Origin of the sequence: Cytobacillus sp. IB215665, assembly GCF_033963835.1 — a bacterium.
Lineage (GTDB): Bacteria > Bacillota > Bacilli > Bacillales > SM2101 > Nanhaiella.
The window spans coordinates 1-99,836 of sequence record NZ_JAXBME010000018.1 but is presented as its reverse complement, the minus strand read 5'-3'; the positions used below and the strand labels follow the sequence as shown (position 1 = coordinate 99,836).

At 33.3% G+C, this 99,836-nt stretch carries 96 protein-coding genes, 1 pseudogene and 1 CRISPR repeat array; of the genes and pseudogenes, 31 read left to right on the top strand and 66 right to left on the bottom strand.

From position 1 onward, the window contains the following. Positions 1-95 precede the first annotated feature (95 nt). Entirely contained in the window at positions 96-524 is a 429-nt protein-coding gene (locus tag SLH52_RS18805) for a pyridoxamine 5'-phosphate oxidase family protein (protein WP_320210792.1), read from the top strand. 2,131 nt (positions 525-2,655) lie between these two features. Here the strand turns inward: SLH52_RS18805 and SLH52_RS18800 are convergent. Next, positions 2,656-2,934, bottom strand: coding sequence for a hypothetical protein (locus SLH52_RS18800; RefSeq protein ID WP_320210791.1), 279 nt, complete (start codon positions 2,932-2,934; stop codon positions 2,656-2,658). Between the two features lie 178 nt (positions 2,935-3,112). Between SLH52_RS18800 and SLH52_RS18795 the strand changes: the two genes are divergently transcribed. After that, positions 3,113-3,334: a hypothetical protein gene (locus SLH52_RS18795; RefSeq protein ID WP_320210790.1), complete on the top strand. Its 222-nt coding sequence runs from the start codon at positions 3,113-3,115 to the stop codon at positions 3,332-3,334. 187 nt (positions 3,335-3,521) lie between these two features. On the opposite strand, the gene SLH52_RS18790 is transcribed toward SLH52_RS18795, so the two are convergent. Continuing rightward, positions 3,522-3,944: a disulfide oxidoreductase gene (locus tag SLH52_RS18790; RefSeq protein WP_320210797.1), complete on the bottom strand. Its 423-nt coding sequence runs from the start codon at positions 3,942-3,944 to the stop codon at positions 3,522-3,524. A 12-nt stretch (positions 3,945-3,956) separates the two neighbouring features. Next, on the bottom strand, positions 3,957-4,514 hold the full coding sequence (locus tag SLH52_RS18785; protein WP_320210796.1) for a thioredoxin domain-containing protein: 558 nt from the start codon (positions 4,512-4,514) through the stop codon (positions 3,957-3,959). 659 nt (positions 4,515-5,173) lie between these two features. On the opposite strand from SLH52_RS18785, the gene SLH52_RS18780 reads away from it, so the two are divergent. Next, complete coding sequence (locus tag SLH52_RS18780) at positions 5,174-5,317, top strand: hypothetical protein (RefSeq protein WP_320210789.1); 144 nt, start codon at positions 5,174-5,176, stop codon at positions 5,315-5,317. A 154-nt stretch (positions 5,318-5,471) separates the two neighbouring features. Here SLH52_RS18780 and SLH52_RS18775 read toward each other — a convergent pair whose 3' ends face one another. Then, positions 5,472-5,867, bottom strand: a complete 396-nt coding sequence (locus tag SLH52_RS18775; RefSeq protein WP_320210788.1) for a hypothetical protein — start codon at positions 5,865-5,867, stop codon at positions 5,472-5,474. A 432-nt stretch (positions 5,868-6,299) separates the two neighbouring features. Between SLH52_RS18775 and SLH52_RS18770 the strand changes: the two genes are divergently transcribed. From SLH52_RS18770 to xerS, 13 genes are all read left to right on the top strand, one after another. Then, complete coding sequence (locus SLH52_RS18770) at positions 6,300-7,001, top strand: response regulator transcription factor (protein ID WP_320210787.1); 702 nt, start codon at positions 6,300-6,302, stop codon at positions 6,999-7,001. After that, entirely contained in the window at positions 6,998-7,978 is a 981-nt protein-coding gene (locus SLH52_RS18765) for a sensor histidine kinase (RefSeq protein ID WP_320210786.1), read from the top strand. The genes SLH52_RS18770 and SLH52_RS18765 overlap by 4 nt, the downstream gene beginning before the upstream one ends. Positions 7,979-8,163: 185 nt before the next feature. Beyond that, positions 8,164-8,937, top strand: coding sequence for an ABC transporter ATP-binding protein (locus SLH52_RS18760; RefSeq protein WP_320210785.1), 774 nt, complete (start codon positions 8,164-8,166; stop codon positions 8,935-8,937). Next, positions 8,912-10,783 carry an ABC transporter permease gene (locus SLH52_RS18755; protein WP_320210784.1) on the top strand — a complete coding sequence of 624 codons (1,872 nt, stop codon included), beginning with the start codon at positions 8,912-8,914 and terminating at the stop codon, positions 10,781-10,783. Before SLH52_RS18760 ends, SLH52_RS18755 begins: the two co-directional genes overlap by 26 nt. 26 nt (positions 10,784-10,809) lie before the next feature. Next, entirely contained in the window at positions 10,810-11,154 is a 345-nt protein-coding gene (locus tag SLH52_RS18750) for a YxeA family protein (RefSeq protein WP_320210783.1), read from the top strand. A 269-nt stretch (positions 11,155-11,423) separates the two neighbouring features. Then, positions 11,424-11,606 (top strand): hypothetical protein, encoded by a 183-nt coding sequence (locus tag SLH52_RS18745; RefSeq protein ID WP_320210782.1) that lies wholly within the window; start codon positions 11,424-11,426, stop codon positions 11,604-11,606. A gap of 412 nt (positions 11,607-12,018) precedes the next feature. Next, positions 12,019-12,855, top strand: coding sequence for a polysaccharide deacetylase family protein (locus SLH52_RS18740; protein WP_320210781.1), 837 nt, complete (start codon positions 12,019-12,021; stop codon positions 12,853-12,855). A 1,836-nt stretch (positions 12,856-14,691) separates the two neighbouring features. Next, positions 14,692-15,123, top strand: a complete 432-nt coding sequence (locus tag SLH52_RS18735; protein WP_413785562.1) for an ATP-binding cassette domain-containing protein — start codon at positions 14,692-14,694, stop codon at positions 15,121-15,123. Positions 15,124-15,584: 461 nt separating this feature from the next. Next, positions 15,585-16,238: a hypothetical protein gene (locus SLH52_RS18725; RefSeq protein ID WP_320210780.1), complete on the top strand. Its 654-nt coding sequence runs from the start codon at positions 15,585-15,587 to the stop codon at positions 16,236-16,238. A gap of 7 nt (positions 16,239-16,245) precedes the next feature. Continuing rightward, positions 16,246-17,802: an SBBP repeat-containing protein gene (locus SLH52_RS18720; RefSeq protein WP_320210795.1), complete on the top strand. Its 1,557-nt coding sequence runs from the start codon at positions 16,246-16,248 to the stop codon at positions 17,800-17,802. Between the two features lie 881 nt (positions 17,803-18,683). Next, complete coding sequence (locus SLH52_RS18715) at positions 18,684-19,394, top strand: Fic family protein (protein WP_320210794.1); 711 nt, start codon at positions 18,684-18,686, stop codon at positions 19,392-19,394. A 43-nt stretch (positions 19,395-19,437) separates the two neighbouring features. Next, entirely contained in the window at positions 19,438-19,863 is a 426-nt protein-coding gene (gene hepT / locus SLH52_RS18710; RefSeq protein WP_320210779.1) for a type VII toxin-antitoxin system HepT family RNase toxin, read from the top strand. 107 nt (positions 19,864-19,970) lie between these two features. Beyond that, positions 19,971-21,071 (top strand): tyrosine recombinase XerS, encoded by a 1,101-nt coding sequence (gene xerS / locus SLH52_RS18705; RefSeq protein WP_320210778.1) that lies wholly within the window; start codon positions 19,971-19,973, stop codon positions 21,069-21,071. Between the two features lie 374 nt (positions 21,072-21,445). Here xerS and SLH52_RS18700 read toward each other — a convergent pair whose 3' ends face one another. From SLH52_RS18700 to SLH52_RS18510, 39 genes are all read right to left on the bottom strand, one after another. Next, positions 21,446-21,994 (bottom strand): hypothetical protein, encoded by a 549-nt coding sequence (locus SLH52_RS18700; protein ID WP_320210777.1) that lies wholly within the window; start codon positions 21,992-21,994, stop codon positions 21,446-21,448. Between the two features lie 453 nt (positions 21,995-22,447). After that, complete coding sequence (locus SLH52_RS18695) at positions 22,448-23,761, bottom strand: replication initiation protein (RefSeq protein WP_320210776.1); 1,314 nt, start codon at positions 23,759-23,761, stop codon at positions 22,448-22,450. Between the two features lie 1,301 nt (positions 23,762-25,062). Beyond that, positions 25,063-26,130, bottom strand: a complete 1,068-nt coding sequence (locus tag SLH52_RS18690) for an S-layer homology domain-containing protein (RefSeq protein ID WP_320210775.1) — start codon at positions 26,128-26,130, stop codon at positions 25,063-25,065. Positions 26,131-26,177: 47 nt separating this feature from the next. Next, a complete protein-coding gene (locus tag SLH52_RS18685; protein WP_320210774.1) occupies positions 26,178-26,348 on the bottom strand; it encodes a hypothetical protein in 171 nt (56 codons plus the stop codon). A gap of 92 nt (positions 26,349-26,440) precedes the next feature. After that, positions 26,441-27,448 (bottom strand): replication-relaxation family protein, encoded by a 1,008-nt coding sequence (locus tag SLH52_RS18680; RefSeq protein ID WP_320210773.1) that lies wholly within the window; start codon positions 27,446-27,448, stop codon positions 26,441-26,443. 512 nt (positions 27,449-27,960) lie between these two features. Next, a complete protein-coding gene (locus SLH52_RS18675; protein WP_320210772.1) occupies positions 27,961-28,512 on the bottom strand; it encodes a hypothetical protein in 552 nt (183 codons plus the stop codon). Positions 28,513-28,571: 59 nt separating this feature from the next. Further along, complete coding sequence (locus SLH52_RS18670) at positions 28,572-28,892, bottom strand: hypothetical protein (RefSeq protein WP_320210771.1); 321 nt, start codon at positions 28,890-28,892, stop codon at positions 28,572-28,574. A gap of 57 nt (positions 28,893-28,949) precedes the next feature. Then, the gene (locus tag SLH52_RS18665) at positions 28,950-34,706 is read right to left on the bottom strand and encodes a fibronectin type III domain-containing protein (RefSeq protein WP_320210770.1); all 5,757 of its coding nucleotides are present in this window, start codon (positions 34,704-34,706) and stop codon (positions 28,950-28,952) included. Between the two features lie 14 nt (positions 34,707-34,720). After that, positions 34,721-35,107, bottom strand: coding sequence for a hypothetical protein (locus SLH52_RS18660; protein WP_320210769.1), 387 nt, complete (start codon positions 35,105-35,107; stop codon positions 34,721-34,723). 88 nt (positions 35,108-35,195) lie between these two features. Then, a complete protein-coding gene (locus SLH52_RS18655) occupies positions 35,196-40,934 on the bottom strand; it encodes a fibronectin type III domain-containing protein (protein WP_320210768.1) in 5,739 nt (1,912 codons plus the stop codon). Positions 40,935-41,121: 187 nt separating this feature from the next. After that, a complete protein-coding gene (locus SLH52_RS18650; RefSeq protein WP_320210767.1) occupies positions 41,122-41,394 on the bottom strand; it encodes a hypothetical protein in 273 nt (90 codons plus the stop codon). 23 nt (positions 41,395-41,417) lie between these two features. Then, positions 41,418-42,056 (bottom strand): hypothetical protein, encoded by a 639-nt coding sequence (locus tag SLH52_RS18645; protein WP_320210766.1) that lies wholly within the window; start codon positions 42,054-42,056, stop codon positions 41,418-41,420. A gap of 547 nt (positions 42,057-42,603) precedes the next feature. Further along, the gene (locus SLH52_RS18640; RefSeq protein WP_320210765.1) at positions 42,604-43,554 is read right to left on the bottom strand and encodes a hypothetical protein; all 951 of its coding nucleotides are present in this window, start codon (positions 43,552-43,554) and stop codon (positions 42,604-42,606) included. Further along, positions 43,547-45,100 (bottom strand): CpaF family protein, encoded by a 1,554-nt coding sequence (locus SLH52_RS18635; protein ID WP_320210793.1) that lies wholly within the window; start codon positions 45,098-45,100, stop codon positions 43,547-43,549. The genes SLH52_RS18640 and SLH52_RS18635 overlap by 8 nt, the downstream gene beginning before the upstream one ends. After that, a complete protein-coding gene (locus SLH52_RS18630) occupies positions 45,093-45,896 on the bottom strand; it encodes an ATPase, T2SS/T4P/T4SS family (RefSeq protein WP_320210764.1) in 804 nt (267 codons plus the stop codon). Before SLH52_RS18630 ends, SLH52_RS18635 begins: the two co-directional genes overlap by 8 nt. Before the next feature lie 32 nt (positions 45,897-45,928). After that, the gene (locus SLH52_RS18625) at positions 45,929-47,554 is read right to left on the bottom strand and encodes a hypothetical protein (protein WP_320210763.1); all 1,626 of its coding nucleotides are present in this window, start codon (positions 47,552-47,554) and stop codon (positions 45,929-45,931) included. A 5-nt stretch (positions 47,555-47,559) separates the two neighbouring features. Next, positions 47,560-48,504 carry a Flp pilus assembly protein CpaB gene (locus tag SLH52_RS18620; protein WP_320210762.1) on the bottom strand — a complete coding sequence of 315 codons (945 nt, stop codon included), beginning with the start codon at positions 48,502-48,504 and terminating at the stop codon, positions 47,560-47,562. Between the two features lie 19 nt (positions 48,505-48,523). Further along, on the bottom strand, positions 48,524-48,937 hold the full coding sequence (locus SLH52_RS18615) for a DUF5411 family protein (RefSeq protein ID WP_320210761.1): 414 nt from the start codon (positions 48,935-48,937) through the stop codon (positions 48,524-48,526). Next, a complete protein-coding gene (locus tag SLH52_RS18610) occupies positions 48,938-49,597 on the bottom strand; it encodes a hypothetical protein (RefSeq protein WP_320210760.1) in 660 nt (219 codons plus the stop codon). It abuts the gene before it with no gap. Further along, positions 49,594-49,920: a hypothetical protein gene (locus SLH52_RS18605; RefSeq protein ID WP_320210759.1), complete on the bottom strand. Its 327-nt coding sequence runs from the start codon at positions 49,918-49,920 to the stop codon at positions 49,594-49,596. The genes SLH52_RS18610 and SLH52_RS18605 overlap by 4 nt, the downstream gene beginning before the upstream one ends. 4 nt (positions 49,921-49,924) lie before the next feature. After that, positions 49,925-50,215 carry a hypothetical protein gene (locus tag SLH52_RS18600; protein WP_320210758.1) on the bottom strand — a complete coding sequence of 97 codons (291 nt, stop codon included), beginning with the start codon at positions 50,213-50,215 and terminating at the stop codon, positions 49,925-49,927. A 227-nt stretch (positions 50,216-50,442) separates the two neighbouring features. Beyond that, entirely contained in the window at positions 50,443-51,303 is an 861-nt protein-coding gene (locus SLH52_RS18595) for an AAA family ATPase (protein WP_320210757.1), read from the bottom strand. A gap of 7 nt (positions 51,304-51,310) precedes the next feature. Beyond that, positions 51,311-52,774 (bottom strand): hypothetical protein, encoded by a 1,464-nt coding sequence (locus SLH52_RS18590; RefSeq protein WP_320210756.1) that lies wholly within the window; start codon positions 52,772-52,774, stop codon positions 51,311-51,313. A 327-nt stretch (positions 52,775-53,101) separates the two neighbouring features. Then, a complete protein-coding gene (locus SLH52_RS18585; RefSeq protein WP_320210755.1) occupies positions 53,102-54,745 on the bottom strand; it encodes an Athe_2463 domain-containing protein in 1,644 nt (547 codons plus the stop codon). 3 nt (positions 54,746-54,748) lie between these two features. After that, positions 54,749-55,834: an S-layer homology domain-containing protein gene (locus SLH52_RS18580; RefSeq protein WP_320210754.1), complete on the bottom strand. Its 1,086-nt coding sequence runs from the start codon at positions 55,832-55,834 to the stop codon at positions 54,749-54,751. Positions 55,835-56,015: 181 nt separating this feature from the next. Next, entirely contained in the window at positions 56,016-56,429 is a 414-nt protein-coding gene (locus SLH52_RS18575; protein WP_320210753.1) for a hypothetical protein, read from the bottom strand. A gap of 1 nt (position 56,430) precedes the next feature. Continuing rightward, positions 56,431-58,290 (bottom strand): peptidoglycan DD-metalloendopeptidase family protein, encoded by a 1,860-nt coding sequence (locus SLH52_RS18570; protein ID WP_320210752.1) that lies wholly within the window; start codon positions 58,288-58,290, stop codon positions 56,431-56,433. Next, a complete protein-coding gene (locus tag SLH52_RS18565; RefSeq protein ID WP_320210751.1) occupies positions 58,290-60,656 on the bottom strand; it encodes a hypothetical protein in 2,367 nt (788 codons plus the stop codon). The genes SLH52_RS18570 and SLH52_RS18565 overlap by 1 nt, the downstream gene beginning before the upstream one ends. Positions 60,657-60,671: 15 nt before the next feature. Next, positions 60,672-62,627 (bottom strand): VirB4 family type IV secretion system protein, encoded by a 1,956-nt coding sequence (locus SLH52_RS18560; protein ID WP_320210750.1) that lies wholly within the window; start codon positions 62,625-62,627, stop codon positions 60,672-60,674. Further along, entirely contained in the window at positions 62,624-63,463 is an 840-nt protein-coding gene (locus SLH52_RS18555; RefSeq protein ID WP_320210749.1) for a hypothetical protein, read from the bottom strand. Before SLH52_RS18555 ends, SLH52_RS18560 begins: the two co-directional genes overlap by 4 nt. Next, a complete protein-coding gene (locus SLH52_RS18550; RefSeq protein WP_320210748.1) occupies positions 63,463-63,801 on the bottom strand; it encodes a hypothetical protein in 339 nt (112 codons plus the stop codon). The genes SLH52_RS18555 and SLH52_RS18550 overlap by 1 nt, the downstream gene beginning before the upstream one ends. Before the next feature lie 71 nt (positions 63,802-63,872). Beyond that, positions 63,873-64,238, bottom strand: a complete 366-nt coding sequence (locus SLH52_RS18545; RefSeq protein ID WP_320210747.1) for a hypothetical protein — start codon at positions 64,236-64,238, stop codon at positions 63,873-63,875. Between the two features lie 62 nt (positions 64,239-64,300). Beyond that, the gene (locus SLH52_RS18540; RefSeq protein WP_320210746.1) at positions 64,301-64,843 is read right to left on the bottom strand and encodes a metal-dependent hydrolase; all 543 of its coding nucleotides are present in this window, start codon (positions 64,841-64,843) and stop codon (positions 64,301-64,303) included. Then, positions 64,840-65,142, bottom strand: coding sequence for a hypothetical protein (locus SLH52_RS18535; protein ID WP_320210745.1), 303 nt, complete (start codon positions 65,140-65,142; stop codon positions 64,840-64,842). Before SLH52_RS18535 ends, SLH52_RS18540 begins: the two co-directional genes overlap by 4 nt. Positions 65,143-65,314: 172 nt before the next feature. Next, entirely contained in the window at positions 65,315-65,725 is a 411-nt protein-coding gene (locus SLH52_RS18530; protein ID WP_320210744.1) for a hypothetical protein, read from the bottom strand. A gap of 436 nt (positions 65,726-66,161) precedes the next feature. Then, positions 66,162-66,839 (bottom strand): helix-turn-helix domain-containing protein, encoded by a 678-nt coding sequence (locus SLH52_RS18525; protein ID WP_320210743.1) that lies wholly within the window; start codon positions 66,837-66,839, stop codon positions 66,162-66,164. Between the two features lie 50 nt (positions 66,840-66,889). After that, complete coding sequence (locus tag SLH52_RS18520) at positions 66,890-67,666, bottom strand: hypothetical protein (protein WP_320210742.1); 777 nt, start codon at positions 67,664-67,666, stop codon at positions 66,890-66,892. Next, positions 67,666-67,878 carry a DUF2197 domain-containing protein gene (locus SLH52_RS18515; protein ID WP_320210741.1) on the bottom strand — a complete coding sequence of 71 codons (213 nt, stop codon included), beginning with the start codon at positions 67,876-67,878 and terminating at the stop codon, positions 67,666-67,668. The genes SLH52_RS18520 and SLH52_RS18515 overlap by 1 nt, the downstream gene beginning before the upstream one ends. Before the next feature lie 195 nt (positions 67,879-68,073). Next, entirely contained in the window at positions 68,074-68,331 is a 258-nt protein-coding gene (locus SLH52_RS18510) for a helix-turn-helix transcriptional regulator (protein ID WP_320210740.1), read from the bottom strand. Positions 68,332-68,478: 147 nt separating this feature from the next. On the opposite strand from SLH52_RS18510, the gene SLH52_RS18505 reads away from it, so the two are divergent. Beyond that, a complete protein-coding gene (locus SLH52_RS18505) occupies positions 68,479-68,964 on the top strand; it encodes a helix-turn-helix transcriptional regulator (protein ID WP_320210739.1) in 486 nt (161 codons plus the stop codon). A 29-nt stretch (positions 68,965-68,993) separates the two neighbouring features. Here SLH52_RS18505 and SLH52_RS18500 read toward each other — a convergent pair whose 3' ends face one another. The 8 genes and pseudogenes from SLH52_RS18500 to SLH52_RS18465 form a co-directional block, all read right to left on the bottom strand. Continuing rightward, complete coding sequence (locus SLH52_RS18500; RefSeq protein WP_320210738.1) at positions 68,994-69,146, bottom strand: hypothetical protein; 153 nt, start codon at positions 69,144-69,146, stop codon at positions 68,994-68,996. 176 nt (positions 69,147-69,322) lie between these two features. Beyond that, positions 69,323-69,493, bottom strand: a complete 171-nt coding sequence (locus SLH52_RS18495; RefSeq protein ID WP_320210737.1) for a hypothetical protein — start codon at positions 69,491-69,493, stop codon at positions 69,323-69,325. Further along, positions 69,480-70,754, bottom strand: coding sequence for an AimR family lysis-lysogeny pheromone receptor (locus tag SLH52_RS18490; RefSeq protein WP_320210736.1), 1,275 nt, complete (start codon positions 70,752-70,754; stop codon positions 69,480-69,482). The genes SLH52_RS18495 and SLH52_RS18490 overlap by 14 nt, the downstream gene beginning before the upstream one ends. A 512-nt stretch (positions 70,755-71,266) precedes the next feature. After that, entirely contained in the window at positions 71,267-71,632 is a 366-nt protein-coding gene (locus SLH52_RS18485; protein ID WP_320210735.1) for a hypothetical protein, read from the bottom strand. Positions 71,633-71,905: 273 nt separating this feature from the next. Continuing rightward, positions 71,906-72,985 (bottom strand): transposase, encoded by a 1,080-nt coding sequence (locus SLH52_RS18480; RefSeq protein WP_320210734.1) that lies wholly within the window; start codon positions 72,983-72,985, stop codon positions 71,906-71,908. 111 nt (positions 72,986-73,096) lie between these two features. Then, positions 73,097-73,264: pseudogene (locus tag SLH52_RS18475) on the bottom strand (transposase); the annotation flags it as partial. A gap of 747 nt (positions 73,265-74,011) precedes the next feature. Then, on the bottom strand, positions 74,012-75,157 hold the full coding sequence (locus tag SLH52_RS18470) for a hypothetical protein (RefSeq protein ID WP_320210733.1): 1,146 nt from the start codon (positions 75,155-75,157) through the stop codon (positions 74,012-74,014). A 770-nt stretch (positions 75,158-75,927) separates the two neighbouring features. Beyond that, the gene (locus SLH52_RS18465; RefSeq protein WP_320210732.1) at positions 75,928-76,830 is read right to left on the bottom strand and encodes a GIY-YIG nuclease family protein; all 903 of its coding nucleotides are present in this window, start codon (positions 76,828-76,830) and stop codon (positions 75,928-75,930) included. Positions 76,831-77,076: 246 nt separating this feature from the next. Here SLH52_RS18465 and hfq point away from each other — a divergent pair, with 246 nt between their 5' ends. Both hfq and SLH52_RS18455 read left to right on the top strand, forming a co-directional pair. After that, entirely contained in the window at positions 77,077-77,265 is a 189-nt protein-coding gene (gene hfq / locus SLH52_RS18460) for an RNA chaperone Hfq (protein ID WP_320210731.1), read from the top strand. Positions 77,266-77,316: 51 nt separating this feature from the next. Further along, on the top strand, positions 77,317-77,898 hold the full coding sequence (locus SLH52_RS18455; RefSeq protein ID WP_320210730.1) for a plasmid stabilization protein: 582 nt from the start codon (positions 77,317-77,319) through the stop codon (positions 77,896-77,898). Positions 77,899-77,939: 41 nt separating this feature from the next. On the opposite strand, the gene SLH52_RS18450 is transcribed toward SLH52_RS18455, so the two are convergent. Further along, positions 77,940-78,596: a hypothetical protein gene (locus SLH52_RS18450; RefSeq protein WP_320210729.1), complete on the bottom strand. Its 657-nt coding sequence runs from the start codon at positions 78,594-78,596 to the stop codon at positions 77,940-77,942. Between the two features lie 367 nt (positions 78,597-78,963). On the opposite strand from SLH52_RS18450, the gene SLH52_RS18445 reads away from it, so the two are divergent. Both SLH52_RS18445 and SLH52_RS18440 read left to right on the top strand, forming a co-directional pair. After that, complete coding sequence (locus SLH52_RS18445) at positions 78,964-79,422, top strand: hypothetical protein (RefSeq protein WP_320210728.1); 459 nt, start codon at positions 78,964-78,966, stop codon at positions 79,420-79,422. Further along, entirely contained in the window at positions 79,388-79,999 is a 612-nt protein-coding gene (locus tag SLH52_RS18440) for a hypothetical protein (RefSeq protein WP_320210727.1), read from the top strand. Before SLH52_RS18445 ends, SLH52_RS18440 begins: the two co-directional genes overlap by 35 nt. A 185-nt stretch (positions 80,000-80,184) precedes the next feature. Here the strand turns inward: SLH52_RS18440 and SLH52_RS18435 are convergent, their stop codons facing one another. Beyond that, positions 80,185-80,274 carry a putative holin-like toxin gene (locus tag SLH52_RS18435; protein ID WP_320210717.1) on the bottom strand — a complete coding sequence of 30 codons (90 nt, stop codon included), beginning with the start codon at positions 80,272-80,274 and terminating at the stop codon, positions 80,185-80,187. A gap of 414 nt (positions 80,275-80,688) precedes the next feature. Between SLH52_RS18435 and SLH52_RS18430 the strand changes: the two genes are divergently transcribed. From SLH52_RS18430 to SLH52_RS18420, 3 genes are all read left to right on the top strand, one after another. Continuing rightward, on the top strand, positions 80,689-81,114 hold the full coding sequence (locus SLH52_RS18430) for a hypothetical protein (RefSeq protein WP_320210726.1): 426 nt from the start codon (positions 80,689-80,691) through the stop codon (positions 81,112-81,114). 25 nt (positions 81,115-81,139) lie between these two features. Beyond that, positions 81,140-81,298 carry an AbrB/MazE/SpoVT family DNA-binding domain-containing protein gene (locus SLH52_RS18425; RefSeq protein ID WP_320210725.1) on the top strand — a complete coding sequence of 53 codons (159 nt, stop codon included), beginning with the start codon at positions 81,140-81,142 and terminating at the stop codon, positions 81,296-81,298. A 118-nt stretch (positions 81,299-81,416) separates the two neighbouring features. After that, the gene (locus tag SLH52_RS18420) at positions 81,417-81,887 is read left to right on the top strand and encodes a hypothetical protein (protein WP_320210724.1); all 471 of its coding nucleotides are present in this window, start codon (positions 81,417-81,419) and stop codon (positions 81,885-81,887) included. Positions 81,888-82,068: 181 nt separating this feature from the next. Here the strand turns inward: SLH52_RS18420 and SLH52_RS18415 are convergent, their stop codons facing one another. Then, a complete protein-coding gene (locus SLH52_RS18415) occupies positions 82,069-82,440 on the bottom strand; it encodes a PadR family transcriptional regulator (protein WP_320210723.1) in 372 nt (123 codons plus the stop codon). 745 nt (positions 82,441-83,185) lie between these two features. On the opposite strand from SLH52_RS18415, the gene SLH52_RS18410 reads away from it, so the two are divergent. Next, complete coding sequence (locus tag SLH52_RS18410; protein WP_320210722.1) at positions 83,186-83,923, top strand: hypothetical protein; 738 nt, start codon at positions 83,186-83,188, stop codon at positions 83,921-83,923. 135 nt (positions 83,924-84,058) lie between these two features. Here SLH52_RS18410 and SLH52_RS18405 read toward each other — a convergent pair whose 3' ends face one another. After that, complete coding sequence (locus tag SLH52_RS18405) at positions 84,059-84,376, bottom strand: hypothetical protein (protein ID WP_320210721.1); 318 nt, start codon at positions 84,374-84,376, stop codon at positions 84,059-84,061. Between the two features lie 280 nt (positions 84,377-84,656). Next, positions 84,657-85,529, bottom strand: coding sequence for a hypothetical protein (locus SLH52_RS18400; protein ID WP_320210720.1), 873 nt, complete (start codon positions 85,527-85,529; stop codon positions 84,657-84,659). Positions 85,530-85,903: 374 nt separating this feature from the next. On the opposite strand from SLH52_RS18400, the gene SLH52_RS18395 reads away from it, so the two are divergent. From SLH52_RS18395 to SLH52_RS18385, 3 genes are all read left to right on the top strand, one after another. After that, positions 85,904-86,173, top strand: a complete 270-nt coding sequence (locus SLH52_RS18395; protein ID WP_320210719.1) for a hypothetical protein — start codon at positions 85,904-85,906, stop codon at positions 86,171-86,173. Positions 86,174-86,575: 402 nt separating this feature from the next. Further along, positions 86,576-86,905 (top strand): YolD-like family protein, encoded by a 330-nt coding sequence (locus tag SLH52_RS18390; RefSeq protein ID WP_320210718.1) that lies wholly within the window; start codon positions 86,576-86,578, stop codon positions 86,903-86,905. 285 nt (positions 86,906-87,190) lie between these two features. After that, positions 87,191-87,280, top strand: a complete 90-nt coding sequence (locus SLH52_RS18385) for a putative holin-like toxin (protein WP_320210717.1) — start codon at positions 87,191-87,193, stop codon at positions 87,278-87,280. A gap of 186 nt (positions 87,281-87,466) precedes the next feature. Here SLH52_RS18385 and SLH52_RS18380 read toward each other — a convergent pair whose 3' ends face one another. After that, a complete protein-coding gene (locus SLH52_RS18380) occupies positions 87,467-87,796 on the bottom strand; it encodes a hypothetical protein (protein WP_320210716.1) in 330 nt (109 codons plus the stop codon). A 193-nt stretch (positions 87,797-87,989) separates the two neighbouring features. Here SLH52_RS18380 and SLH52_RS18375 point away from each other — a divergent pair, with 193 nt between their 5' ends. Next, complete coding sequence (locus tag SLH52_RS18375) at positions 87,990-88,316, top strand: hypothetical protein (protein ID WP_320210715.1); 327 nt, start codon at positions 87,990-87,992, stop codon at positions 88,314-88,316. Positions 88,317-88,454: 138 nt separating this feature from the next. Beyond that, the gene (locus SLH52_RS18370; protein ID WP_320210714.1) at positions 88,455-88,586 is read left to right on the top strand and encodes a hypothetical protein; all 132 of its coding nucleotides are present in this window, start codon (positions 88,455-88,457) and stop codon (positions 88,584-88,586) included. 332 nt (positions 88,587-88,918) lie between these two features. Here SLH52_RS18370 and SLH52_RS18365 read toward each other — a convergent pair whose 3' ends face one another. The 5 genes from SLH52_RS18365 to SLH52_RS18345 form a co-directional block, all read right to left on the bottom strand. Beyond that, the gene (locus SLH52_RS18365; protein WP_320210713.1) at positions 88,919-89,233 is read right to left on the bottom strand and encodes a hypothetical protein; all 315 of its coding nucleotides are present in this window, start codon (positions 89,231-89,233) and stop codon (positions 88,919-88,921) included. Between the two features lie 192 nt (positions 89,234-89,425). Then, positions 89,426-90,277, bottom strand: coding sequence for a hypothetical protein (locus tag SLH52_RS18360; RefSeq protein WP_320210712.1), 852 nt, complete (start codon positions 90,275-90,277; stop codon positions 89,426-89,428). A 65-nt stretch (positions 90,278-90,342) separates the two neighbouring features. Continuing rightward, complete coding sequence (locus SLH52_RS18355; protein WP_320210711.1) at positions 90,343-91,227, bottom strand: APC family permease; 885 nt, start codon at positions 91,225-91,227, stop codon at positions 90,343-90,345. 56 nt (positions 91,228-91,283) lie between these two features. Next, the gene (locus tag SLH52_RS18350) at positions 91,284-91,550 is read right to left on the bottom strand and encodes a hypothetical protein (protein WP_320210710.1); all 267 of its coding nucleotides are present in this window, start codon (positions 91,548-91,550) and stop codon (positions 91,284-91,286) included. A gap of 3 nt (positions 91,551-91,553) precedes the next feature. Then, positions 91,554-92,540 (bottom strand): helix-turn-helix domain-containing protein, encoded by a 987-nt coding sequence (locus SLH52_RS18345; RefSeq protein WP_320210709.1) that lies wholly within the window; start codon positions 92,538-92,540, stop codon positions 91,554-91,556. A 327-nt stretch (positions 92,541-92,867) separates the two neighbouring features. Between SLH52_RS18345 and SLH52_RS18340 the strand changes: the two genes are divergently transcribed. After that, positions 92,868-94,037: a tyrosine-type recombinase/integrase gene (locus SLH52_RS18340; protein ID WP_320210708.1), complete on the top strand. Its 1,170-nt coding sequence runs from the start codon at positions 92,868-92,870 to the stop codon at positions 94,035-94,037. Between the two features lie 68 nt (positions 94,038-94,105). After that, positions 94,106-94,405: a CRISPR direct-repeat array (repeat unit 36 nt; unit sequence GTTATAGTTCCCTATAGATAATGGCTAGGATATGAT). A 198-nt stretch (positions 94,406-94,603) separates the two neighbouring features. Here the strand turns inward: SLH52_RS18340 and cas9 are convergent. The 4 genes from cas9 to SLH52_RS18320 form a co-directional block, all read right to left on the bottom strand. Beyond that, on the bottom strand, positions 94,604-97,819 hold the full coding sequence (cas9, locus tag SLH52_RS18335) for a type II CRISPR RNA-guided endonuclease Cas9 (RefSeq protein WP_320210707.1): 3,216 nt from the start codon (positions 97,817-97,819) through the stop codon (positions 94,604-94,606). 488 nt (positions 97,820-98,307) lie between these two features. Continuing rightward, positions 98,308-98,502 (bottom strand): hypothetical protein, encoded by a 195-nt coding sequence (locus SLH52_RS18330; protein WP_320210706.1) that lies wholly within the window; start codon positions 98,500-98,502, stop codon positions 98,308-98,310. Between the two features lie 152 nt (positions 98,503-98,654). Then, positions 98,655-99,038 carry a hypothetical protein gene (locus tag SLH52_RS18325; RefSeq protein WP_320210705.1) on the bottom strand — a complete coding sequence of 128 codons (384 nt, stop codon included), beginning with the start codon at positions 99,036-99,038 and terminating at the stop codon, positions 98,655-98,657. 153 nt (positions 99,039-99,191) lie between these two features. Next, positions 99,192-99,398 carry a hypothetical protein gene (locus SLH52_RS18320; RefSeq protein WP_320210704.1) on the bottom strand — a complete coding sequence of 69 codons (207 nt, stop codon included), beginning with the start codon at positions 99,396-99,398 and terminating at the stop codon, positions 99,192-99,194. Positions 99,399-99,836 lie beyond the last annotated feature (438 nt).

Genomic DNA, 99,836 nt, shown 5'->3' with positions numbered 1-99,836 from the left:
AGGAACTACGGGGATAGCCTAATCAATTAGAAGCCGTTAGGTTTCCGTACTTAGGAATCCCCCACTTCAATCATGACCGTAAGGTCTGATAAGGGGTGGGTAGTTCAACAGCAAAAGGGTACGATTCTTTAAAGGTTGTCAATAACCAAACCATTTCTTATGTGGATTTAGCGGGTAGTGGGAACGAAACAGCAAATCATTTACAAGATAATCCAAGAATTACTTTCATGTGGTGTAGCTTTGAACAAAAGCCTCCCATTTTAAGAGCATATGGATATGGTAAAGTTATAAAAAAATATACAGCTCAATATTATACATGGATGGAAGATTATTATCCTAATATCCTGTCAGAGTCAGCTAGACAAGTTTTTGTCGTCGATATAGAAGCTGTTCAAACTAGTTGTGGCTTTGCTATACCCATAATGGAATACGTAAACGATAGGAATACATTAAGTGAATGGACAAAGAATAAGGTTTCTCAAGGGAAATTAGACGAGTATATTCAAAAAATGGCTCACGTTTAGATGAAAAATATCCTTTGAATAGATAACAACAGAAATAAATTGAATTTTTAATCATATGTATAGATTCAGAGTTTAAATGGAAAATATGGAATAATCCATATTCTTAACAAAGCTAAAGATAGAATTGTCTAATAAATATACAGCTTTTAATTCAGAAATGTAATGTGTAGCCATGGCAAACCAATTTAGATTTAAATGAACGTTTGTGGTTAATTGACAATTTATAGGTTTGCGTTCTCTCATTGCACTAGCATATAGTGTCACCAGGTGATAGGACATGAGTAAATCGTCTTAGTAAATCGTCTTCTCCGTTGAAGTTAGGTAAGAAACGTTTGGAACTATGAAATTTGAAGGACTTCTTATTTTCGTGTCAAAAAGGTTTATGGTGCAGTTATGTTGTATATATGGCAAATTATCAATAAATAGCTCACGAGTCATTAGACGGTATAAAAGATGTGGCTCGATCAAAAATATTAAGTAATGTCGTGTTTTTTTAAAACAATTGATTTATAGGTTTCTTTGCAGTGTTGATTCAGGAAAAATCTTCTTTCTTAAATTTAATGATACATTTCCATAGATTAAGTAAATATAACACATGGGTTTTCCATTGAAGATCTCTATGTGTTTTTTTGTTTTGAAGCTAGACTACTAACCGAATTTAATGGAGCAATACTTAACATAATGATTCATTGCCAACAGAAATAGAGCATAGCGAGATCTTAAAGAATAGGTTTCACAGTGGATATTTTGGACCTAAATAAGTAATTTTGTAACCACGAAGGATTGAAAGAAAAGTTTGATCAATAAGATTTTATACGGATAAAAGGTGGCAATACTTTTGTTCTTGCGCAATCAATGAGGTTAAGTGGTTTCGATGAAATTGTTAAATAATATTTTAGAGAAAAAAGAGATTTTCTATATGGAGGATATAATGCAGGCTGTTGTATCCTTGGCCCGACGCTAAAAGGGATTCATTTAGTACACGAACCTAAGCAGAAACCGTATGGGGAAGAACATCAAATTATTTGGGAAGAGGTCTACATATATTGGATTATGTAATTGCACCATATTACAAATCAGACAACCGAGAATCTAACGATATCGACAGAGCAGTTGAATATATGATAGAGAATTTATTTCTTTTTAAAGCATAGAAAGATGGAGAAGTATTATAGTTGAATGAATCTAAGTACTAAAGTTTAAAATAGCTCCGCTAACTGGCGCTTTAATTCTATAAGTATTTATTATAAATCAGGCTTTATATACTAGATTTATTGCATAATTTGAATATAGGTCCTTGATCTATATTCAAAAAAAGATAGTGCTGAAATAATATTTTTAATTTTAATTGAGATATACAATCTATTGCTCCTATTTTCATCAGATGCTCCCTTATAGACATTGCTTTGCGGTCTACAGCAGCAACACTGTGAACACCCTTTTTTGCAGGGTAGATATCCATATCATAATTGGATTAAACCGTGGTTAGAAGAAGTTCTATTATAAGCGTTGATAGCAGCAATCCCATAAATCTTGCTGAAGGATAGGATTGGAGGAACTGCTTTCAGAGGGAGAAAGACAAAGGGGGTCAATTGCTATGTTTGTAGCAGAAAATTAGATAAATCAACTACTTACCTAGATATGACCCATCAAATTTATAACTTCTATTATTAAAATAGCAATATATGGAATAGGGATTGGTGCTATACAAGAAATGATGACACCAAATACAAACATTGTATATACTATTCCCTTTCATCAAAATATGTATCGGACGATTGGGTTAGAAACAAGAGCCTTAAAATCAACTCCAACAGCTGTAGTAAAATAATAATTAAGCAATTTCCTTACTAGTTTTTTTGCTTAGAATGTATGTCAAAAATGATGTGTTATTTTGTTCCTAGTATTTATGATTTGTTTCTAACAAACTCCAAAAAGCCTGAAAATCGATACTATCAAGCTAAATTCGTGGAGTTTTTTCAGGAGAATAACTGACACACCCTTTTAATATCATTCATTTCATGTATATGCATTAATATAAGGTTATTAGGTTTTAAGATAATCCATTACATCAATGAACTTGGAAAATTAACATTTAACATGTTATCGGTCTATTTTAGTTTCGAATCAACTAACTTTTAGCATTTCTAAACTTTATAAATTGGTAGAAAATAAGGCTTAATAAAGCAGTTATTAGTAAAACTATTGCGATTGTTAATAATATGTAAGGATTAAATTCAATGAAGTTTTCTAACCCATATATTAACAAAAATAAGAATGCTGACAAAACAAACATTGACATCGAGATTAAGCGAATTAAATTAGTTCTAGTCTTGGCCAGCTGAAGAATTGTTGCCAAAATTAAAGAACTAACTAAAGAAATTAAAAATAAAGAAAATAATTTAGACATTTTGCTCTCCTCCTACTTAAAATAAAATGGTTTCTATTTTTCTGATAATAATTATTGTAATCTATTGATTTTATTTTGTGAATGACATATGTCATGTTTATTAAAGTTCGGGGGAAAATTTCAATTTTTTTTGCATACAAAGCGATATGTTAGGGAATTGGGTGAGGGGTGTGAACATATGGTTTGGAGGAGATGCACTAATTACCCCAGCCGTTATCAGATGTATTATCCCTTTATTTTTGATTTTTTACAATTTTGGGGTATAGGGAATGTATATAAATTTGATTTTATTCGTTGGAGTCAAAGATGGTTGAATGTTTCTATTGATGATGAGGAAATACACGAAGATGAGGTAGATGATTTTTTTGATTATCTCGTTAAACAACTAACAAAACAATAAACTTAAATAGTGATGAAAATCAACTTGGTCGACTACAAAGTCCTAAAAGATAAAGGGAGTACTTTTCACAATATAAAAAGATAGGTATATGAAATAAGGTTGAATCAAACATTTTGAGAATCCCACCATTGTGTGATTCTTAATTAGTGGGAAAAGATAAAATAATATACTTTCCTGCTAAGTCTTATTATTTTTGTCTTTTTATTCCAAATAATAGGAGTAATGTAATTAATATAAAGGTTATTAAGGATAAGAATGGAATAGTAATAAACCCTAACCAATTAATGTATTCATTGCTACAAGGAACACCATCAACACAAGGCTTTATTCCTCCAAAACCAGGAACTTTTTGCTCAATGTAGTGGAGTAAAGAAATAACAATCCCCAAAAACGACATTGGGAGCACGAACTTTTTAACATCTATATCACTTTGATAAGTAGCAATTCCTAAAATAAGTGTCAAAGGATACATTAAAATTCGTTGATACCAGCACAGCTCACATGGTACAAAGTCTTTAATTTCACTAAAATATAAGCTACCACTGGTAGCTATCAAAGACACTATCCATGCGAAATACAGAAATAAACGTTTGTTGCCCTTCTTATTAATTTGATTTTCCGTCTAATTCCCCTCAATCTCTTCTTCAATAATAGTCACAATTTTCTCGTAGTCAAATGGGTTCTCTATCAAAACACTATTAATTATTATTGTAGGAGTCATTTGTATTTGGTATGCATTTACTAGACTTTCAGCCAGATTAACTTCCTCGATAGTTGACTCTTCATTTATATCATTCTCTAACTGTTGTAAATCAATGTCTGTTGTCTCCATAGCAACTTTAAGCAGCTTTTCTGTAGTAATCCACTGTCCATCATGATTTTCTCCAGGTTGTTCACCGTATAGTTTCTTATGAAAATCCCAATAAGAATTGGAATCATGCCTGTAAACTGACTCAGCTGCAAGTGAACCTAGTGTAGATTCTTCACCATGAAATTGGACATTAATATAGGATAATTTCACAACTCCTTTATCAATATAATCTTTCTTTAATTTCGGATAAATATTTTCTCCCCACGATTTACAAGCTGGACATTTAAAATCACCAAATTCAACTATTGAAACTGGTGCATCAGCTTTCCCAACAGTGGGTTGAGTCTCAATAGGTGGATGTGAGGTCATATTCACATAGGATGATTGCTCTCATCATTAAAATAAATAATCACCCCTAGCAACCCTATCACAATTAACGGAAGTCCCATAAATCGTTTTATATTGGACGATGTATTGTTACTTTTTATCATATGTCACCTCTTCTATATATTTAATAGTTTCTACAATTAGAAATATCTAGTTGAAAAAGATTTTATAATTCCAAGAATATATAACAATTATTATATATGGTTTTATATTGTTAGATATTTTATAACATTTTACTTAAGTGGCTGTAAAATGAATTTTATGAATAGCCCTGATAGATTTAATTCATCCATATACATATAGTTGTTTTCTACAAGGTAAAAAATTCAATAAGTTGATTTATAACAATCTAATAAGGGTACGGCCTCTTCTATAATATGAAAATAATTAATGGACACTACAAAACAATCATTTCACAACTTCTATCGAATTATGTAGAATTGCCTTATCACTAGTCGTTAAGAATATTCTGACTAGTGATTTAAGATACAAGGGAAAGAATAGATTAGAAAAACCTAATCTTCAAGATGATTAATTCATATTAAATCTTTAAGGATATGAGGTATCATCATCAAAAAGAGCATTGATATCTCATAGAACAAAGTATGTGAAAAAATCTTATTTTTAGAGGGGTGAAGTTAATGAATAAGCTTAAGAAAACTACTATGGTATCATTATTGTCATTGGGTTTGTTAGTAGGTGCAGGTCAATTTGGCACAACAAGTGTTGATGCTGCTCCGACAGCATGTGGTGGTCAAACTGAGACACCATGTGACTGGTATTAATAAAAACTAAATAGTTTTTTAGTAAACGCAAGTAACGCAAAAATTATTCGACAAAAGTTGGTTGTTTTTGCGTTACTCTTTTTTCTTTGAAAAGTAAACAATAATTCATTCACCAGATATTTTTATAATTTTAGCCAGCCCGAAAAAATATAAATTATTCTATTTCTTCACCATCAATCATATAAATGGTCACTTGTTTTAACTCAAGATTAACCAAAGCTGAATAATTAGCTATGGCTCCATTAGGATCTTTAGAGGAAATAGCACTAATGGATATATCATCTGAATTTTCGAAAGAAGGACCACTTCCTAATGTGCTTGCAATCCCTATCGTATAATCCATATGCTCATTGATTGTTTTATTAGGAAATAACTCTTTAATATATTGTTCAGTTAAGTCAATGGCTTGTCTTTTCTGATCTTTCGAGAGATTTTGTTGGTCGATCGTTTCATTTACCTTCTCTAGTTTGTCTATAGTCCCACTGCAGCCTGTAATATATGCACTTAAAGAGAGTATGAAAATCATTCCCATAATTTGTTTTATTTTCATGAATTATTGCCTCCATTTTTATGGAATATAAGGATTGGAAATAAGATCTATCCAATCTATGAAAAAAACCAACCCCTGTTAGTTACTACTTTTGAACTAACATGAATATCATCTTATCTTTACATGTAAGCTATTCTTGACAATAGATCATTTACATTTTCGTTAGTTATTATTTAGGTCTTGAGCAATCGATTTCGGATTTAACATTGTAACGAAGATCGTGATCATGATGTCGATTATCTTTTTGATATCCATGACCTCCTTTCGTTTTCCTATGTATTTATTTTAAAAAAAGAATTGAATAGCAAACATGGCTTTACCTTTAACAGCTCTTACATATTTGTAAGGTTGTGTGAGTGAACAATTCTATGGTATAAAGTACCGATACAGGAACTGAGTTAAAACATTGAAAGCTTTGAAAGGAAGATAGAAGTGTCAACAATCTTAATCGTAGAAGATAATGACAAAATGAGAGAACTATTATCGGATTACTTAACAAAGTATGGATACAAATGTAAGAAGTTAGAGGATTTTGAAGAAGTACTCGCTGTATTTTTAGAGGTCAATCCTGATTTAGTATTACTTGACATTAACTTACCATATTTTGATGGTTTCTATTGGTGTAGACAAATCAGGAAGCATTCAAACTGTCCAATTATTTTTATTTCAGCTAGAGAAGGAACAATGGACCAAGTAATGGCCATTGAGAATGGTGGCGATGACTATATAACAAAACCATTTTCATTTGAAATTGTGACAGCAAAAGTAAAAAGTCAGTTAAGGAGAACTGTGGGGGAATATTCAACAAGAAAAGAAGAGAGAATTATTAATTTTAACGGGTTGAAGTATTATCCTGAAAAATTAGAAATATCGTTCCAATCAAAAACACTTGAATTATCTAAAAAAGAAGCTTTATTAATTGAGCTTTTGCTCGAACGCAGTGATAAGGTTACTAGTCGAGAAAGATTAATGGAAAAGATGTGGGATACAGATACGTTTGTCGACGAAAATACGTTAAATGTATACATCACTCGAATTAGAAAACGTCTAGAGGAATTTGGAATTACGGGAGCAATTGAAACAATTCGAGGGGCTGGTTATCGAATGAAAAATACTTGGAATCGACAGATATGAAAATATTTTTCCGTAGTCATTTAGCTCTGTTACTAATAGTCTTCGCACAAGGAGGTTTTACATGGCTATATTTTTGGTTTCTAGGATTTCAAGGATGGGGACATATTTTATATGTAAGCTCCATGCAATTATTATTTATATTTGCCTATTTAGCTTATCGTTGGATAGAGGATTATAAATTATATAAATGGATAAATTCAAATAATGAAAATAAGTTCATTCCAAGTTTTGGTACTAGCTATTTTACAAATGTTCTACATAGGAAAGTTCTTGAAGAGAAATCTATATATGATCAAATAATAATGGAGAACGATATAGCTATTCAAGAAAAAGTAACCTTTATGAACCAATGGGTTCATCAAATGAAAACACCAATCTCCGTAATTCACCTAATGATTCAAGATCAAGATGAAAATGTGTTTCAAGATATTCGAAAAGAACTTTATCGATTAGAAGAAGGATTAAAGACTGTTTTATATAGTTCGAGACTAACAATGTTTGAAAAGGATTATTTTATTGAAACTATTACGCTTCAAGCATTATTAAAGGAGATTTTGGAGGAGAATAAACGCTTGTTTATTCAATTTGGTGTATATCCAAATTTAATCTTAGATGAGCAAGATATTTCGATTGTTTCAGATCAAAAATGGATAAAATTTGTCATCGAACAAATACTATCAAATGCAGTGAAGTATTCAACTGGTAAATCGAATAAAGTTGATATCAAAGTAGTGAACAGTAATGAAAAAGTTATGTGTACAATCACAGATTATGGCATTGGCATTCCTCCTCAAGACTTAAAAAGAGTATTTGATCCTTATTTTACTGGGGTGAACGGAAGGAACTATCATGAATCTACTGGAATGGGACTTTATTTAGTGAAGGAAATATTACATAAGCTATCCCATAAATTTCAAATCTATTCTGAGGTTGATCACGGTACTTCATTTTCCATTAGTTTTAACGTAAAAGAATAGTGATTTTTGAATAATGATTATATGCTGCCTTGCTGTCTTAATAGTAAGGTTTTTTGTATACCGTTTATTTTAAATTTGAAAATTTTCACCTTACAAAAGTGTAAGGAGCAATTAAGGAAAATGTATCGCTCCGTATCCAACTCTTTTTTACAATACAGGTACAGTTAATCTAGGAGGTTTTATCAATGGAACATGTACTGTTTGCAAATAGTATCAGCAAAGTATACGATGTGAAAATTCCGTATCAAGCAATAACAAACGTCACGTTACATGTAGATTCGGGAGAATTCGTTGGAGTAATGGGTCCTTCAGGGGCAGGGAAAACAACACTATTAAATTTAATATCTACAATTGATTACCCTACATCTGGAGAAATCACCATCAATGGTAAACAACCACATAAATTAAAAAAAGAAAAGTTAGCACAGTTTAGAAGACGGGAGTTAGGATTTGTATTTCAGGATTTTAACTTACTAGATACATTGACAATAAAAGAAAATATAATTCTGCCATTAATTCTAGAGAAACAGAATCATTCAACTATTGAAGAAAAAGTAAATCATATTGCTTTAAAGTTTGGTATAACAAACATTTTAAATAAACGAACATTTGAAGTATCTGGTGGTGAAAAACAGCGTACGGCAATAGCAAGAGCAATTATTCATAACCCTTCTTTATTATTAGCTGATGAACCGACAGGTAACTTAGATTCCAAATCATCAAAGATGGTAATGGAAACATTCCTTGAAGTAAATAGTAAAGAGCTAAGTACTATGTTGATGGTAACCCATGATCCTTTTGCAGCCAGCTATTGTCATCGTGTTGTCTTTATCAAAGATGGTGAAATATATAATGAATTATATAAAGGAGCAAATCAACAAGTTTTTTTTCAACAAATTATCGATGTTTTGTCCATGCTAGGAGGGAATGTAAATGAACTTCTATCAACTCGCTTTTAGAAATGTTACAAGGAATATACGTTCTTATTTGGCTTTTTACTTCAGTAGTTCTTTTGCTGTTATGACCTTTTATATGTTTGCAATGTTTATTTTTCACCCAGCTTTAGATCGAGGCTATATTAATAACATTGCCAAAAAGGGAATGATAGCAGCTGAATGGATCATATTCGCCTTTTCAATTTTATTTGTTCTTTATTCTTTCGGTGCCTTTTTGTATATGCGGAAGAAAGAACTCGGTGTGTTAACAATATTAGGGACTTCTCCAAGACAAATGCGTCATTTATTAACAGTTGAAAGCTTAATCATCGGTCTTGCTTCCATTATTACGGGGATTGTAGGAGGTACTATACTAGCTAAGTTATTTTTTGTAGCTGGGAGCTACATCATTGATATGGACTCGTTAACATTATATCTCCCACTAAAAGCATTGGGGTTGACAATAGGAATCTTTACCTTACTCTTTTTTATCATTTCACAATGTACTTTCTTTTTTATTCATAGAAAAGCAACAGTGTCCCTATTAAAGGAGTCGAAAAAGCCAAAAAAAGAACCAAAAGCATCAATTATTTTAAGCTTTATTGGTTTAGTTGTACTATTTACAGGGTATTCGATGGCGCTTGTATCAGACATTAATATGACAACAGCCGTTATTATCTTAATTACAACTGTAATAGGAACTTATTTTCTATTTAGTCAATTAAGCGTTTGGTTATTAAAGCTAATGAAAAAAAATAAAAGATTTTATTGGAGAGGGTACAATGTATTGTTACTATCCGACTTAACCTACCGTGTTAGAGATAATGCAAGACTCTTCTTTATTGTTACTATCGTTTCAGCTGTAGCCTTCACAGCAACTGGTGTTCTGTCAGTATTTAAATCCAATTTAACTACTATGAGCACAAAATTTGAGATTGAATATCTTTCTTTTTCAGATAATGATAAAGAGAAAACCCATATCAATTATGTGAAGGAAAAACTTAAAGAAAATAACTATCATTATACTCTAGATCATATAGAGACAATTAGAGTAAATTATCAAAAAGAAGATGGACTAACTCCTCCTTTATTAATTTTTTCGATAAATGAGCTTAAAACACTATTCCCTGAATTAAAGAAAGAAGAACTTAAAAATGATCAAGGTATTTATTTTATGAATGCATTAGAAGTAAAGGGAAAAAAAGATATTCCTTCATCACTGAATTTAACAGATCAACTTCAAAATATTGAAGTAAAAAAGATAGAGGATCCGATATTATTCGTTAACCAAGCAATAGTCGTCAATGAAAACACATATGAAAAACTAAAAAAAGATCATGAAACCTCTACCCTTTATGGATTTAGCTATAAAAACTGGAAGGAAAGTGTAGGGTTAACTCAAAAAATAAAGAAGGAATTATTTGGTGATTACTCAAATATAGCTTTCAATTTGTCTACAAAGGCCTCGGTATATTATACGAGTGTACAACTCCCAAGCCTTAGTTTATTTATCGGTTTGTTTATAGCCATCGTTTTTTTCTTTGCAGCAGGAAGCTTTCTTTATTTTCGCTTATTTACAGACCTTAATGATGAGCGTAAAAAATATAGGGCATTGTCTAAAATTGGACTAACTGAACGAGAAATGACAAAGAATGTTACATGGCAATTGGGAACATTATTTTTCCTGCCGTTTATTTTTGCAACAATTCATACAGGGTTTGCGTTAAAAGTATTAGAAAGAGATGGCACTTCTAACGTTTTTGTTCCCTCAATGATAACCATTATGGGATTTTTTATCCTTCAGATCATCTATTTTACCGTTATTCGCTTTAGTTATTTGAAAAAATTAAAAGAAGGAGTTTTTAAATAAGAAAAGGACTGGGAGGTTTGTAATAAATGAAAAAAATAGTTGGAATTATAATCTTTTTTATCTTAATCTTCGGAGGATTCCTCATTTTACCTAATGAAATATCTGATAGGGTGAACCCACTAATACCAGCAGATGAAATTTATGTTCAAATCAATAAACAAGGAACACCTAGGAGTCCTGGTGGATATGATTATACCTTAAATGGATTGACAAAAGATGGAGAAGAAAAAGAAATAACTTTTTTTGCAAGTGGAAAACTCCGACCTAATGCCTTTTTAAAAATATATGCAAAAGGGAGTTATGTAGAAACTTGGGAAGAAGTGCACCCTGATAAATTGCCTGTGAAAGTAGAGAAAGGGTTTGAAGAGTAGATTAGTAAACATTTCAACGTGATTATGTCTGCTTAATAGGTCAGGAGGTAATATAATCTAGCTCAATTTAAAAAGGTTGTATAGTTTTGTGTTAACAGTTCACTATTATTCCGAAATATTCCATGACGGATGTCATTCACTCAATAATTATGAATGTAATACAATATTATATATCATCTTGAAGAAAGAGAGATAAAATACACAGTGTACAGGCCTCTAATGCTAATCGAATCGTAGAACAAATTTTAGCTGTAGAAGTAGTGAATAATGTGGAAGAGGTTAAATCAAATGAAGAAAACTATAGTAGATTGGTAGCATCAAAGTTAACCGTAGAGAATCTCGAAGCAGCAAGAGAAAGTCTAGAAGAAGCAGAAACTTTATTACAAGAGGCTTGGAACGGGACTTTTTATCATCTATCTTCATTAAGAGAAAGAATAGATAAGGCTAATTAGAATGAATAGTATGTAGTATTGATTCTAATCATAGTACTACGGTGAAAATCAATAATATAAAATCATTGAATCTATTTTCAGTGAAGTATTAAAGGTTATTTGCTGAAAATTAGATCATGAAAAAAGCTACAATATCAAATATATTGTTATCTGTCTTTTATTTCTTAAAAGATTATGAACAATCATATTTAAACCATTATACCCTACTAAGGTAGAGTAAGAGTATGGTAGAGTATTTGTAAAATCGCATATCTGAATGGGTTCAAAACTATTCAACCATTTCTTTCAAATAACTAATTTAATATGTTCAAAGATGATCACTTCCAATTGATTCAATTCATTATATTAATATAAAAATATGTATGTGAACTTGAAAAATATTATAACTACAACAAGAAAGAGGGCGATTATCTTGAAGATAGTTTTAATGGTATTTTTGGGGTTAATCACTATAAATATGATGAAAGAAATGTTAATTGACGATGAAAAGAAAATACAGATTCCAGTATTAATGTATCATACCTTTGAAAACAATGGTAAATTTCCATCGATAAATACTAGCGTAGCTAGATTCGAAGAACATTTGTTGAAGTTGAAAGAAAACGGTTATACATTTATCACATCTAAAGATCTAGTAGATTATCTAAATGATGAAATTAATTTGCCGGAAAAATCAATCTTAATAACAATCGATGATGGGTATGAAAGTGTTTATAATCATGCATTCCCTGTTCTACAAAAGTACAACATTATTGCCACCGTATTCCCGATTGCTAAACATATTGAAACAGGGGAGAGGTTAGGGCTTTCTATGATGAGTTGGGAACAACTAAGAGAAATGTATAGTTCAGGACTAGTTGAGGTGCAAAATCATACGTATGATTTACACTGGAGACTTAATGATGAATCGGGAAAAGAAGGACTAGTTATCCCTTACACTAAAAACGGAAAAAAATTAAGTGATTCTCAACATATAAACAAAATAAAAAATGATATTGAAAAAGCAAGTAAAACCATTGAGCAAGAGATAGGTACTGATGTTTTCGCTTTTACTTATCCATACGGTGCATATAATTTAACTTCTGAACAAATCGTAAGCAAGGAGCACATAATTATATTTACTACTGAAGTGGGATTAAACTCCAAGGGTGATAATCCTCTAAGAATAAAACGAATTAATATAAATAATAATTTAACAGGTGACGACATCATCAAAAAAATAAATTCTTTAGGAAAAACTAGGAGGTAGAAATGAATAGACCGAAAACTTTAGTTATCATCCCTGCTTACAATGAAGAAGAAGCAATTGACACTACATTATCTAGACTTCTGAAAGGAGAATATTCAAGAATTCGATAATTATGTAATAGATGATGGTTCAATTTTGGGTATTAGAAAAAGATAGGACTAAGTTTAGTATTTGATGCAATTTCGGTAGCTGATCCACTGCTTACTATGTAGCAAAGAGTTTATAAAGGAAATAAAACCCATTAACTACTTTAACTAAATAGAATGAATATTATGTCCACTAGCGTTTATTGTGTGATTTAGATTAAACTACAAATGTTATTATATTAATTAAAATGATATAGATAACTTTTGTAAGGGGTGTTTATTTATAGGCAAATTAAAGTAGACATCAAAGGGAATCTTGTCTTTAGCCTGATAGTAAAGTCTATCACGTAATTCGTGCTGTTATCAACATAATTTCTAGTGCCCTCAATGATTAATAGATCAATTAGTTTTTAAGGGATAAGTTTAGATGACTAATAGGTAACTTGAAGATGTCATTCAATGAATGGCTCATTTCTGAAATAAAAAGTGTACCATTTTTCATTTTTAGGATTGTCTTAATAGTGATAGTTTCAGATTTCATGAGATATTTTCATCAAACTTTGTTTTCAACCATCAGCCGATTCTGTTGTTTTATCTTCCCAAGCAGACCCCTTTGCGTGGGATTTTTTTGGTTTCAATATGATAGACTCCTTATCATAAAATTGAGTCCATTACAGAAACCTGCAATGTCAAGTATGGAAGAGTGAAATGACTCTTTTACGAACACTTTGATGCTGTTTCGTAATCGTAGGTGATGTTGTGTAATAAGGTGGAATGCCAATTTCAAGAACTTCACATGTGATTGACGCATCTCCTTGGTATTTAATTTAATTTAATTTATCATTATAGTCAACAATGTGATAATTCACCTTTTTACGAAGTGTAATCATCGTTTGTATCAAATAGGACAAAATTTTTCGTAGTTTGTTATTTCCTCCTTTATGAACCTTATCTTTATAAAATGTATTACCAAATTGATACCACATGATATCAATCCCTACATATGCATTTAATTATTTATGCATTTTAAAACACTGAAGGCCTCCCATCTATCCAATATATAGAAAAAGATGTAATACCTTGAATTCCACTCATTCTTTTGAAAGTTCAACCATTTGCTATACAAGCTGCTACTCTTTTTTTAAAAAAAAATACCGATACGTTTGGCTTAATCGAGTATTTATTCACATAACACATCTTCTTTCGACATTGCTGGATATGAATCTTTGACAGATTTAAGCAATGGATTTTATGATCTCTTAATCACTTGTTCTTTCATTGCTAGATACCAATCACGTTACATTATTAACCTTAACTCTATCTTGGGAATTGATAGAATACGGTTACATCCAATTATATTTAAACTCATTTAAAACTTTTTCAACACCCAATTCGTTTAACTAGATGAAGGGAACAAAATTGCTATCCTTTAAAGAGATCATAAAAGATATTCAAGTAGGTAATTAGCATCCACGGATATACTCTAAAGAGACATTATATGCATTTGATTATCGAAAAATAAGTTAAAAGACATAGCTTATGATTTATAACAAGAAAGGGGTGGTTTATTTAAGAAAAAAGGATAACTCAAATCTTCAAATCAACAAAGAGCTTGAACCTTTTTGGAAATTAGATAATTTTTTTGCCCAGTTCCCTAATGAGATTAAATGTTCCTAACAATTGATACTCATAGACCATATATACCAGATTTTTTATACAGCAAATAAAAAAATTACTAGAGGTGTTTCCCTTGAATCTAACAATTGTAAATGTTACTAAACAGTTTGGAAATAAATTAGCAGTAAACAATGTATCACTTGAATTAACAGCAGGTGTTTATGGTTTTTTAGGTGCAAATGGTGCTGGTAAAACAACATTAATGCGCATGCTCGTGACACTTATTAAACCGACTTCTGGACGAATTTTATATAACGGTAAGGATATTGAAGTGTTGGATGAAAAATATCGTGATGTCCTCGGCTATTTGCCTCAGTACATTGGCTTATATAAGACCTTTTCAGCTGAGAAATATTTAATGTACATTGCTTCATTAAAAGGAATTGAGAAGAATACAGCAAGGAAAAAGATTGATGAGCTATTAGAGGTTGTAAATTTAACCGAGCACCGGAAAAAAAAGGTTGGCAAATTTTCAGGTGGAGCATTGAAGAGTTGTATGAAGTAGGAACCGTATTTGTACATCTAGACTACCAAAAACATGGTTTTGGGACTTTACTATTAAACGTAATGTTTCTGACCTTTCTGAATAGAGGAATTATACAAGGGGTAGTGGACATTGATCAAGGCTGATTTCGCATTGATTGTTGCTTTTCGTTCTGAGATATAAGCACGAATATATCTAGTGTTCGTGGCATCTTTTCTTCTGTATTATGATGACTGACAAGATTAAACCACTTTTTATAGTACTACTTTGATAACAATAGCAACAAAGTTTACGAAATGAGCCTTAATCAAAAAGAAATTCGGCAAAATGTCAAATGTATGTTTTGTTCTTGAATTATGTACTCATACATCTGACCAATAAATGTGCAATTCATGATTCTGCATCACTTATCATTTAACATGTTCATATAATGTACAAACACTTCTGGCGTACTTCTGTCAGAAGAAAGGAGAATAAAACAATTGCACTCTCATATATTTGAACGTCAAAGACAGAAAATCATGCAATCTTATGGAAAATTACCACTCATGTTTTATGCAAACCATGGGCAGGTAGATGACCAAATAAAGTTTTATTGCAAAGGTAATGGCTTCCGATATGCATTTTGTGCAACAAAAGTGGTATTTACCTTGTTTGGGTCAAGTGATGATCAATCGATGCATAGTACCAACCAAGCTAACGAGAAGCATCAGGAAACAATCAAAGGTTCCACGGTAAATTGGACATTTTTACAGCCTTCTGATCAAATCAAAGTAGAAGGAAAAACGAAAACAGCTGGAACCGGGAATTTCTTTCTGAGTAATGACCCAAAACAGTGGCAAACCAAGGTCCCTATCTACAAAGATATTATTTATCGAAACGTCTGGCAAGGTATTGATTGCGTTTGGAAAGACGAGAAGGGCGACGTCAAGTATGATATGATCGTTCATCCACATGGAAGTATCGGGGATATACAAATTCTTTGTGAAGGGGTGGAATCCGTTGAACAGATTGAAGATGGCTCGTTACGTTTTCACACCCCTAATGGAACATTTCACAAATGTAAACCAATTGTATATCAAATCATCAATGGAGTGAGGAAAAGTGTAGTGTTACTATCGATATACATTAACTGAAGATAAAATTATCTTAGGATATGAGTTCCCTGAATCCTATGACACTGACCATACATTAATAATTGATCCAACTCTCTCATACTCCACTTACCTCGGAGGAGAAGGGATTGAGGCGGGATTTTCAATTGCTGTCGATGGCATGGGAAATGCATATGTAACTGGCGCGACCTCTTCAACAAACTTTCCGACAACACCAGGAGCTTTTCAAACTACATTAGATGGGTTCCTTGATACCTTTGTTACGAAAATAAATGCAACGGGAACAGCTCTGATTTATTCCACATACCTAGGGGGTAGTGATAATGAAATGGGGGCTGGGATTTCTACGGATACCAATGGGAATGCGTATTTAACAGGTGTAACCAATTCAACAAACTTTCCGACAACACCAGGAGCTTTTCAAACAATGCTTAATGGTGATAACGCTGCCTTTGTAACCAAAATAAATGCAACGGGAACCGATCTGATCTTCTCCACCTATCTGGGAGGAGATGGGGATGATGCAGGTAATGATATAGCATTGGATGCTCAAGGAAATGCGTTCGTAACAGGAAGAACAGAATCAACAGATTTTCCGACAACTTTTGGTGCCTTTCAAACGATGTTGATGGGAGTGCAAAGTGCTTTTGTCACGAAAGTAAACGCAAGTGGAACTGACCTAGTTTACTCTACTTACCTTGGGGGAGATGGGGGTGATGTAGGAATTGGTATAGCATTGGATGCTCAAGGGAATGCGTTCGCGACAGGTGTAACCAATTCAACAAACTTTCCAACAACACTTGGGGCTTTTCAAATGATGCTTAATGGTAATAATGCTGCTTTTGTAACTAAAGTAAATGCAACAGGAACTGATCTAATCTTCTCCACCTACCTCGGAGGAGATGGGGATGATGGATCTGCGGGTATTACGGTGGATATCCACGGGAATACATTTGTAACAGGAGTATCCACTTCAACAAACTTTCCTACTACGCTAGGTGCCTTTCAAACGATGTTGATGGGGGGGCAAAGTGCTTTTGTCACGAAAGTAAATGCAATGGGAACCGATCTGATCTTCTCCACGTACCTAGGTGGAAACAGTGATGATACAGGATTTGGTATTGCAGTGGATGCCCACGGTAATACGTTTGTGATAGGCACTACCGAGTCAACAAACTTTCCAACAACTGTAGATGCCTTTCAAACGATGTTAATGGGAGGGCAAAGTGCTTTTGTCACGAAAGTAAATGCAATGGGAACAGCTCTGATCTTCTCCACGTACCTAGGTGGAAACAGTGATGATACAGGATTTGGCATTACTGTGAATGCCCACGGTAATGCGTTTGTTACGGGATCTACTGAGTCAATAAACTTTCCGACAACTGTCGGTGCCTTTCAAACTACTTTAGCTGATTTAAGTGATGCGTTTGTTACGAAAATTACAGTCCCACCTCCACCTCCGTTGATTCCAAAGTGTTGTCAAAACCCATGTAAATGTAAAAGTACCAACATAGTAAACACTTCTCTAACCTCTAAAGTCAAAGGAATAGGAATTTATACATTGAAGATAACCAAAAGATATTAGACAATTATAAATATTTGAAAGGTTATTATTTTACGACTTAGTATTCAGATGAAGGGCCTATTCTGAAAAAGAAAGGCTTTTTTTCGATACCAAATCTCAGTCTTGATATCTGTTTGCATACCTGTTAACTTATAGTTCAATACTTCATATCAAAATGTACCCTTCATATCCGAATAATTAAAACACTTGTTGTCCCACATTATGGCCCTATAATGGAACAGCCTTATGTCAATCAACAGATATTCTTTCTTTTCACCCTTTAGATAACAATATCAAAACAGGAATAACGCCGCAGCTTTTTTGTGAACATCGTGACTTTATTTCAAATCTACATTATTCCTAGACAAAACGTAATTGGTACTAGGAAATAATCAGGAAATAGAGGCATTGCTTATTTACAGAATTACTATTAGTGACTACATATAATTTTTATAACTTCCTTAATTCAAGAAATAGAAGATGAAAAGGCCAAATCAATGCTAAAATTACGATTCAAGCTTCGGAGTCTGGAGTTTTTGATTTATCTATTAGAAAATAGACATGTTTGATAATACCCTCAAAAACATTCAAATAAAAAGTTTAGCATCCAGTGACTAACGTTTTATAATTATAAAATCCTTGGTCCAATTCAAGTTTTCTAAGATTATACTAATAATTAAAAATAATACTAGGTAACTACTGAGTTATCAAAATACAAAGGTAGGCAAACGATTTCGATATCCAATATTAAATTCGCGTATAATTCTAATTATACGAATAATATTTTATTTAAAAAAAATTGTGTGTCTGTTATAATCTATAATATACATTTTGTAGCACCCAAAACAAAATATCCCAAGAAGGTGTTTATATTGAATTTTGATAATTTATCTCAATTAAAAATGGAGCTTGATTCATATCGACCATTACCTCATGATGCTATCGATAATTTAAGAAATGTCTACCGTGTTGAAATGACATATCATTCCAATGCTATTGAAGGTAATACTCTATCTTTAATTGAAACTAAAATGGTGATCGAAGAAGGTTTAACGATTGGCGGAAAGCAGTTACGTGAACACTTTGAAGCAATAAATCACTCTGAGGCAATAGATTTTATTGAAGAACATTCGGAAAAAGATGAACCAATTTCCGAAGCTACAATTAAGGATATTCACTACTTAATTCTGAAAAATATCGATAATACAAACGCAGGAAAATATAGACAAATTAACGTTCGAATTTCTGGTAGTGAGCACACTCCACCACACTTTTTACAAGTAGAAAATGAAATGAAAAAGCTGATTGATTGGTACAATTTAAATAAGAATGTACTCCATCCAGTAGAATTAGCTGCATTATTTCATTTTAAATTTGTTTTTATTCACTCATTCTCTGATGGGAATGGAAGAACATCTCGCCTACTGATGAACTTAATCCTTATGAAATTTGGTTATCCTCCTGCAATAATAAAAGCTGATTCAACTATTAGATTAGAATATTATAATACATTAGAGATAGCTAGCGTCAATAATAATACCGAGCCATTTGTAAATTTAATAGCAATGAGTGTTGAGGAAAGCATAAATAGATATTTAGATACAGTAAGATGAAGATTTATGTATATAAAATTAAAGAAGGTGCGTCCCTTTTTTTATGAAAAATGACCTGATATTACAAAAGACTAATTTGATTAAACATAGCATTAATCGTGTTTTTGAAGTATATGAAAATAACTATAATACATTGAATGACGAGACTAAACAAGAATCAATACTTCTAAATATACAAAGAGCATGTGAAGCAAGTATTTATATAGGAATGCATATAGTGACAGAAAGACGTTTAGGTCTTCCTCAGAATAGCCATGATGCATTTCAATTTTTACAAGAAAATAACATCATTAGTGAAGATATGTCCTCTAGAATGAGAGTAATGGTTGATTTTAGAAATACTATTGTCCATAATTACCAATCAATAGAATTAGACTACCTGCATGAAATTATTGAAAAACACCTTATCAACTTTACTACCTTTACAAAATGTATTATCAAAGACCTCTCTTCTAATGAAAATTATTAAGCGATTTTTTTAAATAACCATAAAAATATTATGTAAACTAAACTGCGTAAAAATTGTATTATACGCGAAATACGACAATATTCGACAAAGGAGTGTGAATCACCTCTATGGGTAGACAATTAACAAGACAACAACAACTCCATAAAGAACGATATCAAAAACATGTGAATGAATTGCCTTGGTATGTACAAGAATACTGTGAAGAAATGGATCACAAGAGCCCTTCTACCCTACTAAACTATGTACATGATTATAAGCTCTTTTTTCAATGGCTTATTAGGGCTGGAATCGCTGAAAGTACTTCAACAAAGGACATCCCTATTGAAGTTCTTGCAAACCTGCGTAGAAAAGAAGCTGAGGCGTTTTTTAAACATGTGAAAAACACTGAATATGAAGTAAAAAAAGGTGTTACCAGGTTTCCTGACCAAAAAAGTATAGACCGTAAGATTGTGGCATTAAAATCACTTTTCAAATACTTAACTACACAAAGTGAAGACGATAATGGAGAATGCTATTTCTATAGAAATGTGATGGCTAAAATCGAAACACACAGTAAAAAAGAAACACAATCAGCTCGTGCAAAAAAAATAGGTTCTGAGATACTCTCTAAGAGAGATGACCGCGCCCTCCTCTCTTTTATCGCTAATGAGTATCTTAATCTTGTAGCTGGCACACGTAAAGAAAGCTATTTCTTACGTGATCGCGAGCGAGACCTGGCAATTATGAGCTTATTCCTTGGGTCAGGTATTAGGGTGAGTGAGCTAGCTAATATTCGGTATGACTCCTTCGACTTTCGTAAACAGCAGCTTTCAGTCATCCGTAAAGGTGGAAAAGAAGATACAATTGTTGTAACACCTTCTGCCCTAGATGATGTAAAAGAGTATATGAATATCAGGAGTGAACGTTATAAGGCACCTAAAGACGAAGGTCCTCTCTTCGTTAGTTTATATGCTGGCTCTTATAAACCAATGTCAGAACGTACTATACAGGATATCGTTTATAAGTATACAGAGGCCTTTACTTCTGGTAAGAAAATGAGTCCTCATAAATTGAGGCATACGTATGCTAAGAATTTATATGATTCAACTAATAATCTTGTTAGAGTCATGTCGCAACTAGGTCATACTTCCGTGGAAACAACTACATTGTATACGGTTATTGATATGGATGAAACAAGAGATGATGTAAACAAAATGGACGAAGAATGAGTATTTATATTCTCCAAATTACAATAAGTTGACCTATATAAACTTTGGTTGAGAAAAATCCATCTATGATATATATAACCTATTAAAAACAAGTAAAACTCCATACTTTGATGCACAGGATAACACCCCACTTAAAAAGATTTATCAAAATGGGGTGTTTTTAAAGATCAATAACTTCTCGACCCTTCCAAAATTGCGTCATTTTATTGAAGGTCATCAGTTATAGGTTACCAAAAACAGCATTCCTAGCTTCCTTTATTTTTGAATAGTGTTTTTATCTAGCATGTGGGAATGAAGAAGGGGAATATAACAGGTTCTTCAACCTCTATTTTTGTACGTTGTAGTAGAGCAAGAAATAGTTCTTATTAAACCGTTTATTCTGAATAAATTATATCTCTTATAGGCTTGGTAAGAGTATAGTCAAACCCTTTCTCAGACTCAAATATCTCACATATTTTCAACATATTTTTGTTCATTTGTCGCTCTTCAAACTTATAAGCATCTTTCTCGGAGGGTAACCTTACATACTCTTCCCATTGTGTGTCAACGTTTAGTATTTCTAATTCGTCTTTATAAAGATCATTAGTATATTGCCAAGCATGACGTATTTCATGGTAAACCTTTGCTATCACCTTTATACATTGGTCAAAATTTATTTCTGGGTTATCATACATAAATAGGAAAATTTTTATTTGATTTTTTTCTCCAATTGTTATCGCTGAAGTTTCGATTTCCCCGTTAAGAATCTGGTTATAGGCTCTATCCTCAAAATCTGGTTTGTTTTTACGCTCTTTCTCCAGACGCTCCCTTGTTGCATAAAAATCAATTGTATAGTCAAGTGTCTTGTATGTAACATCTAAAAGGTTTATACATTTTCTAATCTTATCTCTAAATCTAGGGTTAATATTATTTCGTATTTTCACCTTAGATAATCTCCTCTCTCATACCCTCTCTTGTTCCATAAACAATAAATGTTCTTCCACAAAAAGGCCTATTAGTTTAAGTACTTTCTTCACAATTTATTCCATATTATAACATAGAACCACTATTGATAACCTAAAATATGAAATTACTATATTACTGTTCGGGTGTAAGCGAAATAATCGAACAAAGGATAGATTTTAGATGATTTATTCATTAGAGTGTGAGAACCGTAGTATGTCTAGGTATGGGGGCCACATATTAACTTTTTTCTACATACTAAGATCACTCCTACACTCCCCAAAGTAATATTGTTAAAATTATCAATTCACTACACTCCTTGGGAATGAAAAAAAGACGAGAAATAGACCTTCTCGCCTTTAATATGGTCACAATCATTGATGAATCTATCTCTCATACATTCTTTATATATATATTTTGAGTACTAAATAATTCTAGAAAGGCATTTCATCTATATGGTTTTCATACCATTTTTTATATAATTGTATTACCTTCGTTTTTTCTAAATCTGATTCAGAAATTGGAGGTAATCGATTGTCTATTCTATATTGATTAATACTATCAAATTTGTTGAATAAGACTCTCTCTCTTTCTCTAACCAGTTCATCAATATCTGCTTTTGTTTCTGGATTTACTTTCTGAATCATCATAATAAAATGATCATACAGTTCTTCCAGTTCTTTAATGTCTTTACTGGTTAACTCTTTTATTCGACTAGCTACGTTTCCAATTGCCAATTTATACAACGGATTATCATTACTTTCTACTTCGTATGAAACATCAGCATAATTGTTCTCAATAGCTTTCACTATATAGCCTGCTACATTGCCTAAAGCCTTGTTATCCATTCTCATGACATAACGAAGGTTGTCCTCTATGTATTTTGGATGGTATTTCTTTATAATTTCTACTGCTTTTTCTCTTCTTACACCATTAGATACTAAACGACTCAACATAAGCTGTATATCGTAGTCAATGGCTTCTTCAGATAAATTCGTTTCAATATTATTCGTATTTTTATATATGTAGAAAATAAATGAATCGATGGTTCTACCAATCTTTTTATGTACTTCATATTCAAATCGAATATCTGTTTTCTCACTAATTTCCTTTTTCGCTTTCTCAAGAACTACTGAACGGAAGTTTTTCATGAGCTTTAATTTATCATCGGGTATACCTAATAAGTTTCTCAACTCTTTTACTTTAATTATTCGTTGATGCCAAGGCTCTCTCTCCTTTAAAAGCTCATATATCCTCCAGGAGTATTCCGACCTTAACTGTAATACGTTATACAGTTGATATTTAGTATATGATTTTAAATTTAATAGAAATTGAGCCAAATCCTCAGACAATTTAATTTTTATTTGCCCCTCTTTATATGATGCTCTTTGTACCCAATATATATCATCTATTACTAGTTTATTGTTTTCTGTTCGTTGAATTGATAGCGGCTTATTATTTAAGCCTTGAACAACTTCTCTAATTCTTTCGTAGAATCCTGTTTCAGATATGCCAAATAAATGCGCCAATTCCTTTGTCTGTAAAGTATATGTTTTAAAGTCTTTATGTTCAGGCTGAACCAATGAAACTAAAGCGTACAATAGTCTTCTCTCATTAATTGATAGATTCTGCCTCATATTAATTAAAGCATTAGATTGATTGACCCAATAATATGGTTTAATATCCGCTTCTACCAAATCAGCATCAAATGTAAGTTGCTCCTCTTGTATTGCTTCTGCATCCACCATTCTCTGCCTCCTTAACACGTAGGTATAATTACAATATAGTACAAATAATAGTAATAATCCACGTTAAATTACAAAGTTTGATATCCTAAAACAGAAGAAATCTCTTATGTCTACCTATTCGGTGTAATGAAAAATTTTAATATTAAGTCAATTTATTATATGTCTACCTTAACGGTGCATAAAAACCTTTTATTATTAGGCATTTATGGAAATATGACTACAATTTTGGTAAAAAGGAATGAATGTCAAAACAAAATCAGTTTCATATGTCTACTTATTAGGTGCTAAAAAAATTTTTTGTACTTAACAACAATCTAGCATCGTTTTAATAGACATATATACTACTTATTTATTTCCTAATTAGATCTTATTCTTCTGTTATTAGAAGATTTATTAGTTAGATATAGTGATTAGATGGTTATATCATAGCTAAAATAAGAGTTAAAAGACATATAGCTACCTAAATGATGCTGTACCAATATTTAAGAATACATTTATTCGTTTTCTAATTTATATGTCTATCAAAACGATGCTAATAATCCTATAGAATTAAACTTTCTCAATAATAATAGGCATATTTCCCAGATATAAGTATATAATTTAAAGAACTAAAGGAGTAATAATCCAAATATTACCCTCTTCCACCGAAATCATAGACATATTATCTTGTAACAGATACCTTCCTATCGTTTAAGTAGACATATCACATCGAGTTAGTAGACACATTACACTCAATTTATAGACATATAATATCGTTTTAATAGACTTATTCACCGAAATGATAGACTTATCACATCGAATAGGTAGCTATAAAGTCCTTTCATCATTACTCTCCCAAGGGTTATAAATCTAGTAAACAAATAAACAAAATATAAACATATAAAAACATATAATAACAATAGAAACATAGACTTAATAAGAATCCATACATTTTAATAGAGATTTACACCAAATCAGTATAGATAGATCCTAAAACTAAAATTAAATACATACAGCATACATGTAGACTTTTAAATATATAATCAAATAAGCCTCTTAACTGTTTAATTGAGAGACTTACTTATTTTGATCGTAAGCACAAAATAATCACCACATACAATTTGTAAATAAGCCATAAGATAACCTCCTTACATACCTTCTATGAAAAAACAGCTATACATAAGGGAATTTCGGTGTTTGTACCGTTACAACTTTCGCTATACCGCTACGTAATCGGTCGCATGGTGAAAAACCTAATAATAAGGGGAGGGGGATAAAAAGAAAAATCCCGTAGCTTTACTAAAACTACGGGACCAACAATATCAGTCAATTATTAATTTAGGCTCAACATCCTTTTGAGGATAACCATAAGTATAGTCAAAAAACTTATTCATATAGCCAATCACAGGCTTTAACTGAAATTCAAGTAAGTAATCTTCGGTAAATGTCTCAACTTCCATATAGCCATAGTCAACCTTAGCTCCAATTCCTTGTAGTGCCGTATCAGTTATTAAACCATGCTCTATATTCGCGATGTTATATTCAAATCCAAGGAGCACAGTGGCCTTATTTGCTTCAAAAGGGACTCCTGACTCTCTAGTACCGCCAAAAAGAGCCCATGTCTCCATAGCTACTGTAGATTCAAAACCATTATCATCTACATAAGAAACATTAACGTAATCTTTACCTACATGATACTTTAATTCAGGTATCATCGGGTTGGCCAATATATTTCCTCGTAACATTAAACCAAAGTAGCTTATATTATCATGGATTCGCATCACTGTAGCCATTGCTTGCTCTCTTGTAATATTGCTACCAGGAACAAACTTATCTCCTGAACCATTCATGATCCCTAAGTATTTGAGGGCATTTACAGCGGGCACCGCCCATTCAGCTATTTCATCCAAATCAGAATAGCCTAATTCTTCTTCGCTTAAGTATGAGAATGTGTTAGATGCATGTATCGTATTCATAAGCATCATAGCTGCTTGTTGTCGTGTTATATAGCTATCAGGATCAAATTTTGTTTCAGATACATCGCTTAAGCTACCAATGATATATGCAAGATTGACGTGGTCTAGATCCGTATCCTCAAAAGGGGAATCAATGGTTACTTTCTCCAATATCGTTTCTTTCGTCCACATGATATCACCATCAACTGTTTTTAGCTTATCTAAAATTACATTTACCAACAATTCCGCACATTCTTCTCGTGTAATAGGACTCGCATAGCTAGATTGAAGTCGAGCAGGTATAATTCCTAGTTCAATCCCACGGTTAATGTCCTCATTAAACCATTCTGAGGGTACATTACCTGCTTGTGCAAATGCTGATGTAGTAGGGATTAACAATACTATAGCAAACATAATTGATAATAATTTTTTCATAATACTCTCTCCTTAAAATTGATTTATTTGATTAATTGTACTTAAATCTACGATGTTTGACGGCTTAACCAAACTGGTATAAGTGCTACTGGTGTCAGGAAAAATAAACTTGCAATTATCATCCCTAAGCTGATATTTCCACCTTGTTTAGCTAATAGAACACCTAGTAATAACATCGCACCTACATAAGCTACTGCCGAAAACATTTTTGTAAACATTTCATTTCCTCCTATAAAAAATTAAATTAAAAAGTGCTACGATTAGTCGCAACTCCTTGGATAACTTTATCTTATTTGCTTTAAACGATCATTTATAATCCGATAAACTCTATATGAGGGTAGTGATCTTTAAACATCTCCTTGAAATCTTGCTCCATTATCGAAAGGATCTTCTCCGAATAAAATACGTACACTCTTCTCCCGTCTCTAGCGAACCGGTCCTTCGTGTACTTAGTTAAAAAATAGAGTGCTACTTCATTACCAAATACATAGTTACAGACATAGAATTCCTGACCATCTTTCTCCAAGATGTAATCAGCAAATGAGCTTGTTACTGTGTTTGAACGGTCATTTATTTTCACTTCTCCATAGTTAGTGAATACTTTCACAAGATGATCTTGTTTCGGTAATTCACCAAGCAACTTCTTACCTAGATTATAAGGTAACAAACACATCTCGCCTTTTGTTAATTCTTCATGCCCTAAGCTATTTTTGAACTTTTTATATGAATCCTTTCCTTTGAAAAAGATGATAAAACGATTGCTTTGACTTGCTTCCTTAATCTCTTTCTTGAAGCGGGGGAGGGTGATACTCTCTTCAAGGTCTGTTTCAAATAGATAAACACCGTACTCTTTTCCATCTGGTGTTCTTAACCCAGCTTTTACTAATGCATTACGATTCAAATGATGCTGTTCTTTCCAATCTCTTGCATTAAGCATTTCATACCCTGATTCTTGTAAGTCTACATACATATTATTTATATCTATTAAGTAGGGAATCTTTTTACCTGATGGCTTATTATCATAGGCTCTTCTTTTTTCATGAAGCAAACCAACTTCCTCTAAGTGACCGATCCCTTTTTCTGTAATGAAATAACATGCTGCAATTTTCTTACCTTTCTCATTTACTCTACAAGTAGAACTGACTAAACCTCTTTTTTTCATTCGATGTAATGACACGTATACAGAGCCTTCATGACCTTTGAAATGCACCTTTTTTAACTGCTCAATTGTTAATGTTTGATATCTATATAAGTCGTATAATATTGCTTCATAATTGATTACTGGTGGTCGTCCAATTTTAATTTCGTGTGTGATCATTTTCCCTATATGCCTCCTCACATTCTGTTTTCTTATATCTGAAATAGGTGCCTTTGCCGTGTACAGTCGTCTCAGTCGAATCCACTCGACTAACGTCTCTTTCCTTCTCCATCGACTCCTTTAGAGCTAATCTCAACGATAGCTTTTAGTCCATATTTCAATAAATTTCAATTTAAGGTCAAACGGTCCATAAATTTCGCTCAGTAAGTCGGGTTCAACGAAAGCCCCTCCTTACTAAATCGTTATTTTGGGGTCTTTCTTAACAAAGTCTTACGACAAGGTAAAATGTTTAGTTAACCTTTGTGCCACCTATGTTTTGAGCAGTTAGTTGAAAACATTGATATTAATTAATATCGTTTGTTAAGAATGGTTTGGGCAAAATGCCATATTGTTTTTAACAAAGTTTTTGATAACGTTATTAACAAAGTACCGACATTGTTCTTAACAAAGTCAAGAGGGCGTTCTTAACAAATGATTTTCGCAACGTTCTTAACAAAGTCTGCTTGATTATTTTAGGTTATTTTTTCCATTATATTATCTAGTTTTTCAGCATTTGTAACAATAATTTCTGTGCGTGGAAACTCTTTATCTAGTTCACCACATTCTATATATGTTAATTTTTTCCACGAATCATCCAATAGTACTTTTGAGTATCTCAGCGCATTAAAGATAAAGGTCTTATACTGATTGTCAAAATCTCTCACCTTTTCATCTGAATAAAACTGCTTAATAATGACGAGTGCTTTTTCAAACTGAATTCCTATATTTTCATTTTCAATTGCTTTCGTCATTTCAGATACATAAAATTCACTTAGTGTACGGTAGTAGTTTTTATCTTTTTGTCGATGTTCTTCGTTTATATAAGGAAGTGTGCCTTGCATAATTAATTTTACCTGGTCATTTGTTTTCTTGACTGAAATATTTGCTCTCTCAAAATGATAAGAAGGGGTTTCTTTACTTGTTTCATGCCAAAAGCGATATTGCATTAAGGCTGTAAGTAATAATACCCTTGTTTTTTCTAATTGTTGGAGCGCTTGTTCAAGATCATGTTCTTGTTGATCCAAATTCCACTTCTCCACTGGAATATGACGAATATAGCTAATTTCACTCACCATCCTTTTCATTAAGCAACAGCTTGGACCATATTTCCTTGTTCTAATTCATTCAATACGTCACAGAACTTCTCAAACTTACTTATGGAATCAGGTTTTACCATTGCTTTTACTTCAATGTTTTCTTTATTACCTTCAACAGTTAAAAACTCATAACTATTCATGATTAAGATCACACGATTAATCATGATTTCATTTTCTTCTCCATTGACAACAATCTTATATTTTCGAATCATTTCAAGCTGACCAATCCCTGATTGGTTTTGTTTAAACCGAATCTTACCTCTCCACATATTAAGTAATCTTCGAATATCCGTTTCAATAAAGTTCACTGTCAATTCTCCCTTCATTAAAAAAGAACCCTATTCATAGGGCTCTTTTTCGGTAAATTAATTTGCTATCATAACCAATTGGTCATCATCTTCTAGTGGATCTGCTTCTGTTCCAATAACGTCATCTACACCTTCTGCATCACCAGCATCATCTACATCTTCTGGATTGTCTTCTTCAGGTTCTTCTTGAAGCTCAATTATTTCTTCAACTGGCTGTTCGGTTGCCATGCCAACTAATACGGTTTCTTCAAAAGGAGCTAGCATAGTTCTAGTAGTTTTACTGTAAGCTATGATTTTATACTCATATTCTCCACCATCGTTGACTTCATCAGTTAAAGAGTTAGAAGATACAAATACCCTAAATTGTCTTCTGCCATCCTTCCATCGTTCTACATAATAGCCATATACGTCAGTTAATTCGTGCCATTCTAGTTCAACAATGTTACCTGATACGTTGCTATCAACATATTCAATAGTTTGCGGGAGCACCGCTTCTTCGATAACTGGTTCTTCTTCTACTGGCTGTTCAGGCTCTGTTATTTCAGTTGTATCTTCAGATGAAGGATTCTCTACTGGTTCATTATCGTTAGGTGACTCTTCATCAACTTCTGTTGGTTCTTCTACAGTTTCTTCCGTCGATGTATCTTCAGGAGGTTCTTCTCCTTGCTCATCATTAACAGGAGTTTCTTCATTTGGTACTTCTACGGGAACTTCTTCGACTGGTACTTCCTCGATTTCTTCTCCTATGACCACCGTCTTGATGATTGGATCGTTCATTCCATTTGAACCATAAAGAATCACATGAAACTCATATTCACCATCAGCAAGTCCTTCATCAACATATGACGTGTCGGTAATATACTTATGAAGCTGTCTATTGCCATCTTTATACCTTTGGACATAGTAACCGTATGCTCCATCCACTTCATTCCAATCAAGTTGTACATTATTCTCATCAACTGTTAATAGAACGTCTTCAATAGATGTTGCTGGCGGTGTGTCTTCTACTTCATTACCACCGTCTTCACCATCTACAGGTTCGGGATCTTCATTAACGATTGTAATATTCTGAATGATAGGCTCATTCATACCACTAATTTTACTGTAAACCACTAACTGATATTCATATTCCCCATCAACAAGGTTTTCATCGGTAAACTGATTATCAGTTACATATTTATTAATTTGCCTTTGACCATCCTTATATCTCCTTACGTAATAGCCGTATACATCCTCTACTTCATCCCAAGACAAGTTGACATTGTTTCCATCTACTTCAACATTAAAGCTGTCTAAGACAATTTCGGATGGCTCTAGTGTTACTGTTTTTGTAACTGGTTGTGCTTCACCGTTTGCTGAGTAGACGATGATTTTGTAATCATAACTACCATAAGCTACATTTTCATCAACATATTGATTTTGTGATGAATCAACGAAGTTGCGGAAGTTTCTGTTTCCTTGTTGATCGTATCTTTCGATGTAATACCTATATGCTTTTTCATTGTTTTCCCAATCGAGTGTTACAGTTTTACCATCAACAGTAACATTAAAGTCATCAATAGTAATATCACCAATTGGCTCCCCTACTTGAACAACTTTATAAATTGGATCAAGGTATCCACGTTTGGTATATGGAATTAATTTGTATTCATATTCACCTTCACTAACACTACTATCCGTAAAAGCATTGCCTGATACGTATTTTCTATAATTCCTTATCCCTTTGCTATCGTACCTCTCTACATAGTAGCCGTAAGCATCATCTAATGCATTCCATGATAATTCAACTGAATCCTCAGTGGATATTGCATTCAGTTCACCTATAGGTTCTAAAGGTGTTTTTTCTACATTTACCACATGTAATACTGGTTCTTGAAACCCATCTTTTGTATAAGCAATGATATGATACTCAACTTCGCCTTCATCGACATTTGTATCTTCAAAGGCATTTGCGCTTGTATATTTTCTGAATTTCTTAATTCCATTTTCCCATCTCTCTACATAGTAGCCATAGGCACTTTCAAGCTGATTCCATGAAAGTGACACTGTATCATCACTTACTTCTGAATTAATAAGCAGTTCACTATCTTGTGGTAATTCATCCGTACCAACAGTTACTGTTTTCGATACAGGCTCTAACATACCACCTGTTTTGTGATACGTTTGAACAAAGTATTCATATTCACCTTCGTCAACTTCCTCTTGATAGGTAGTTCCAGCCACGTATTTCCTTGTGATTTGCTTACCATCAAGATGCCTTTCAACATAGTAACCATACGCATCATTTACTTCATCCCATGTGAGTGTAACTTGATTCCCCTCAACTTCAGCTGTAATATCAGTGATATTTTCCGCTTGTGGAGTACCTTCAGTGGTCAATTCTATAATTGTTTTCTCTGATTGTTGTGCATACTTATCAATTGAATATAGCTCAACTGAATAGGTTGTATCCAGTTCTAGTTTATCTGTCGTAATCTCAGTTTCTCCCAAGCTCTTAAATACTTTTCTGCTTGACCCTTCATAGATATTGAAGTAATAAAGCTGCGCTTTCTCTTCTTCATCCCAAGTAAATTTATAAGAGCCATCTTCAGTGAGTTCGTATGATAAATTTTCAATTTTGTTTGGAGCTTCAGGGTAAGGGACATTGGCTGAAATCGTTACAGTTTCAGATTCCGTTCCATACTTTTTATTTCTAGCAGTAATTGAGTAAGTGTATTCTTTACCAGCATCAATATCTGTATCCTCGAATACGTTACCTTCTACAACTTGCCCCGGTAAATTAATGTTACCTCTCGCTTTTGTAACGATGAATTCAATATCAGGCTGAGTATGATCCCACTCAATAACCACTTTTTCACTTGTTTCTTCTGATATACGTAAGTTTTCAATCGGATCAATAATATACTCTGATATCGTGACATTCTTAGTTATTACTTCTGTTTCTACACCTTCTATATTTCTAGCAATGATGTCAACCGTATACGTATTCGATGGTTCTAAGTTATAAGCCATCCCTGTAGTATCAGTAATCCAACCACTATCAACAATGATTTCTTCACCATCTTTAACTAGCACTTGATATTCAGTACCTTCAGGATTTTCATTCGCATTCCACGAAACTCTAAAGCTCTCGTGAGTAACCTCGGTGAAAGTGATATTTGATACAAGACTAGCTTTTGTATGAAGAGATGTTGTTATCTCTTCACTAGTTAAGTTTTGTACCTTAGCAAACATCGTATATTCATGTTGACTGTTAGGTGTGAGTTCAGAATCTATAAATGACAATTCATCTCCTTCATAGACTACTTCACCACCCCGCTTGACAACGTACATCGCCCCCTCAAACGCTGCATCCCATTCTAAGAAAGCTGTAGTATCATTAATCATTCCTGTGCGGAAGCGAGAAGGTTCTGTAACAAGTGCCTCCAACCTGTCTATTAAACTAGCTTTTAATACAGCTTCATCTAACTGATTAACAAGATTTAGGGCTTGGTCAATCTTTTGATAAGATGAATTATCTTCAGCTTCTTTTACACCATTCACAGTATCAATCACAAGTTGAGCATCATCTTTTACTAAATCTCTCCCAATATCCATTTGATATTGGGCTAACCCACTACGATATTCATTGATATAATCAGCATTAATGTTTTCAAGCGCATTATCAAGCAGGTCATCTACCCCTACATTTGCTGGATCTCTGACAATCACATGGAATTTATCATAGGTGAAGATGACTGAATACTCACCTGATTTAGCTCCTAGCTCATCTTCAATCCACACATTAATGATGTGACTCCCTTCGACAATTGATTCATTTAAACCGATGTCTTCTTGTATTAATCTAAAATCTTCTAAACGGAATAGTTTACTAAAGTTTGCTTCGGTTGATGCAGATGCTAAAGTGTACTCTTTCCCACCGTCTAGTTTCATTTTTACGGTAGTAACATCATTATCACTATCACTTTTAGTACCCGATATTGTAAATGTATCTCTATTTGCCACTGTTACGTTATTGGAATCTACAGAGCCATCAGGATTTAAATTTTGAGTGTATGTCAATTTCACATTGTAAGCGTAAGTTTCATTCTTATATCCAACTTCTTCTTTAGTGACAATACCTGAGTAGTTTTGAACGTACTCATAAACACGTGTGTCTACGGCAGGTTTTGTTACTGTTCCAGAATATGTTTGCTTATATCCAAAAACACGAGTATCTTTGGTGACTTCTCCTATATAAAAGGTGTCAATATAATCTCGGTAAATTCTAAGGGTATCATTGTCTTCTTCATACTCTCTGTAGGTGTCCCCCTCGGTCCTATCCTTATACAAAGTACCTGTATAACCATCATCAGTGGTGTGTTCAATTGTTTCGGGCTCTTCGTAGTCATTTCTTTTATCTGTGAACCACCTGTTTATGATAGAATCCCATTTCTTTACCACCCAAGAAAGTTTATTTTTTTGAAGCACTTCAATAGATTTAGTTTCAATTGTTCCACTTATTAATTCCTCAATTGGTGAACCTGATTTCGAAAGTTGGCCAGTATATCCATCACTGTTATACGAAGTAGTAGTTGCAAAGTTATTATCACTGTTTGTTTTATAAGTAGTTACCACTTTCGAATCCCCAGCTGTATAACTTCCACTCACAACATTTGCAGAAGCCGACCCATTTTTTGAAATGCTACCCGAATACCCTTCTTCATCAGAATAATTAAAAGTTGATGAAAAAGAATTCGTTGAGTTCGTATCAGTTGCTGTTACATCTTTTTCTAGTGTATTACTATACTCTTCTCTATTTACCCAATTTCCATCTTTAACAAGAATGGTGACTTGATCACCTTCAATGGAGACAACCTCTACATTTCCATTATCTACTGTAATGTCTTCAATACTCTTTAAGTTAGGAATAGTAATCGTTTTTGTTCTACCTTGTTCTAAATTTTCCTCAAATATGATGTCTGTGCTTCTTATACCTGGTTCAATATCAGCTGATCCGTTTGGATTAGCATTATCAGTGTAATTTACTGTAACGTCATAAGCATATGTCTCATTTCTGTATTCAGTTCCTGATTTGAAGATTGTTCCTGAATAGGCTTGAGAATATTCATATACTCTTGTATCTACTGCTGGTTTTGTTACTGTTCCATAAATTGTTGCAAAATAGTATATATTTTCTCCCCACTTGTTAACTTCCCATTGTGCATCTTTAACCTCAAGCCTACCCTCATATCCATCTTCATCACTATAATGTATATCCCATGGTTTGTTTAAAAATTCAGGCCATTTTCTATCCTCAAACTCAACATACTTACTATCTTCTGGTATATACTCACCACTAACCACTCTTGATGAAACTGAACCATACTTTGGAATGTCACCTGTATATCCATCTTCTGAATAAGATATTGTTTCTGGAAAGGTTTCATCAGAACTTGTTTCAGTCTTGGTTACTTCCTTAGAATATTTCTGTGGATCAGTATAAGCTTCTCTATCAACCCAATCTCCATTTTTAACCCTAATTGTGACCTGATCTCCATTAATTGATACAATCTCTATATTTCCAGTGTCCGTAGCTATGCTCTCTACACTTGTTGAGTTGGGTATAGTAATTGTTTTTGTTCTTGTCTGTAAAGTGCTTTCCTCAAATGTAACATCCATACTTTTTACCACTGATGAAGCCTCTGCACTATTTACTAAACCCAAGGGTGTAATGGGGGCAGTAATTGTTGCAACGGTCACTGATCCTAGCATTGCAGCTCGTACAGCTTTATTTGCTGTTGATTGACTGTTTAACACGTTAAATGGTGCCAAATTATCATCTCCTTTTATCTTCTATATACCTGACCTAGCGCTTCACGCTTGATATTAATTGGAAGTTGACTAGGAATTGAATCACCAAATGCTTGTCCAAGGATGTATAATGCTTTAATTTGATATGTTCCACTTATATTTACTTCTGTAGGCTCGTTATAATCGACTTCATTTGTAGTAAAAGATACTTCCCAAAAATCATTTGGTAAGTTTCTATTACTAAGAATTTGTTCAGCCGATTGTGTGTCAATCACCCCATACTTTTGCCCTGAATCAATAATTTCTTCAGCAGCTTGATTAGCATTTACATAATGAAGTGTATACCCCATAAAATCTGGAAGAAACAAAGCGAATAATCCAAAGAATAATAGTGAAATCATTAAACCTGGTGATGATTGCATTTTCTTCACACCTCCTTTACCTATTGAATAAATAAAAAAGCCTCACCCTATATAGGAATAGGGCAAGGCATATAAATAAAATTCATCCTTATGGTGTAGTCATTATTAATTCATCAGAATCTTCTAGTGGATCTGCTACTGTTCCAGTAACGTCACCTACATCTTCTTGATTCTCTTCTTCCGTATCTTCTTGAAGTTCAATTACTTCTTCTACTGGCTGCTCTATTTCCATTCCAACGGAAACTGTTTCTTCAAATGGAGCTAACATTGTTCTTGTTGTTTTACTGTAAGCGATAATTTTGTACTCATATTCACCAGCTGTACTTACCTCATCAGTTAAAGTGTTGGATGATACAAATAATCTAAACTCTCTTTTCCCATCTTTCCAACGCTCTACGTAATATCCATATACGTCTGTGAGATCATGCCATTCTAATTCAACGATGTTGCCTGATACATTGCTTTCAACATACTCAATAGTTTGTGGTACTACTGCTTCTTCTACCACTTGTTCCTCAGCCTCATCTTGTTGATTCGGCTCTTCTTCTATTGGTGGTTCAGTTGGCTGAACAGGTTCATTTTCATTATCTATTGGTTCTTCAACAATAACTTCCTCTGCTTCACCTGTACCATCAGTTGGATCTTCCTCAGACGGAGGAATTTCACCTTGACCTTCATCAATTGGTGTTTCTTCATCAGGAACTTCTTCCACTGGTACTTCCTCGGTTTCTTCTCCTATGACTACCGTCTTGATTATTGGATCGCTCATTCCATTCGAATCATAAAGAATCACATGAAACTCATATTCACCATCTGCAAGTCCTTCATCAATAAATGACGTGTCAGTAATATACTTATGAAGCTGTCTATTACCATCTTTATACCTTTGGACATAATAACTGTATGCTCCATCTACTTCATTCCATTCAAGTTGTACATTATTCTCATCAACTGTTAATAGAACGTCTTCAATAGATGTTGCTGGCGGTGTTTCTTCTACTTCATTACCACCATCTTCACCATCTACAGGTGCGGGATCTTCATTAACGATTGTAATATTCTGAATGAGAGGCTCATTCATACCACTAATTTTACTGTAAACCACTAACTGATATTCATATTCTCCGTCAGCAAGGTTTTCATCGGTAAACTGATTATCATTCACATATTCGTTAATTTGTCTTTGACCATCCTTGTATCTTCTTACGTAGAAGCCATATACATCCTCTACTTCATCCCAAGACAAGTTGACATTGTTTCCATCTACTTCAACATTAAAGCTGTCTAAGACAATTTCGGATGGCTCTAGTGTTACTGTTTTTGTAACTGGTTGTGCTTCACCGTTTGCTGAGTAGACGATGATTTTGTAATCATAACTACCATAAGCTACATTTTCATCAACATATTGATTTTGTGATGAATCAACGAAGTTGCGGAAGTTTCTGTTTCCTTGTTGATCGTATCTTTCGATGTAATACCTATATGCTTTTTCATTGTTTTCCCAATCGAGTGTTACAGTGATACCATCAACCGTAACATTAAAGTCATCAATAGTAATATCACCAACCGGCTCACCAACTTGAATTGTTTTATAGATTGGATCAAGATATCCACGTTTGGTGTATGGAATTAATTTGTATTCATATTCACCTTCATCAATATTCTGATCTGTGAATGTGTTGTCAGATATGAATTTTCTATAATTCCTAACTCCTTTACTATCATACCTTTCCAAGTAGTAACCATACGCATCATCTATGGCACTCCAAGACAGCTCCACTGTATCATTATCTGCAGTTACTTCTAATTCTCCCATTGGCTCAGAAGGTGCTTTTTCTACATTTACTACATGTAATACTGGCTCTTGCATTCCATCTTTTGTGTAAGCAATAATATGATACTCAACTTCTCCTTCATCGACATTCTTATCTTCAAAGGAATTTCCACTTGTATATTGTCTAAATTTCTTAACGCCATCTTCCCATCTTTCTACGTAGTAGCCATAAGTGTTTTCAAGTTGAGTCCAATTAAGTAATACTGTACCGTCACTTACTTCTGATTCAATAACCAATTCAGTATCTTGTGGTACATCATCTTGTCCAACAGTTACCATTTTCGATACAGGTTCTAACATACCGCCTGTTTTGTGATACGTTTGAACAAAATACTCATATTCACCATCGTCAATTTCCTCTTGATAGGTAGTTCCAGCCACGTATTTTCTTGTGATTTGTTTACCATCAAGATGTCTTTCTACATAGTAACCGTATGTGTTTTCTACTTCATCCCATGATAAATTAACAGTATTCCCTTCAACTACAACAGTAAAGTCAGTAATGTTTTCTGCTTGCGGAGTACCTTCTGTAGTTAATTCCATTATTGTTTTTTCCGATTGTTGTGCGTATTTATCAATTGCGTATAACTCCACTGAATAAGTTGTATCCAATTCTAATTTATCTGTTGTAACCTCAGTCTCTGCCAAACTTTTGAATACTTTTCTATTAGAGCCATCATAAATATTAAAATAGTAAAGTTGCGCTTTTTCTTCTTCATCCCACGTAAATTTGTATGAGCCATCATCTGTTAATTCATAAGACAGGTTTTGTATTTTGTCAGGAGCTTCAGGATAAGGCACGTTAGCTGTAATGGTGATTGGTTCTGATTCTGTCCCATATTTTTTGTTTCTTGCAATAATGGTATAGGTGTATTCTTTACCAACGTCAATATCCGTATCTTCAAAGATATTACCTTCAACTACTGAACCAGGTAAATTGATATTACCTCTCGCTTTTGTCACAATAAACTCAATGTCAGGTTGAGTATGATCCCATTCAACTACTACTTTTTCAGCTGATTCTTCGGTAACGTGTAAATTCTCTATCTGATCAATTACATAGTCTAAAATCGTAACATTACTTGAGGTTATTTCTGTTTCATCACTATTAATATCACGAGCCTTGATGTCAACAGTGTACGTATTAGATGGCTCTAAATTATAAGCCATACCAGTAGCATCAGTAATCCAACCGCTATCAACAATGATCTCCTCTCCATCTTTCACCAACACTTGATATTCAGTACCTTCAGGGTTTCCGTTTGGACTCCATGAAACTCTAAAACTCTCATGTGTAAGTTCGGAGAAAGAAATGTCTGTTACAGGACTAGCTTTCGTATGAAGTGAAGTTGATATTTCTTCACTTGTTAAGTCTTGTACCTTAGCAAACATCGTATAGTCATGTTGACTATTTGGTGTAAGTTCTGAATCTATAAACGACAATTCATTTCCTTCATAGACTACTTCACCACCACGTTTAACAACGTACATCGCTCCTTCAAACGCTGCATCCCATTCTAAAAAAGCTGTAGTATCATTAATCATTCCTGTGCGGAAGCGAGAAGGTTCTGTAACAAGGGCATCCAATCTGTCTATGAAACTAGCTTTCAATACATCTTCTTCTAACTGGTTAACAAGGTTTAGAGCTTGGTCGATTTTTTCATAAGATGGATTCGCTTCAGCCTCTTTTACACTATTCACCGTATTAATCACTAACTGAACATCTTCTTTTATTAAGTCTCTCCCAATATCCATTTGATATTGAGCTAAACCACTACGATATTTATTAATATAATCAGCATTAACATTCTCAATAGCATTATCAATGAGATCATCTACTCCGACATTCGCAGGATCTCTGACAATCACATGGAATTTATCATAGGTGAAGATGACTGAATACTCACCCGATTTTCCACCCTTATCATCTTCAATCCAAACTTTTATAATATGGCTACCCTCGACGATTGATTCATTTAAACCGATGTCTTCCTGTATTAATTTATAGTCTTCTAATCGGAATAATGTATTAAAATCAGCTTCACTAGATTGAGCAGATAAAACGTACTCTCTTCCTCCATCTAACTTCATTTTTACAGTTGTAGCATCATTATCCGTATCATTTTTAGTACCCGATATTGTGAATGTATCTCGGTTTGACACCGTAACATTACCAGTTTCAACAGAGCCATCTGGATTCATATTCTGAGTATAGGTTAATTTAACATTATAAGCGTATGTTTCGTTTCTATATCGAGTTTCATCTTTATAAACAGTTCCCGAGTAGTCTTGAGAGTATTCGTAAACACGTGTATCAGAGGCTGGCTTTGTTACTGTTCCCTGATATTTATAAACACGTGTATCAGAAGCTGGCTTTGTTACTGTTCCTCGGTACTTATAGACACGTGTATCTATATCATCAACACTATAATAGCCTTCGAAAAATACTTGGTAATAACGTTCACCATTAGGACGCGTAAGTGAATCTCTGCTTTTAAAATAACACTTTATGCTTTCATCAGAATATTCAGGATCATCAACGTAAATAAATTCAGGGATATCATCTATCCGATCATACTCCATTCTTTCAATGTAAGTACTCGATCCCCCTTCTATAAATTCTCCACTATATACATACTCCTCTAAAGTACCTGAATAACCATCTTTGTTATAAGTAGCTGAATCTTGTGCTTCGACATACTTACTATCTTCTGCAATATATTCACCACTATCAAGGTATCTTTGAAGAGTACCGCTATATCCATCTTTGTTGTATGAGGATGAATTTTGTGACGTAACAAATTTGCTGTCTTCTTCTTCCAAACTTCCGCTTATTAGTACTGAAGAAACGGAGCCAGTCTTTGAAATATCCCCTGAATAACCATCCTGCGAATAAAATACAGTAGTTGGAAACGTTTCAGAAGAACTTGTTTCTGTTATGGTCACTTCCTTGTCAACTGTGGCAAGATATTCTTCTCTATTGACCCAATCCCCATCTTTTACTCGAATGGTCACTTCATCACCATCGACTGAGACAATTTCTACATTTCCATTATCCACTGTAATGTCTTCTATACTTTTTAAGTTAGGTATAGTGATTGTTTTTGTTCGATCTTGTTCTAAACTTTCATCAAAGATGATGTCTGTATCTCTTATACCTGGTTCAATATCAGCTGATCCGTTTGGATTAGTATTCTCAGTGTAGTTAATTGTGACGTTATAAGCATAAGTTTCATTTCTGTATGAAGTACCTGATTTGTATACTGTACCGGAATAACTTTGCCTGTAATTATAAACCCTTGTATCAACCTCTTCTCTTGTTACTGTTCCGTATAACCATCCTCTATACTTATTGACTTCACCCCACTGATTATATTCTGTAATGTAACGGTCTAAGGAAAGAAAACCTTTATAACCATCTTCATCTTCATAAAATCTTTCGTCAAAAAAGGAGTTATCTCTACTTGTTACTTCTAACTCCTCAATATATTTACTATCTTCTGGTATATACTCACCACTAACCACTCTTGGTGAAACTGAACCATACTTTGGAATGTCACCTGTATATCCATCTTCTGAATAAGATATTGTTTCTGGAAAGGTTTCATCAGAACTTGTTTCAGTCTTGGTTACTTCCTTAGAATATTTCTGTGGATCAGTATAAGCTTCTCTATCAACCCAATCTCCATTTTTAACCCTAATTGTGACCTGATCTCCATTAATTGATACAATCTCTATATTTCCAGTGTCCGTAGCTATGCTCTCTACACTTGTTGAGTTGGGTATAGTAATTGTTTTTGTTCTTGTCTGTAAAGTGCTTTCCTCAAATGTAACATCCATACTTTTTACCACTGATGAAGCCTCTGCACTATGATTTAATCCCAAACTCGGAATGGGAACAGCAACTGTTGCAACTGTTACTGATCCAAGCATTGCAGCTCGTACAGCTTTGTTTACTGTAGATTGACTGTTCAATACATTAATTGGTGCCAAATGTTATCAACTCCTCCTATTTATATTTTTGTTCTGTATTAGCACAAATTGTTTGGTGCAATGGATTCTCTCTTTTGGATAGATATCGTACACCTCCTTTTACCCTTAGAAAAAACAAAAAGCCCCACCATAATAGCTGATGGGACTTTAGTGAGAAATCATAATATATGGTTGTAGATGTGATGGATTACTCGCTCCAGTCAGCTTGCCCAGTACCAAATGGATCAGCAACTAAGCCCGGTCCACTTGAAGCGTTAACCATTCTATCGAAGCTGTTTCCAAATGCTGTTTTAAGTTTTGGAGCTGCTAAAGTGATAATACCACCAGCAAGAATAATACCCATCAAAACGTATCCTCCAACTTCTGTTGTAACTTGTGATGTTTCATTTTTCATCCAAGCTTTTTCCTTTTCAATTCGATTTTTTACCCCATTTTTAAATTTTGCTACTGTAGTTTTCATTATTTTCATTTCCTCCTTGTTTTTTAACCAAATGCCGAGAAGAAATCTAGGAAAACATAGACCACCATACTTAATACGACCAAGATCATATTGAATACGACAATCATATTGTATTTATTCACAACAATTGGCTTTATATTAATTAACTCGTTGTAACTCTCTTCACGTATCTTCATCATAATTATTCTTTGTTTTTCAAGTATTTGCTTAGAACGAATGCGATCTGTTGTTAAAGCTTGTTGTATAGCTACTACAAACAAATCTGCTTGTGGTACACCTATTTGTGAAGCAAATGTTTGAAATGGTTTTATTGAACCAGGATCTAAGTCCATGTCTACCATTAACTTGTCTACATAAGGCTTCAAATATGGTCCCGCAAATTTTTCACACTCTTTAACTGCTTGATATGGTGTGTAACTGCTCATCAATTTTGCTAAAGGTGTAAGGTAATCAGGTAGTTCTATCTTTCTCATTGCTTTTGCATATTGAATATTCTTTGAAAGTGTATAATTAGGATAAAAATACATCACAATGGAGCTGACAACTGCGATTCCTAACATGACAAAGTTTTGATTAATGACAAACAATGTCGTAAAACATATTGCCATTAACATAGCGTAAACAATTTTTTGAGCAACAAATATCTCGGGTGTTTGTTTCATTCCAGCCTGCTTTAATTTTAATCTAAGGCTCTCACTACTGTCGTAACTTAATTTGACATTCTTTTTAGCTACGATTCCTACAATTTTTTTTAAGTATTTTTGTATCGGTGACTCACTCTTATGAATTCTGTGCGAGTCACTATCTTGGAGATAATCTGTGAAGGTATAAGCTATGTCTGTCTTCCGTATTAACAGTAAGTGAATAAAAATGTACGAAACAATTCCGAGAATCACATAAAAGCGAACACACTATCACATCCCTTCTTGATCAAAAAGAAAATAACAAAAAACGACTGTTGAAAACGTAGAATGAGAGATATAACAAAATAGGCACATGGCGAGCCCTTGTTTTACAATCTCCAACTCTGAGTTTTCTCAGTCGTCGTATGTTTGTTATTCAATTATTGATGTTTTAAAAATGCTTATATTATTGCTTGTCTAAAATATTAAACTATTTCAAGTCTAAAATCAACCATTTTCACCAACTTTTGATAATATTTTTTTCTTTTTGTTAACAAATGTTACTTATAGTGTCATATTATTATTTTCATTGAGCTTCTGATGGATCAAATTCACAGTGTTTTTGAACTTTGACATAAGAAAAAATGGTTGAAAATAAAATGAATAACAAGATTAATTTTCCTATAGGCGAATTAAATGTACTATTAAAAATATCTGTTACAAAAAATTTGCCCCCTATTAATACTACAATTACGATCCCATTATTTTGAAAGAAAGCACGTCTTACTTGTGCCATATTTGCACTTAACTTAGCCTGCAATACTTTCTTTTGCTCAAATTCATTTGCGGTTGAATCAAGTATATCGAAAAACTCCTTACCATTACGATGTGCTGCATCCAACATGCTGTGAAAAAAAACAAGGTCACTATATTCGTATTTTTCATCCATTAGCTTAAACGATTCCTGAATTGATGTACCACCCCGATGTAAAGAAAGACAGTATTCAACATCTGTTTTAATAGGTTCTTTTAACATAGGTGTAATTGATTCTAGTGTTTTAGTTACATTACCACCAGATGAAGAAATCGCATTAGATACAGCCTTCATATAAGTAATTAACTGTTGTTCGATCTCTTTTTTATATTTTAATCTTCTAATTGAAAGAAGTGTTCTCGGAACTAAAAATCCTGCCCCAAATCCAAAGATTGATATAGCTCCTAAGTTAAAGATACTTAGAAGAAATGAACCAACCGCCCCTCCTAAAGAAACTAATAGCCAATAATTCATTACAGTAATATCCCAATCATATTTATTAGCTTCATGAATGAATTGGGCTGGATAGATCCATTTTGTTAATGCATTGTTTTTTAAAGAAGCAAATCGTTCTGAGTCGCTTTTCTTTTCATGTTTGGCAACATATTCATCATTAAATAAATCTTGTACCTTATACTTTTTTCTACCTAATAGCTGTGAGAACAAGTAATAAAGCAAAATACCTGCAAGAACTAGGCAGAATATACTGTACCAATTAGACAATGCCCAACTCCTCCTTGTCCTCATCACTTACTAGGTGTTTATAAGTTTCTATATCAATTCCTGCTTCATATAATTTTGTCGCTACATCTATTGATAAAAACCCTTTTTGATGATGTGAACACAATATTTGTTTCCTACCTTCGACTTGTTCATGTCCATCAATTTTCATTTTATACAGTGTAGTATAAATAGGCTTATTATCTTCATAACCCCTTAATTCTATTATTTCTCTTATTCTTCGATGTTGATCCTTCATTTTCTTCTGAAAAATAACAATATCAAAAGTAGATGTTACCCATTCACCAATTACATCGGGATCAAGCTTCATTCCTGAACGAAGACACATTTGTACAAGTCTTTTCACTCCATCTGCAGCTGAATTAGAATGTCCTGTTGTCATTCCACCTTCATGTCCAGTGTTATAAATTTCGATCATGTGTACAGCTTCATCACCACGACACTCACCTACTCCTATTCTAGCTGGGTTTTGACGAAGAGCATTTTTTAATAACACTGGATAATCTACATCACTTTCTTCACTACCAGTAAATCTACATTCCATGCTTACTATGTGTTTGTCTGGATATATGTCCTTTAACCTTGTTTCGGCAGTATCCTCTAACATAATAAAACGTTCATTATCCTCTATGTGCTTTACTAAATACTTGAGTAATTCAGTTTTCCCACTACCTGTAGGCCCAACAATTAGCATATTTAGTCCTGCTTTCACAAATGCTTCTAAGGTTTTTACCATATCTTCATTTCCTTGATTTGTTTCTATCATAGATTGATCAGTTATTCTGACTTTTTTACCAAATTTTCTAATTGAGATGGCAATTCCTTGTCCACAAATTTCACCAGTAACAATATTAATACGCATTGTAGGATATTTACAATCCACATATGGCTTTGAAGTGGTCAAACTTTCTCCTGATGCATTCACTATTTTCATAGCAACAGCATTTAACGCAGCATCACTAGGAAAACGTAGATTAGTTTTGTATTCACCCACCCCTAGTTCTTCAACGTATATTTCACTTCGACCATTTACCATAATATCCGTAATATTTTCATTATCAATTAAATCTTCAAGTACACCTAGACCTGATAAAGAATCTATAACGGACTTTATTAATTCATCAGCTGAGTAACCTGGTACAGTAATTGAATTACTAGAAATAAAGTCTGAAATAATTACACTAAGGTTTTGTCGTTTCTTCTTATCTATAATAGATTCCTGAAATAATTTCTTGTGTTTATTTGATAAAAACTCACTTATATCTGTTAGTATTTCTGGAGATATATTCTTTTTTGCTATATTTTTATTTTCTTTATCTGTTCTATACTGATAACTATATTTGTTGAGATCAATCGTATTCCCTTCATCTTGTGAAGTAAGGGGAATAACTTCCCCGCTAACAATCTCTTCAACTTTCTTTTCTTCATGCTTTTCTGTTAGAACCTCATTATTAATTTCTTCTTTTTCTACATTCGACTGAGAATCAACAATATAATCTTCTAAGCTAATCATATTACTTTCATACATTGACACTATCAATCAACTCCTTATCCTCTTCTTTTACAAGGTGCTTAAACATAGATACTTCAACACCTGTTTCGTAGATTTTAGTAACTGTTTCTTCTGATAAAAATCCCTTTTGCAGGTAACTAAATATCAAGTTATTCTCTACTAACCCTCCTGCTTCTAACTCATACAAGAGTGTATAAATTGGGGTATTATCCTTGTATTCTCTCAGCTCTACTATTTCTGAAATACTTATGTTGTTATCTACCACCTTATTTAGTGAAATTACGATATCGAATGTAGATGCAATGAACTCCCCAATGTGATGATCAGCTTGTTTCCACCCTGATTGCTTACAGATTTGTATAAGCCATTGTATTGCTTCAGTCCATGATTTTTCTTTAATTGTTGCTATCCCATGATAACCTGTGCTATAACTTTCAAGCATCATAGTAGCTTCAGGAACCCGACACTCCCCTATCAATATTCTGTCTGGTCTTAAGTACAACGTATTTTTTAATAATGTTCGATTAACTATATCTTCTTGTTCAGCCAAGCTATAATCTAGACTTATAATTTGTTTTTCAGGATAAATATCTTTCAAATTCATATTTGAATTAGCTTCATACATAAGCAAACGTTCATGGTCTTCTGTATGCTTAACTAAATAATTGAACAAATCTGTCTTCTCACTACCTGCTGGGCCAACTATTAAGATGTTTAGCCCAGCTTCAACAAATGCCTGTAAAGTTTTTAATATGTCTTCACTTACGTGATTTAACATTTTTTGATCTTCTAGTCTTACTTTCTGAGTCATATTGTATCTCCTCTCAAAATTATATTTATTAATTATTTGAAGTTAATAAGCCGTTTTCTCTTATGTGTCTCCATCATTTCATTGCTTGATAAACCAATTTCGGTTAAGTAGTCTCCAACAGCTTGATTAATAAGCGGTGAACCAATTTCCAAGTCTAATTCATTTGTTAACCTCACTTCATCAAAATGAACGAAAAAAGCAGTAGGCTCATTTAAGAAAAGCTCTACTTGCTCTTTGTTAAAGTTTTTATGAACCATATTTACAACTGTATGGAACTTCTCCATATCAAGAGGCGTTTTTGATAAACGATCTTTTAAACTTTTATACCCGATTACACGCGCTGGATGAAGTGTTGTTACATTTAAAATCAGATCAGACTCTAACATGATTGGAAAAGTAAACTTATTCTGTAGAACAGGTGGTAAATTTAAAACAATCATGTCATATCTGCTTGCACGTAAGTTATCCATATATGCTTTAATGAATATTTTTGTATCTACTTCAGGGAATGATGTATTTACATCGTATCCTCTTGGTAATGTTAAAAAGTCTAGTTTTTTAGGTAACTTACTAATGGCTTTTCTTACACTTTTCTTACCGGCATAAACTTCACTGACATTTGCGATGAATTTCTCAATATCAACATCTTCATTTTCAATAAAATGCGTCATATATTTGAAAAAGTTCTTGTCTGAATGACTCAGACCACTTGTTACTGCAAATGAAGGTGTAAAATAGTTCATTTCTACATATAACACCTCAGCCCCACGTTCAGCTGCAAGAGTAGCAAATGATTGTGATAGTGTTCTGCTACCTAACCCTGTATTTTCACCCCAAAAACTTATGATCTTTTGTTCTCCCAAAAGGTTGATGTGCTTCTTTTTCTCACGTTTAAAAGGTATTGTGTTACTCTTAATCTCCTCTTCCTCAAGCCCACCATTTGTTTCATTAGAATCTTCAGCTGGCGTAATATTTGAAACGAAAGAATCATTTTGATGTATTTCTTTTTCTACTTTCTGTTCATTCGTATCATTCTTAGGTTCTTTATTGAATTCTACCTTAAAGCCTGTGGTACCTGATGATTGTAATGTGAGAGTATCGGCATAATTAGAAGGGCTCACCACTTCTTTTTGTACAACAGGTTCAAGTTTTGATTCGGGTTCTTTCTTCACTTCATTGTTCACGACACTCTTCTTTTCAATTCTTTCTTCAACTGGTAGTACTGGTGTAACTGGTACATTGGATTTATGATTTTCTAAAGACTTTAATAACTCAATTGCCTGTTCTTTTGTTGAGGGATTATAAAAGAAAGATGGGATTATGCTCCCATCTATCTCAGACTTTAATATAATGTCGTAAATACCTAATGATACGCACTTGCCTAGAAACCATTGAGGTGCTTCAGGTGTAGTTAAAAGGATGACTCTCACGTCGTTATTTCTAACAGTTGCTAGTACTTTATAAATTGCTTGATAACGTTCGTTTTGATCTGTTAAATGGCTAATCACAGGGATAAACTCACTAAAAATCAACACTTTTGGCTGATGTGAATAAATCGTGAATTCAATGTTTTCTAAGCAGTCTACAGATATGTCTGCTTTCAGCTCTCTTTTTAAATCCTCATCTAACTGTTTGTGACCCGTTGCTAATATAATCATAATTTTTATCCACCTTTCACTGTTTCATCTTCATTATTTACAGCTGAATCTTCTGTTTCTACAGGCTCGCTATTTGTGTCCACAGATTGATCTCCCACTTTAAAGGATGCTTGTTCAACTGAATTTTCTAATTCAGTCAATTTCTGATCATATGAATTTGTTTCGATATAATCATGAATCTCTTGCATTGATTTATCTAACTTGTACTCCCCTTCAACAGAGTCGTTATAGCTATCACTGTTTGCGACTGGAATAATATTACCCATTACTTTTGCCTTTGTAAGAAGGTCGAGCTGTTCTTCAGTTACCGCTAGAGTATAAAGTTTAGCTAGAGCACTCGGATTATTTGATGAGCTTGCAACTTGACTACTTTGTAGTTGGGAGGTTCCTGCTGACTCTGTATAATTTTCAGCCCCAAATACATTTTGAGTCTTTGAATCTTTTACAGTTGAAATCCTAATCCGTTCATACAGCTTACCAGTCAACGGTTTTTTATCTTGTATCGTAACAAAATAAAGATCTACATATGAATTTGGTCTTATGGCATTACCAGAGCTAGTTTCAAGATCTACAAGCAAAGGGAACGCATACTCCCCGTCCTCTAAATTTAATATCGCAGCATCTGGCATATCTCCTGTATCTAGTATTTTCCCATTGTATACAAGTGAGTTTTTAGCTACTCCATATCCATCTACAGTCCATTTTCCGATGACTTGCTGTACCTCTGATAAAGCATTTGGTGGAATCGCTTGACCAGGTACTACTTTTTCGAATACCATTTCTTCTGTGATTTGGGTATGCGGTGGTATATCTGTTTTAGCGAAAACAACTTTAACTGGTGAAATTTTTTGTTCAACGGCTGCATCATTGTAAAAATAAAATGCTGTCACCACTACGACAGCACCTACTCCAGCGAGTATACGTTTTTTTGCAAGTGTACTTAATTTCATATTTAAACTTCCCCTTTCGTTACTTGATTTTTTCCATTATTGCTATTTCTTTTTTGTTAGTTGTGACAATAGGATCTTCATCAAAAGCTTTTTTAAAGGAGCTTTCTGATGCTCCTGCTGAATGTAGAGTGACCATAGGAGGAAACTCTGAAGTAGCATGAAAATATGTTCTTTCTTCTGCATTCCTCACACTTTGATTATTTGTATATAGGGATTGTTGGAATTCAATGAAACGTTCACTATCAATCGTCATGACTTCTTCCACCCTTAATGTACCTTTATTAATTGATTGCTGTACGCCACCTTTAATTGAATTTTCTAGTGATTTTTTCACATCATCACTTAAAAACATCTGATAACTTACATCTATCAAGAAAAAGACAAATAATGATCCGATTATGATAAAAAACCAAAGCTTTGGAGTTGATTCCATCTAACATGATTCACCTCCTTGTATTGCATGAAATACAAACGTATTCCATTCTTTAGACTTAGGCCTCTTAGCTACTCTTCCAGATGTTGAGATAGATAGTTGAATCCACTGAAGCAACGTTGGGCTAACAAAAGGATCTCTGATTTCTTTTGTTTCTTTAATGTCAAATGAAGATGAAGAGCTTTGTTGCCATATTGCTATCATCTTTTTATGAGTAATAGTCACTAAATAGGCATCTTGCTCCTGACAAAACTTAGATAGCGTAGCAAAGTCTTTTGTAAGGTCATTTTTTAAAGACTGAATGACTGCTTTTTTTTCATATTTTTTCAATTTCAGTCCATGTTTTAATGGATGTGGTTTATGATGTAGCTCAAATACCTTTTTCCCCTCTGGTGTAAGAAGGTTTGTTTTGAAAATAACTATTTTTTTCAAACCTAAATCACTTGAGAATGTATATCCCCATCTTTTCCACTTTTTAAAGTGAATTTGAATAAAACAAAAAATCCCAAGACTCAAGAGCATAAACAGAAATAAGCCCATATCTACCCATTCATCCAACTTCGATTCTAGCGGTATATAACTCAATATAAGAAGAGTAAGTAGTAAAGAAATACTGACTGCTAGAAATCTTTCAAACATGTGCAGCTTAATACTTTTCACCCTGCAATCACTCCCTCTTCTTTCCATTTCTCCTCTACTTTCCTTAATACTGTTTTAAAATGAAAAAACGAAGGTAGAGAATCTTTTCTAACACTAATATTCATCAACAATTTGTTGTTTTGATTATCAAATTCAAATGTTAAATATGGATAGTATTTTTGTAATTTCTCCATAAGCTCTCCTGACATTGTTAAATCATTGACCTTGAATTCTTTCTTAAGCTCAACAAACGTTACAGAACCGTGGCTTTGTTTGATTCCGTAATGATCATTCCAGCCAAATAACAACTTTGACAGATCATCCATTGAAATAATGTTTTTCACAATATCACCTCACCAGTAGAAGAATTGCATATAAATAGGTTCCTATACTTATAGCAACCGCACCTGGATAACGATCAAAAGCTTTTTCAGAATACAAGATTTTTTTGAAAATCATTAAGACCTTTAAATTCTCCATATGAATTTTAAATGTCCAAATGAAGCCCTTCTTGTAAATAACAACTGCATAAGCTGAAATTAAGACAATAAGTAGAAAAATAATATATAACCCCATAACTGTAGTAGTTGGAAAGATTTCTTTGAGCCCCGCAAGCCAAATAATAGAGACAACACACATCTTTGTATCTCCGGGCCATGTAAATTTTAGAGCTTCGATAAATCGACCAATAATAAAAGCTAAAATCAATATCAAAAAGTAATTAAAGAGTGATAATCCTTGAACAAAATAAAATACCGTTCCTCCTATGAAGAACAGTAAATGCCACAAATTTTTAGTTTTTCTATACCTGATGTCTGTATACACGTTTAACAAGTGATAAATAGAAATGAATAGAAAAAAGAGTATTATCCGCGTTTCCATTTGACTCTTCCTTTCTTTCCTCCATACCCATTCATTGAAGGATAAATATAATCACCTATTTCAATAATAGATTTAGATAATTTAGAACGTTGTTTATTACGAATTGGAATGATCCCGTCATTTTGCCAAAGTTGCATTTTAGGTTCAAATGGTAACTCATAAATGTTATCAATGGTAGTAAGTCTTCGATATTCCCCAACATCTTTACCAATTTTGCCTTGAACTTTATTGACAAGAAGTGTAACTTTTCGAACATCTAAGCCTTTAATTTTGTTCCTCAAATGAGAATAGCCTCGGTAAATGTTATTTAAAGATATCGTATTAGGATCACTAACTAGAATGATATCTGTCGCTTGTTTGTATGCTTCTTCTATTAAATAATCAAATTTTGGTGCGGCATCAATAATCACCACATCGTATTCTCTTAAATTATTGATGATTTTCTTAGCAAGTAATTCATTATTAACCAGTTGCTCCTCTTCGGCACTTTGTATAGACGGTAAGACCTTCAATCCTTCTTCTGTCGTCACTAAGAGGTTTTCTTGGATGTGTGTTGGGATATCATGAGGTACAGTCAACCATGTCTTAATATTGCGATTATCTGATACTTGTAACATTGATGCTACGTCACCATGTGGTGTATCAAAATCACAAAGTACAACGGAATGCCCTAAGTTTTTATAAAACAATGCTAAGTTAGTTGATATTGTAGTTTTGCCTGTCCCTCCTTTTCCACTTGATCCAACGACTATCAGTTTTTTTCTGTTCATCGACTTTGTTGTGTGTGTTTTCAATGGTTGAGTAAACGCAGGGGCTGTAACATTTTTCAAATCATAAGTCATCATAACTTTTTCATCCTCCCTTTACTTCAAAAAATGATTGTTTTGTTTTGATTGGCTGAACCACCCTTTTACCTAATATCTTAAAATCCTTGTTAAATAAACGAGGATTTAATGAATATAACGGTGTTCCTTGCATATTGGCTTTAATTCCTTTTTCAAAATAAGGCAACCTTATCTCTGGTAACACTGGAAATTCATCATTATCAATGCCTTTCCCCCATTTGTTACCAATAAACTTGCAATTATCTTCTCCTACTAACTGATAAGCAAGGTTCATAACTGTTTTCTTTTTGTGTCGTTGAGAATTCAAATGATTAGGATCAGGATTCACAACTACCCAAAATTCATCACAAACTTTTATCGCTTCTTTTGCAAATTCGCTCTCCCAATCTGTTGATATATCAACAAACAGTAAAGGTATTTGTTTTGCATTAAAAATCACAGTACGGTATATGTCATTATCGATACCCTCTAATGAATCTTTCGAAGATAAGGGGATAACGATGTTGTTTTCTGTTTGTATTTTCACGTCACTATTAATGCAATTCTCTTGTTTTACTTGTGAAACCCAAGACTTAAACGAATTTGGTATATGTCCAATTTCCCTTCCAATGATTTGTAGCCATACTGGAGATTGATCAGTTGCTTCTAAAACACCAGTTTGTAAACCCTGTTCAGTTATATATTCCATAAAGTTATGAATCAAAAATGTTGATCCAGCTCCACCATGTAGAGAACCTACAACAATTACTTTCGACTGGATCAGATGATTTGTAGTATTCTTCCCAACGTTCAGGTTAAATGAAAATGAAGGAGCTTTAATGTTTACGTTCTCCAACGGGTTTTTTAATTTGAAACTTGGTAGTTTTATAGGTTTTGACCCTGAATCTCCCTTTTGAAAGAGAAGTTTCTTTTTCCCTTCCTCTTTTGCCTTTTTGACTTTAAATTTAGAATCAGACTCTATTTCCTGTGTTTCTTCTTCTGGAAAGTATTGATTATATTGACTGGTTTCAGTAATTCCATCATTTGATGTACCCTTATAGCCGGTAATCAAGTGTTCTACATCAGCCAATGTGCGAGTTCTTTTTAATGATTCATCAATGTCATTCAGGTTGGGTTCATCATCGAAGTACAAATCATAGATACCAAGTTGAATAAGTTTTTGTAGGAATTGTTCATCTTGTTGTACTTCTGCAGGGAATAAAAGCACAAGACGTAATTCTGGCCGTGATATTCTTACTTGTCGTATTCTTTCGAACACCGCTTGTCTATGACTATATGCAGAATCATATTTACTTACATTAACCCCGCCATAAACGAAAGCTACTTCTGAATGGTTTTGTCCGTTAGACTGAGCCCATTGTGCAAATGTATCAAGGCTCGTGTCTGTTTCTTTTACACTGTAGTTTATTTGTTCTAGCTCATCTTTTAATACCTCTATGTGGTCTGAATCGAATACTAAATGAACGTTCATAATACTTCTCCTTTCAAAATATCTTCCCTATTCGATATGGTCTATTTCTAACTTAATCAAATAGCTTATGCGCCACCATCGCAATAAATAGAACATAAAGAACAATGGAAAAATATATAATTGTTGGTTTCAAGGTCACTGAGGGTACTTGCTCAACGAAAGTTAAGATAGAATGCATAAACACTAAGAGAATTGCAAATGAACATACTATAAAAATCGAATGTTTTATGATTTTCTCACACCTTTCAAATTTACTTCTCTCCCTAAGACAAATAAAAAAAGCCCTCCTGCTTAATGTGCAGAAAGGCTTAAAAGGAATATGAATAATCATCTCCATTCATCTGAATCAGGATCTACTTCGTCCGACTCGTATTCATATTCTAATCCGTTGTTTAGCATCCATTCTCCTGTTTCTATCGGGAAATCCCCTTGTTCTTCCTCTTTGTAATACCAATCCGTTAAACTGTGTAAAATCCATTCGTTTCCTTGCCAATTTTCTCCTACAACTCCACTAGGAAAAGGGTTATCAGGTCTTACTAGGCGAACAACATAATCATCAAACGGACTACCCTTTACAAGTACACACTCTGCTTTACAGTCGTATAGTCCTTCTGTTCCAGCACCACTCGTCTTAACTGTGAAATCATAGGCACCATCTGGTTGCTTAAAAGGAGTGAACCATTTTTTTCCACCATTTAATAATTGATCATTAACATCACGATTTGGATCAAAAGAGCTATAAAACATATTGCCACTAAATTTTTCTACATAGACTTCAGGTAGTGTCCAAGTATTTTCCCATGAACCAGCAGGATTTTCTGGAATCAATGAAACCGAAGTGGGTAAAAAACTATCTGAGGCAGGGAAAGAAACCGTTACACTTGTTGGTCCTGGTGCTTCATCTGGACCAAAGTATTGGTTTGTATAACTTGTTTTAACTTGAAAAGTGAATCCAAAACCTGCTTGCACCATTGAGTTATCAAGTCCTACAATGCTTGAAGATAAGTATTCGTAGTAGTCTTTCTCTTCTTCATAGCAAAAAATTTGATCATTTTCATCCGTTTCACAAACTGTATAAATCTCAGTAAACGTGACTGCACTTGTTTTTGAGCCACCACAATTATTAGAGCAAGAGTAATCGACTGGAATGTCAGGATCATTTGGATCAGTTGGGTTATCTGGATCATCCGGATCACCGTCTCCACCGCCATCATCACCACCACAGTCTATTTGGCAGCCATCCTCAACAAATCCATCAAGCGGTGGAATAATAAACGTTTGATACCACCAATTGCCGTCTCCACCACGATTCCACAACGTGACTGACCCTTGACCTAATTCTGATGCAAAATTATGAATAACTGCGTAATCAAGCAAGGTTTCAGCTGTCCAATTCTCACCAGTAAGGGCATTAAATGCTTCGAGCCATGTTCGACCTGTTGGTGGGTTTTTTTGGTTGCTGGGATCGTAGGGGTCGAGCATGGTTTCCAATAGTTCTATTGCCTTTTCTTTTAAACCAGGATATAAGTCATAATTTGGCTCATTTATACCTTTATCTATTCCTGTTTGGTCTTCCCAAGGAGTTTTTATCCAGTCTTTATCAACATCACCTGTCGCATCGTAGTCGTGAGGAAATTTATAATTTTGATATAGATTTCCATCTGCATCATACCCTAGATAACGACTTTCTCCATCTTTCACATCATTATTTGTCCCATTATTTATAACTGTATCCTCGTCTCCATACACGATCATACCGTACTTGAGGAGCATTGATTCATTTAATGGGTATCCATCGTAATTTTCTAATGGTATATTATTTTCTTCGATCAGGTCCTGAGCAGCATCACTATAGTCGTCTATTTCTCCTGCTAATGCTTGTTGTTGATTGTTTTCATCAAATATAGTTACAAACATAATAAGAATTGCCATGATGCTGAGCACCATGGCAATTTTGATAGGTTTATTCAATTTTTAATCCCTCCCGATATTCACTACAGGCAACTTATCTTTCCCAACAATACCAGTAGAAAAATATCTATTATCATAACTTCCAACAATTGAATTACCTGGCTTTGCTTTAAAAATATCATCGAAAGCTTTTTCGAACGAAGTTGGATAATAGACCGCTAAAAATTCTTTAATATACTGTTGTTCTAAATCATTAAATTGATTATAGAACGTAATCATAATAGTATTTTGTGTGTCATTTTGCGAAATAGCAACAAGTGGCATTGATAGGAATTCTGATTCTCCCATATCTTCGGAATAGTTTCCATACAGGTCTAATCCCATTTTTTCTTCTGAACCATGCCATATCTGACTTTGCCCACTAGCTTGAAAACTATTAAGTGAATTTATCAATCCTTCAATCTCTTTTTGTTCAAACACAGCTTTCAGCTCGTAAGCTATTTTCGGCAATGCATTTACATCCGATGCATCAGACGGTCTAGCGCTTATACCTTCATTCCCATTTAAATTTAGATTCAGCACAAATTGTACAGCTTGAGCACGAGTTAACGTACTGTTTCCGTCATATCCTACAATGGTTTTTGATGTGCGCCCTTTTGCTAGGTCATTCCCAAGTAAATATGTAATGGCATTGTCCTTTAGGTAGTTAACCCCTTGAGAACTTGTAATTAATTCTGCAACTTTTTCCCTGTTTACCGCTTTATCCCGTACATCTATTTTACTTATCCCATTGGCAGGGTAATTTAAACTTTTAGAGTAATCATAATATTTATCAGCCCAATGTCCGTTGCTGTTAGCGGACAATTCACTTTCCGAAACATAGGACAGTATTAACATCTTCAAAAATTGGGCTTCGGTTACTTCTGCGTTGGGGCGGAATGTTCCGTCATTATATCCTTTTATGATACCTTTCTGAACTCCCCAATCTATTGTTGCTCTCGCCCAATGATCGGAAGGTATGTCACTAAATTGTTTAATAGTTTGCTCCGCTGCGCTAACTGATACTGGATTGAAATTATCCTCTGCATATCCTAAACCCATTGATAATGCTAGACTTGTTGCTAGTATTCCTACTCCGATTTTCTTCATTTTTCTCCCTCCCCGAAAAAAAAGTGTAGTTTGTGCGCTTCTCGATTGTCAACTTAACGTTACCATAAGTTTCTAGTTTTGTATACTATTTTTCTGTGAAATGTTATTAAAAATATCAAATAGTTAAATGAATGATCGTTTATATGTTTTTACTGTCTTAATATATAAAAAAGAAGTGAAATTATAGTAGTTCAGATATCTCATTGACCGCATACATTAAATACGCTAATACATCATCCGTATAGTTAATTAAGAAATAGCCAAAAAGACCGCAAAAAAGAAATACTATAGATAATTTTCTTGCACTAGAAAATATCGCCCCTATAAAAAATAACACTCCAGATATGATCAAAGTAATAAAAAGAGCTTTTAAACTTACTTCTCTCAATTTGTCTATCAATTCTTCACCATCCACGTTGTCAGCCATGTTCATAATTTTATCTTTATCAATAATAGTATCAGTCGCCTTTTCATTTGATGGTGGAATGACGATCCCTTCTGTTTCAGCATGAGTGTAATTTACAAATCCCATAAAACTAATAATTACTGCTAGTGTTACAAAGACTAATCTATAAATTGTTAGATTCTTAGTCATATTAATTTCCTCCCCCTAAATAATGCCTTGGATCAACCGCTTTACCATTAATCTTAATTTGCAAGTCTAAATGTACACCTGTTGAATAACCTGTCGTTCCCATCGTTCCAACAATATCCCCTGCTGTGACAGTATCGCCAACTGAAACTAACCTTTTAAGCATGTGAATGTATCTCGACTGAATACCATCTCCATGATCAACTGTAACCATATTCCCTGCTGACTTGCTGTATTTAGAAACAATAACAGTTCCATCAGCAATGCTAAAAATAGGATCACCAGCTACACCTGGTGTAACAGCTCCAATATCTATCGCATCATGGAAAGTGGAACATCCACTACACGGAGCAGGTCTTGGACCAAAACCTGATGTAATTCTTGTTGATATTGTAGGCCATATCCACCCATTAGCTGCTTCAATCCTCGGATAGTTGTCGGTAATAAGAGATTCTCTAAGTTCGTGTTTCCCTTCAAATATAGTGTCAAATAGTTTAATAATATTAATCGTCGTTTCTTTATCTAGTTGTTGTGTTACACCAAAGGAAGCTAAATAATCATAGAAAGGCTTTAAGTAATCGGCTGGAGGTATAACTCTTGTATTCACTTCCTTAACAACGGTATATTTTCCCTCTATTAATGTTTGCCACTCGTAAATATGCTCATAAAGTCCTTCATACGTGTCTGCTTCAACTAAAAGAGATACTTCTTCTACAGACTTTCTTGTTACAGTTGTACATGTCTCAATTCCCGTTTCCGGATCTTCGAAACAAACTTCTTCCTCCCATGTCCTAGTAATGGTCGAATCTTTCCACGTGAAGTAAGGACGCAAAGCATCAAATGTCTCTTCTGGTTTAGGTGTTATAAGGTTTTCATCACGATAATAAATATTGTCTTTAGAGATAGAATCCATCAATTCTTCTATTTCTTCGGATGATAATGTGTCCTCTAAATCTTTAATCTCCTGAAGAATTTTAATCATTTCAGCAGAATCCAGTACCCTTATAGCATTCCAAGTTGAATTCCCCTCATTAAATTCATTCAGAATCTCTTGATTATCTTTGTCCTCAAGATCATCTACATCAAAACCATTTTTATCTAGGTAGTTTGCTAGTGATGAAATCGCATCAGCTGAAGAATGTAAGTTACTCTCCCCATCACCGTCACCATCAACTCCGTACTGTTCCCAAAAAGCTTCATCCATGTTTAAAGGACCTGTTCTACCTTCTGTAGTACTATCATCGTCTTCTATGGAGCCCTCTTCATACATTGTCTCTTGATAATGTATCCCTGCAAGAATGTGCCAAGGAATCCCATATGTGCTTTCTGCATCGTAATAGGACTCTAGCAATTCTTCAGGTGCTTCCAGTAATTTGAGCATGTTTTCGTAATAATGAGGATCATTTCTCATTCGGTCAACACCAGCTAATACGCCCCATCTAAGCTCATATGGTGCAGCTTGTGCTTTTTGTTCTTGTGTTAAACCTTCATCCCACCTTGAAGCGACTTCATCATAAGTTTCAAATACATCTTCAAATCCTTCTAAATCCATTTCAGAGAAACCGAAAAATGCTTCAACCTGTTCTGTCGCCCCTGCTTTTACGTCTTCAGCTACAGTACGTGGAAAAGCATAGATCATCATAAAACCGAGCCATGCTAGTATGAAAACTAATAAGACTGATCCCCATATGGGAGCAGTCTTAATGAGTAAAGCTTTTATTCCCTTTAGCACTACTTTTTTAAAGAAATTTGCTACTATCTTTTTACCTGCATTCGCAACTTTTCTCTTAGCATAATTTCCAGCTTCACTTGCGACTTTTTTACCCAGTGAATGTGGATCTTGTTGTTGATTATGATTATCCATTACAACGAACCTCTTGAGTTTCGCTTATTTACAAGGCTTTTTAGCACCTGTTGTTGTTCTTGATTGTTTCTTTGGGTATTTCTTGGTTGCTCTTGTGATAAACGTCCTTGTTGATTTAATCTCCCACTTTGATTGTTATCTGACATACCTTGCTGTGATTGATTATTCATCTTTCGATTTTGACTGCTTTTAAGTGGTTGTTGCACATTAGACTGAGTATGATAAGGTGACTCATATTGATTTCCACCCTTTGATGTAGGTGGTGGATTCCCATTATCAGAACTGGCTTTTTCAGAAAAATAATGTGAGTTAATCTGTTCTTTATAATCGTGTATTTTAGAATCAAACCCTAATGCTTGAGCATTAATCGCATTATACTCTTCTTGTGCTGATTGTAAATCGGGATGAGGAGTCTGTAGTGCTTGTTGATGATAATCCATCGTTTCTTTTGCTTGGTTTATTTGTAGCTGTTGTTGTTGATACTGTTGTGGTTGTTGATGCTTATCAATATTACTCAGTCCTCCTATAGACTGTTGGTATTGTTGTTTAGCTTGAGTAAAGTTGTTCTTTAATCCATTATGATGGGCTGACCCTTCACCGTATGAAGCTTTGGCTTTTTCCAACCTTATCTTAGCCCCTTGAAGCGGTGTTTCGATTTCTTGACGTTTACCTACAGTCTCATCATGATTCTTCCTTAAATCTGTAAGGTCATTTACTTTTTTCATGGAATTAGCTCCATGTTTTCCACCAGTCATTTTATTAACAGCTTTATTTGTTACAGCAACTGTTTTCCCTGCAAGCTTACCAGGTCTACCAAAAGCTTTTTCGCCAATCGCTCCTGCTTCATCTTTATCAAATAGTTGTGCTTTGTCTCCAAATCCGACTCTTTCCTTTATTGATTCGCCAATGGATGAACCAGCTTTAAAATCTTTAATTGAATTAACGGTGTTATCAACTCCCTTTGCAACACTGTTTCCTACTCCTGCAAAAGCATTGTTGCCTGTCTTTGCTCCTATATGCACACCCGAAGCGACATTACCAGACATCATCCCAGAAGCAGCACCGCCAATAATCCCCCCTGCAATCATTCCACTGCCTTTTATTAGAGAAGAGCGTAATAGATTACCTGCAGTCGTTGGTTTTGAGATTGCTCTTGAAATACTATTACCGTTTGAAACAGGTAATCTTGAAGATCCACCATTATTCATTGACTGAAGTTGAGGCCTATCAAATTTCCCTTCATTTCTTCCGCCTTGTATCTTATTGTCAAGGGGATTGGGATTCTTTGAACCTTTCCCTAGAATACCTGCCATTTTTCCAATGTTGGAAAATGAATTAAACCCAGTCGTCGTTCCCATATCAGCACCTATACCACCGCTAGACTGTATTCCCGTAAACGCACCAACGATTTTATTAACAGTATTCACCACGATAGGTAAGCCACCAAAGTAAGCAAAAATAACCCATATTGATATATCACTTACATTTTGAGTGAGATAGAAAAACAATACTAGCGCAACCGCATGGGCAAATTGCATAAAAATGTTACTTGCTGTTTCATGTACCCACAAAGTGAAAGCTTGTCTCCTTGATGGGAATATCAAGCTAATAATAACGAGTGGAAATATCAAAAATAAAATTGATAGAATGATCATTCTTACAGCATATTGAAAGTTTAAAGTGAAAGTCATCAAGAGTGCTGCAAATACTAACATCGCTAACCCTAAACTTTGAAATTTTGTGATCGCTTCATAAGACTCTTGTCCTCCCCATATCGAATTTAGAAAAGGACCGATATTAATACCGCTGTTAGTTGCAGTATCATAAACAAAGTCAATCATCATGTAGTTGATATTAAACATGATTTTCCATATCTCAATTCCAAACCTTAATGCTATTACAAGAAGAAATATCCCTAATAAATAATCTTTTAGTTTCGTGCGAGAATCTCCACTAAAGTTATTTAAGAGTAATAGTAACCCTACTAAACTGATTAAAACCACAATCGGGATTGGTGTGATAGATTCAAACCCTTTGTAAAGGGATAAAATTCCATCAAAATACTGTTCAGGAAACACGCCATATACTGATGCCTCTCTTTTTCCCATAAAACCATCAGTGAGCCACTTTTCATCTCCAGATGCTATTTTATCTTGGAAAACGAGCTGTGACACGTCTTGAGCACCAAATACATCTATAAACCAATTCGCAATGGAGGTGAAAATGTTTGCGGTAAACCGTTCACCGTAACTCGGTTCTTCCATTTCTTCTAATTGAGATTCGCTTATGACAGTTGCTGAAGCACTTCCCGTAATACTAAAGGTTAAGAACAAAGCACATAATAACTGAATCCATTTCTTGTTCAATTGAAACACCTCACTCTAGCTCACTAGATCATTCGGATCAGTTGTAAATAAATTGTATTCTTCCTGTGTTGAATCAATTTTTATTATGCTAGATTCACCATCAATTTTAATGATACCTAGCCCCTCCATTGCTTGATGTACTAAAAATTCCCCTTCTCCTTCTGATAGATCAAGTTTCCCTTTTATCTCTTCAATGTCAATTGACTCTTGGCGCAGTAATAATTTAGTAGGAGAATTTTTTAAAATCCCCATTCCTTGTGCTAATCGTGTAAAGACTTCAAACCCTTGGGTAACTGCACACATAGATGTATTGAAAAACCGCACAACTCGGAATTCATTTTCCAGCCATTGTGCGGTCTCTAAATCTTCCATTGGAATTTGTGCTTCATCTACGACGACTCTTTTCTTTTGTTTACGATTCTTTTTAGCAAACTTGGTACTTTGCCACTTGGTTGCGATAAACATCCCAAGCGGGCGCATAATCTCTTCATCTAGTTTGTCTAAACCAAACCCGAAAATGGGTACATCCGTGATCTTTACTGTACTCTCTGTGTCAAAGATGGCTTGTGATGGAGCATCCCCATGCTGAGTGAAGTTTTTTAGTAACTCAGCTGCACCTTTCGTATCAGGATCATCTTGAAGTAACAGATATAAATCTCCTAATTGGGGCATTTTTTTCATTTTTCCTTTTAAGTCAAATGATAGTGAACCATTGTTACGATCAGCTCTCGTTGCCTCTTCCATAAGACTTGAAGGATCTTCAGTTATGTTTTTTTCCTTGTATAGTTCACGTATCTTATTATCGATTTTAACTTTTACTTTCCCCGTTAACTCATTCGAATCCATGATACGTATCATTTTGTAAACAATCGCTCTAGCTGCTTGAACGGTTGTTTCAATATTTACATACTGCTTACCATCCTCTGCTTCCTCTACATCAACATCAAAGAAATTGATTTTATGCTCACTTTGTGGAGAGAGGTCTATATATGGACATCCTACTCCTAAAATAAATATCCTATAGTCACCTTTTGGATCAATAATACATGTTTTAATTCCACGATGCGCTGAGCGATGTGTAAGTGTCATAACTGAAAATGTCTTACCACCACCCGAACGACCTAAAATTAACATATTGTGGTTCATAAGGTTAGAGTGCCATCCATCGTAAAAAATCGGTCTACCTAATTCATCATTACCCCATACAATTCCACTTCTATGGCTGATACCACCATTACCAAAAGGGAAAAGATCTGCAACGTTAGAAGACTCATATGAAAAGGTATGCTCTTTATACATAAAATCATCAGCTATTGGCATAATGCTCTTTAAGGCTGACAATTGCTTACCATCAGGAGACCGCATGATAATCCCTTTTCCCGCAAATCGTCTTACAAGATTGTTAGTATACTTTTTTAATATTTGTAAATCTGGACTACTACAAACCGCTTGAATACTAACTCTAAATGGCTTTTCAATATTTTGTCTTAATCTACGTTGACGTTCCCTTAAATCAAATAATTCATCTCTTAATTTTGAAGCCTTAGCTTGATTCTGTTCAGTGTGTAAATCAGACTCAATCCCACGTATCCGTCTTGCGATTTGTTCTAACTCTGTAGGTGTATCAGCTGGTTCAATATGAATCGCTAAATCGGTATCACCTTTACCGAATTCACCTAGTATTAATGGATCTAGCATTCCTGCCCATGTGTTTCCCCCGGTAATCTCAGCGAAAAAGCTTCTAAAATACCTTACTGGCTCCGTTGTACCACCCACTTCAACCATATAATCATTCACTTTCCCATGAATCGAATCATCAGAAGGCAAAGTTTCTTTAATTATTGAAGGCGATATGAAGTCCACTCCTTCAGCTTTTGTTTGACGTATTGATGTTTGCTTCAATGAGCGTTTATTTTTATCACTCTTTTTGTTACCTTTGGTTTGCTTTTTATTGTTAAAAGTTATTTTCACGATACCTTATTTCTCCTTTCCTCTTCTTCAATATCTAACATGAGTTCAGGTGTTAAAGATGATTTAAACTCTGAAAAGCTCCCCATACCGTTTACATCATGTAACCGTTGATGAATACTTAAATCACGGTTTAACGTCTGATAGATCATATTGTGAACACCAACTGAATCGAGTCTAGTCACACCTATGCCAATTGCTTGAAACGACTGATAAATTAAATCTCCCACTTCATCTAACATGTTTTCAGCCAATTCTTTCGCTTCTTCGTCAGTCATTTTCATATTCGTACCACGAATATTTTCCAAAAAGTTATCAACGGTTACATTACCCGTTGTTACACCGCTCTCAGTTCCGTATGTAGACGGATTAAAGCGAAGGATAATATAAGAACTATACTCACGTGTTTTACGCTCTACAAAGCCTTTTAAATGCTCTGATACACCTTCAGCTGACTGTAATAATTCAGGTGTTAAATTAAAGTTCTTACTCGTTCCCAAGTAATCATTAACGTAATCATTCATATCTAGGTATTGTGACTGAACTAATAAAGTAGCATGACAAGGTAACGTATTCATAGCAGCTCTAAAATTCATCCAAACACCTTGACGTTCGCTTATAGACATCATTTTTACGTTAACAGGTTCAACTTCTATTACAATGGAATACGTGCCATTATGGAGCTTTACAAGCCCATCTTTAGACATATCTTCATAGTTTAATAGCTCTTGTACGGTTTCAGCTCTTATGTCGCTCTTTTTCTCTTTATTTGATGCTTTATAATATAAAAATCCAATTAAGGCTATTGAAACAATAAGACCAATTGTGCCAAAGTCCATTAACTCTCATCCTCCCTTCGGAAATTAATACGTTGATAATAAAAAACTCTCCGTCTTCTTTTGAGGGAGAGTTTAGTCAGTATTAGTTGTGGTAACGTTAAATTGGTGCGATTGTCTTTGAAATATGCTAAAACGATAGCTATTACAACGGGTATAGCAAGATGAATACGACTAAATACTATAGAGTCGAATGGTAGTTTTGGATATATATTTGCGATCTGATCCACTACAATTAATGATGGTGCTATGAACATCAATTTAGAGAATGATAATGGTCCAAGTATCTTCTCTTCTAAACCACTATCAAAAGGTAATTCATGATGGTTTCCCCAGCTCATATAATCTATTCTCCTTTCTAAAAATAGTAAAAAAGAAGGTAGAAACTCTAGAATCTCTACCTTAATTTAATCTAGATTTCAATGCTAAATAGCCCAAAGAGAAAGCTCATAATTGCCTCAGTTTTGAATGAGAACAATAGCGCAATAATGAATGAACCTAATCGGACTTTCATGTTTACAAGAGCTTGAACTGAACCCGAGAACCACAAAGAGGCACCTATCCATACGATCAAAATAAAAGCTACAACAATAGCAACTTCACGAATTGTACTAATTAATTTTGACCCGGCTTCGTCCACTTCTTTGGTAATGCCTTCTGTATCTGGTTGAATACTACTTTTAATAGATGCACTCGCATTACCTGGTTCGAATACAAATGCAGACCCCGCTATTAATACTGCAGTTAAACATAATAAAGACACTAGTTTTTTCAACATGTTATCTACCTCTCTTTTTATATTTTTTTCTAATAATTAGTGCGATCTTGCTATCAACCCGCCTATAAATCACCCCCTAAAAATAATAAAAAGACTATGCCTACATTAAGGATGAGTAGGCATAGTCTTAATAACATTTCACTAAAGCTATTAATTTTAATTGTGACTGGAAATTTAAATTTTTTCCGTGTAAATGGATAAAAAAATGGTACACCTCCATGCCATTTGTTCCCTGTGACAATCATATCTCCAATCAGATGCGATAATATCCCCCAAAACAGTCCATAGGCAGGATATAAGGTGATTTGTAGTGATATTGATACTATCATTGCAACACCAGTTACAATAACCGCAAATAACAGTGTATGCGTTATTGTTTTGTGACCAAATATTAGGTAGATTAAGTGTGATACTATAGGTAACTTTCTACCTGCTGTTGATTTGTAATGGTCTATATCAGGCAATAGACTTCCGATTAATACAAAAATCATGAATATAACCGAATCTATTAGGCTCTCTTTTGGCATATACCCCGTACCTTGAATTAGAAGTATAGCAACTAAGCCAAATGTACCGCCAAACAGTTGATGTGTTTTAGCTCTCATAACTTAAGCCTCTTAAATCTCGATTCGACTGGCTTTAATTTACCATCTTGTTCTTTATAAGTTCCCTTCCTTTCATCTAAAAACGTTAACAAATAGATAGTAATGATAACTAGAGGTATTACGATGAAAAAGCATAGTAATATGAATAATAAAGGCTCTCCAACATATTGAATATATGACCTTAAATTAGGTGGGATAGGTGCTGACCATAATCTTTCTATCGATGAAGATCCAAATATGATAACAAATGTAATACCAATAATTATTCCAGAAATAAATACAAATATAGCTTTTTTCATTATTTCACTCTCCATTTCTTTTCTGCTTTCAAAAGACTAATAATATTATTTCTAGGTTTTATATGTCATCTATAAAAAATCCCTAACATTTTCACCACAGCTTATTGCAAGTAACAACTCTTTTCCTCCTCTCAACAAAAATAGCAATAATACAGATAATCCGTATCATTGCTTATGTGTATAACAATGCACCGTGTGCCATAATTGGTTCAATTCCAAGAAAGTAATAAATAAAGTACAATATTACTGAGGCAGTTAATATCGATAAAGTAAAATGTGTATTTAAGTCCTCATTCCACCAATTTTTCAAATCATTTATTAAAGCCTTCAAGTTCAACAAATGAACAATAATTCCTGCTACTACAAATATACTAACTAAATCATCATAATCATCATCAATGATGGTAATTCCACTATCTTGTACCAAATAATTTATTCCTCCAAATAGTACAAGAAATAAACTAACAAAAGATAATATTAAGGAAATTATACAAAATAATTTTTCTTTTTTTGGAAAATGCCAAGCTAGTCGGTAACTGACTACAGATACCAAAAATAAACCTAAGAATATTGGAATTGACACTTTACTCCTCCCCTCAACAAAAAAGCAATAACACAGTAAATCTGTATCATTGCTGAACCCCCCACTTATCAAACTCATGAAGCTAGAAGTCTTCTGACAAAAAAATAATAAAAAAAGGAAACAATACTAATAAACCGCATCATTACCTTTAATTAATAGACTCCAAAAGAAAGAACTCTACCTTGTATGCTGTACCACAAATCAATCCACTTTTCTGCATCAGTAGCTGCTTCTTCTAATGTCATAAAAGTTTTCCCCTCAGCACAAGAGCAAACTTCAGTAAAAGAGGGGTGACTCAATTTGTACCTGTACATTTTTGTATCCCGACTATAATATATTCTTCCATCGACTTTATGCCGTTTAAATCTCCATTCCACAGGAGATAGAAAGGGCATATCACTTAATGTTAATGGATGAAGTTTGATAAGAACCACTCCTAACTAATAGCATGGACATAGCCACTAGACTTCTTCTTTCTTGATTTAACTACTTGTGAAGATTTCAACATTTCGACTGGTTTTTGATCAGAATTAGTGCTTTCATCTAAGGATGTATTATTTGACTCCAAAAATTCATCATGTTCAATCCTTAATTTTTCAGGTAGTGTTTCGGCTAATTCTTTGGACAACAATGGTATGTTACGTCTGATCTTATAGAAAGGACTCGTATCGCTATTGTTCTTTTTTAGGTCAATTCGTTGGATTTTTGTGATAAACCCAAACTTTTCAAGTGTATTCAAGTACTTAATTATGCTATTCTTACTGCCTTTTTTCATCTTCATTTGAATTGTTTGCATGTCAACAGAGCAATAATCTTTGTTATTGCAATATCTCTTCAAAAGGAGATACAAAGCTATTGCTTCCGCTCCCATGATTGCACCCCAAAAATCGAAAAAATAGTTATGGACAAAAGAAACGTCTTCTGCACAAGCCTCAACATACTTTCCATAATCATCAAGGTTCAGTTGCTTGATTTCGTCAAAGCTAATCTCTTGCTTTTTAAAAATAGGCACTTGAATATGCAATACTTTCCCGTCTCTATTGACAGGAACAATATTGTATTCTCCAGTCGGAACATTCCGATAATGTATGTACCGATCCTCTCTGTATTCCATTGACAAGTCTCCTTTCTAGTTACAATGGTAGAATCCAATGAAACCTTCTATTAAGAGATTTGTACATAGTTTGTCTGTTCTTGTACATTGCCATCTGAATTTAGTTCGGTCAGTAAGGTCTTTATAATCTCTGGTAGTATAAACTCCGTTGAGGTTAGCTTTTTTAAGCTTAATTTCTTTTCAGGATCAATTCTTCTTCTTGTTTTCAAGAAAATTGCTAGAGGAAATCTAAATGTCTCTCTTTTGTTTCTGATAAAAGCACGACATTTCTTAAGCAAGCGATGATGTTTGTTCTTACCTTCTTCAATGATTTCTTGAACAACATCAATTGTTCTTTTCTGGTTTATTACGTTCTCGATCTTTTCATCAATTTGTGTTTCCTTCTCAGAGACGTTAGCTTCATGAAGTAAACGAGCTTTTTCTTTATCCATGTCAGCTTCTTCAATCACTTTTTCATCAAGCTTAATTTCTACCTCTGATTCTTCTAGTGCTAATCCATAATTGTTACAGAAACTCTCAATCTCTTCTTTAGGTACAGAATACTCCATAACCTTAAGAACACTACTAATTGATTTAATGAAATGATATATTTTGGCTGGGATTCGGAAAGTATTTTCTTGTAGGTTTTGAATTTTTATGTAGATGTAGGAACTACCCATAACCTTATAATCGCTTACATAATAGTCTTCTCCTACAAATTTTTTCACATCAAGAATGGGAGCAAAAACACTAGCAATACCTTCAAAGTGTGTTTTTTTGATTTTGTGTTGTAAAAATTCAATTGTTTGTGCTTCCCAGCCAGTTTTTACATGAACAGCAAAGTACATTACAACTCCACATCCTTTTTATGACTTTTAGTGATCTTTTGTTCTCTAATATTACAGAGGTACGTTCGAATTCTTTGTTTTTTTAAGTGTTTTTCAAGTGTTTTGCCGTGTTGAAATGGGTTTTCTATATCTTCACAAGTAATTTTTTTGATATGTTCGGTTAAATTCTCTTCGGTTACTGTACATTTCCTTTCCTTTTTGTTATTTTCCACAACGATTCGGCTCCTTTCTCATTTCTAACACAGGCTATTAGGAATCTATTATTACTATAATGTTAAATTGTTACTGTTTCATTGCATTATGTAGGTAAAATGTGATAAATTAAGTATGTGTGTACTGCTCAAATCTAGCTTTATGAGTATATTTTTTTTTCATTTTTATTAATGAACGCTCGTTTATTATTTACTTTATTTTACATTTTGGCTATTTTGTGGTTCAGTTTCATAGAATGAAGTCCAAGGAAAACCTAGAAATAAAGCGATATTCTTCGCTTTTGGGACTGATGGAGTCTTGATTCCTAGCTCTATCTGACTGTATGTTGATCTTGCAATACCAGATTCAACTGCAACTTCTTTTTGTGTAACACCAGCTTGCACTCTTAGTTCTTTAAGCCAAAATCTAGGCATGTGTTTTCTCGTTTCTTTTACAGCTAATGTTTTTATCATAATCACATCCTTTTGTTACTAAGATACTAACAGAAACGTTTAGTAACATTATATATCTTTTTGTTATCTGAATCAAACTTTTTCTTGTATTTTTTTGCTATTTTATGAAAATTATTAATTAAAACTTTAATAGAGGTGATTATAGTGATGGATGAAACCAAAGATACCATTCAGGAACTAGATAGTATTAAGCCTATCCTGGCAAAAAACGCAAAGTATCTTCGATTGAATAGAAAAAAGGATGGTTTAGATGCAACTCAGGACGTAATTGCTAGTTACATTGGTGCAAGTAGGGTGTCCTATGGAAAAAAAGAAATGGGTGTTAACTCTTTCTCACCTGAAGAACTATTAAAATTGGCTCACTTTTATAATGTTACAGTCGATTACTTGATGACGGATCATTCAAATTCTAATGAAGCTTATACTAATACCCCAATTAAATCTAATCCTGTTAGTGCCGTTGAGGTTACTCCCACTAATAGTAATAATAATGTTCTTGTTGATGATCACGATGCAAATGAACTATTAAGATTAATAGGTTCACTTGATAAAGACAATAGAAAAGAGTTAACAAAAGAGATATTAAATTATTCTAGAGGTTATGTTGCAGCTGTCATGAAAAAAAATGATTAATCAATTGAATAGAAAAAAGAACCTGCACCTTATAATAGTGCGGGTTCTTTTGCGCAAACCTCATAAATTTTCTTCAACAATCTAGACGCTTCTTCACTTTCATTTTGTTTTTCCAAAATTAAATTCAAGCTGGGTATTAACTCTTTTTCTTCTTCTGTTACATTTGATACGAATTGTTTCATACCGCATCTTCTCCATTCATTGTATTATTTTCATCTATTATTCAAGTGTAATTGCGCGCAAAGGTTTCGTTTTCCCGAATATCTTGAAAATAGAAACCTTTCTTATAAATGCCGAAAGACGACACCAATTGGTATCGTCTTTCAAATATGATTCATAAGATTAATTTATGAAGTTATCAACCTGTAGGATGAGGATCGTCTCCTCCGCTTTTCATGATGATTTCATCTTTTGGTTTTTTAATTTTTAATTCAAACGTGTCGAGATCGGTACTTGCACTCACAGATGTTGCACTCATCACTAAAACAAATGCAGAACAAGCTAATAAGAGATTCTTAATTCTTTTCATTTGTCCTTTTCACCTCCTGATAGATTTCCTGATAGTAAATTGCATTTACGGCATACTCGTTTTGACCAGCGCTTAGTAGTGCATCGCGAGGTAACATAGCAAACAATCTGTTCCCATTTCGCTTTATATATATTTCAAGCGACATATACAAATACATAATGTCACCTGTTGCAAGCCCAAGTAAATACTTGTGAAAAGCCTCGCTGTTATTTTTAGCATTAAGTAGATCAAGAATTTCTAAGGCTTCTTCATTTCTATTTTGCTTGATCAACCAATACGCTTTGTTTTGTTGATGATAAATTGTATCAGGAGCAACCTCTATTCCCCAATAAATCCTGGTTACTTCTATTTTCCCGTGCATTAAGATAGCAACATCGTCCATACCAATTTGTTTATATATTTCTATGGCTTTCTCAAAATTATATATAGCTTTTTGGGGATCTCTAAACATGTTAGATTCTCCCATAATAATACAACCCGAAGCGATAAATTTTAAGCTGAAATTTGAATTTATTAGTATGTCGGAGTGTTTTTCTGCCTCATCAAAATTACACTGGTTTCTTGAAAAATATGATTGCATCATTTCATGGATTCTATAATAATATGACTCGCTTGAAAACGCTTCTATATCAGAAGTGATATAGTTCTCCACTCCAGCTAGTGTATTATAAACATCATTAAAACATGCCATATTATCATAGATATTTGCTAGCACTAATTGCTTGTATATGTATGTCCCATTAGTGGTAGTGTTAAATTTTATTACTTCATTTCTTAATTCTATATATTTCGATTCATCAATAATGTTACCATTAATAGCATTATTTTTCAATTTAGTTATTCTATTGAATTCTTCTTTTCGTTGTAAATTTATATTAAAAAGAACCCCCCACTCTTGTAATTGTGGATTCTTTTTATAAGATAGCGCTCTTTCTGTTAACGTTCTAAGAGCTTTTAAGTAATTATTCCGATCACAATAGTCCATTGCATCTACCAGATACTCTGGTTTTGTCAATGTATCGATATACTCCAACATGATCGTTTTTTCTTTTGAAATACCAGCCATATTGTCTATCGTCCGTACAACATTTAGTACCATTGGAAATTTGCAATGTTTACTTTCGTTCAAAAGGTTATGGAAAAAACTCTTTGAGTATCCAGTAGCATTTCTTAAATCCACTTGTTTAATACCATGTTTTTCCATTAAATTCATTATAATAGAAACTGCTTTTGAAACTTTCCTATCTAGAACCATTTCCATTTGCATCACTTCCTGATTGATATTTCGATCTATTAAAATTTTAAAATAATTCCATAGCCAACGAATTTCGACATATAATTACAAGATTCTACATAAATTATGGTTCTGATGTCTTAATATTCCATGGTATATTCGACCTACATTTTAACATATAATTATTTGACTACAATATTTGTTATTTTGTGATTAATCGGCATATTTAGGTGTTTATACTACTTTATCTCCTTTTTCCTCTGTTTTTCGGAAAAAGCTATAAACATATTTATATTTTCAATTTAGTAATTAATTTGAATTAACATGTATTCCAGCTGTCATGAAACAAGTTTACTAGTTACTTTTTTCTAAAGAAAAACCCGCATCTATAATAGGGGTAGCGTCAGGAAAATGCGGATATACAAGATAAGTTTATACAAATATACAAAAAAGCCTAATTTCTCGCTATTATAAGTGAGAAATTAGGTTTTAGTTACTTACATTAAAGGGCCCTTCTGAATAACAAAAGTGTGTTTAAACTATGCATTGGAAAGATTCTCGATCGCTTGAACAGCTAGTTCCAATGCTTTAATCCTTCTTTCTAAAAGAGTCCTTTGAGGACTACCTGCCTTTGACTTAGCATAACTGTTCTTAATTGATGGGAATAAACTTGCAAGAACATCATTTGCTTCCACTAAATCAATTTGGGTATAATGATGAGGTCTTTGATACCAAACGTTTTCTAGTAGAGCTAATCCGATGCAAACAGCTCTGAGCCGTTTCTTTACTAGAGTAGTATTTGCGCCTTTCAGAGTCATTTGTGATAAGGCATTTTCTAGTTTGTTGATTGTCGATTGTAATGATTTTATTGATTCTAATTTATCTATATTTGATACGTTCTCCATGTGTAATACTATCCTCTCTTCTTCAAGAATATGGCCCGTCTCATGAAGAAAGGGACTTCTCTATTACAGATAAACGATTTTTAATGTTCTAAAGCAATGCTGTATGTCCCCTCTTCTCTTGTTTTGACACTCCCACCCCAAAGAGGCAATCTGATACCTTAAGGAATCAGTGGGATTCTCGAGTGATTAAACCGAAGTGCATTTCTGCTATCAGAGTATGTCCTCAAGATTAGGGTATGCCATTACCCTTCCTAAGACAGTGCTTATAGCATCTTAGGCTGATTGACTATTACCATCAATCACAGGTGCATAACGAATATTCATTGCACCAACTCTATCGCGATGTGTTTCAAACCCACACGCACACTTATATTTTCTGTCTTTGGCTTTATTTTGCTTAGAACAACTAGGACAAGTTTGTGATGTATAGGATGGATTCACATACTCAACCTTAATTCCAGCTAAATTCGCTTTATATTCAATGAATTGTGCTAAACGATAAAAAGACCATGTATGTAGATTCTTCTCGTTTTTACGGCTTGTTCTTGCCGTCTGTCTAATATTCGTCAATTGTTCTATACGAATGACAGAAATTTGATGATCAATTGCGAAATTAACAATGGAACGACTAACTTTATGATCTTGGTCTTTCATATATCGTTGTTCTTTATCATTGAGTTTACGAATGGCGTGTAGTTTTTTTTCCTTGCCAAAGCGTTGTCTTTTCTTTCTGAAATAACGCTTAACATATTTATTCTTTCTGCCGTTACCAAAGAATTTAGTATTTCCATTATCTGTTACACCTACAGCAGGAACTTTTAAACCTAAATCAACCCCCATTACTTTTGTTCCATTCCTGTATTCATTAGATACAGTGACAGAAATTTGCGCGATCCATTTGTTTGATTTCTTAGTGATACGAAGTGTACCCAACTTATGTTTTAATAAATCAAAATTACGATTCTCTTTATCTATCAATAAAGAACGAACAGGTACTTTTTTAGCTTTACCGTTCAACACTAACGGCAGATAGATATGTTCAAAATCAAAAGAGTAGTTTTGATTATTCCATACACAAACAGGCTTTTTAAGGGTAGGGATGATCTTGTATTTACTTTTCTTTACCTTAGTGGAAAATATACTTTTCGCATCTTTAATGGCTTGATTTTTCACAGCACTAGGGAGAAAAGAATCTAAGTGTTTACTTGTTTTCTTTGTACTCTTCTTTTCTTCCACCATCTCTGAAATGAGTGTATTAATTGTAGAGATATATTCATAACTCATTTTGGTTAATATTTCGACTTGTTCTCTCGTTGGAAGCAATTTTATTTTTACAGTGATTGTTTGTGGCACGGTTTCACCCCCGTGTTTATTGTTGTTCAACGTATCTCTTAATTGTTTATATCACGGACTTAAAGTTGGCAAAGCATTAAGAATTAAGTGAGAGTGATCCTTATCTCACTAAATAGCAACAATTTGAATATCCAATTCATCACATATTTCTTGAACTAGCTGCTTAAAGCGTTCTTCAACCTTTGTTTGAAGGACTACCTTTAGTCTATACCGTTGACAAAAAACAAAATGATAGTTAATTAATGAAACAGTAGTTTGGGTTCTTCTATATGCTTCCATAGTTTAATTTTATTAGTTTCAATGTTTTACTGCAACAAATGTAGCGGAGCATTTCAGATACTTAATTTAGCAAAAGCTACTCCGTATCTGACCCACTATCATCCGACACCTCAAGGAGTGGGATTTCCCTTACCTTACTTGAAAATGTGTAAGAATATTAACTTAATTTGTCCTACTATCTTCTACTTTCAAGTTCATATACAAATAATAGACCTTATTTTAATAGATACCTTTTTTATCTTCCCATTTATTTTTTTAAAAAACAATAATAAAAGTAAAATACATTTTTTTAAGTAGGAGTTATCAATCTTTGTATATATAAATAAGTCAGGGATATAAAGGTAGTAAGTAATCAATATATATAGATAGAGGGAAATTTTAAACATAGTATACCCTTAGAGCCACAAGGGTTTCAGAGGTTCATCACAAGGTTCAATATACAATACCCACAGTGTTAACAATGGAGAAAAAATATTACTAACAGTTAACAAACCTTTTTAACTACTATTAACAATTCACAAGAGTTTTAAATAGAATTATTAATAATTAACAAGTAATCTAACATAATTAATGAACAAAAAAATACAGCCTGTTTTTGTTAATATAAGCTGTATTTGTAAAATTACCCTAATTATATTAAAGGTAAAACCCATGTTTTATGGTGTGTTTAAATTTTAAACATGCTAAATACCCCTCCATTACTACGTTTTTTCTGAAGGAGAAATTCATTATATTACGATTTTTTCTCTACCCGGTGAGTATCTCATTGAAAAAATTTGTATCAATGGACCCAACAGCTTGATCATCATTAATATATTCGATGTCACGCCTGCTTAGCCAGTCTTCAACTGCAGCTCGTAGCTTAGTTCTATATAGAGCACCTATATTATTGATTTTTTTAGATGTTTTTTTAATATATTCCTCTATTTCTTCAAGAGCTACTTGCGTGGTTTGAACCATGAAGTAGTACCGTGATTTGTCACTTACAATAGTTTTGGCCACTTTTACCACTTCTTGTTTATATACCGTTTCTATATCACGCTTGTCCCGCTTTTTTAATGCAACATTTAACGTGTATAGTTTATTAAGCGTTTCTTTTCTCATTTTCGCTTCGTTCTCTCGGACTTTGTTATAATCATCATTTATTTGTACGCAGCTCTCATTAAATGAAACTGAGATGCTTTTGCATACTACTTGAGTAATGGATTTCCGCACCCTTGCTACACGGTCTGCTTTTGGTTTACGCTCCTTTACACCGTTCATTTCAATATTTAAAACTGGTTTAATAGTTTCTAAAAATTGTCTAACACGCTTTGCACTTCGATTTAATCGCTCCTTCAGTTTGTTAAAAAGGCGGGAAAGTGCATACTCATCTACTTTTTCAAATCTTTTACTTAGCTCTCTAGTAAGACCGTTCAGCCATTCTAGTAGTAATGTAATACCTCTTGAATCGCTTGATGCGACTAGGTCTGGTAGAACTGTAGAACCACGAAGTATATAAGGAATCCGAAAATATGAGAATGGAATTTTCGAATTTGTAACCTGTTCCTCTTGTGATTGGTTATATAATGCATAATTTCTAATGCGATAGACACTTTTATATCCTACAACTACTTCTTCTATGTACCCATGCTCACGGAGATAATTAAAGCCTTGATAATATGTACTACTTTTTAAACCTGACTTCTTAGCAGCATCTTTAATCTTAAAATCCTCTGATGTACATCCAAGATCGTTTACTTCAAAATGAAGATCAATAAATACAGCCTTAGCTGAAGCGTTTAATTTACTAGCAGTCTTGCACCCTATTAATTCGTCTTCGCGTTTCATCATTTTGAGGTCTTCGAAAAAGAATTTGACACCGTTGACCTTATACTTCTGCATATTCTGCATATTCAGTCGTCTCCTTTTTGGGAAACGAAAAAGAACAATGGTTTACCATCCGTACATTCGAGATTTCTCGAAAATTGGTAAAACATTGTTCTTATAAAAAGCTTGATAAATGCTTCAAAAAATATTAAAATAGAGAGGAAATTAATATTTCTTGAAACATGAAACTAACTTTTCTAACAAGTGTTTTACCGTAGTGTGGTTACGGTTTAACGGTTACACAGTGTTGGCGCACTCTGTAACAGTCGGGAAAGTTCTTTTTCATTTATCCGAACTATTCTCTTGTTATCTATGATATACTTATCGGAACATTTTTGCAAACACAATTTTACTAGAATAATACAAAATTCTGTGAAGTTTAAATAAAAAATTGTTTTAATATACCAATTTGTTGTTAATTTTCACCCACGTAAACCTGCGATCAAACTCCTATTTTCTGCTTCATTACAGTATTTATCTTATATCTTCTCAAAAATATAAATTTAGTAATTTTTTATTTGTAACAGAATATTACCATTTGAAAATAAACGATCGTTTAAATCACATTAGTAGTTAAATTTTTTATTGGTTATTTTTGTGATTGTAGATTGATAAGGTAATCCTAGAAATTTTTCTTTGAATTATGAAGGCATTGAGGTAAGCGTTATGAGGTCGGTTCAACTATTATCGTCACGGGAAAAAACAAAAGTATTATCCAAAATATCAAATCCCACCACGTATATTTTATTTACTTTCATTATCACAGCATTTATATTTCATTAATATTATTTAGATTATTTTTTACCTTTATTTTTCAAATGCCTATATCTCATACTTTTAATACTATTTTTGCTAGTTTTAAAAATTGTAGATATTTCCTTATCAGACAATCCTTTATCTATCATATCTCTTACTCTATTAGCATCTTCAACAGACATTCTTTTCTTTTTCTTATTAATCGTTATTTCTTCTCCAACATTACTCCAAATTAAACCATTTTTTATAGAACTTATAGTCCTATGAGATACACTGTACATCAAAGAAATATCTTTTGTTTTCATTCCACTATTTAACATTCTTTTTATTTTTATTACATCGTCTTTAGATAATATTTTGTTTGAGCTTAACTTGTTTTTTATAATTTTTGGTTCAACATCAGACCAAGATTTTTCTTTTCTTATTGCATTTATAATATCGATACTAACTCCTGTCTCATTGGAAATTTCTCTTGTTGTTATTCCTAAATTAGATTTCTTTTTAATTTCTTTAACCTGATCAATATCAACAATTCTTCGAGGATGATTCATCCCTTTTTTAGCTTCACTGTTTTTCATTATAGCTTCTTCTGTTTGTTTTATGCCTAAATTACTTTCAGCAATTACCCTTCTATTGTAACCAATATCCCTATCGCAGCATTTAGTTTTATCAATCCAATATTGTTCTCTAGATATTATTGAGTCCTCTTTTTCAACAATTTCTAATATTTCAACAATAAAATTAATTTCTCCATACTTATTCCATGAATTTTGAAGATAGCCATTCTTATGTTTATTACCTTTTAATTCATTATAATGAGCCTTCAACCTTCTATACAAATCAACAGTAGATCCTACATACACTTTTTTATCAACAACGTTTTTTATTTGATATACACCAATTTTTTCTTTATATTTTTTTAAGTTATTAAAATTAAACATTTATTCACCTGCTTCAAATTTAGTAGTATCAGATGGTGGTTTAGATAGTACACTCATATCTAATAAATTTCCAAGTGTGACTAGAAACATATATTATTTCTCTGTTGAATTTTTGTTATAAATTTTTATGAGATACAGTATATCGCTACGGAGCTGAATGTTTTATAACTACTTCAGTAATTAATGCCTCTTTTATTGATTCGGTAATTGCCTCATTACATATATTTTTTTAAAAGGAGTAAAAAAATGAACATACAAATTCAAGATAACTTATTGAAAAAGCTAAAAGAAAATCAATTCTTATGTACAATTTTCACGACAAATGGAGTGCCGATCAAATGTAAAGTAATCTCCTATGATAGCTTCACAGTGCTTGTTGATGTCAAAGGGAAACAACAATTAATTAATAAGAGTGGTATTTCTACTATAATATGATGATATTATTAATATAGAATTGGTATAGTAGGAATGAATGGAGGAACATAAATGGCGCATAAGATAACTCTAACTGGAAAGGCTACTAGTGAACTACGAAAAATGAAAAATAGAGATGTATTTACTTTCGATATGAAAGAGAACGGATCTCCCCAAGCTCCGAAAGGGTTACCTTCTTCTGAGTTTATTGACTATACAGTTTTTATTAACAAAAAGCAATTTAATAAACTAAAAATTGAACAAGATGACTTTCAAAATCACAAGCTATTAATTCAGGGTGAACCTACGCTTAACGTCCCTATGGATGAGTGTCCAGGTGAAATTGGTGTCGTTTGCTTTCAAATTCAAGTTCTTGAACCGAAAAATAAAAAAGAGGTTGAAGCGATACCAAAAAATGCCCCAGCTGGCACTGAAGCATATGAGGATATTGGAAAGATTACGATACCTGATGATTTTCAGAAAACGGCCCCTAGAAAAGAGAAATTGGCTGAAAAGATAGCTTATATTGATAATAATGGTACGATTGATGAGCCTATATCCATAGATAAAAACACATATATGCTAAAAGATGGGTATTCTCGTTTTCTAGCTGCAAAAGAAAGAGATTTTGCCAAAGTACCTGTAAAGTATTAAATGACCGACTATTTACTTAACTCCTCTATATTAAAGTACATTTATATATCGACTGAAAGAAAATATAATCGCTTTTGTGGCTCACTCATAATCCAATTAAATGTATACGGCTTATTAAATGTAAACTCTTTACCTTTACCTTCCTTGGAATGTTCTGTTCTGTACACTTTTGCTGGTTCAATTTTATATCCATTATAAATAGGAAAATCTTCCCCAGTAGTACCGATTGAACTAGGATCAGTGTACGCTCTTCGATTAGCCAACATATGAAATTTACATACATTAAACCCTCCCTCTTGCTTTAATATTTCTAGTCTTTTAATGTCCCGATACGAAGATATTCTTCCAGTATCAGTTGGATCACCAGATTTGGTTGTATGCTTTAGTTCAATTGCTCCCTTAACGCATTCATCGGTTTTATGGTTTTTTAAAATACAAGTAATATCTATTATTATTTTTCTATCTAGTCCTTTAAGCTTTTGAATAGGATGCTGAGAGTTAATATGAAATGATTCTTCTTCTAAGTAACAATGTAATTCACCATATTTTTCTATTATTCGCTCAAAATAACGTTGCAAGGAGGCTTCATTAGGTGGATTTAATTTCCCATTATGAATGTAAGTAATCAATAATTTCCAAGATAGATCAAGAATTAGTTCCATTCTTTCAGCAAGAGTTAATTCAGTTAATTTTTTCATGTTCATCTTTCCTTTCATTTGTCTTTAATAAAATTGATTATTAAAAATATAAGATCTTCAGAAACACTATTGTATCTAACCTTAAATAATTTTCCTTACTTCTTTGGTTTTTTAGAACTAATTAAGCCTAATTCCTTAGATGCTTTATTTCCTGCCTTTGCTATTTTTATAGCTAGCTTCTTATCTAACTTCATTTTTAATACCTCCAATTATTATGTCTATAAAACATAGCATCGCCTTTTTTCTGATTATTTAAACTTGTCATACATATCCCCTCTCCCCCATAAGTTTAAAATAGGTGGAATTATGGAATTTTGACTCTGAGAAAGATAGATTTTGGAAATAATCGTTTGGGGGAGAGAGGAGATTGAAACATAAACCGATAGCTCCAATATTATTTGAAGAACAGAAACAACCCACTGTTAAACGAAAAACTTCTACACAACGTCGGACGAGATTTGATAAAGTTGCTGTTATGAAATTTCCTGTGACTGAAGAACAACATGTGCAACTGAGAAGGCAATATCAATTTTTAAAAAATCGTATTGATGCAGGATCGATTACGGAATTTCTAACAAAGTTGTTAAGGTTTGGATTAAAACATCCTGAACTAATACGTAGGTCAATACCCTATAAAAATACTGGTACCTATAAAACTGTTAAACCCAATCAAATTGAAAAGGATATGATAACTGACTTGTCAATTGAGTGGGGACTTTCGGAGAGGCAAGCACTACAAAGGGTGATGGTCTCGGTGATTGGTTATCTGCAAAGAGGAGGACAAATCAAAAATGAAGAAATTCAGCCGTATAGACCTTCTAAATAACTCTGTGGTTGGGAATACTGGTGAAATATTCAATCGTCTGTTTGAATCTAAGTATGTTCGACTGGAGATTTACTTACCTACTTATGATTTAAAAAGAGCTCAGGTGTTTGTGATGACGGTTAATGATCTCATTGAAGATGAAGTAGACGAAATATTTACGGTAGAGAAGCTAATTGTACTCTTATATAAGGACTTTTTACGGCAGGTTGAAATGGGGATGGATATTCATAAGCTAGCTAAAATACTTGAATCTAAAATCATGGAACGGAATGATAATGATGTTGCTATCAACCATTATTTAGAAACAAAAGAAGGTATTAGTATGGATGATATTAATCGTCAAATTCAAAAAAGAAAGCAAAGAAAAAATGCTTTCAGCTTTTTAACGCTCAGAGTCCTCAAAAAGTTTGTCTTGAAAGGTGAAGTATTACTCCATGACTTAAATGAGCTGCATCCAAGTATTCACCTATCAGTTGAAGAACTAATTGCTATCCGTTTTAAAGATGTCATGTCTAAAATCAAAGCAGGTGACTATACGATCCTTTCAAACATCGTAAGTAGCTTAACTGCTGACTAATATTGATGTTAATTGTACATTTCCAAACATTTATGATATTCTAATCATAGACAAGCAATATTTGCATACAATAAGAAAGACCGTAGGTGCAGCAACACCAACGGCCTAACAATAACGATTCCTTCAGGAGTCGGCTATATCATTGAAATAGACCGCCCTCATCTTATCAGGAGACAAAGGGTGGTCTATTTGTTGTCGTTTTTATTGAAAGACAGTATCGAAATAACTAGCCCGCAAAATGCTACTGCAAACATCAACGCTTCAAATACCGTCATACGCCTCACCCCCTTTCAGGGAATGAAGCCGACCACCCTTAGAAAATTCGCTATTGTATTCTAATTATACCATAGTTTGCCCATTTTACTGAATTTAAGAAAATTAGGGTTATTTTGTTCAGTGTCCTATCCTTCTTCTTTTGCACAGGTTTTTCTTTTTAATTTTCTTAATTGATCTTGTCATGTAACTATGAATATAGCTATAAAAAAAATTCCTTTAAATGGTCCTTTTCTCTCTTCTTCTCCCTCTGCTTTTTGAAAAATCCCCCCTTCCTTATATCCAAAAATTAAGTAAGTTATCTATTTGGTGATTTTAATAAGGGGAATTTCATTTACGATGTATATTTTTAAATACTTTTAGCCATAATGGATAACAGATAACCGTTAATTGTTAACCGTAGGAGGTTTAGATACATGGGAAAAATGCAATTTGCTCAAAAAATAGACCCTAACTTAAACGAAAACTTGTCTAATTTAATCGACCAATACGTAGGAGACGGTAGAATCAAAGAAAAAGGTGAAATAGTTAACTTGATGTACGATGATCACTTATCTCTGGAAAATAAGAGGAATCAGTTATCTAACGTTGAAAATGCAGATGATTTAGATGGTCATTTAAGGCGCATTGAGGAGCTATTCAAGCAATCTGCAATATCATATCATTCAAGGTTAGATGTTATGCAAAAAGAGCATAGCGACCAGGTACAACACTTACGGATGAAAATTACAGAGCTGGAAGGTGTAGTAGAAGTTTATAAAAAGCAGTTAACTGAAAAGACCATCGAAATACATGAACTGAATAAGGATAGAGAAAAATTAAGAAAAAAAATATCTAAGTAATAGAAGATATGGGAGAGGGTTTTAAATGATTATCACGGTTGAAAAATGTGGAGATAGCCTTGGTATACGTATACCTAGATATATTGCTGAAGAAATGTCAATTAAGCAGGGTTCTGAAGTAGAATTAATTTCTGATAAGGAGTCTATCATATTAAAACCACAAAAGAAAACATTACCACACTAGGGAACTACTTCTAAATAAAAAGTAACAATTTCAAATTATGATGAAAAATATTATGAACTTAACTTTTAGAGAATTTACTATTATTAAGTTCTTAATTATCAAAGGAGGTCTAAATTAATTGAATAGTGTACGAGATCTTTTAAGTGAATTCTGTAAAAAATTCGATTTGTGTAGAAATGATTTCTCTTATTCTTATTTACCTGCCCCACATAATCCTAATCCCCTTCCAAATGGAGCTGTAGGTATTTACATATTTGAAGTAGATTCGGTATTTTTAAAAGTAGGTAAGGCTGGAATGAAAACGAAAGCACGATTTAACTCAAATCACTATACCAAAAATGGTGGAGATAGCACCTTATTCAATAAAATTCTTTCAAATAAGGAATTTTTAAAAAGGAATCTAACCGATAATGGATTAAAGAAGACAGTGAATGGTCTTGATATAGATAATACAACGGAGTGGATAAAAGAAAATATACATCGACATGAGATTACATTTTTGACAGAGAAAAAGACTACTTTAGACTTATTAGAGGTATTCATGCAATACTATTTGGAGCCTATTTTCGAAGGTAGAATAAGTAATTGAAATCATATTTGACTCCGATAATAACTATTTTAGAAGTGGTTACGCTGTAATGAATATATAGAGCATGTAATAATATTAGTAGAAAAAGAGAGCTTAGAAAACTAAGCTCTCTTAATATTTGAAAAGGAGTGCAATAAGTTTTTTATTGCGCTCCCCTTTTATCATTTGGGTGAAAATCCTCTTATTTATATACTTGCTTCATGACCTTCTCTAATATATTTCGTTGTTCGTCAAATATGTTGTAGTATTTCTTTTTCAAAACATCGAATTCTTCTTTTCCAGCGTGTGTTAATTGATAGAGGTACAGCCGTTGTCTCTTACCTTTAATATGAACTTCTCTAGTTAGAAAGCCATCTTCGGTCATTTGAGCAAGGGTATTTAATAGTGTCGAAGGGGCTGGTGACCATTGTCCGCCAAGAGTTTTAAATTCCTTTTTAAATTGTTCGCTATACATAGTAATTCGTGTCGTTAGCAAAAACATAATATAGAATTTCACAAATTGAGCTGCACTCATGTTTAGTGCAAAGCGTTTAGGTTCATTAGACTTTTCCATATTATCCCTCCTTATGATAATTATATCATAAATCTACTTAGTACTATCTCAGAATATAAAATAATAAGTAGGTTCATAAGATGAAAAAAGGCCTACAAATGACCATTCAAAAAGGGCAACTCTTTAATTAATTAAAAAATCGTATATATTTTCATATTAACTCTTTTATTCTCTAGTTATCTTACATATTTAGCCTTTTTCTAGTTTGACATATTAATTTTAACTTGACCTAAAATCAATATATAGTATTAATTGCTAAATTTATAACACTATATATTGATTAGTGTTTTTTTGTGCCGTATAATGGAAATGCAATCAAATATTGTAGTTTTTTACAATATGTAATAACTATTTTTTTGAATAAAGTTTATAGAAAAACACAAAAAAACACATCTGACTTTTTATTCGACAAATATGTTATGGGTTGTGAGTGGGTATATGTGAAATAATCTAAATATTTTACCACAGCACATTATTTAATTTTTTGTATTCTTGGAAACCAACTAACCCAAGTTTACAAAAAAGCTAACTATTTGTAAACCACAATGTGTATCAAAAGTGATCAAATTCAAATTATGTTCCCTTTCAGTTGGGTATATTTGATATAAGTAAGCTGTATGTGGTAGGTCTTTAAGTTAGGAGGATTGTAGTTTAACAGAGGTATTTATTTATTAATTCGTATCTCTTTAAGAATAGATTATTTTCCATTGCCTCTATTATTAACATAAAACATAGGGGGAATCTTATGAGGCAACTGCAAGACACTTTAGTAAAAAAGGGAAAAAAGGAAGAGCATCTAAAAGAAACACCACCAGGACCACGCACTATTGAAAACCTCACCAAGAATAGTACATCAGAAAACTTCCAAGAGGCTAGAAGAGAGTGGGAATATATAGGTAATATTCCTAACGATGATAAAGAATTTGTAGAGAATTGTGAGCTGTGTAACAGTCACATTTCTAAAGAAAATTGGGTGATAGAAAACATTCATACAAAGATAAAATTGAGGATTGGCTCTGATTGTATTAAAAGATTCATAATCCTTAATGGTACCGAGAATCAGGCTGACAGTGCTGCCTTCTTCAATAGAAAGCAAAAAGAATTAATAATGGAACACGAATTAAGAATTCTCTATAAAGAAGTAATCGAAACATCATCACTCCCAACAGCTAGAGTAGCTAATAAGTTTAAAAGAATGCTTACTGAATACCTTTCTGAAAATGGAAAGAAACGACTTTTAGATACTACTGATGGAATTGAAGAAGCGTTGCGAACTGTATTTAAACAGTCAACTATAAAACCAAGCACTGTTAACGAAATGAACAATCTATTTAATTATCCTAAATACTTTCCTGTTCAGAGAGAAACAAAGAAATACAGGGAATACAAGAAGATTAAAGAAGGAGATACATGGAGAAGGCGGAGCAAAGTTACCGCTAATACACTATCTAAATCAGAAGCGTATAAAACAGACAAATACTGAATTATTAGCATGAATAGCTAAAAAATATTTAAATAAAACCAATAACAAATATTTTTAATATTGGCTCTGTTAAACAATAATGTTGATAAATAATTAAAATGGGAAGGACCTACATTTTGAGGTCCTTTCGTGCTTTTAACCTACTTTTTCGCCACTAATCAAGGCTTTGAAGTAACTTTCAAATATAATGTTATAATCGTATTCATTATCAAGTTCGGTATGCTCAATTGCTAATCTCTCACCACTGTTAAATTCAATGACTTCAAAATAAACCATATTTACTCCGAACATTTCTATCTGTCCTAGACACTTGTTAGGATTATAGTGATGAACAATTACACTTGAATAATCGTTTTTACTTTCTTCGTTAAATATAAGTTTTTCGGTATCTATACCATACTTAGATAGAAAGCTCTTCTTATTTGTAATCCATTCAAAGAAATCTTCTTTCATAATATCCCCCCTATGCCTGTTGGTATTTTGACAATCTTAGCATTATATGGAGTTCTTTTTCTCAAACATCACATGATTTTTTGACACCACGAAGCCAATACTTTCAGCTCAATTTAAACACCTCTCTTGTTTGTGTATTAGGTATTGATCACTTAAGAGAAACCATGCTACAAATTACCATTTAAAAAAGGCACCTATTCAATTAATTAGTGCCTAAGCTAGAATTCTTTTTCAATATGAACCAAGATAAAATCAACTATAAAATATTTCTTAATATCAATCAAACAAGAATGGCATTTGCAGCTTGTTGTCCCAATGGGTTGCTTATTATATTACCATTTGTCATTCCATCCTCATACCAGTATTGAATAGTTTCATAATAATCATCGACTTCGTTTTGTCTTATACCTACTTGCTCTGGTGATCGTATTGCGTTCATTGTTGAAACCATTGTGTCTATATCGATTTCATTATTGTTATACATCTTATTTAAAATCGAACGACACTCATCAACAGATTGTTTCTTTGATTTATTATTTCGTAGTAATGTTAATACATGAGAATATTGATTTTTAATTATAGGCTCAATTATTTCTTTTCTTTCGTTGCCAGTAATTGCTTTAATTTGAATACCAAGTGATCGACCGATATTGTTATATAATAAATGGATATCATTGCTCAATTGGTTTTTATTAAAAAGTATGGCGCCTTCAACATAATTCCTGTACTTTATGAAACCAATATCATTATTATAATGTTGAGGTGCATAGATATCTGGATGAGTTTCTTTTATTTCAGGGAACCCCAATCCAAGAACTTCTATTTTTGATATCTGTTTATCAGATAATCTCCTTTTTCCATCGTTACTCCACATATATAGTTCCTTTTTTATTTCTTTATTCTCATTTGCATGACGGACCACAAATGCTTCGTATAGAAACCCAGCAATAGCAGGCATGGACTGTCCAGCTAGTACAGCCAATCCATCATTCTGAATTCGCAGGACACCTGATGTAATTGCATCATCATTAATTTTATTATAATACAAAAATTTCAAGGCTTCTTTTCTATCCGACTTTGAACAGTCATTTAGTAATGTAAATCTGGTAGGAAGGATTTCCGTTGATAAGATCAGTCCTTTATATTTATTCATTGTATGTGCTCCTTATAAACATTATCAAATTACTCCCTCAGTGCAGTTGGTAAATACCAAGTAATTATTGAAGCCGTTAAGTCTATGGTTATTATCTTTCTTTATTGTACAGGAGGTTTTGGATTTTGATTTTTTTCAGAAGTGCGTCTGTAATAGTTACATACTCTTAACTAGATTTAATATATGTATTCGTTAATTTTTTAAATTCTCCTACTTTTTTTGCTTACTAGAAAAAGTCTTAGGGTTGGCAGGGAAGGCTTGATAGAAAACCAAATTACTCTTTTTTTAAAAAAATAGTAATAGCTTATTAAAATTAAAGAAAGTGGCTGCTATAGTATGTAAAAGCTTAGAAATTAGAAAGGAGGTATAAGCAAATGATTTTAGACATTGATATTGTAACAGCTCCTATCATATTTGGAGGTTTGGCTGTAATTAACTTAGGTGTGAACGTAATTAATAATATGTTCCCAGATTTTTTTCCATCGATAGGAACGTTTATTAGAAGATTTTTTAAAGTGACCCTGGTGCTTATTGTTAAATTACTGAGAGTTTTCAAGAAAGCTAATTGGATCTTTATTACTTTATTATTAATAGTCATAATAGCTCAACTAACGTACATTCAATCAAAACTACTTACTATGTAAAAAAACAATAGTTCCAATTCTTCAGGAATGAAAAATTGGAACTATACATGATTAATTACCTGACGCCTATTTTGTTGTATTATATCTATGTATATAGTTAATGCCTCGGTTAGAGCATTTTCATAGCCCCCAACATTAATATGGACAATCAGTGTTACTAAAGCGCTCTTAGAGGAAATTATCTTTTCACTTACCTACTTATGTTATTAATAAATGCAAAATATAAAAGCCTTTACCCATTAAGGAAAAGACTTTTTGATGTAGGCTGACCAAACCCATCCAGTAACAACTTATGAACCTCCTCTTATAAATGTGTGGACATGACACATAGGATTTGAATTTTTTTATTTTCTCTACTAAACGAACATACTTTCGTATATAATAAGTGCAGAGGTGATACATTTGAAAGATCGTGGAATAATGAAATGGATGCCAGCATTTATACAACCTGAGCATATGAAGATGATGAAAAAAGCTCAAGCCGATTATTATAAGGTACAGCAGCCTGTCTTAGATGAGCATGAGATAGAGGAAATAAATAGTACAATCCTAGAGGCTATGGAGTTTACACAAGAAATGACTGTGACATATTTTGAGAATGGAGCTTTTAAGCCTTGTATGGGGCATATTCATTTTGTGGATCAGCTCAACAAACATATAAGAGTAATGGATAAATTTGAAGAAGTACACCGAATAAAATTCGAGGATATTATTAATGTCCAGATTATATAGTATAGAGAATACAAATATTAACAGTTGCATAATATATAAATACATCAATGATATTTACTCCACGAAAAAACAGCCCTGCAAAGCATGTGGGGCTGTTACTTTAGGTTACTAAAGCTGAATAAGTACACTCTTTTTTGTTCGGATTTAAAAGGAGAAAAGATGCCACGAACGCTAGGTGTACAATCACAGCAAACTTCGTCAATATGGGCAACTATGGTATAATTGGAATACAATAGCGAATTTCTAAGGGTGGTCGGCTTCATTCCCTGAAAGGGGGTGAGGCGTATGACGGTATTTGAAGCGTTGATGTTTGCAGTAGCATTTTGCGGGCTAGTCATTTCGATACTGTCTTTTAATAAAAACGACAACAAATAGACCACCCTTAACGCTTTAGCCGAGCGATTGGTGGTCTATTTTGACTTATCAAGCCGACTCTCTAGAGAATCGTCTATTGTTAGGCCGTTGGTGTTGCTGCACCTTCGGTCTTTCTTATTGTATGCAGTTACTGCTTGTCTATGATTAGAATATCATAATTGTTGGAAAATGTACAATTGATTAGGATTATATGAACCTTTTACTTCGAAATTCTACGTCGTTTTTATATTCTTCCAATCGCTTCACCCAGTCATTTTCATCTAATCCTGGGGGAAGTGTATTCTGCTCTTTTAAATATAATTCCCAAAGCTCATGCTTTGCTATTCGTTGTTCCTTTTTATGTTGTAAGAGGTTTACTAATTCCTGATTGGTTTTTGTTTCTTGTGAAATAATCTCAGCAAATTCAGGTCTTCTATATCGGTTCCATGGTTTTTCTAATTTTACGAATTTGGCTAATTTCCACTTTGGGACATCACCACATGCTAAACTTTCAATCACATCTTCTTGTGACCACATATAATCATCCTCTACATATTAATAGTAATATTTTGCACAACTAAAATACTCGTTATAACTGCTAATATAAATACCTCAATTAACTAATGAGAGTAGAAATACATAAATGTTTATATACGGTCAAATGTACGGTATTCCATAAATGGGATAATTTGATAGAATATTAGATATAACAATAATATGAGGTGGAAATATGGATGAATACATAATCAATAAACAAGGTGCAAAGGTTTACAAAGATTCAAGTAAAAATGAAACGCTCCCCATCCCAACAGTAAGCTCGACAAATGAAAAAGGAGTCGTTTATGAAGTTCTTTCGGCAGGGATACTTGGGGATCAAGGAAGAATCCCTATTGTAACTATTAAAGGTGATAATGAAAATAAAGCATATATATTGCCATTGGATTTGTACGCATGGGTAGAAGGATTGATGATGAACAAAAAGGCCGATGTTTCTTTATTGCCTTGTAAGGTAGAGTTTGGATGCCTTTCAGGAAGGTATTATGCAGAAATGCTTTAATAATTAATAGGCGCTTATGAGAGCATCTATTTTTTGCATAAAATTCTCGCATAAATCTTTTAAAACATACTAGTAGGAATATAAGCTTTCTTGTCGAATTGGGATTATATATCCATTTATGAAAAGGAGCTGATACGAATGATTGATCCAGGTGGAGGTACAAGACCAAAGGATCCAGGAGGCGGCAGACCTATTATTACAGATCCAGGTGTTGGTGGAGGGCACCATTTAGATCCGGGTGGTGGAATACCTACCCATGCTACGTTGTAGATAATTGCGTCAATACATCACAGCCAGCTGCAGTTGGTGCACTGTAAAAGGAGTGAATATGTTAATGAGTTCTGATAGACCACTCCCACCAGGAACAAAATAAAAAGGAGCTGTGTTGCTACAGCCCTTTTTTTATTTTAATTCAACTCCATATACGTAACACATCAAATTCTTCTACTATAGCAACATTCTCTACAAGAAAGAAAGGTTCCGCTTTTTCAAATAAGAAAAATTGGAACCTTAGCACTCTATGGCCAGAGAGTGCCTATCAGGTATAGGTGAAACCTGATTAATAGTATTTTTCTCTAGACCATCCTAATTATTCAAACTAATTAATCGTTGACTACTTTTATAATATCCTTCATGAATTCTTTGTTTAATCTTTTTTCCTCTTCTTCCAACCTTTTAATTGTTCCAGGAGTATATACTTTTTGAGCAATTTTCAACTTTTTATCATTGAGAAAACAAATTAACATATCATCAAGTTCTGTGAAGCATATGTTTTCTTCAAGTAATATTCGTTTCAATCTTTTTTCTGTCTTTTTGCCGACCTTTTTTAAATCAACAACAAACTCGCTATTTTTTTGATGGTATTTCACTAGGGAATCGTATATATCACAAAATAGGTATTCAGCTTTAGAAAGCAAAGCACTTCCTCCTTTTAATAAGAGTCTGTGCTTATTATTTCCATTAAATCCAATATATAATTATTGGATAATCTATTATTGTAAGTAAAATGAAATACTTTCTAATTTCAAATTGAAGTGTCTATTCATATTCAAGAGGTGTTAAATCAACACTTAATCATCAAATCAGGTAGTAGTTATATTATTTATCGTTTATTGAGAAATAATTAATATAACATCTACAGATCCGTGGTCCTCTGTATTGTTGTCATTCTCAACCGCTACTGGGTTCGGTATCTTTCTATTCGGATCATATACAAAAAAGATAATAGTCCCATTTTCTACATCTTTATGTTTTTTATAATGTCTAATATCAGTAGTAATTTGTGATTCAAGTTTAGCTCTTGTAATATCCATTTTTAATTCAACAGCAATTTTTTCCCTTTTTAAAATAAAGTCAATTAAAGAATATTTACCACCATTACTAGTAGTCGGTTCTTCTGGTAGAAAATCATCAAAATGCATAGAAAGTATCGCTCCAAAATAGAACTGTAAATCATATTCATTTCGAATTGTGACAGATTCAACATTAGCTTTTCCGTGTGGGTTACGTTGAATGGAATTAGCGAAATGTTTGAAATTACGACAAATATTAATAATTGACTCAAGAGTTTGGTTTTGAGAAGAAGTATTTAATAATCTGCTTTGTTCCATATATTTACCTTGATTTATTTCTTTAATAATTTCTTTTAGTGCAATCAACTGATTATTAATTCTTCTCGCAGCTTTAGAGCTAGCTTTTACTATATATGGTACTCGGAAACTACCAGTAATTTCATTTATTTTACTAGTCTCCAAAAATTGTTGGAGAACAGTGTTGTTACTAAACAAGTCGTTTATTACGCTATTATTGACCTCACTCCAAATATCAATTTCAAGATCCAAGTAAGGTAATGTCTTTCTTCCACCTGGTTTTAGGTCTTCTAATAAATTTTCACCTTCTCTTTGAAGTGCATATAACCTTGTTAATGTTTCTTCTTTTGTTTGTACTAAATAACAGTCCATTGCATTCTCCTCTTTACATTCTTGTGGTATATTGTATCGGTTCATGGTTAGTTTTTTAGCAGCCTCTAATTCTTTTGTTCTGAATGCTCCTTTTCATAACGATCAATGATCAATTTCTTTAAATCATTCCACAATTCTAATGTTTCATTTATTTCTATTTCAATGGTATTTGTACTTGGCGTATTCCAGTTATTTATTCGTTGTTGAACAGAAACTTCAGTTGTTTTATCCCACATCGAAACGTAAAAAGTTGTTATGCTAGGATTTGGATCTGCGATATTTGCTATAATCTCTGTTACTTCATCCAGTCTATTTAAAAATAAGTGAAATAACTCTCGATTTTTCCCATCATAAAATGGACCTTTCCTCCTATCCCAATGAGAATATAAATGATCAAATAATATAGCCCAGCCATCATGTACTGTATTTAATTGCGATGTTTGTTTGTCTATTTTTTTTAAATTCACAATGATGTGATTTATCTTCATCATTTCCTCATACTCATTCTTTGTTACTCCATATTTCAACTCCACAACAACTTGATCATTGTTTAGCTGTTCTTCCTCATTTTTCCCATGGTTAAGCTGTTTTTCCTCAACTAGGTCTTTGTTATAATTTTCTTTTAATCCATATAGTAGAATTACCAACCCTAAACCTATAATAGTAGAACCATCTCCAATAGATTGAGTAAATAAAAAGTCTAAATTCCATCTAAAAACCGCAATAATTATGATAGTACCAAAGAGGATAAGAGCAATTAATAGTACTCTGTTAGCATATTTTTTATGTTTAGCTATCACTAATAAATCTGAAAAGCTAATTAGAGCAGCAATAATAGATATAAGAGTAACTACACTACCTGATACTTCGATTCCTGCACTTCTAATGAATCCAATGATAATAAATACTACACCCAGACTTATAACAACAACAGCAGATTTGTTTTTCATCCTATATACCATTTCTTTCTTAATTTTTTCAATGAATATATTACCGCAACGATCAGCTATTCAAAGGACCCTTTTAAGTCATCACCATAAAATAGCCCCTCTTTATTACCGAAATCAACCGTGTAAGAAGTTTTTTCACCACTATTGACCTTTACAATAACACCTTTTTTTCCTGCATATTCACTTAAATAATAGTAGTCCTCAATATCTGTTGATTGCTTCTTGGGTGTATTTACTTCAACCTGCTGATTCAAGCTGAAACGTGGTTCTTTCTCTGTTTGAGGTTCTTCATCTATCACATCAAACATGTCAAGTTGCTCCAACTTTCAACCCTCCTCTTCTCCCCACACTTTCTTTAATGCTTCAACTGATACCTCTTCCATTGTCTTTCCTTCTTGCTCCGCTTTTTCTCGGATAAATTGCTTCATTTTTGAAGGAATGTAAATCGTTAGCGGTTCAAGATCACTATCTATTAATATACCACTAGGTTCTTCAAATACCTTCCCACTTACTACATGCTGTTGTAACAGCTGCATAAACTCATGATGCTTTCCTTCTATATATAGTGGTTTGACTTCAACATTAATGTAGTTATGATCCACGGTTAATCGAACATTCTTTGGTCCAGTTGATTGATAAAATGCTTCAATTATAGAATATATATTGGAACGTACATCATAGGGCTTCATGAAACGAAATGTTGCATAACCTTTTTTCGTACTGTAAGCCTTATCTTCAAACGTGATACTAGATTCAAAGCCTTCATCAATGGCTTCTTGTATACTCATAGCTACACCATCTTGAGAAATGATCTTCCCTTCGTCTCCATCTACCTCCATTAAACGAGCATTTATATTTGTTTCAGGGTTAATGAAGGATTGAAACAACAAGTAACCTTGTTCAGATACGAATTGTTTCTTTTCACGTTGAGTAAGATAGCGCGCGTAAAAATCTGACGAGAGGAATTGTTCTAGATCCTCTTCTGCTATGAAGTATTGCTCTTTTCCACGGTGCTCTAACTTTTTGGCTGGTATCGTTCCATCGTAGATGAATGACATTAATGTAGGATACTTTAGGTTGATTCGTTTTGAAGCTTCAAATGTAGAAATCCCTGGTTTCTTTAATTCAGCCTTTAACTTTTCTACTTCTTCCCTTTTAAAGATTTTGGTTCTCCGCATCTTCCATTTTGAATGATCGTATACAGGAGTGAGCTTCCCCTCTTTCACATACTTGTAAATCGTTGCTGTTCCCCGTCCTAAATATTCAGCAACTTGTTGAGTCGTAAGATGCTCAGATTTATTTTCTTCTAACATATCTCAATCACATCCTTTTTATAATGTTAATATACCATAACTTAAGGTATTAAATATATGTAATATAGCATACTTATATTATAATATGTATTTAATATATCATCAATTTAAAACTAATATAGTAAATAATAATAAATAAAATAGAAAAATTTATGTAATTACTAATAGTGCAACAAATGGAGGTTTTTTTGCACATATGATTCATATACTTATTAATCTGTTATAATTAATATAGATATATATAGTTATAGATAATTAGATTTATAAATGACCGTTTATTAGAAGATTAATAGATTTATAGAAAATAAATTGTTGAGGTGATTAGATATGTTAGTTTCAAGTCAAGAAAATCAATTAATGTTACAAGATGAAAATAGAGATACACTTCATGAATTAATACATAAATTGTCAGACACATCTTTTTATCCAACATTAGAGAAAAAAATAGACCTTGCAGAAAAAGAAAATCAAAATTCATGCCATGACTTTTCCGATTATGAAATGATTTACTATTATTGTCATGAACAAAAAAATGTAGACGAAAAGAAAAATCGTTCTTCAGGTACTCGCCAGGAATATTTGAGAGAGCTGCTTACATTCGCAACAAACATGGTGAAGTATGCCAGTGAAATTGATGTAGATATAGCTGATGTGAAAGATGAATCGTTGTTTAAAAGCTTGGAACCAAGACATATCAAACGGTATCAAGACTGGATGATTCATAAAGCACCTGCACTTCAAGGGAAAGAGAAGTATTCAGCAGCAACCATTGCACGAAAAACTTCTATTATAAGAAGCTTCTTGAAATTTTTATATCAAAACCAATATTTAAACGCTGATTTAACGACAAGGCTTCAGTCAGCAACTGTTAGTGTAGATGAAAGACCAAATAGAGATCTGGGACCAACAGAAGCACTGGAGTTATTAGATTTCTTTAAACAGGAGCAACACCCAATTCTGTTTGGTATTCTACATGTATTAATCACTACAGGAATCAGGAATTCTGAATTATGTTCAGCCCGTGTTTGTGATGTTCATTATGATGGTACACGAGGAGAGTATTATTTGCGCATTCATGGGAAAGGAAATAAGAAAAGAACTGTACCATTAAAGAAAAAGGTGTTTGAAAGCATTGTGGAATTTCGTAGCATAAGAGGATTTGATACCTCATTGGATTCTAAAGATGAATCTCCCCTCTTTATGACAAGTGGCGGAAAAGCTTACAGCAATACTTACTTATCTCGTTACATTAATAAGGCAGTGACTAGAACTGAATTAGATTTTGTGATTAATCGTCCGAATCCTATCAGCCCTCATACATTCCGTCACTGTTATGCGATTATTTCTTATCATAGTGGAGCTGATATTTATAAAATAATGCGTTCACTTGGTCATGAAAAAATCGAGACAACGATGATTTATTTACAGAAGGAATTTGAGAAGGAAGACAACGCGGTGCATTTGTGGGATCAAGGGTTATTAGCTGAGTATGTTTAAAATGCAAATTGATATTATAATTAAACCACTTTTTAGAAATACTAATAAAAAACGAAGGTCCACCCACAGTTTTAGCTCCCTATAGATAACGGCTAGGATATGATCGAAACAACCGTGATCTGTGACGTTTGCGGGTTATAGTTCCCTATAGATAATGGCTAGGATATGATCGTAGTATAATAAAGGTGTAAGATAAATCGGTTATAGTTCCCTATAGATAATGGCTAGGATATGATAAGTGAGGGTATTGGATGGAAGGACAAGTAGTTATAGTTCCCTATAGATAATGGCTAGGATATGATGATCCTAACAATAAAAAAGCTAAAGTGATGGTTATAGTTCCCTATAGATAATGGCTAGGATATGATACGTGTGCCAGAAATGCCTATTTATTAACTTTTTGGATGGTTTTCTTTTCGAAAAAATAATTTTTTTGCTTGTGATTTTCAATAGTTTTTTGTCTTTTTTTAAAAAACACATCAACAACATTTAAACTTATTCTTTAAGATGAAAATAAAAACACAAAGAGGAACCTTGTACATGATATATACAAGGTTTTTCTTTTACTATGCTCGTTTTTTATTAAAGGGCATTCTTTTCTCACCATTTACTTTTGAAATACTTCTACCTAAACTGTCTACTTGGTATTTTTCAATCAATTGTAAGGTTTTTGAACCTAGACCCTCTGCTCTCAAAGATCTATCATGACTTTCTATGGTTATCCCAGCCGTGCCAGTATGAATTGATCTATAATAACCCAACATTTCTGTGAGTTGTATTTTCTCTGAGCCCATTGTTTTTGCTTTTATCGTTCTTGATTTACTTGGTACAACTTTTATGAGGTCATTTGGATATAAACTAAATTGAAATGTGTAGCTTTCATCAATAATAGGCCACTCATTATATGGTTTATTAGCCGCAATCGCCCTATTAGGTAGTTTGGTTTTAATCACATCACTTTTATAAATAGGTACAAAAAAGTATTTATTGTCTTTCAAAAATACATCACTTCTCACTATTTCACTATTGAATACGACTCCATTGCCATTATGAACGGATTGAACTATGTTTCTTTCTTCAATTATCTTTACTGACTTGATGATAGGTCCCGGTGCTCCTGACTTGGTGGGTTTTCTAAGCTCCTCTTCAAATGCTTTAGCGGGCTTATTATCATACTCCAATAACCGTTGCTTTATGGCATTGTATGTATAAGGGTCACTCTCCCTACCAAACATATTAAAGTTCCCATTTTTGTCTAACTTAATTTTTGAAAGTGGCGTTTTAACACATGTCAATTCAATCCCTTTTTCGCTTTTTCCAATATGTTTTCTCACTTTCTCTAAATGAGCTAATCCTGTTACCGATCTATTAGGACGTCTTGAAACAAAGATTGGCTGTAATTTATCTAAGTCTACATCAGAATAAGAATCCAACTGCATTTTCTTTAGAATTTCACCAGGATTCTTCGATAATCGAGCAGTTAATTCTGCACTAAAATGTTTCCATGGTCGTGGGAAATACTGAGCCTTACGACCTTTCAGTTTATTGGTTTCTTTATCTTGATAATAACGAGTGATTTTTTGGATGTTTTCGACAGTAATTAGTGCAATAATTACCGCATCAACAGCATGGTGTAGATCACTTTTATCTCTATCCTTGTTAAATCCCCATCGACTTCTTAAAACAGAGGTGAATTTTCCCTTAATTGTATGTATTTCAACTTTAGGGTCATCTCCAGAGTTTGTATGTAAATGATTTTTCAAAAAATTAGCCAAATATTTAGAAATTCCTTGTGTATCATGTAAATTACGCCTTAAAAACTCATTTTTTTCTTGCTCAGTAAAATGTTCTTTTAACAACTTATCTTTTTTATAAGAACTAATTTTACTATTTTGTACCCTTTCTTCAAAGGCATTCCATCTCTGCTCGTCATGTCCAAAATATTCAAAAGGGAGCTTATTTCCTTTCTGCATATTTTCATCTTTCAAACATACGACTTTATTTACATAAGAATCATCAAAGCTTCTGCTGAAGGGAATTATATGATCAGTATCTATATCACTAGAGATTAGCTGTTCTTCTAGTATTTCTTTATTTGTATATATACAACGCTTATTTTGTTCTTCCCATAATTTATATTTAACGATATCGTACCTTTTGGGATCACCAATCCCGTATTTTAACAATTTCTTTTTGGCTTTTTCATTCTTCTCTTGATTAGCTTTGTTTTTCTCTTGTATTTTCTTTCTTTCCTCAAAGGTTTTCTTTAACTCACGAGCTGTTTCTATATAAATAGCATGCGGAAGTCCATAAATTTGTATAATATTATTAATGATTTGTCTTGATTGTGATAAGGATCGCTTAATTACTGGGTTAGTAATATCTTTACCAATGAGAGGTAGTTTACCTGTAAATCCCTTGTTCTTACGCTCGCCTTGAAAGTTATAACCTGCTTTTTCACACGCTTTGTCATAAGTGAAACCTTCTTCTAAGAAAGGAGTTATTTTCTTTATAGCTTTCATCGATAAGTTACCAAACTTGCTAAAACTTAGCGTAGATAATGCATCTATTAATTGTTGATCATATTTTGTATTTGAAATATTTCGCTGGTATTTACCTTTACTATTTTTGTAACGATTATATAGATAATCTTCTATGTCTGTCTCATTTTTAAACATGGTAAGAGCATAGCTGAAGGTATCTAAATCTTGGTCAGTAAAGTTCTCGTAACCATTGATGATAATGAGAGCATCCTTCAATTTATGATATTCGCTTAACTTAATTAACTCAGTTGACTCTGCAGATGGTAATATAGCATTAAAATGTACAGAAGGATCTAGGGATAATAAAGTCCGAATATCACTATATGTCACTTTTTTTTCTTGTAAAGCCAGCTGAAGAACCTTTTTTCTTTCTTCAGTATTAAGCCCTCTCATTTCTGTTGAACTGATTATTCTAATTTCATTGATGGATTTTAATGCAATATATTTTTGAGAAGAGAAACATGCTTTTGGTGCTCGTTTTTCATTTGTTTCTAATGTACATTGACCTACCATTTTTTTAATTTGTTCTTTTGAGCTAAATGGACGTTGAGATGCCCAAATATTTATATATTTTTTCTCAAATTCAACTGAAGCATGTGTATTACCTAAGCTACGCTGCTTCTTAAAGATATGTATAATTTCATTTTGGAGATCTTCTCTTCCTACAGTACACACATAATTATTTGGTTTATTTCGTTTTTGTTTTGAAAACTTATCATCAAGAGTCATCATTTCGGATACAGTTCGGTACTTTTTATTGTTCATTATTTCTTTATTTTCATTGAGGTTAGATAGTATAGGCTTGTTTTTGTTGTCTTTGTCTTTTTCTGTGTTTGAGGATAGCTCTTTTCTATTTGATTTAAAACCTCTCCTTTTAGCTAAGTGTATTAATACTCGTGTGAATTCCTCGTTGGTAAGTAATCTATCCAAAGCTTCTGTTCTTAACTGCCAAACACTCTTATCAAATGGAAGTTTGTATAAAGCTTCTATTTTATTTGCTGGGTATAAACCTGTGCGCGCAATTAGTTTTTTGACCCTCTCTAAACGATGCCTTCTTCTACTGATCGTTCTTCTGGTAGATCGAGCTTTTCTTCTAGCAGCAGTAATTGATTCGCCATCTTCTTTTTCTGCTTTTGGAAAAATCCTGACACCTAAATCCTCTATACGGTTTTTATCAAGATTAATAACAGCCCACCCACAGGACGAAATACCAACATCAATACCAATTGAGTACTTCATATATATCTCCTTTCTATATGTAGAAACTAAATTAGACCAAAACAAAGAAAATTAACAATAAAATTGGGGAGACCTTCTTTTTAATAAAAGAAGGTAGGCGATCCCCTACGCCACGAGTCTCATTTGAGCTCTTATTATAGCAACCTATAGATATTGACTAAGATATGATAGGTATAGTGTTCTCGAAAATACTGGTGTTACTCATGGTAAAATTATGTAATTAAAAAAATGTTTAAATTATCATAATCCCTAAAGATATTGGCTAAGATATGATATGTAAGCTGAAAACCTTGTAACAGCAACACTTTTAGGGTTTTTTATTGTAAATAAATGAAGTTTTGGCACGTGAATTTTGATGATTTCATTTGTTTTTTCAAAAATGACACTTGAATGAAATATGTCAAACAGTCATAATTTTTTTGATTTACCTTATGCATAAGTAAAAAGCCTACCCAATTAATAACGGTAGGCTTTGTAACGCATATTTATTAACCAGTTGGAAATGGAGCGTCGGTACTTAACTTACCACCAGTAGGTGCTGGATCATCACCACTTAATAGTTTACCGCCTGTCGGAGCTGTACCATCACCACTTCTAGCGCGATCTCCAGTTGGGACTGTCTCACCATTTACCTGACGATAGCCACCTGGTCTAGGTGTATCATCACCGCTAGCAAATCTCATAGTATCACCTCGCACGTTCTTGTTACATTAATCAATTCTATATATTTGAAAAAAGTCCTTTAAAATCAAAAGGCCTACCTTATTGGAATGAAGTTTGATCAAAAAGATTCCACAAATATGAGAAGTGATTGGGATATAGGAATTCTTAGGTGCTATTTGTCAACTTCCTCAACACCTCTTGTCAAACGCTCATTTATTCGACGAGTTAACCGATACTTTAAACCCGCTTTCCAAAAACGTTGACTACCTTCTTTAGATGCCCCATTCGTTTTTTGAGCATATGGGTATTCAACAAACATATCATCTAGTTCTACTACGTCAAAAATCTTTACGTCTTTTCCTTTAAGGAATTCGCCAGTTTCTTTCCGTTTCTTTCTGACACTGGATAAAACGGTGTTTAAAAACTTGATGTGTTCTTCATCTTTCCTCTGTGTTTCTGCATCCATATATTTTTTCTCAAGAATGTGGATTTCTAGATCAAGATAGATCTTCTCAACAATTGTGTCTAATATATCCTCTGGTATACTTGCTCTCATATACAACATCTCCAAACAAATGTTCTTCTGGTATTGTATCAACTGTATAATCTTTTGGCAATTTGTTCTACACAACACTTCCATGATTTTTTTGTTGCACAAATTATGATTTAAGTCCCTTGTATTAAAAAAAGCCTACCTGTATAGATAGACTCAATCTGCTGTCTGTTCTGCTATACGTTTCAAGGCTTTGTTAATACACTCTCTTTTATTATGACCGTTTTCGTTTCTTGTATGTTCGTTATGCGTAGCCATGACAGAACCCCATGAACCATTCTCGAAACCAATAATAGTGACTTCTATATTCCCATTTCTTTTATCGGGAATATAAAGAATTTCAAATTTGTCGCCAACTTCCATACACAGCCCACCTTTCGTTTGGAAAAGGAATTCTTCTACAAGAGCAATATTCCTTGTGAACATTTAGTGTCTAAAAAAGCCTATCCAATGGATAGACTTTAATACTTTGACTTTATTATCCGCCTGTGGGTATTGTGTCATCACCGCTTTAAGAACGTTGACCACCTGGTACTGTTTCGTCACCACTAATAAAATTCATCATAACACCTCGCAAAATGTAGTAAAAACAATTTATACCTAATCTCCAAGAACAGGATCATCAGCACTCCCTATATCGGGATCAATCTGAGGTCAATTGGCACTGGACGGAGACTTCTTTCGGGAAAACGTTAAATTCACCTCTTAATGAAACTGTATCAGTAAGTTTTCATCATCTTCTTATACTCTCTACCAAAGCTAAATCCTCTGATGTAATATCTCCATTCTTTACTGCCCATC

Coding starts and splice junctions, on each gene's coding strand:
- SLH52_RS18370 (WP_320210714.1), top strand. CDS start 88,455: ATGATTGATCCAGGTGGAGGTACAAGACCAAAGGATCCAGGAGGCGGC.
- SLH52_RS18500 (WP_320210738.1), bottom strand. CDS start 69,146: ATGAAACAATTCGTATCAAATGTAACAGAAGAAGAAAAAGAGTTAATA.
- SLH52_RS18375 (WP_320210715.1), top strand. CDS start 87,990: ATGGATGAATACATAATCAATAAACAAGGTGCAAAGGTTTACAAAGAT.
- SLH52_RS18645 (WP_320210766.1), bottom strand. CDS start 42,056: ATGAAACAAACACCCGAGATATTTGTTGCTCAAAAAATTGTTTACGCT.
- SLH52_RS18360 (WP_320210712.1), bottom strand. CDS start 90,277: ATGGACTGTTATTTAGTACAAACAAAAGAAGAAACATTAACAAGGTTA.
- SLH52_RS18455 (WP_320210730.1), top strand. CDS start 77,317: ATGGCGCATAAGATAACTCTAACTGGAAAGGCTACTAGTGAACTACGA.
- SLH52_RS18450 (WP_320210729.1), bottom strand. CDS start 78,596: ATGAAAAAATTAACTGAATTAACTCTTGCTGAAAGAATGGAACTAATT.
- SLH52_RS18685 (WP_320210774.1), bottom strand. CDS start 26,348: ATGTTTACAAAAATGTTTTCGGCAGTAGCTTATGTAGGTGCGATGTTA.
- SLH52_RS18575 (WP_320210753.1), bottom strand. CDS start 56,429: ATGACTAAGAATCTAACAATTTATAGATTAGTCTTTGTAACACTAGCA.
- SLH52_RS18555 (WP_320210749.1), bottom strand. CDS start 63,463: ATGGACTTTGGCACAATTGGTCTTATTGTTTCAATAGCCTTAATTGGA.
- SLH52_RS18410 (WP_320210722.1), top strand. CDS start 83,186: ATGAGGCAACTGCAAGACACTTTAGTAAAAAAGGGAAAAAAGGAAGAG.
- SLH52_RS18505 (WP_320210739.1), top strand. CDS start 68,479: ATGGATGAAACCAAAGATACCATTCAGGAACTAGATAGTATTAAGCCT.
- SLH52_RS18635 (WP_320210793.1), bottom strand. CDS start 45,100: ATGTATGAAAGTAATATGATTAGCTTAGAAGATTATATTGTTGATTCT.
- cas9 (WP_320210707.1), bottom strand. CDS start 97,819: ATGAAGTACTCAATTGGTATTGATGTTGGTATTTCGTCCTGTGGGTGG.
- SLH52_RS18470 (WP_320210733.1), bottom strand. CDS start 75,157: ATGCAGAATATGCAGAAGTATAAGGTCAACGGTGTCAAATTCTTTTTC.
- SLH52_RS18650 (WP_320210767.1), bottom strand. CDS start 41,394: ATGAAAACTACAGTAGCAAAATTTAAAAATGGGGTAAAAAATCGAATT.
- SLH52_RS18485 (WP_320210735.1), bottom strand. CDS start 71,632: ATGGAGAACGTATCAAATATAGATAAATTAGAATCAATAAAATCATTA.
- SLH52_RS18540 (WP_320210746.1), bottom strand. CDS start 64,843: ATGAGAGCTAAAACACATCAACTGTTTGGCGGTACATTTGGCTTAGTT.
- SLH52_RS18320 (WP_320210704.1), bottom strand. CDS start 99,398: ATGGAAGTTGGCGACAAATTTGAAATTCTTTATATTCCCGATAAAAGA.
- SLH52_RS18330 (WP_320210706.1), bottom strand. CDS start 98,502: ATGAGATTTGCTAGCGGTGATGATACACCTAGACCAGGTGGCTATCGT.
- SLH52_RS18680 (WP_320210773.1), bottom strand. CDS start 27,448: ATGATCACACACGAAATTAAAATTGGACGACCACCAGTAATCAATTAT.
- hfq (WP_320210731.1), top strand. CDS start 77,077: ATGAACATACAAATTCAAGATAACTTATTGAAAAAGCTAAAAGAAAAT.
- SLH52_RS18385 (WP_320210717.1), top strand. CDS start 87,191: ATGACGGTATTTGAAGCGTTGATGTTTGCAGTAGCATTTTGCGGGCTA.
- SLH52_RS18760 (WP_320210785.1), top strand. CDS start 8,164: ATGGAACATGTACTGTTTGCAAATAGTATCAGCAAAGTATACGATGTG.
- SLH52_RS18465 (WP_320210732.1), bottom strand. CDS start 76,830: ATGTTTAATTTTAATAACTTAAAAAAATATAAAGAAAAAATTGGTGTA.
- xerS (WP_320210778.1), top strand. CDS start 19,971: ATGGGTAGACAATTAACAAGACAACAACAACTCCATAAAGAACGATAT.
- SLH52_RS18535 (WP_320210745.1), bottom strand. CDS start 65,142: ATGAAAAAAGCTATATTTGTATTTATTTCTGGAATAATTATTGGTATT.
- SLH52_RS18615 (WP_320210761.1), bottom strand. CDS start 48,937: ATGGAATCAACTCCAAAGCTTTGGTTTTTTATCATAATCGGATCATTA.
- SLH52_RS18600 (WP_320210758.1), bottom strand. CDS start 50,215: ATGTGTGTTGTCTCTATTATTTGGCTTGCGGGGCTCAAAGAAATCTTT.
- SLH52_RS18520 (WP_320210742.1), bottom strand. CDS start 67,666: ATGTACTTTGCTGTTCATGTAAAAACTGGCTGGGAAGCACAAACAATT.
- SLH52_RS18780 (WP_320210789.1), top strand. CDS start 5,174: ATGAATAAGCTTAAGAAAACTACTATGGTATCATTATTGTCATTGGGT.
- SLH52_RS18440 (WP_320210727.1), top strand. CDS start 79,388: ATGAAGAAATTCAGCCGTATAGACCTTCTAAATAACTCTGTGGTTGGG.
- SLH52_RS18785 (WP_320210796.1), bottom strand. CDS start 4,514: ATGACCTCACATCCACCTATTGAGACTCAACCCACTGTTGGGAAAGCT.
- hepT (WP_320210779.1), top strand. CDS start 19,438: ATGAAAAATGACCTGATATTACAAAAGACTAATTTGATTAAACATAGC.
- SLH52_RS18490 (WP_320210736.1), bottom strand. CDS start 70,754: ATGGAAATGGTTCTAGATAGGAAAGTTTCAAAAGCAGTTTCTATTATA.
- SLH52_RS18545 (WP_320210747.1), bottom strand. CDS start 64,238: ATGTTGAAAAAACTAGTGTCTTTATTATGTTTAACTGCAGTATTAATA.
- SLH52_RS18510 (WP_320210740.1), bottom strand. CDS start 68,331: ATGATAAAAACATTAGCTGTAAAAGAAACGAGAAAACACATGCCTAGA.
- SLH52_RS18695 (WP_320210776.1), bottom strand. CDS start 23,761: ATGGTGGATGCAGAAGCAATACAAGAGGAGCAACTTACATTTGATGCT.
- SLH52_RS18765 (WP_320210786.1), top strand. CDS start 6,998: ATGAAAATATTTTTCCGTAGTCATTTAGCTCTGTTACTAATAGTCTTC.
- SLH52_RS18395 (WP_320210719.1), top strand. CDS start 85,904: ATGATTTTAGACATTGATATTGTAACAGCTCCTATCATATTTGGAGGT.
- SLH52_RS18800 (WP_320210791.1), bottom strand. CDS start 2,934: ATGTCTAAATTATTTTCTTTATTTTTAATTTCTTTAGTTAGTTCTTTA.
- SLH52_RS18715 (WP_320210794.1), top strand. CDS start 18,684: ATGGAGCTTGATTCATATCGACCATTACCTCATGATGCTATCGATAAT.
- SLH52_RS18690 (WP_320210775.1), bottom strand. CDS start 26,130: ATGAAAAAATTATTATCAATTATGTTTGCTATAGTATTGTTAATCCCT.
- SLH52_RS18325 (WP_320210705.1), bottom strand. CDS start 99,038: ATGAGAGCAAGTATACCAGAGGATATATTAGACACAATTGTTGAGAAG.
- SLH52_RS18435 (WP_320210717.1), bottom strand. CDS start 80,274: ATGACGGTATTTGAAGCGTTGATGTTTGCAGTAGCATTTTGCGGGCTA.
- SLH52_RS18550 (WP_320210748.1), bottom strand. CDS start 63,801: ATGAGCTGGGGAAACCATCATGAATTACCTTTTGATAGTGGTTTAGAA.
- SLH52_RS18620 (WP_320210762.1), bottom strand. CDS start 48,504: ATGAAATTAAGTACACTTGCAAAAAAACGTATACTCGCTGGAGTAGGT.
- SLH52_RS18495 (WP_320210737.1), bottom strand. CDS start 69,493: ATGAAAAGAATTAAGAATCTCTTATTAGCTTGTTCTGCATTTGTTTTA.
- SLH52_RS18430 (WP_320210726.1), top strand. CDS start 80,689: ATGGGAAAAATGCAATTTGCTCAAAAAATAGACCCTAACTTAAACGAA.
- SLH52_RS18775 (WP_320210788.1), bottom strand. CDS start 5,867: ATGAAAATAAAACAAATTATGGGAATGATTTTCATACTCTCTTTAAGT.
- SLH52_RS18750 (WP_320210783.1), top strand. CDS start 10,810: ATGAAAAAAATAGTTGGAATTATAATCTTTTTTATCTTAATCTTCGGA.
- SLH52_RS18755 (WP_320210784.1), top strand. CDS start 8,912: ATGAACTTCTATCAACTCGCTTTTAGAAATGTTACAAGGAATATACGT.
- SLH52_RS18380 (WP_320210716.1), bottom strand. CDS start 87,796: ATGTGGTCACAAGAAGATGTGATTGAAAGTTTAGCATGTGGTGATGTC.
- SLH52_RS18625 (WP_320210763.1), bottom strand. CDS start 47,554: ATGATTATATTAGCAACGGGTCACAAACAGTTAGATGAGGATTTAAAA.
- SLH52_RS18525 (WP_320210743.1), bottom strand. CDS start 66,839: ATGGAATACAGAGAGGATCGGTACATACATTATCGGAATGTTCCGACT.
- SLH52_RS18795 (WP_320210790.1), top strand. CDS start 3,113: ATGGTTTGGAGGAGATGCACTAATTACCCCAGCCGTTATCAGATGTAT.
- SLH52_RS18345 (WP_320210709.1), bottom strand. CDS start 92,540: ATGTTAGAAGAAAATAAATCTGAGCATCTTACGACTCAACAAGTTGCT.
- SLH52_RS18630 (WP_320210764.1), bottom strand. CDS start 45,896: ATGACTCAGAAAGTAAGACTAGAAGATCAAAAAATGTTAAATCACGTA.
- SLH52_RS18660 (WP_320210769.1), bottom strand. CDS start 35,107: ATGCAATCATCACCAGGTTTAATGATTTCACTATTATTCTTTGGATTA.
- SLH52_RS18400 (WP_320210720.1), bottom strand. CDS start 85,529: ATGAATAAATATAAAGGACTGATCTTATCAACGGAAATCCTTCCTACC.
- SLH52_RS18340 (WP_320210708.1), top strand. CDS start 92,868: ATGTTAGTTTCAAGTCAAGAAAATCAATTAATGTTACAAGATGAAAAT.
- SLH52_RS18355 (WP_320210711.1), bottom strand. CDS start 91,227: ATGAAAAACAAATCTGCTGTTGTTGTTATAAGTCTGGGTGTAGTATTT.
- SLH52_RS18580 (WP_320210754.1), bottom strand. CDS start 55,834: ATGAAGAAAATCGGAGTAGGAATACTAGCAACAAGTCTAGCATTATCA.
- SLH52_RS18405 (WP_320210721.1), bottom strand. CDS start 84,376: ATGAAAGAAGATTTCTTTGAATGGATTACAAATAAGAAGAGCTTTCTA.
- SLH52_RS18425 (WP_320210725.1), top strand. CDS start 81,140: ATGATTATCACGGTTGAAAAATGTGGAGATAGCCTTGGTATACGTATA.
- SLH52_RS18415 (WP_320210723.1), bottom strand. CDS start 82,440: ATGGAAAAGTCTAATGAACCTAAACGCTTTGCACTAAACATGAGTGCA.
- SLH52_RS18570 (WP_320210752.1), bottom strand. CDS start 58,290: ATGGATAATCATAATCAACAACAAGATCCACATTCACTGGGTAAAAAA.
- SLH52_RS18590 (WP_320210756.1), bottom strand. CDS start 52,774: ATGAACGTTCATTTAGTATTCGATTCAGACCACATAGAGGTATTAAAA.
- SLH52_RS18595 (WP_320210757.1), bottom strand. CDS start 51,303: ATGATGACTTATGATTTGAAAAATGTTACAGCCCCTGCGTTTACTCAA.